88 protein-coding genes and 1 riboswitch (2 of these 89 cut by a window edge) are annotated in these 115,343 nt (G+C 55.7%); of the genes, 52 read left to right on the top strand and 36 right to left on the bottom strand.

What is annotated here, in order from left to right:
• Positions 1-388, top strand: partial view of an NADP-dependent malic enzyme gene (locus WA429_RS07585; protein ID WP_068516912.1) — the 3' portion only. Its footprint begins 1,904 nt before the window's first position; only the last 388 of its 2,292 coding nucleotides appear in the window; its start codon lies beyond the left edge, outside the window; the stop codon is at positions 386-388.
• 202 nt (positions 389-590) lie between these two features.
• Positions 591-1,994 (top strand): magnesium transporter, encoded by a 1,404-nt coding sequence (mgtE, locus tag WA429_RS07580; RefSeq protein WP_287465504.1) that lies wholly within the window; start codon positions 591-593, stop codon positions 1,992-1,994.
• A gap of 126 nt (positions 1,995-2,120) precedes the next feature.
• Here the strand turns inward: mgtE and WA429_RS07575 are convergent, their stop codons facing one another.
• Positions 2,121-4,748 carry a bifunctional diguanylate cyclase/phosphodiesterase gene (locus WA429_RS07575; RefSeq protein WP_068516910.1) on the bottom strand — a complete coding sequence of 876 codons (2,628 nt, stop codon included), beginning with the start codon at positions 4,746-4,748 and terminating at the stop codon, positions 2,121-2,123.
• A 390-nt stretch (positions 4,749-5,138) separates the two neighbouring features.
• Between WA429_RS07575 and WA429_RS07570 the strand changes: the two genes are divergently transcribed.
• Positions 5,139-6,530, top strand: coding sequence for a class I SAM-dependent RNA methyltransferase (locus WA429_RS07570; RefSeq protein ID WP_287465506.1), 1,392 nt, complete (start codon positions 5,139-5,141; stop codon positions 6,528-6,530).
• Between the two features lie 260 nt (positions 6,531-6,790).
• Positions 6,791-7,837 carry a flagellin N-terminal helical domain-containing protein gene (locus WA429_RS07565; RefSeq protein WP_287465508.1) on the top strand — a complete coding sequence of 349 codons (1,047 nt, stop codon included), beginning with the start codon at positions 6,791-6,793 and terminating at the stop codon, positions 7,835-7,837.
• Between the two features lie 225 nt (positions 7,838-8,062).
• Here the strand turns inward: WA429_RS07565 and WA429_RS07560 are convergent, their stop codons facing one another.
• Positions 8,063-8,578, bottom strand: a complete 516-nt coding sequence (locus WA429_RS07560) for an SH3 domain-containing protein (RefSeq protein WP_068518753.1) — start codon at positions 8,576-8,578, stop codon at positions 8,063-8,065.
• Positions 8,579-8,778: 200 nt separating this feature from the next.
• Between WA429_RS07560 and WA429_RS07555 the strand changes: the two genes are divergently transcribed.
• The 7 genes from WA429_RS07555 (at position 8,779) to WA429_RS07525 (ending at position 16,904) form a co-directional block, all read left to right on the top strand.
• Positions 8,779-9,765 carry a 2-hydroxyacid dehydrogenase gene (locus tag WA429_RS07555; RefSeq protein ID WP_068518754.1) on the top strand — a complete coding sequence of 329 codons (987 nt, stop codon included), beginning with the start codon at positions 8,779-8,781 and terminating at the stop codon, positions 9,763-9,765.
• Positions 9,766-9,936: 171 nt separating this feature from the next.
• Entirely contained in the window at positions 9,937-12,684 is a 2,748-nt protein-coding gene (locus WA429_RS07550; protein WP_287465509.1) for a cation-transporting P-type ATPase, read from the top strand.
• Between the two features lie 66 nt (positions 12,685-12,750).
• Entirely contained in the window at positions 12,751-13,437 is a 687-nt protein-coding gene (locus WA429_RS07545; RefSeq protein WP_068518755.1) for a fumarylacetoacetate hydrolase family protein, read from the top strand.
• A gap of 76 nt (positions 13,438-13,513) precedes the next feature.
• On the top strand, positions 13,514-14,311 hold the full coding sequence (gene xth / locus WA429_RS07540; RefSeq protein ID WP_287465511.1) for an exodeoxyribonuclease III: 798 nt from the start codon (positions 13,514-13,516) through the stop codon (positions 14,309-14,311).
• A gap of 182 nt (positions 14,312-14,493) precedes the next feature.
• On the top strand, positions 14,494-15,336 hold the full coding sequence (locus WA429_RS07535) for a hypothetical protein (protein WP_287465513.1): 843 nt from the start codon (positions 14,494-14,496) through the stop codon (positions 15,334-15,336).
• 575 nt (positions 15,337-15,911) lie between these two features.
• Positions 15,912-16,676 (top strand): OmpA family protein, encoded by a 765-nt coding sequence (locus tag WA429_RS07530; RefSeq protein ID WP_228194417.1) that lies wholly within the window; start codon positions 15,912-15,914, stop codon positions 16,674-16,676.
• 30 nt (positions 16,677-16,706) lie between these two features.
• Complete coding sequence (locus tag WA429_RS07525) at positions 16,707-16,904, top strand: YqaE/Pmp3 family membrane protein (protein ID WP_068518759.1); 198 nt, start codon at positions 16,707-16,709, stop codon at positions 16,902-16,904.
• A gap of 108 nt (positions 16,905-17,012) precedes the next feature.
• Here WA429_RS07525 and WA429_RS07520 read toward each other — a convergent pair whose 3' ends face one another.
• The 3 genes from WA429_RS07520 to htpG form a co-directional block, all read right to left on the bottom strand.
• Positions 17,013-17,243: a hypothetical protein gene (locus WA429_RS07520; RefSeq protein ID WP_287465515.1), complete on the bottom strand. Its 231-nt coding sequence runs from the start codon at positions 17,241-17,243 to the stop codon at positions 17,013-17,015.
• A gap of 3 nt (positions 17,244-17,246) precedes the next feature.
• Positions 17,247-18,581 carry a deoxyguanosinetriphosphate triphosphohydrolase gene (locus tag WA429_RS07515; RefSeq protein ID WP_242512970.1) on the bottom strand — a complete coding sequence of 445 codons (1,335 nt, stop codon included), beginning with the start codon at positions 18,579-18,581 and terminating at the stop codon, positions 17,247-17,249.
• A 154-nt stretch (positions 18,582-18,735) separates the two neighbouring features.
• A complete protein-coding gene (htpG, locus tag WA429_RS07510; protein ID WP_101247069.1) occupies positions 18,736-20,616 on the bottom strand; it encodes a molecular chaperone HtpG in 1,881 nt (626 codons plus the stop codon).
• 313 nt (positions 20,617-20,929) lie between these two features.
• Here htpG and WA429_RS07505 point away from each other — a divergent pair, with 313 nt between their 5' ends.
• Entirely contained in the window at positions 20,930-21,256 is a 327-nt protein-coding gene (locus WA429_RS07505) for an HPF/RaiA family ribosome-associated protein (protein WP_068518762.1), read from the top strand.
• A gap of 219 nt (positions 21,257-21,475) precedes the next feature.
• Here the strand turns inward: WA429_RS07505 and WA429_RS07500 are convergent, their stop codons facing one another.
• On the bottom strand, positions 21,476-22,066 hold the full coding sequence (locus WA429_RS07500; protein WP_287465518.1) for an NADPH-dependent FMN reductase: 591 nt from the start codon (positions 22,064-22,066) through the stop codon (positions 21,476-21,478).
• A gap of 115 nt (positions 22,067-22,181) precedes the next feature.
• On the opposite strand from WA429_RS07500, the gene soxR reads away from it, so the two are divergent.
• Positions 22,182-22,643, top strand: a complete 462-nt coding sequence (soxR, locus tag WA429_RS07495; protein WP_250284872.1) for a redox-sensitive transcriptional activator SoxR — start codon at positions 22,182-22,184, stop codon at positions 22,641-22,643.
• A gap of 48 nt (positions 22,644-22,691) precedes the next feature.
• Here soxR and WA429_RS07490 read toward each other — a convergent pair whose 3' ends face one another.
• The gene (locus tag WA429_RS07490) at positions 22,692-23,453 is read right to left on the bottom strand and encodes a hypothetical protein (protein WP_287465520.1); all 762 of its coding nucleotides are present in this window, start codon (positions 23,451-23,453) and stop codon (positions 22,692-22,694) included.
• Between the two features lie 496 nt (positions 23,454-23,949).
• Here WA429_RS07490 and WA429_RS07485 point away from each other — a divergent pair, with 496 nt between their 5' ends.
• The 15 genes from WA429_RS07485 (at position 23,950) to ftsY (ending at position 59,570) form a co-directional block, all read left to right on the top strand.
• A complete protein-coding gene (locus WA429_RS07485; protein WP_287465522.1) occupies positions 23,950-26,790 on the top strand; it encodes a helicase-related protein in 2,841 nt (946 codons plus the stop codon).
• A gap of 95 nt (positions 26,791-26,885) precedes the next feature.
• Positions 26,886-27,293: an RNA-binding S4 domain-containing protein gene (locus tag WA429_RS07480; RefSeq protein WP_369813520.1), complete on the top strand. Its 408-nt coding sequence runs from the start codon at positions 26,886-26,888 to the stop codon at positions 27,291-27,293.
• 199 nt (positions 27,294-27,492) lie between these two features.
• On the top strand, positions 27,493-29,214 hold the full coding sequence (locus WA429_RS07475) for a peptidase domain-containing ABC transporter (protein WP_068518767.1): 1,722 nt from the start codon (positions 27,493-27,495) through the stop codon (positions 29,212-29,214).
• Positions 29,211-31,352: a peptidase domain-containing ABC transporter gene (locus WA429_RS07470; protein WP_114112993.1), complete on the top strand. Its 2,142-nt coding sequence runs from the start codon at positions 29,211-29,213 to the stop codon at positions 31,350-31,352. The genes WA429_RS07475 and WA429_RS07470 overlap by 4 nt, the downstream gene beginning before the upstream one ends.
• On the top strand, positions 31,349-32,704 hold the full coding sequence (locus WA429_RS07465) for an HlyD family type I secretion periplasmic adaptor subunit (RefSeq protein ID WP_068518769.1): 1,356 nt from the start codon (positions 31,349-31,351) through the stop codon (positions 32,702-32,704). The genes WA429_RS07470 and WA429_RS07465 overlap by 4 nt, the downstream gene beginning before the upstream one ends.
• Before the next feature lie 146 nt (positions 32,705-32,850).
• Complete coding sequence (locus WA429_RS07460) at positions 32,851-51,420, top strand: Ig-like domain-containing protein (RefSeq protein WP_336107226.1); 18,570 nt, start codon at positions 32,851-32,853, stop codon at positions 51,418-51,420.
• 159 nt (positions 51,421-51,579) lie between these two features.
• On the top strand, positions 51,580-51,714 hold the full coding sequence (rpmH, locus tag WA429_RS07455) for a 50S ribosomal protein L34 (RefSeq protein ID WP_007091264.1): 135 nt from the start codon (positions 51,580-51,582) through the stop codon (positions 51,712-51,714).
• A 4-nt stretch (positions 51,715-51,718) separates the two neighbouring features.
• Positions 51,719-52,180: a ribonuclease P protein component gene (gene rnpA / locus WA429_RS07450; protein WP_068517297.1), complete on the top strand. Its 462-nt coding sequence runs from the start codon at positions 51,719-51,721 to the stop codon at positions 52,178-52,180.
• Positions 52,177-52,488 carry a membrane protein insertion efficiency factor YidD gene (yidD, locus tag WA429_RS07445; RefSeq protein ID WP_101248177.1) on the top strand — a complete coding sequence of 104 codons (312 nt, stop codon included), beginning with the start codon at positions 52,177-52,179 and terminating at the stop codon, positions 52,486-52,488. Before rnpA ends, yidD begins: the two co-directional genes overlap by 4 nt.
• 45 nt (positions 52,489-52,533) lie before the next feature.
• The gene (yidC, locus tag WA429_RS07440; RefSeq protein ID WP_287466756.1) at positions 52,534-54,246 is read left to right on the top strand and encodes a membrane protein insertase YidC; all 1,713 of its coding nucleotides are present in this window, start codon (positions 52,534-52,536) and stop codon (positions 54,244-54,246) included.
• 72 nt (positions 54,247-54,318) lie between these two features.
• Complete coding sequence (gene yihA / locus WA429_RS07435; protein ID WP_287466757.1) at positions 54,319-54,981, top strand: ribosome biogenesis GTP-binding protein YihA/YsxC; 663 nt, start codon at positions 54,319-54,321, stop codon at positions 54,979-54,981.
• Positions 54,982-55,018: 37 nt separating this feature from the next.
• Positions 55,019-55,948 carry an acetylglutamate kinase gene (argB, locus tag WA429_RS07430; RefSeq protein WP_068517295.1) on the top strand — a complete coding sequence of 310 codons (930 nt, stop codon included), beginning with the start codon at positions 55,019-55,021 and terminating at the stop codon, positions 55,946-55,948.
• 196 nt (positions 55,949-56,144) lie between these two features.
• Positions 56,145-57,170 (top strand): GGDEF domain-containing protein, encoded by a 1,026-nt coding sequence (locus tag WA429_RS07425; protein ID WP_101248196.1) that lies wholly within the window; start codon positions 56,145-56,147, stop codon positions 57,168-57,170.
• Between the two features lie 211 nt (positions 57,171-57,381).
• The gene (gene mtaB, locus WA429_RS07420; protein ID WP_287466759.1) at positions 57,382-58,638 is read left to right on the top strand and encodes a tRNA (N(6)-L-threonylcarbamoyladenosine(37)-C(2))-methylthiotransferase MtaB; all 1,257 of its coding nucleotides are present in this window, start codon (positions 57,382-57,384) and stop codon (positions 58,636-58,638) included.
• On the top strand, positions 58,635-59,570 hold the full coding sequence (gene ftsY, locus WA429_RS07415; RefSeq protein WP_068517292.1) for a signal recognition particle-docking protein FtsY: 936 nt from the start codon (positions 58,635-58,637) through the stop codon (positions 59,568-59,570). Before mtaB ends, ftsY begins: the two co-directional genes overlap by 4 nt.
• 56 nt (positions 59,571-59,626) lie before the next feature.
• Here the strand turns inward: ftsY and WA429_RS07410 are convergent, their stop codons facing one another.
• Positions 59,627-61,006, bottom strand: coding sequence for a diacylglycerol/lipid kinase family protein (locus tag WA429_RS07410; RefSeq protein WP_287466760.1), 1,380 nt, complete (start codon positions 61,004-61,006; stop codon positions 59,627-59,629).
• Between the two features lie 74 nt (positions 61,007-61,080).
• Positions 61,081-61,584 (bottom strand): Dps family protein, encoded by a 504-nt coding sequence (locus WA429_RS07405; RefSeq protein ID WP_068517290.1) that lies wholly within the window; start codon positions 61,582-61,584, stop codon positions 61,081-61,083.
• A 227-nt stretch (positions 61,585-61,811) separates the two neighbouring features.
• On the opposite strand from WA429_RS07405, the gene WA429_RS07400 reads away from it, so the two are divergent.
• Both WA429_RS07400 and WA429_RS07395 read left to right on the top strand, forming a co-directional pair.
• Positions 61,812-62,279 carry a hypothetical protein gene (locus WA429_RS07400; protein ID WP_206928093.1) on the top strand — a complete coding sequence of 156 codons (468 nt, stop codon included), beginning with the start codon at positions 61,812-61,814 and terminating at the stop codon, positions 62,277-62,279.
• Positions 62,280-62,376: 97 nt separating this feature from the next.
• Positions 62,377-62,961, top strand: coding sequence for a YqaA family protein (locus WA429_RS07395; RefSeq protein WP_101248172.1), 585 nt, complete (start codon positions 62,377-62,379; stop codon positions 62,959-62,961).
• 71 nt (positions 62,962-63,032) lie between these two features.
• Here the strand turns inward: WA429_RS07395 and WA429_RS07390 are convergent, their stop codons facing one another.
• A complete protein-coding gene (locus WA429_RS07390; RefSeq protein ID WP_068517289.1) occupies positions 63,033-63,242 on the bottom strand; it encodes a hypothetical protein in 210 nt (69 codons plus the stop codon).
• 344 nt (positions 63,243-63,586) lie between these two features.
• Between WA429_RS07390 and WA429_RS07385 the strand changes: the two genes are divergently transcribed.
• The 4 genes from WA429_RS07385 to chrA all read left to right on the top strand — a co-directional run bounded on the left by WA429_RS07385 (position 63,587) and on the right by chrA (position 67,826).
• On the top strand, positions 63,587-64,114 hold the full coding sequence (locus tag WA429_RS07385) for an RNA polymerase sigma factor (protein ID WP_068517288.1): 528 nt from the start codon (positions 63,587-63,589) through the stop codon (positions 64,112-64,114).
• 1 nt (position 64,115) lies between these two features.
• The gene (locus tag WA429_RS07380) at positions 64,116-64,358 is read left to right on the top strand and encodes a hypothetical protein (protein ID WP_068517287.1); all 243 of its coding nucleotides are present in this window, start codon (positions 64,116-64,118) and stop codon (positions 64,356-64,358) included.
• A gap of 516 nt (positions 64,359-64,874) precedes the next feature.
• Entirely contained in the window at positions 64,875-66,344 is a 1,470-nt protein-coding gene (locus WA429_RS07375) for an AMP nucleosidase (protein ID WP_101248169.1), read from the top strand.
• Between the two features lie 300 nt (positions 66,345-66,644).
• Positions 66,645-67,826: a chromate efflux transporter gene (chrA, locus tag WA429_RS07370; RefSeq protein WP_287466762.1), complete on the top strand. Its 1,182-nt coding sequence runs from the start codon at positions 66,645-66,647 to the stop codon at positions 67,824-67,826.
• Between the two features lie 60 nt (positions 67,827-67,886).
• Here the strand turns inward: chrA and WA429_RS07365 are convergent, their stop codons facing one another.
• The 6 genes from WA429_RS07365 to WA429_RS07340 form a co-directional block, all read right to left on the bottom strand.
• A complete protein-coding gene (locus tag WA429_RS07365) occupies positions 67,887-69,347 on the bottom strand; it encodes a serine hydrolase domain-containing protein (RefSeq protein ID WP_287466764.1) in 1,461 nt (486 codons plus the stop codon).
• 96 nt (positions 69,348-69,443) lie between these two features.
• Positions 69,444-70,610, bottom strand: coding sequence for an MFS transporter (locus WA429_RS07360; protein ID WP_206928089.1), 1,167 nt, complete (start codon positions 70,608-70,610; stop codon positions 69,444-69,446).
• Between the two features lie 165 nt (positions 70,611-70,775).
• The gene (locus WA429_RS07355; protein WP_233433189.1) at positions 70,776-71,363 is read right to left on the bottom strand and encodes a helix-turn-helix domain-containing protein; all 588 of its coding nucleotides are present in this window, start codon (positions 71,361-71,363) and stop codon (positions 70,776-70,778) included.
• Positions 71,364-71,496: 133 nt separating this feature from the next.
• Positions 71,497-72,066: a 16S rRNA (guanine(966)-N(2))-methyltransferase RsmD gene (gene rsmD / locus WA429_RS07350; protein ID WP_287466765.1), complete on the bottom strand. Its 570-nt coding sequence runs from the start codon at positions 72,064-72,066 to the stop codon at positions 71,497-71,499.
• A 6-nt stretch (positions 72,067-72,072) separates the two neighbouring features.
• The gene (locus WA429_RS07345; protein WP_336107224.1) at positions 72,073-73,449 is read right to left on the bottom strand and encodes a pseudouridine synthase; all 1,377 of its coding nucleotides are present in this window, start codon (positions 73,447-73,449) and stop codon (positions 72,073-72,075) included.
• Positions 73,446-74,168, bottom strand: a complete 723-nt coding sequence (locus WA429_RS07340; RefSeq protein ID WP_286887519.1) for a gamma-glutamyl-gamma-aminobutyrate hydrolase family protein — start codon at positions 74,166-74,168, stop codon at positions 73,446-73,448. The genes WA429_RS07345 and WA429_RS07340 overlap by 4 nt, the downstream gene beginning before the upstream one ends.
• Before the next feature lie 297 nt (positions 74,169-74,465).
• Here WA429_RS07340 and WA429_RS07335 point away from each other — a divergent pair, with 297 nt between their 5' ends.
• Positions 74,466-74,918 (top strand): nucleoside deaminase, encoded by a 453-nt coding sequence (locus tag WA429_RS07335; protein WP_068517281.1) that lies wholly within the window; start codon positions 74,466-74,468, stop codon positions 74,916-74,918.
• A 1-nt stretch (position 74,919) separates the two neighbouring features.
• On the opposite strand, the gene WA429_RS07330 is transcribed toward WA429_RS07335, so the two are convergent.
• Positions 74,920-75,393: an RrF2 family transcriptional regulator gene (locus WA429_RS07330; protein WP_068517280.1), complete on the bottom strand. Its 474-nt coding sequence runs from the start codon at positions 75,391-75,393 to the stop codon at positions 74,920-74,922.
• Positions 75,394-75,549: 156 nt separating this feature from the next.
• Here WA429_RS07330 and WA429_RS07325 point away from each other — a divergent pair, with 156 nt between their 5' ends.
• Positions 75,550-76,191 (top strand): class I SAM-dependent methyltransferase, encoded by a 642-nt coding sequence (locus WA429_RS07325; RefSeq protein ID WP_287466767.1) that lies wholly within the window; start codon positions 75,550-75,552, stop codon positions 76,189-76,191.
• A gap of 61 nt (positions 76,192-76,252) precedes the next feature.
• Here the strand turns inward: WA429_RS07325 and WA429_RS07320 are convergent, their stop codons facing one another.
• Together WA429_RS07320 and WA429_RS07315 are read right to left on the bottom strand one after the other, a co-directional pair.
• Positions 76,253-76,612 (bottom strand): Atu4866 domain-containing protein, encoded by a 360-nt coding sequence (locus tag WA429_RS07320; RefSeq protein WP_287466769.1) that lies wholly within the window; start codon positions 76,610-76,612, stop codon positions 76,253-76,255.
• The gene (locus tag WA429_RS07315) at positions 76,612-77,358 is read right to left on the bottom strand and encodes an SDR family oxidoreductase (RefSeq protein WP_287466771.1); all 747 of its coding nucleotides are present in this window, start codon (positions 77,356-77,358) and stop codon (positions 76,612-76,614) included. Before WA429_RS07315 ends, WA429_RS07320 begins: the two co-directional genes overlap by 1 nt.
• Before the next feature lie 170 nt (positions 77,359-77,528).
• Here WA429_RS07315 and WA429_RS07310 point away from each other — a divergent pair, with 170 nt between their 5' ends.
• On the top strand, positions 77,529-78,446 hold the full coding sequence (locus WA429_RS07310; RefSeq protein ID WP_206928083.1) for an AraC family transcriptional regulator: 918 nt from the start codon (positions 77,529-77,531) through the stop codon (positions 78,444-78,446).
• A 57-nt stretch (positions 78,447-78,503) separates the two neighbouring features.
• On the opposite strand, the gene WA429_RS07305 is transcribed toward WA429_RS07310, so the two are convergent.
• The gene (locus WA429_RS07305) at positions 78,504-80,105 is read right to left on the bottom strand and encodes a glucan biosynthesis protein (protein WP_228194392.1); all 1,602 of its coding nucleotides are present in this window, start codon (positions 80,103-80,105) and stop codon (positions 78,504-78,506) included.
• Between the two features lie 170 nt (positions 80,106-80,275).
• A riboswitch (cobalamin riboswitch) is annotated at positions 80,276-80,474 on the top strand.
• A gap of 227 nt (positions 80,475-80,701) precedes the next feature.
• Here WA429_RS07305 and WA429_RS07300 point away from each other — a divergent pair.
• From WA429_RS07300 to WA429_RS07290, 3 genes are read left to right on the top strand one after another with little or no spacing between them, the layout of a single operon-like run.
• Entirely contained in the window at positions 80,702-81,727 is a 1,026-nt protein-coding gene (locus WA429_RS07300) for an ABC transporter substrate-binding protein (RefSeq protein WP_287466774.1), read from the top strand.
• A 40-nt stretch (positions 81,728-81,767) separates the two neighbouring features.
• Positions 81,768-82,832: a FecCD family ABC transporter permease gene (locus WA429_RS07295; protein ID WP_287466775.1), complete on the top strand. Its 1,065-nt coding sequence runs from the start codon at positions 81,768-81,770 to the stop codon at positions 82,830-82,832.
• Positions 82,829-83,629 carry an ABC transporter ATP-binding protein gene (locus tag WA429_RS07290; protein WP_287466776.1) on the top strand — a complete coding sequence of 267 codons (801 nt, stop codon included), beginning with the start codon at positions 82,829-82,831 and terminating at the stop codon, positions 83,627-83,629. Before WA429_RS07295 ends, WA429_RS07290 begins: the two co-directional genes overlap by 4 nt.
• A gap of 33 nt (positions 83,630-83,662) precedes the next feature.
• On the opposite strand, the gene purD is transcribed toward WA429_RS07290, so the two are convergent.
• Positions 83,663-84,946 (bottom strand): phosphoribosylamine--glycine ligase, encoded by a 1,284-nt coding sequence (purD, locus tag WA429_RS07285; RefSeq protein WP_287466777.1) that lies wholly within the window; start codon positions 84,944-84,946, stop codon positions 83,663-83,665.
• A gap of 119 nt (positions 84,947-85,065) precedes the next feature.
• On the opposite strand from purD, the gene xseA reads away from it, so the two are divergent.
• The 3 genes from xseA to WA429_RS07270 are packed head-to-tail and all read left to right on the top strand — an operon-like array spanning position 85,066 to position 89,219.
• Positions 85,066-86,793, top strand: coding sequence for an exodeoxyribonuclease VII large subunit (gene xseA, locus WA429_RS07280; RefSeq protein ID WP_287466779.1), 1,728 nt, complete (start codon positions 85,066-85,068; stop codon positions 86,791-86,793).
• The gene (locus tag WA429_RS07275; RefSeq protein ID WP_250284809.1) at positions 86,793-87,647 is read left to right on the top strand and encodes a M23 family metallopeptidase; all 855 of its coding nucleotides are present in this window, start codon (positions 86,793-86,795) and stop codon (positions 87,645-87,647) included. The genes xseA and WA429_RS07275 overlap by 1 nt, the downstream gene beginning before the upstream one ends.
• Before the next feature lie 15 nt (positions 87,648-87,662).
• Positions 87,663-89,219, top strand: a complete 1,557-nt coding sequence (locus tag WA429_RS07270; RefSeq protein WP_287466780.1) for a gamma-glutamyltransferase family protein — start codon at positions 87,663-87,665, stop codon at positions 89,217-89,219.
• A 31-nt stretch (positions 89,220-89,250) separates the two neighbouring features.
• Here the strand turns inward: WA429_RS07270 and WA429_RS07265 are convergent, their stop codons facing one another.
• The 7 genes from WA429_RS07265 to WA429_RS07235 all read right to left on the bottom strand — a co-directional run bounded on the left by WA429_RS07265 (position 89,251) and on the right by WA429_RS07235 (position 96,237).
• The gene (locus tag WA429_RS07265) at positions 89,251-89,754 is read right to left on the bottom strand and encodes a MarR family winged helix-turn-helix transcriptional regulator (RefSeq protein ID WP_068517269.1); all 504 of its coding nucleotides are present in this window, start codon (positions 89,752-89,754) and stop codon (positions 89,251-89,253) included.
• A 113-nt stretch (positions 89,755-89,867) separates the two neighbouring features.
• The gene (locus WA429_RS07260; protein ID WP_068517268.1) at positions 89,868-90,461 is read right to left on the bottom strand and encodes a hypothetical protein; all 594 of its coding nucleotides are present in this window, start codon (positions 90,459-90,461) and stop codon (positions 89,868-89,870) included.
• Positions 90,462-90,561: 100 nt separating this feature from the next.
• The gene (locus WA429_RS07255) at positions 90,562-91,461 is read right to left on the bottom strand and encodes an LpxL/LpxP family acyltransferase (RefSeq protein ID WP_206928076.1); all 900 of its coding nucleotides are present in this window, start codon (positions 91,459-91,461) and stop codon (positions 90,562-90,564) included.
• On the bottom strand, positions 91,454-92,425 hold the full coding sequence (gene lpxK, locus WA429_RS07250; RefSeq protein WP_287466781.1) for a tetraacyldisaccharide 4'-kinase: 972 nt from the start codon (positions 92,423-92,425) through the stop codon (positions 91,454-91,456). Before lpxK ends, WA429_RS07255 begins: the two co-directional genes overlap by 8 nt.
• Positions 92,418-93,710 (bottom strand): 3-deoxy-D-manno-octulosonic acid transferase, encoded by a 1,293-nt coding sequence (locus tag WA429_RS07245; protein ID WP_287466782.1) that lies wholly within the window; start codon positions 93,708-93,710, stop codon positions 92,418-92,420. The genes lpxK and WA429_RS07245 overlap by 8 nt, the downstream gene beginning before the upstream one ends.
• A complete protein-coding gene (locus tag WA429_RS07240; RefSeq protein WP_287466783.1) occupies positions 93,707-94,480 on the bottom strand; it encodes a lysophospholipid acyltransferase family protein in 774 nt (257 codons plus the stop codon). Before WA429_RS07240 ends, WA429_RS07245 begins: the two co-directional genes overlap by 4 nt.
• A gap of 26 nt (positions 94,481-94,506) precedes the next feature.
• Positions 94,507-96,237 carry an ABC transporter ATP-binding protein gene (locus WA429_RS07235; RefSeq protein ID WP_287466789.1) on the bottom strand — a complete coding sequence of 577 codons (1,731 nt, stop codon included), beginning with the start codon at positions 96,235-96,237 and terminating at the stop codon, positions 94,507-94,509.
• 256 nt (positions 96,238-96,493) lie between these two features.
• Here WA429_RS07235 and WA429_RS07230 point away from each other — a divergent pair, with 256 nt between their 5' ends.
• Positions 96,494-97,294 carry a lipopolysaccharide kinase InaA family protein gene (locus WA429_RS07230; protein ID WP_228194380.1) on the top strand — a complete coding sequence of 267 codons (801 nt, stop codon included), beginning with the start codon at positions 96,494-96,496 and terminating at the stop codon, positions 97,292-97,294.
• 48 nt (positions 97,295-97,342) lie between these two features.
• Here the strand turns inward: WA429_RS07230 and WA429_RS07225 are convergent, their stop codons facing one another.
• Together WA429_RS07225 and WA429_RS07220 are read right to left on the bottom strand one after the other, a co-directional pair.
• Positions 97,343-98,482 carry a glycosyltransferase family 4 protein gene (locus WA429_RS07225; RefSeq protein WP_287466784.1) on the bottom strand — a complete coding sequence of 380 codons (1,140 nt, stop codon included), beginning with the start codon at positions 98,480-98,482 and terminating at the stop codon, positions 97,343-97,345.
• A complete protein-coding gene (locus tag WA429_RS07220; RefSeq protein ID WP_068517261.1) occupies positions 98,479-99,396 on the bottom strand; it encodes a UDP-2,3-diacylglucosamine diphosphatase in 918 nt (305 codons plus the stop codon). Before WA429_RS07220 ends, WA429_RS07225 begins: the two co-directional genes overlap by 4 nt.
• Before the next feature lie 219 nt (positions 99,397-99,615).
• Between WA429_RS07220 and WA429_RS07215 the strand changes: the two genes are divergently transcribed.
• Positions 99,616-100,563, top strand: a complete 948-nt coding sequence (locus tag WA429_RS07215; protein ID WP_068517260.1) for a diacylglycerol/lipid kinase family protein — start codon at positions 99,616-99,618, stop codon at positions 100,561-100,563.
• 498 nt (positions 100,564-101,061) lie between these two features.
• On the opposite strand, the gene WA429_RS07210 is transcribed toward WA429_RS07215, so the two are convergent.
• Entirely contained in the window at positions 101,062-101,223 is a 162-nt protein-coding gene (locus WA429_RS07210) for a hypothetical protein (protein ID WP_170310314.1), read from the bottom strand.
• Here WA429_RS07210 and WA429_RS07205 point away from each other — a divergent pair.
• On the top strand, positions 101,213-103,171 hold the full coding sequence (locus WA429_RS07205; RefSeq protein ID WP_288348749.1) for a methyl-accepting chemotaxis protein: 1,959 nt from the start codon (positions 101,213-101,215) through the stop codon (positions 103,169-103,171). The two genes, WA429_RS07210 and WA429_RS07205, sit on opposite strands and share 11 nt — an antisense overlap.
• A 105-nt stretch (positions 103,172-103,276) precedes the next feature.
• Here the strand turns inward: WA429_RS07205 and WA429_RS07200 are convergent, their stop codons facing one another.
• On the bottom strand, positions 103,277-104,626 hold the full coding sequence (locus WA429_RS07200; RefSeq protein ID WP_287466568.1) for a TldD/PmbA family protein: 1,350 nt from the start codon (positions 104,624-104,626) through the stop codon (positions 103,277-103,279).
• 287 nt (positions 104,627-104,913) lie between these two features.
• On the opposite strand from WA429_RS07200, the gene WA429_RS07195 reads away from it, so the two are divergent.
• Complete coding sequence (locus WA429_RS07195) at positions 104,914-105,465, top strand: hypothetical protein (protein ID WP_287466569.1); 552 nt, start codon at positions 104,914-104,916, stop codon at positions 105,463-105,465.
• A 49-nt stretch (positions 105,466-105,514) separates the two neighbouring features.
• On the opposite strand, the gene WA429_RS07190 is transcribed toward WA429_RS07195, so the two are convergent.
• Positions 105,515-107,041: a UbiD family decarboxylase gene (locus WA429_RS07190; protein ID WP_101248187.1), complete on the bottom strand. Its 1,527-nt coding sequence runs from the start codon at positions 107,039-107,041 to the stop codon at positions 105,515-105,517.
• Positions 107,042-107,295: 254 nt separating this feature from the next.
• On the opposite strand from WA429_RS07190, the gene WA429_RS07185 reads away from it, so the two are divergent.
• The 3 genes from WA429_RS07185 to WA429_RS07175 all read left to right on the top strand — a co-directional run bounded on the left by WA429_RS07185 (position 107,296) and on the right by WA429_RS07175 (position 110,436).
• Positions 107,296-107,652 carry a DUF4170 domain-containing protein gene (locus WA429_RS07185; RefSeq protein WP_068517306.1) on the top strand — a complete coding sequence of 119 codons (357 nt, stop codon included), beginning with the start codon at positions 107,296-107,298 and terminating at the stop codon, positions 107,650-107,652.
• Between the two features lie 17 nt (positions 107,653-107,669).
• Positions 107,670-108,419, top strand: coding sequence for a hypothetical protein (locus WA429_RS07180; protein WP_287466570.1), 750 nt, complete (start codon positions 107,670-107,672; stop codon positions 108,417-108,419).
• A gap of 319 nt (positions 108,420-108,738) precedes the next feature.
• Positions 108,739-110,436: a methyl-accepting chemotaxis protein gene (locus WA429_RS07175; RefSeq protein WP_068517255.1), complete on the top strand. Its 1,698-nt coding sequence runs from the start codon at positions 108,739-108,741 to the stop codon at positions 110,434-110,436.
• 261 nt (positions 110,437-110,697) lie between these two features.
• On the opposite strand, the gene WA429_RS07170 is transcribed toward WA429_RS07175, so the two are convergent.
• The 3 genes from WA429_RS07170 to ubiA all read right to left on the bottom strand — a co-directional run bounded on the left by WA429_RS07170 (position 110,698) and on the right by ubiA (position 114,440).
• Complete coding sequence (locus WA429_RS07170; RefSeq protein WP_336107220.1) at positions 110,698-111,129, bottom strand: class I SAM-dependent methyltransferase; 432 nt, start codon at positions 111,127-111,129, stop codon at positions 110,698-110,700.
• Positions 111,130-111,473: 344 nt separating this feature from the next.
• On the bottom strand, positions 111,474-113,273 hold the full coding sequence (locus tag WA429_RS07165; RefSeq protein WP_287466571.1) for a cation:proton antiporter: 1,800 nt from the start codon (positions 113,271-113,273) through the stop codon (positions 111,474-111,476).
• A 210-nt stretch (positions 113,274-113,483) separates the two neighbouring features.
• Positions 113,484-114,440, bottom strand: coding sequence for a 4-hydroxybenzoate octaprenyltransferase (gene ubiA, locus WA429_RS07160; protein WP_287466572.1), 957 nt, complete (start codon positions 114,438-114,440; stop codon positions 113,484-113,486).
• A gap of 73 nt (positions 114,441-114,513) precedes the next feature.
• Between ubiA and WA429_RS07155 the strand changes: the two genes are divergently transcribed.
• Together WA429_RS07155 and WA429_RS07150 are read left to right on the top strand one after the other, a co-directional pair.
• The gene (locus WA429_RS07155) at positions 114,514-115,314 is read left to right on the top strand and encodes a 16S rRNA (uracil(1498)-N(3))-methyltransferase (RefSeq protein WP_068517252.1); all 801 of its coding nucleotides are present in this window, start codon (positions 114,514-114,516) and stop codon (positions 115,312-115,314) included.
• Positions 115,315-115,325: 11 nt separating this feature from the next.
• Positions 115,326-115,343 carry the 5' portion of a glutamate--cysteine ligase gene (locus WA429_RS07150; RefSeq protein WP_101248141.1) on the top strand. It continues 1,353 nt past the right edge of the window, so 18 of the gene's 1,371 nt are visible here — the first part of the coding sequence; it begins with the start codon at positions 115,326-115,328; the stop codon falls past the right edge of the window.

Below are 115,343 nucleotides of genomic sequence, written 5' to 3'. Positions count from 1 at the left end.
GCATTCCAACTTCGGCAGCCACGAAAACAAGTCGGCCTGCAAAATGCGTGATGCGTTGCAGCTGATCCGCACCCAGGCCCCCGATCTTGAGGTCGAAGGTGAAATGCATGCCGATGCCGCAATTTCGCAGCCGATCCGTGATCGTATTTTCCCGCATTCGATGCTTAAGGGTTCTGCAAACCTTCTGGTGATGCCGACCCTTGATGCGGCCAACATCTCGTACAATCTGGTCAAGATGCTGGGCGACGGTTTGCCGGTTGGTCCGATTCTGGTGGGTGCGGCAAAATCTGCACACGTCGTCAGCCCGTCCATCACGGTGCGCGGTATCGTCAACATGACGGCGATTGCCGTTGTTGACGCGGTGACGCGCAGCCAGGAAGGCCAATAAAAAATAGCCTGAACCCCACTTGAATTATTCGGCGGGGTTCAGACTTTAATCTTCTATCGGGGCCCTTGACCGGGGCCATGTGATAGCGCAGAAACAGCCGTGTCGGGATTTTGATTATCAACTTCCCGGCGCGGCGTTTTCTTGGCGCAGTCGAAATCTGGTGCGGGACGCAAAAAGCAGCACATCATTCAGGGAGGGGCAGATGACAGGTCAGGTTGAAGAACTGGACCGTCCGGCGGAAACGTCGACTGGCGATGAATATGTCGATCTGACACCTGAATATGCGCGCGAAATTTTCGACGCGCTTGGTGAAGATGACAGCAACACCGCGTCCGAACTGCTTTCGGAACTGCACTTTGCCGATATTGCCGACTTGCTTGGCTGGGCAAGTTCCAACCAGCGTGTGCAGCTTGTCGAACTGATCCGTCCCGATTTCGATCCGGAATTCCTGACCGAGCTTGATGACGAACTTCGCGAAGAAGTCATCAATCTGCTTGGTACCGATGTGGTGGCCGAGGCCATTACCGAACTGGATTCCGATGACGTCGTCGAGGTCATCGAGGATTTCGACGAGGACGAGCAGCGCGAACTTCTCGGCGCGCTGTCCGATATCGAACGTGCGCGTGTTGAAGAAGCGCTGTCCTATCCGGAATATACCGCCGGCCGTATCATGCAGCGCGAGCTGGTGGCGATCCCGGATTACTGGTCGGTCGGCCAGACGATCGATTTCCTGCGTTCGGCCAAAAGTCTTCCGGATGATTTCTATGACATCATTGTTGTCGATCCGCGCTATAGCCCGGTCGGGATCGTGCCGCTGTCGCGTGTGATCCGCACCAACCGCCCGGTTCTGGTGCGCGATGTGATGGAATCAGAAGAAATGCGCACGGTTCTGGTCACCGAGGAACAGGAAAACGTCGCCCATCTGTTCCGTCAGCGCGACCTTATTTCCGCCCCGGTGGTTGATGACAGCGGCCGTCTGGTCGGTGTGATCACGGTCGATGACGTCGTTGACGTTATCGATGAGGAATATGAAGAAGACATGATGCGTCTTGCCGGTGTTGGCGAGGAGGATGACCTTTCCAGTGCCATCCTTGATACCACGCGGTCGCGCTTTACCTGGCTTCTGGTCAATCTGGGCACCGCGATCATGGCGTCACTTGTGATCGGGATGTTCGAAGGAACGATTCAGCAGCTGGTGGCACTTGCCGTTCTGATGCCGATTGTTGCATCGATGGGCGGCAATGCCGGCACCCAGACCCTGACCGTTGCGGTGCGTGCCATTGCCACCCGTGAACTGACCAGCACCAACGCCTGGCGCGTTATCCGCAAGGAAGTGGCCGTGTGCGGGCTGAACGGCCTTGCCTTTGCCGTGCTTTCGGGGGCGGTGACCTGGTTCTGGTTTGGTGATGTCATGCTTGGCGCTGTCATCGGTGTGGCAATGATTGTCAATTTGCTGTTTGCCGGATTGTTCGGTGCTCTGATCCCGCTCGGGCTTGAGCGCGCAGGCATTGACCCGGCGGTATCGTCATCGGTGTTCCTGACGACGATTACCGATGTTGTCGGCTTCTTTGCCTTTCTCGGACTGGCTGCGGCATTCCTGCTTTAGGACCGGACATCGTACACCAAAAACAAAAGCCCCGCCTCAGTCCGAGCGGGGCTTTTGTCATTTCGTCATGGCATTATGGCATTTCGCATGACAGGAACCGCAAAAGGCCCAGCAGCCAGCACAGCTTTACTTGCCGGACTGTTCATCCTGTTTGGGTTTTGATTTGGGTTGAGCCCGCGTCGAGCTTTTCTGACGGGTCAGGAGTTCGGTCGTGTCCTGCGCATCAAGCGGGGCCGAAAGCAGGAAGCCCTGCATTTCATCGCAATCGGCGGCTTGCAGGACAGCCAGCTGTTCCTCGGTCTCAACACCCACAGCAACGACTTTGCGGTTCAGGCTTTTACACAGGCGGATTGCCGGCTGCAAAATGCTGTTTTCGGGCTGTTCATCGAGTGAAAGATTAAACAGCGATTTTGACAGTTTGATACGCTGTACCGGGAAGCGTTTCAGATAGCGCAAGGACGTGTTGCCGGCCGCAAAATGATCAAGTGTCAGGCCAATGCCCGCCTCGGCAAAGCGATAGAACTGGCCAAGTGCCCGTTCGGGTTCGCGCATGGCGATGTCTTCGGATACCTCGATCTCGATCATGGCCGCATCAATTTCATGTTCTGTGGTCAGATCCATGATGTTCTTGATCAGATCGGCCTGAATGAACTGGCGGCTTGAAACGTTCAGTGCAATCGGAACCGGGACATATCCCTGTGCCCGCCAGTCGGACAGTTGCTTGCACACGGTTTCAATGATCCATTGACCAAGCGGGGACAGCAACCCGGTACGGTCGGCAACCGCGATGAAGTCGGGCGGCAGGCGGCGTTTGCCACTGTCATCGATCCAGCGCAGCAATGCTTCGAACCCGGTCAGGCTGCGATCCGATGTCCGGTAGCGCGGCTGATATTCCAGCACAAAGCGTTTTTCATCCACCGCACGGCGCAACTGCGTTTCCATCGACAGGCGCGCATGCATGACGTTGTTCATTGTTTCAACAAAGAAGCAATAAGACGATTCTGCCGATTTTTGCGCGCGATACATTGCCGCATCGGCATTGGCCAGCAATTGCGACGGCGCACGCGCGTCATTGGGATACAGGGCAACGCCGACACTGACATGCAGGCGAATTTCATCACCGGTTGCCGTCTGAATGGGTTGCGACATGGCTTCGACGACACGTTCGGCGACCAGTGCGGCACCTTCGGCTTCTGACAGATCGGTTGCGATGATCGCAAACATGTCGCCGGAAAACCGCGCACAGGTATCCTTTTCACGCACGGTCGCGCGCAGACGCCCGGAAATGGTCCGAAGGGTTTCATCCCCGATATCCGCACCAAAGCGATCATTGATCGCGCGGAAATTGTCGATATCGACCACCAGAACCGACAACAGCTTTTCATAGCGTTTGGCATGCGCAACCGCCTGATTAAGGCGGTCTTCAAACAGTGCGTGGTTTGGCAATCCGGTCAGCGGATCATGGGTTGCCAGATACCGCAAACGATTGACCGATGCATTGGCAGCCGGATTGTGATGCAGGGTGATATCGACGCAATCGGCATTGGTCGTCGATGGCTTCATCGACAGATTGCAAACGACATGAACGCCCTCGGCGCTGCGCACAATCCATTCACGGCGCAATTCTTCGTCACCGCGATTGATCGCAAGCAGCATCTTTTCCTGTGACCGGCGCGATGCGGTGCCGTCCGACTGGAATTCGGGGGCCAGATTGTAAAACCGGATAAAGCCGTAATCTTCTTCGCGCAGGTCAAAGAATTCGGCGGTTTCGGGCGACATCGATTTCAGGTGACCATCAAGCTTGGTAATCGACAGCGCCAGATCATTGATGTCATCACCGGCATTGATGTGATGCATGGTCCGGCGGCCCGCGGGTCTTTGCCGGTTACAAAGCATGAAGATCAGAACGGTGAATATGACGGTCGCCGTTCCCCCGAACACAAGAATCAGTTCAGGATTGATGGTGCTTTGTGTTGCCAGTTTCGGATCGGCAATCACATCAACCAGCCATTGGCGTCCGACGATTTCGACCGGTACGGTACGCTGCAACAATTCATTGTCGCCTTCGCCGCGGATTTCAAACAGGACGGTGTCACCTTCACGGACGCGAACGGTGTAATCTTCGACCTGTTCGGTATTGATCACTGCTGCCAGCATGGACCGGATGCGAAACGCACCGTTAATCACGCCAATAATTTCCCCATCCCGCCCGAGGACCGGGCTATAGGCGGCAAAACCGCGTCCGCCCTGAAGAAGTTCAAGTGTCGGGGTGATCTGGGTGCGGCGTTGATCAAGTGCGATATCAAGCACGGGACCGGCAACCGGATGACGTTTAAGATCGGCACCGATCGCGGGCACATTGCCCTTGATCGGGGCGACATACAAAATGATGTAGTTGGGCGAAATCCAGTTGATGGCCTGAAGTGCGGGGAAGCGGCTTTGTAACGGCGTTGCAATCGACAGATATGCGCGTTCGTCTTCCGGTGCGCCGTCCTGCCAGTTATCGGCAAAACTTTCCAGCACAGCCAGATTGCTGGTGACGATCTGATTGACCTGCTGGGCAACGGCATTGGCGGTGATCTGGGCCGCAGACAGCAAAATGGTCCGGCGGTTGTTTTCAAACGTCTGCCAGAAAAAGAATGTCACTGAGGCAAAGAAAAGAGCCGTCAGAAAACCAGCCACCAAGGCCCGCTTTTTCAGACGGGTCGTTTGCGTGGATGTGTTTTCGTCGGCTTGCTTGTTTTCTTCTTCCATATCTCCCCCATACGTGACCCGCCAAACAGGTCCCCCCGACCCGTCAATACGCGCAGAAAACGTTTCCGTCGCGCCATTTGCGCTGATCATCAAACCCATGATGTCGCACAAATGGTGTCGTGTCACGCGGCCGATTAACAGTTCCCTGTATGTTTTATGGTGTTATTCTTACACGATTTTAAGGGTTTGGTCGCGTTCATTTGCGGATAAATTTTCGCGTCATGGTAATGCTGCCCCGGCCTGTATGGCGATTGCGCGACATGATCGGGAGATAAATCTTTGATCGCCCCTGTTCGCGGTGCGTCAACTGGTGTATCTCAGGCGGGCATCTGACAGTGGCGTCGATCTGTCAGGCAAAGCGTGACAAAGATCACCCCCGAGAGAGAATTTATGAAACATCATCATCGCAATCCCCGGGCCCGCGGGGGACGCAAGCGTCAGCCGTCGCGGCGCGATCCGTTGATTGGTTTTGAAGCGCCGGTCACAATCGAACAGGTTGGGGCGCGTGGTGATGGGATCGCCCATGTCCAGGCGCCGGACGGCAAGTCCGTGCTGGTCTATGTCGATTGCGTATTGCCCGGGGACGAGGTGCGTGTTGCCCTGCGCCAGAAGCGCGGTGATGGCTATGGCGCCGAAGTCATCGAGGAATTGAAAAGAAGCCCCGCATTCAATTCGCCGCGCTGTTCGCATTTCAAGGAATGCGGTGGCTGCGCGCTTCAGCATATGAATGATGATGATTACCGGGCCTGGAAACATGACAAGGCCAGAACGGCGGTTTTACGGGCCGGGATTGACCCCGAAGATGCCGATGACCTGATTGCAGATGTTGAAATCTCCCCGCCGGCAAGTCGCCGACGGGCCGGTTTTTCGGTGCATGTCGGGGCGGCTGGCGTGTTTGTCGGGTTCCATGGCCGGTTCAGCCATACTGTTCTAAATGTTCCGGATTGCGTGGTTTTGCGCCCTGAACTGATGGCATTTCGCGAAGCATTCGTGACGTTTCTGTCCTCCTGTCCGCCCGATCAGGCGCGCGACATCAAGGAAGTTTTTGTCACGCATGCCGATAACGGGCTTGATGTGCTGATCCATGCGACCGCCGATCCTGATCTTGATATGCGTCAGGACCTGGCGGAATTTGCAGACAGTCTGAATATTGCCCGCCTGAGCTGGAAGGTCGGTGATCGCCCCGATGAACCGGTTGCGGCCCGTCATACGCCAACGGTCGGTTTTGAAAATGTCGATGTGCCGATTGCCCCGGGCGGCTTTTTGCAGGCCACCCGCGAAGGTGAGCAGTCACTCGTGACGGCTCTTAAGGCCGCACTGGCCGATATTGCCCCCAAACAGGTGGCCGATCTGTTTTGCGGGGTTGGCAGTTTCACCTTTGCCTTGGCCCTTTCCGGGAAAAGGCGTTCGGTCACCGCGGTTGAAAGCGATCCGCGTGCAGTTGAATTGCTGCAATATGCGGTCGGACAATCAGGAAGCCCGATCAAGGTCGTCAAACGGGATCTTTTCCGACAGCCCCTGACCGCGACCGAATTGGCGGGATTTGATCTGGTTGTGTTTGACCCGCCGCGCGCCGGGGCGCTTGCCCAGTGCGAGGAACTGGCGATTGGTGGCCCGGAATGGGTTTTGGCCGTGTCGTGCAATCCGGCGACATTCACCCGTGACATGCGGGTGCTGCGCAATGGCGGTTATGAAATCCAGAAAATTGTCCCGGTCGATCAGTTCCTGTGGTCATCGCATCTTGAACTGTTTGCGGTGTTGCGACGCACAAAGACCGCTTGATCAGGGATCGATTCGGTCCCGATTAACCGTCCGTTTGGGGCCTGAATCACCGTTGATGCAGGTCGATCAGGCCGGAAATCCCGATATCGCGCGCCGATTGCGCATTTGCGCTTAATGTTTAACGCCGAATAATCTATACTAATGGCTGGTATTTCCGCCGGACACCAGGAAGGTCAGGCGGGCAAAAGTTTGAAAGCATTTCAAATTCTTTGTCCGCGCAACATGTAGTTGCCTCGCCGGCTTGTTTGTGCGGAAAAGCGATGGAACCACTGGCCAGCCAGCTTACGATCTATACCAATACTGCGCGTGCAATCGCACCGCAGAACAGGTTGATTGCGGGCGATGCGAACCAGTCTGCCGCCAATGCCGGATCGACCGGGCGCAATACCGATGCGGTGCGCGGCGCAAATTACACATCTGAAAAGCTGCGTGGCACGCTTGGCAGTGCCAGCGATCTGGTGTCGCAAGCTGCAACTGATCTGTCACGGATCGGCGATGCGCTTGATGAAATAGAAGCGCTGATCAAAACCGCCGAAGAAAACCCGACCCTTTCACGACAACAACGCGCCCAGCTTAATGCCCAGATCGAAGATTATCTGACCACAATCGACGATATCGCGGCAAACAGCAGCTATGACGGTCGCAATCTTTTGGCCGAGGACCAGACCATTACCGTTCAGGCCGGGTCGGGAACTTCGTCGGACAACCGGATCAATGTCGATCTTTATGCGTCATCGGCCGATGATCTGGCAGCAGGTTTGTCATCGATTGACCTGTCGGATGCGGCGGGCGTCACCGATGCGCGCACCCGCATTGACGAGGCACAGCAGGCCCTTCGTGATCGCGAAATCTCGCTGGCGGCTGATGGTGGCAGCATATCGATTGCCCGCGATCAGAACCGTATTTCGCAGGTTGCCGGTGACAACATTGTCCAGGCACAGCTGGCGGCAAATGATGCTTCGGCAACTGACGATGTGCAGGCCAGAATTTCTGAAAACGTTCAGGCCTATCTGGGGGATATCGCCAGTCAGCTTGCCAACCAGACCGTGACGGTCGGTGGCTTTGCCCTGCCGGAACCGCAACCTGATCCGTTCCTTGAACAGAATGATACGGCGGCCTTTGATCCGAATGCTGATGACGACACCGGCTTTGAAACCGGATTTGGCGGCACGACACCAAACAGCCCCGCAGGCACACGCACCACCAGCACGCCGGTCTTTGGCGGCTATGACAGTGGCGGTCAGGCAACCTCAAGCGGCGGTGGCGGCAGTACACAGCGCCCAAGCCGGGTGTCTGTTGATGCCTGATGCCTGATGCCGCACCGGGCTATGGCGGGGTCATTGCCCTGAACCAGTGAGCTTTTTGGGGCACAGGGCAATAACGACACCGGAAGTCATCACCCTTAGTTGCCCACAACCATTTGGCCGTATTCAGGTGATTACAATCAGTCGGTCAATTGCGATGACCTGCGCATCCCGGGCCGTGAAGGTGATTGAGCGGGACGTGCTTTGGAAATGGACGGGGCGTGGAGCCTAGCCTTCGACGGTTTCATCCTCATAGACGCCCCAGAACCCGTGACGGGGGGCCCAGCCTTCGAAATCGCCAAAGCGCAGCTGACACCAGTTCAGGTTGGCGGGACAATCTTCGATGCGTCCGATGACACTGGCCGAAACCATGGCGATTTTCCGGGCGTTTTCATCTGCTGCGGAATAAAGCGTGATGCTGTCATCAGTAACGATGACATGACGCGACCCGACCAAAAGACTTTGATGAACCCAGCCTTCGCTGCCTTCCCAGTCGCGGACCTTGCGCCATGTATCAAATTCCGAAACGACTTCCATCGGCATGTTGCGGCGGTGATAGATCCAGACCTTCGGGTATCGCAAACCCGGGCCCGAACGCAGAAATACCTTGTCTGACCGCAGTGCGACAAATCGCGGAATGGGCAAGCCGGATTCTTGTGCGCTGGCCACGATCGGGGTGGTCAGGCTGCCCAAAATCGCCAAAGCCATGAAGCGATACAGAAATTTGCGCAAAATCTGCGGCATCGTGTTGGTATTCCTTCGTTTATTTTCTCTGACAGCGTCCTGCCAGAACTCTTCTTTGTGTAATAAAATTACAAAAACTGTGTCAAAATCCTTGCTTTTGTACCTTTGAGCGTGGCATCACTGCAATGCGGCAGGGCACAAAAGCGCGTCATGCCACATTTTGTCAGAAAAAGAGTTAAAAGACCGCATAGGATCGGCAGATGACCAAGAAAAAACCGCTTGTCGTCGTGACCCGGAAACTGCCGGAAGCGATTGAAACCCGCATGATGGAATTGTTCGATGCGCGTCTGAATATTGATGACGCTGCAATGAGCAAACAGGAACTCATTGATGCCGTCAAAGAGGCCGATGTTCTGGTGCCGACCGTGACGGACAAGATCGATGCGGCTGTACTTGCCCATGCGGGGCCGAACCTTCGACTGATTGCCAATTTCGGGACCGGTGTTGATCATGTGGACCTGCAAACAGCGCGGTCGCGCGGGATTACGGTTACCAATACCCCCGATGTCCTGACCGAAGACACCGCCGACATGACCATGGCGCTGATCCTGTCGGTTTCGCGCCGCCTTGCCGAGGGCGAGCGTCTTATCCGCAAAGGCGAATGGGCCGGATGGGGCCCGACCCTGATGCTGGGGCATCGTATTTGGGGCAAGCGTCTGGGGATTGTCGGCATGGGCCGTATTGGCCGTGCCCTGGCACGCCGTGCCAAGGGGTTTGGTCTGTCTGTGCATTACCATAACCGTCGGCGTGTTCATCCCGAGATCGAAGACGAACTTGATGCGACCTATTGGGAAAGCCTGGATCAGATGTTGGCACATGTCGATATCGTTTCGGTCAACTGCCCGCATACGCCAGCAACCTATCATCTGTTGTCGGCACGCCGTCTTAAACTGATGCAGCCGCACGCCATTCTGGTCAACACGGCACGCGGGGAAATCGTTGATGAACCGGCCCTGACGCGGATGCTGGCCGATGGCGAGATCGCCGGTGCCGGCCTTGATGTGTTCGAACACGAACCGGCGGTTAATCCCAAATTGCTGGAACTGCAAAATGCGGTTCTGTTGCCGCATATGGGATCAGCAACCATCGAAGGCCGTGTTGATATGGGCGAAAAGGTTCTGATCAATATCAAGACCTTTGTCGATGGTCACACACCGCCAGACCGGGTGATCGAAGGCCTTCTGTGACCCGGTTACAGTCCGGTTTTTCAAAATCCGACCAACAAATTTCGGCACGTCACCACATCTGAAATGTGTGGTGACGTTGCCAATTGCGTGCATGATCACAGTCTGTAATTGCGCTGCGGTGCAGCATGGCTATGATTGATGCCGGGTTCGAATTCGGCAGCAGGTGCTTTGATGGCGTCACGCAATGGTTTCAACAACGGTCAGTCTTCGCAGGACAAAACAGCACCTGCAGCCTGGCATGGTCTTGCCATCGAGGCGGTCTGTGATCAGCTTGAATGCGATCGTACCGGACTTTCCCATGACGCCGTTATTGCCCGCCAACGCCAATATGGCCCAAACAGCCTGCCGACGGCCAAACCCAAAAGCGCGCTCGTACGTTTTGCCAGGCAATTCAACAATCTTTTGATCTATGTATTGCTGATTGCGTCATCGGTAACCGCGATGATGGCGCACTGGATCGACACGGTGGTTATTCTGGCGGTGTGCTTTTTGAATGCGACCATTGGCTTCATTCAGGAAGGCAAGGCCGAAGAAACGCTGCGCGCCATCAAGAACATGCTTTCGCCAAGCGCATCGGTGCTGCGCGATGGACAGCGCAAGACAATTCCGACCACCGAACTCGTCCCGGGGGACGTTGTGCGTCTCGAAGCAGGGGATCGCATCCCGGCGGATATTCGACTTTTCATGGTCAAGAATTTCGGGGTGCTTGAATCTGCCCTGACGGGGGAATCCCTGGTGGTTACCAAAAATGCCGATCCGGTGGCCCGGGAAGCAGCCCTTGGTGATCGCAAATCGATGGCCTATGCCGGAACACTGGTTACCACCGGTCAGGCCCAGGGGTTGGTGGTGGCAACCGGATTCCAGACAGAAATCGGCAAGATCAACCGTCTTCTGGGCGATGTCGCGGCCCTGACCACGCCGCTTCTGCGACAAATGAGCCAGTTCGCCAAGATCCTGACCGGCATCATTTTGCTGGTTGCGGTGATGGTATTTGCCTTTGGCGTTGTGGTGCAGGGTATGAGCATCGACGCCACCTTTGTCGCGGTTGTCAGTTTGACCGTGGCGGGCATTCCCGAAGGTTTGCCCGCCATTCTGACCATCGCGATGGCGATCGGTGTTCAGCGCATGGTCGGCCAGCACGCCATCATCCGGCGATTGCCGGCGGTGGAAACCCTGGGCGCGGTATCGGTAATCTGTTCGGACAAGACCGGGACGCTGACGCGCAATGAGATGACGGTGCAATCGGTCTGGATGCCTGATTGCAATGTGGATGTTTCCGGGATCGGCTATGACCCGCATGGCGGCTTTGTTGCCAGTGGGGTCGAACAGGATGCCGATGACATTCCGGGCTTGGCGCTTCTGACCCGCGCGGCCATGTTGTGCAACGATGCCAAACTGGTGCGCAAGGACGATGCGTGGAACGTTCTTGGCGATCCGATGGAAGGTGCGCTTCTGGTTCTGGCGATGAAGGCGGGGTTTGATCATGACCGGCTTGATGAAACTGTTCCGCGTCTTGATGTTCTGCCATTTGATTCCAGCTACAAATACATGGCGACCCTTCATCATGATCATGCGGGGCACAAACTGATTGTTGTCAAAGGTGCGCCGGATCGTCTGGTTGCCATGGCAAGCCATCAACGCAACAGCGATGGCCAGGATCATGAAATTGATCGGGAAAAATGGACTGCCGGGATTGCCGGACTTGCCGCACAGGGCATGCGTGTTCTTGCGGTTGCCATTCGCGAAATGCCCGCAAGCCATCAGGAACTGACATTTGATGATGTGGAAAACGGGCTTGTGATGATCGGGTTGCTGGGGCTTGTTGATCCGCCACGCCCCGAAGCAATCAGCGCGGTGGCAAATTGTCGGCAGGCCGGTATTCGCGTCAAAATGATTACCGGCGATCACGGCATTACCGCACAGGCGATCGGGGCACAGCTGGGCCTTGAAAATACCGAACGCTACCTGACCGGACCCGAAATTGATGCGATGAGCCAGGCCGACCTTCAACAGGCCATCGAAACCACCGACATTTTTGCCCGCACCAGCCCGGAAAACAAATTGCAACTGGTCATGGCGTTGCAGGCCGCAGGACGGGTGGTGGCGATGACCGGGGATGGTGTCAATGATGCCCCGGCACTCAAGCGGTCCGATGTCGGCATTGCCATGGGCATATCGGGCACCGAGGCCGCAAAGGAAGCCGCCGAAATGGTGCTGGTCGACGATAATTTTGCCTCTATCGTCAATGCAGTACGCGAAGGGCGCACGGTTTACGACAACCTGAAAAAATCGATCACGTTCCTGTTGCCGATCAATGGCGGGGAAACGCTTGGTGTTCTGGTTGCGCTGATGATGGGCGTCGTTTTACCGATTTCGCCGTTGCAAATTCTTTGGGTCAATATGGTCAGTTCAATCGGGTTGGCATTGTCGCTGGCCTTTGAAAAGGCCGAACCCGACCTGATGGCACGCAAACCGCGCAATGTTGCCGAACCGGTTTTGTCGGGCTTTCTGGTCTGGCGTATTGTGTTTGTGTCGCTGTTATTCATGGCGGGCATTTTCGGATCATTCGAACTGGCACTGATGCAAGGGGCATCTGTTGAAACTGCGCGTACGGTTGCGGTCAATGTTCTGGTCGCGATGGAGGTCTTCTATCTTTTCAGTGTGCGTTATCTCGGTGGTACATCCTTGACCTTGCGCGGCATGGTCGGGACGCGACCGGTTTTGATTGCCATATCGTCGGTCTTTGTCCTGCAACTGATCTTTACCTATGTGCCGGTGATGCATTTCCTGTTTGAAACCCGACCGGTCAGCATTGTGGCGGGCATCGGGATCATTGCGGCCGGGATCGGGCTGTTTGTCATTCTCGAACTGGAAAAACTGGTGATCCGTGTTGTTACGGATCGAATTGGCAAAACGTGACCATTTTCTTTTAGACGCAGAGCGACTATCACTATCTCAAACATGATTTTTTGAGGATGATTTCGAATGCGCAGCGTCTTTGAACCAGCTCAGCACACAACGGTTCCGGTTACCGGTTCTGATCAGGTTTTTCCTGTGAACCGCATTTTCTGTATCGGTAAGAACTATGCCGAACATGTGCGCGAAATGGGATCGGACCCGTCTGATACCCCGCCATGTGTTTTCATGAAACCGGCCGATTGCCTTGTGGTTGGCGATGGTGATCTGCCCTATCCGTCGGCAACCGATGATCTGCATTACGAAGGCGAATTGGTGGTTGCCCTGTCCAAGGGGGGCAAGGATCTTGACCGTGCGGCGGTCGAAGATGCGATTTTCGGATATGCGGCTGGACTTGATATGACGCGCCGCGATGTTCAGGCCGGTCTCAAGGAACGCCGTTTGCCGTGGGACATGGCTAAATCCTTTGACGGTTGTGCGGCGATTTCGGAAATCAAGCCGAAAGCCGATGCCGGTAACCCGCATGCCACCAATCTGAAACTTTCGGTCAATGGTGATGTGCGCCAGAATGACACCACTGCGAAAATGATCTGGCCGGTTGTCGATGCGCTGGTGCATCTGTCCACACTGATCGAATTGAAGCCGGGTGACCTTTTGTTCACCGGTACGCCCGAAGGTGTCGGTCAGGTTGTGCGCGGTGACCGTATGGATCTGGTGATTGCCGATGTTGCGGAACTGTCGGTAACACTGAAATAAGCCCTTCGGTTTCTATAGACTTTCCGGGGTTGTGGGGCAGGGGCCTTTCCCCAACAAGACTTGAACGGAGCCCGTTTTGAAGATTGTAAGTTGGAATATCAATTCCGTGCGCCTGCGCATCGAACAGGTGGTCCGGTTTCTCGAAGAACAGCAACCCGATGCATTGTGCCTTCAGGAATTGAAATGCCCGGATGAACATTTCCCGCATGAGGCATTCGAAGCCGCCGGGTATGTTCATCGCCATAACCATGGCATGAAAAGCTATAACGGTGTGGCGATCGTTTCGCGATTGCCCTTCGTTGAAACCGACATCACCCATTTCTGTGGCAAGGAAGATCGCCGCCACTGCATGGCGAAATTCGAAAACGGTGTCGAGCTTCACAATTTCTATATCCCGGCTGGCGGTGATGAACCCGATCCGGCGATCAATGAAAAATTCGCCCACAAGCTGTCCTTCATCGATGAAATGACCAATTGGTGGTCCGATCGGCGTGCCGCAGATCCGAACCGCAAGGCAGTTCTGGTCGGGGATTTCAATATCGCGCCGTCGGAAAATGATGTCTGGTCGCACAAGCAGCTTCTGCGTGTCGTCAGCCACACCCCGATCGAGGTCGAAATTCTCGAAAAGTTCCGCCAGTCCGGTGATTTCATTGATTCGGTCCGTGAAGTCGTGCCCGAACCCGAAAAGCTTTTCAGCTGGTGGAGCTACCGGGCGCGCGACTGGCGTGCAAGCAACAAGGGACGCCGTCTTGATCATGTCTGGATGACACCGAACATGGCCGGCACGGTCCGCACCGCATCTGTCTATGACCTTGCGCGTGATTGGGAAAAGCCGTCCGACCACGCACCGGTGGTTGTCGAATTCAATTTGTAATCACGGCTGGACCATCACACTTCCAAACAGCGGGCCCGGGTCATCCGGCCCGCTGTTTGTCATTTGAAATAACTTGATTGTCCTGCCAATCAGCGCAACTCTTTGGGGAGTATGAAGCAGGACAGGTGCCCATAAGGTCAATGTCGCACCGTTTCGATGACTAATTACGCAGGATACGGGCAATGAAAAAGATACTGTTTGGTTTGGCAGCGATCATCGTACTGGTCGTGGGCGGGCTTGTTTATGTCTATGTCAATCTTGACGACATTGTGAAAACGACGATCGAAAAGGCCGGAACGCGGGTGACCCTTGCGGATGTGACGGTCGATGCCGTATCGATCGAGACAACGCAAAATACTGCGGCCATCAAGGGGCTGGTGATCGGCAATCCCGAAGGATACAAAACCGACCATGCCTTTTCACTTGGCAATATTTCGGTACGTCTTGATGGATCGACACTGACCAGCGACACCATCCGCATCATCGAAGTGGTGGTGGACGCGCCAAGTGTGACCTATGAACTTGGCAATGGCAGTTCCAATATCGCGACCATTCAGCGCAACGTGGAAAGCTTTGTCCATCGTGTTTCCGGTCCGTCCGGTGGTCAGGGTGCAGATGACAGTGCTGCTGGCGAAGACGGCGCGTCGGGACCCAAGATCATCATTGATAATGTGTATGTGCGCAACGGCAATGTCGGTGTTTCCGCTGCATTGCTTCAGGGCAAGTCACTGTCGGCCAATCTTCCGGAAATTCATCTCAAGGACGTTGGCAAGGAAGATAACGGCGCAACCCCGGCCGAAGTTGCCGGTGAAATCCTGACCGCGATCAACGCATCGGTGTTCAAGGCGGTTTCAAACCTTAATGTTGATGGCCTGCTGCAAGGCGTTGGCGATCTTGGCAAGGGCGTTGTCGGTGCGGTCGGTGCCGTTGGCGGTGCTGCCGGAACAGGTGGCGAGAAACTTAAAGACGGTGCCAATGCGCTTGGCGGGGCTGTCAAAGGATTGTTTGGCGGATCGTCCGACTGATCTTTTCTTTCTGCCGGATTTCCGGGACATATAAACAATCATGGCCTGATCGGGTGAAACGCCCGGTCAGGCTTTTTTATGCGTTTTGCAACAGCTTGTGACCTGTTCGGGGAATGGGGCGGGACAAAATCGCGCGGGATCAATGGTCTGTGTTCGACCGTGAAGTATGAAGATTGTGAATTTTCTCTATCCCACTGCTTTTTTTCATGAAATTGACTTCTATATATCCTTGGATAGGGGTAATTATATCCCCGTCCATGTTGTGATGATGCGTTCGGGATATGAACTGGTTTCACATCCTTCTATTCGGGGTCGGTTCCGGGGATCTGAGGCACCGGGGATCTGATCGATGGCGAACAGAACATGGAAAAACAGACAGGCAAAAACGACCTGTCAGGTGCATGTAAAAATCCGTCACATGATGACGCCAACATCACCGTCAAAAAATTGGGATTGGGATCAAAATGTCGGTCAGACAAGGAGTAATACCGATGAAAGCTAAACTGCTCGCTGTTGTGTCCGCCGCTGCCTTCTTGAGCGCGTGTGCAAATATGAACATTCCAGGGGTACGTGAGATGGCTGACGAAGGGTCGGCATTTGACGCAGCCCTCCATCAGAATTACGCCGACCTTGCCCAGGCAGAGTACGACGAAGCCGATTGGGCGGATGCGCGGTACTTCACCAGCCGTGCCAAAATGGCTGCGATGAGCCAGGATACCGGCCCGCAGATGATTTCCGAACGTTCCCTGCCCGAAGGCAGCACCGGTGAAGTCGAAGTCGCGCGCAGCGACCTTCTGGCGGCACTTGATGCCGGTGGCCGTGAAAAGGCCGCAACGGCTGCTGCACGGGCACAGGCAAGCTTTGATTGCTGGTTGCAGGAACTCGAAGAAAACATCCAACAGGAAGACATCGACAATTGCCGTGCCGCCTTCTATCAGGCGCTGGCAATTGTTCAGGCTGAAATCGACACCGCACCGGCCCCGGTTGCCGCGATGGCAATGCCGGTTCCGATGAATGTCTATTTCGGCTTTGACAGTGCCACAATTGACGGCAAAGCTATGTCGGTCATTAACGGGATTGTCGAAGCATATGGCAAATACGACCCGGCTGCGATCAGCCTGGTTGCCTATGCCGACCGTGCCGGCGATGCAATGTATAACGATATTCTTGCAAAATCGCGTGTCGATGCGGTTGTAAAGGCGCTTCGTGATGGTGGTGTTCCGGCAAGCAAGCTTGCGATCAGCATCAGCGGCGAAGCCAATGTTCCGGTCGCAACCGAAGACGGTGTGGCCGAACAGGGTAACCGTGTCGTTGTTGTCACCTTCAAAGACAGCATGTAAGCACGTCAACGCAACAAGGGGATTTCATCCATGCGTCTTTTGATCGCACTACTTCTGCCCTGGTTACTGTTCTTTACCATCGGGCGCCCAATCGCAGGCGTCATCTGCCTGATTTTGCAGATTACCCTGATCGGCTGGGTACCGGCGGCGATCTGGGCTGTCTATTCGCTTAGTCAGTACAATACTGACAAGAAAATCAGCAGTGCCATGGGTGGCGGTCAGGACTAACTGACTGTGTTTGCCCCATATGGGCCAAACAGACATTCCCAAGAATAAAGGCAGGCCTTCGGGCCTGCCTTTTTGATTGTCTGGCCTTGTGGATCGGGGGCGCTGGCATCAACGCAGATGGCGTCTGATCCCGCCGACAAAACGCCCGATCAGGCGCGATACAATCAGCCGGGTGATCATAAAGCTCGTCACGGCAAGGGCGGCGGGCCAATACCATGCCTGAACTTCCGGACGGGTACTTTGATCAACCAGCCCGTAAATGACGGCTGCCATTGCGCTTGCGGCAATAAAGGCGGTCCGTCTGCGATATCGCGCAATAAAGGGGCCAAGCATCCACATTGATCAGTGCTGACCGCCGCCAATGTCGCGGGCAAGGCGGGCGGCAAAATCATCGGTCATGCCCGATACATAATCCAGGATCACCAGATACAGATCATAAAGGGACGCACCGATCGGCATGGCATCATTGCCGATCAGTTCCCGAACACGTCCGGCCCGATAGGGAATGTCTGCTTCTGATCGGGCTTTGTGGACTTCAAGTGCGGTTTTGCAGAATGTCTCAAGCAGGGTTTCAAGATGGGCAAAGGCGCCGACCTCGATCTGGACCTTGCGGCGGTTCAGGATGATTTGTTTTTCCGAGAATGACTTGGCAGTGGCGATCAGCTCGTTATAGGGGCCATCGGCACAGGCAAGAAGATCGCCTTTCCACACACCGGCCAGAAGTTCTTCTTCGTGACGAACAAAGGCATCGACAAGCGCATCAAGAAGACCCGACATGATCTTGCCGCGCAGGAAGGATATCTTGCGGCTGATATTCTGTTCGCGGTGATATTCGGCAGGAAGGTCCCCTTCGATACAGGGGCGCAGCATCTTTTCCAGCGTCTCGAATTCCACCAGTTCAAGCTCGACCCCGTCCTCGATATCAATCAGGGCATAGCAAACATCATCGGCGGCCTCGACCAGATAAACCAGCGGATGGCGGCAAAATGCCTGGTCGCTTGTCCGGATCAGGCCGGTGGCATCGGCCACTTCCTCAAGCAGGGCGAATTCCTTCTGGAATGCTCCGAATTTCTTTTTCTGGGGAAACGGGCTTCCCGATGCCGACCACGGATATTTCAGGAAACTTGCCAGCGTCGCATAGGTCAGCCGCATCCCCCCATCATACAGACCAGTCCGTTTGTTGGTCAAAAGCCGGAACCCTTGCGCATTACCTTCATAGGTCGTCAGATCGGCAAACTGTTCACGGGACAGGCTGCCGGTAAAGGCCGGGTCGGCATCGATAAACCATTGGCGGATGGCATATTCACCGGCATGGCCAAATGGCGGGTTGCCGATATCATGACACAGGGCGGCGGCCTGAACGATGGCGGCCATGTGATCGGGGTCGATGGTATCAGGCAGGCTGCCCTTTTCCGAAAGGCGATGACCAACCATCAGGCCAAGCGACCGGCCGATACAGGAAACTTCAAGACTGTGAGTCAGGCGGGTATGGACATTGTCATTTTCGGGCAACGGGTGAACTTGGGTCTTGCGTTGCAGGCGCCGGAAGGCGGCCGAGAAAATGATACGGTCATAGTCCTTGTGAAAATCGGACCGGCCAAAAGCGCCGACACTTGAATGACGGGTGCCAAGCCGTGCGGGTGACAACAGTTTTTGCCAGTTCATCATCGCAGTCATGGTGTTTTGGGCCTTCCCGTCGGTTCGGAGCTTCTTTCACATGTGGGCCTTTATGCCCGTTGTTGGTAAATAAGCATTTTAAATTTTGCCGATATGCAAAAGAAAACGGCGCATCCGGGGATGCGCCGTTCGCAATGTCGGTGGGCGGGCTGGATTATGCCCCCAGACCCTTTTCCATGATCAGGTCCAGACGACGGGCAAAGCTGACCGGATCGGGCAGGGCTTCGCCTTCGAGAATGCGGGCCTGATCAAGCAGCAACTGGGCGGCGTCATTAAGAATCGGTGCCTTGGCATCCTTGATGGCAATGTCAGACAGCTTTTTGATCAGGCTGTGCTTCGGATTGATTTCAAGGATACGCGGGCTGATTTCATCAACGCGGTTATGTTGCTTCATCAACCGCTCCATCCGCAGATCCATGCCGGTTTCATCGGCAATCAAGCAGCAGGCCGAACTGGTCAGGCGATCAGATTCCCGAACGTCCTTAACACCGGTACCAAGGGCGATCTTGATCGATGCGATCAATGCATCAAGTGACGCGTCACTGGCGGCATCGTCCTTTTTCTCGTCCTTGGCGTCATCCTTGTCATCGGATTTGACGTCATTGAGATCGGCACCGCCACGGGTGACCGATTTGAAGTCCTTTTCTTCAAACTGGCCAACTGACGGCATCCAGAATTCATCGACCGGATCGGTCAGAAGCAGGACCTCGATCCCCTTGGCGGCAAAGCCTTCAAGCTGCGGGCTGCGTTTCAGGGCTTCGATATCTTCGCCGCTGATATAGTAGATGGCCTTCTGGCCTTCTTTCATGCGTTCGACATATTCCGAAAGCGTGGTCCAGCCATCGCCATGGGTCGAACGGAACTTGGCGATTTTGAGGATGCGCGCACGGTTGGACTGGTCTTCGTAAAGCCCTTCCTTGACCACAGCACCAAAGTTTTCCCAGAAGGTGTCAAACCCTTCGGCGTCCTTCTTTGCAGCAGTTTCCAGTTCGGACAGGACCTTTTTGGTCAGGCCGTTCTTGATCTTGGTCAGGACGGGGTTGTGCTGCAACATCTCGCGCGAGACATTAAGCGGCAAGTCCTGACTGTCGACCACACCGGAAACAAAACGCAGCCATGGCGGCAGCAATTCGTCGGCACCTTCGGTGATGAAGACCTTGCGGACATAAAGTTTCAGATGGCCTTTGCGCTGCGGATCATAAAGATCGAACGGCCGCATGGTCGGAAGGTAAAGAAGGCCGGTATATTCAATCGCGCCTTCGGCCTGATAGTGGATGGTTTTCCAGGGATCATCAAACGCATGCGAATTGTGTTTGTAGAATTCCTTGTACTGTTCCTCGGTGACTTCGGATTTCGGACGGGTCCAAAGGGCGGATGCCTCATTGAGGGTCTCGTCACCATCGGCCTTCATCAGAACCACCGGAATGCCGATATGATCGGAATAGGTTTTGACGATGTGGCGGAGCTTGTATTCTTCGGTGAATTCCTTGAATTCGTCGGTCAGATGCAGGGTGATCTGGGTGCCGCGGCCTTCCATTTCGGCTTCGGAAATGGTGTATTCGCCCTTGCCGTCCGATGACCACTTCCATGCCTGGTCTTCGCCGGCCTTGCGACTTACGACATCAACCCGGTTTGCCACCATGAAGGCGGAATAGAAACCGACACCGAACTGACCAATCAGGTCGACATCCTTCGGATTGTCGGATTTGGAGACCGCATCAAGGAACTTGGCAGTGCCGGAATTGGCAATGGTGCCAAGATTGTCGATCAGGTCTTCCTTGTTCATCCCGATCCCGTTATCGGCAATCGTCAGAACATTGCGGACATTGTCTGTCAGAAGGCGGACCTTGAATTCAGCGTCGCCTGCGAGCAGTTCCGGTTTGGCAATCGCTTCGTAACGCAGTTTGTCGCACGCATCCGAAGCGTTGGAGATCAGCTCGCGCAGGAAGATGTCCTTGTTTGAATACAGCGAATGGACAACGATATCGAGCAGTCGGCTGACCTCGGCCTCGAACCGCATTTTTTCTTCCGTCATGACCTCTTTATTCTCCTTTGTTTCAAGCGTCTGTTGAACTTCCCCGCAATCGGCAGAAGTTGCAACACTTCAACGGGCTACACGAAATAGCAATGTGACCTGTTATTGCTACTGACCGCGCTTGATATGCGTCAACGCACCTTGCAGCGCAAGTCCTGTATCCTAAGTATAGATATAGACGGTTTTTCAAAAGGGGCGCGTAAACCAAAACCCAAGCGTTCCTGAATTTCCCGGGACAGCAAATGGACCGGGGGTAAACGGCAGGGTGCAACGCCCTGCTTTGCGTCCAAGGCTTTAAACAGGAGGCCGTATCATGAAGGTTCCCGTTCAAATCACCTACCGTGATGTTGATCAGTCTGATGCGCTTGACGAGCGTATCCGTTTCAAGGTGCAAAAACTGGAAGAAACCTTCGATCGCATGACCAGTTGTCATGTTGTGGTGGAACGACCCCAAGCATCCCATAACCACGGCAACCGTTTCGCCGTACATTTCGGGATCAATGTGCCGGGCAAGGAAATCATGGTAAAGCGTGACAGTGCTGATCATGCCCATGAAGATGTCTATGTCGCGCTTAAAAACAGTTTCCAGGCCGCACGCCGACAGCTCAAGGATTATGCGGACAAGATGCGTAACCATTAATGACCCGACCGGTGATGGTCGAATAATAATGACCGACCGGCATTGATTGGCGGGGCGACTTTATGGTCGCCCCGTTTTGCTTTTGGGGGCTGATTTGTTTGAGCCTGATCTTGCGGTTTTCCGGCAAATGCGGTGGTGGCGCGAGAAGGGCAAAGCACAAAAGTCGCAGTCGGACAAATATCGGGCTTTCGCCTGCCGGGTTTTGACTGTTTTTATCGGTCAGGATGCAACAGCGGTTCGAAGCTGCTGACTGCTGTTCGGATACCGGGCATCACGCAATGCGCCGGCCCACCATTTTAGGTCGCCCACCATGTGATGCAGTGCCTGGTTTGTGCTTTCCTGGTCGATTGGGTTTCCGTCTTCGTCAAAACGGTTCCAGACGTTTGCAAAGCTCACCACGTCGCGCATGGTCACGGCTTGAAGTTCGGCAAAGACAAGACGCAATTGCTCTACCGCGCGCAATCCCCCTGACATCCCGCCATAGGAAACAAAGGCGACCGGCTTGCGACGCCATGGCTGTTTGGCAGCATCAATCAGCAATTTCAGCTCGCCGGTAAAGCTGTGATTGTATTCCGGTGTCACGACGATAAAGGCATCGGCCTCTGAAAGGGCGGTGTGCAGTTCATCAATGCCCGGATGTTCTGCACGCGTATGTGCCGCCGGAAGGTTCAGGACAGCCGGATCAATCGTATCAAGTGAAAGATCGCGATCCGATCCGAGTGTTGTCAGTACCCAACGCGCAACCATGTCACAAAGCCGTCCCTCTCGTGCACTGCCATAGATGATGGCGACATTGAATGTTTCTTTCATGGATTTGACTCCTTGATAATTTCGCTTCAATGCGTAAGCTTCTAGAACCTCAACTAATGTTAAGGTCAATAACGAAATTCGATACCTGTCAGAAGGCAGGATGCAGGAGGGGGAAATGGCCGGAAGCGGTGTATTACAGCGTTATCTGAGCGTCGGGGAAGTCGCCAGCCGCTGCGGGATTGCGGTGTCGGCTGTGCATTTTTATGAACGCAAAGGTCTGATCAGTTCGATCCGCACCGATGGCAATCAGCGCCGGTTTCACCGCGGCGTGTTGCGTAAGCTCGCCATCATCAAGGTCGCCCAGAAAACCGGCATACCGCTTTCTGAAATTGCAGAAGCCTTTGACAAGTTGCCCCATAACACGGTCCCCAATGCCAAGGACTGGGAAAAGCTGTCTTCGCAATGGCGCGACGACTTGAACGAACGGATCGATCAACTGACCCGACTTCGTGATCAGTTGGGGCAATGTATTGGCTGTGGATGCCTGTCGATATCAGATTGCCCGCTGCGCAACCCGGCAGATGAGCTTTCGGGTGATGGGCCAGGCGCGCGTCTGCTGGAGCTGGAACACGAATAACAATCTGACGGAGATACCTGTTGATCACTTGAGAGTGCGCTTTGCGCACTACGTCATGTCACGTTGTTCGGAATAAGTCGGGCCCGTGTTGTCAGCTAGGAATCTGGTGCCATAACTTTCTTCTGTAATATGTTCCAAATACCTCTGCCTATTGATCAAAGTGACAAAGCCTTTGTGAGCAGGGTATATCTGCTGAGCTTTCGCGTGGTTACAGACAGAGCATAGAAATGCAATGTTGGTCACGTCGAACCGGGCGAGATCGTAATAAAAGGTTAAATTATCGCCCCTGTGGACTCTGACGGCATTGTCTGCCATGTCGTCAACCCGGATTTGCTCTACTGTGACCTCGAAACTTCCCCTCGCCAAGGCGTCAACGTCTTGGGCAATCATCTTGATTTGGTCGTAACCGCCATCCCATGCGTCCACCTCGAAAACTCTCAATTTCTCGTAGTCAGGTAACTTGAAAGCAGAATTTTTTAACTGAACCGACCAACCATCATCGTCTTCAAAGCGTTTCTTGTTGGCAGACCGGGCTGCAGCAGAGAAAGTTGTCCAGTCTGTGTAAGAGAAGATCACACTCCCCATAACGCGGCGCAATGCCTTTTGAGGAAACATATGATCGGCCTCGGCATAAGCCGTCGGCAGCAATCGTTTGCAAGTGGGACAAGTAAAAACATTCTCCTCGCCAAACCCGAAATTCTTGTTTTCGCTTATTGGGCTGTTAAATCGCCAATTATTAAACCACGCCGCTGTCTCTGGTGCGGGAAGAACTGGCCTGAAGGTTCGCGAGCTGGATGAAAAAATGATCATAAAGTTTCCTTCGCGTCCTCGTCTGAAAGACGCTTAAACAACTGCCAATATGTCAGGGGTTTGTCGAATGGCCCGAGGCCTATGTTCGGAAGGCCTGGTTTGTGTTGTTCCGAGGGTGGTTTGAGCGCTTTGCGCCATTGATAGTCCGACGGTGGACAGTCGTGGGGGTAGTCCGGTGGAATATCGGGATGCTTTGGGTCTATTTCTTCGGTAGTTTTCGTGGCTTCCCAGATTGTTTGTGGACTCCGTTTTATGGCTTTGGCTTTTGTTTTCGGCCATGGGGCCGCACAGCCATTGTCGGATTGTGTGTCATCATCGGTCATGGGAATGCCTGCAGTGTCTGTGTATCTCATAGGAGTGACGCAGGACGTCTCGCTTTGTGAAGTTGGTAGGTGTTTCGATATGGCAGAAAGCTTGACATTGCGCCGGTTCGCGTGTTGAAAGGCCCAAAGATTGCGATGGTCCGGATCAATGGGCTGTCGATTGGAAAAGTTTGATGCAGATTTCAACCCGAACCGGTCCTCGTATCCTTGCCATATTGGGGCCGACCAACACCGGCAAGACCCATCTGGCCATGGAACGGATGTTGGCGCATACGACCGGGATGATCGGGTTCCCGTTGCGGCTTTTGGCGCGTGAAAACTATGATCGCGCAGTGGCCAAGGTCGGCAAGGGGGCGGTGGCGCTGATCACCGGCGAAGAGCGTATCTTGCCGAAAACCGCACGTTATTTCCTGTGTACCGTCGAAGCCATGCCTGTGGCCAAGCAGGTCGATTTCCTGGCAATTGACGAAATCCAGATGTGTGCCGATCCCGAACGCGGGCATGTCTTTACCGACCGGCTGTTGCATGCGCGCGGGCGCTCAGAGACCATGTTCATGGGGGCGGAAACCATCCGCCCGGTGATCCGCAAGCTGGTTGATAATGTCGAATTTGATCGGCGCGAACGTTTTTCGACCCTAAGCTATAACGGATCGAAGAAGATCCAGCGCCTTCCGGCCCAGTCGGCTGTGGTGACGTTTTCGGCACAGGAAGTCTATGCGGTGGCCGAACTGGTGCGCCGTCAAAAGGGCGGGGCTGCGGTGGTTCTTGGCGCGCTGAGCCCGCGCACCCGCAATGCCCAGGTCGAAATGTTCCAGAATGGCGAGGTCGAACACCTGATTGCGACCGATGCCATCGGCATGGGGCTTAACCTTGACCTTAACCATGTTGCCTTTGCCGCGCTGACCAAGTTTGACGGCAAGTTCAACCGCGGTTTGACGGCGGCTGAAACCGCCCAGATTGCCGGGCGTGCGGGCCGTCACATGAATGACGGGACATTTGGTGTTACCGGCAACCTATCGGGCATTGATCCCGATATCATCGAACAGATCGAAGCCCACGAGTTCGAACCGCTTGCCAAAGTCTTCTGGCGCAATGCGCGGCTTGATTTCCGGTCTGTGGATGCGTTGCAGAAATCCTTGCGCCGTCGGTCGGATGACCCGACCCTTATTCTGGCGCGCGAGCCGGTCGATGAAATCATGCTCGATCATCTGGCGCATAACGAAGATGTCGCGCGCATCGCCTCGGCCCCGGATCGGGTACAGTTATTGTGGGAAGTTTGCCAGATTCCCGACTTCAGAAATATCCATACCGATGCCCATCCAAGGCTGCTAACATCTATCTATCGCTATCTTGCGAAACCCGGAAGCAAACTGCCCATCGACTGGTTGGGCGAACAAGTCTTGCGTCTGGATCGTTATGATGGTGATATCGATCAGTTGTCATCACGTTTGGCAGGTATTCGCGTCTGGACATATGTATCGCACAAGCATCACTGGCTCGAAGATGCCAATCATTGGCAGGAACGCACGCGGGCCATTGAGGATAAGCTCTCAGATGTGCTACATGAACGCCTGACCCAAAGGTTCGTTGACAGACGGACCTCGGTTTTATTGAAAAGTCTCAAGGACAAGTCTGAACTCATGTCTACCATCACTGCGAATGGTGAAGTACAGGTCGAAGGTGAATTTGTCGGCCGTCTTGATGGATTCCGTTTCATCCCTGATGAAACCGATGCTGCTTTCGAAGGCAAGGCTATTGCCAGTGCCGCACGTCGCGCGCTGACCGGCGAAATCGCCCAGCGTGTCAAACAACTTGAAACCGACGAAGACGACAAGTTCGCGGTGAATGGGCAGCTTGATGTCCTTTGGAACGGTGCGCAGGTTGGCGTACTGAAAAAAGGTGACACAGTTCTGTCGCCCGAAGTTCAGGTGATCGACAGCGAGTTCTTTGACGGTCCGACACGTGAGCGTGTGCGTACCCGTTTGCAGAATTTCGTCAATGCCCATATCGAAGCGCGCCTTAAAATGCTGACCCGCCTGCGCGATTGTCAGTTGTCCGGTCCGATTCGCGGTCTTCTGTTCCAGCTGAACGAAGGTCTGGGCTGTGTACCGCGCTCGGAACTTGAAAGCCTGGTCAAGGACCTGTCGGACGAGGACCGCAAGGCACTTGCCAAACTTGGCGTGCGTCTGGGTGTTGAAACCGTCCATGTGCTTGATGCGCTCAAACCCGATCCGGTTGAGCTGCGCGGCATTCTTTGGGCGGTTGCCCGTGAACTGGATGCGCTTCCGGAATTGCCGCCGGCAGGCCGGACATCGGTTCCGAACGATCGTGCCAATTCCAAGGGCTTCTACCTTGCTGCTGGCTATATGCCGGTTGGTCCGCTTGCGGCACGTGTGGACATGCTTGAACGTTTCGCAGCCCTTCTGCGTCAGAAGGCCCGTGAAAACGACGGCAAGGTACGTCCTGATCCCGATCTGCTGTCACTTCTGGGCTGCACGGTCGAGCAGGCCGAAGGCGTCTTTACTGCTCTTGGCTGGCGTGCCGAGGTAACCAAGGTCAAGAAATCCGAACTTCTTGCCAAGGAAGCCGAGAAAAAGGCCGAAGAAACCGCCAAGACCGATGCCGAAGTCAAAACCGAAGAGGCTGCACCGGCTGAAAGCGCCGAAACAGCACCGGCAAATGACGCTGCATCCACCGACACCGCAGAAGCAACCCCGGCCGAAGCCGCGGAAACCGATGCGGATGGCGATGAGCTGGTCGAGGTCAAATACTTTGTCCGTGTCGATCGCCGCAAGCGTGGCGGTGCCGGTCGTGGCCAGCAGCGTGGTCCGCGTCAGGATGCACGCGGCAAAGGCGGTCCCAAGGGCAAGGGCGGCAACCGTCCGAACTATGGTGGCAAGGGTGGCCGTGGTGGCAAGCCGGGCGGACGTGGTCCGGCCCCGGACAAAGGTAACCAGATCAACGAAGATTCTCCGTTTGCCAAGCTTAAGGAGATGCTCGAAGCCAAAGGCTGATAGCATCCTGGAAATCGGAATTGAACGGCGATCCTTGCGGGTCGCCGTTCTGCGTTCTATGTCTTTATAATCACTTGATGCAGGATCGGATGGTTGTGAACGAACAGTCAGAAAAGCTCAGGGTCGACAAATGGCTTTGGCATGCCCGGTTTTACAAAACCCGGTCATTGGCCAGCAAAGCCTGCCAGTCCGGGCATATCGTTCTGAATGGTCAGTCCGTCTCCAAGGCAAGTGCCACGGTCGTCGCCGGTGACCGATTGCAGTTCTTTCAGGGGCCGCATTTGCGTGTGGTCGAAGTCATCGCCCTTGGCGAACGTCGCGGGCCCGCCCCGGAAGCCCAGGGCTTGTATGTGGACCATTCCCCCCCAAGATTACCGAAAAAGGAAGTTGCGTCAGATATACGAACCGCACCGGTTGCGGAACGCGAAGCCGGTGCCGGACGCCCGACCAAGGCAGAACGCCGGGCACTTGACCGGCTGCGGGGTGACAGGGATGTCGGCTAGGACTTTTTAAGTTTTTTCTGATATTTAGGCGATCTCTGCGACTTAACGCCAGGATGGCAAGAATACAAAATTATCCGGTTGTGTCTGGTGCACGAATTTCTTGCACTGGGATTAGTGATCGGCTATGTATCCTATCTGATGGTATAATATCACCACTTTAGGATGGTATTTTCTGCATAACCTGGAGCATCCCTGCTTTATGACACGTCGTCCGGGCTTGAATATCGGGACATTGTCGCATCTGCGCACCGGCCGTTTTTCGCTGTTGATTGCCGCATTGGTGATCAATCTGCTGTCGCTTGCGCTGCCGATTACCCTGCTTCAGGTTTATGACCGTGTCCTGCCGCATAATTCCATACCGACACTTACCTTGCTGATCCTTGGCGTTCTTGGCGCTCTTTTGATCGAGGCTGTGCTGCGTCTTGGCCGGGCCTATATTTCTTCGCTGTCGGCGGCGAAATTCGAACATGAAAGCTCGCAAAAGGCCGTCGGTCATTTGCTTTCGGCAAGTCTGATCGACTATGACAAAACCGCACCGGGGCTGCATCTTCAGCGTTTGAACAGTCTTAATTTGCTGCGCGATTTCTATTCCGGTCAGGCGATCGGCGCGATTGTGGACCTTCCGTTTGTCGTACTGTTTCTGGCCTTGATTGCGGTTATTGGCGGGGTGCTTGTTGCCGTGCCGGTCGGCATATTGCTTGCCTTCTTTCTGACCGCGATGATTTTGGGGCACCAGTTGCGTGCCGCCCTGGACAAGCGCAGCCAGTCTGACGAACGCCGGTACAACTTTATCATCGAGACCCTAACGGGCATTCACACCATCAAGTCGATGGCGATGGAAAACCTGATGGTGCGCCGTCATGAACAGCTTCAGGAACAATGTTCGGGGGATGACCTGATTGCGGCGCGTTCGGCCCATGCGGCGGTCAATGCCAGTGCAACCTTTTCGATGCTGACCATGGTGATGGTTGCCGCGATCGGCAGTGTGCTGGTGATCAATGGTGATCTGACCGTTGGTGGACTTGCGGCCTGCACCATGCTGTCGGGGCGTTCGATCCAGCCATTGCAGCGCGCCATGAGCCTGTGGACACAGTTCCAGAATATCCGTGTTGCCCGTCAGCGCGTCAACGAACTGTTTGAAATCAAACCCGAAGACAGCGCGGTAACCGCGGAAATGCCGCTGCTTGAAGGCAAGATCGAATTGCGCAATCTGGGCTTTTCGCATGCCGACGGAAAGAAGATCTTTGACCGGCTTGATCTGGTGGTTGAACCGGGGGATTCAGTGGCGATCACCGGCGATAACGGGACCGGCAAAACCACGTTGCTGTGGCTTTTGATGGGGGCACTGCGCCCTGACAGCGGTGACATATTGCTCGATGGTAAAAATCCATCTGACTATACGGCGGAATCAACGCGCCGCCAGATCGCTTATCTGCCGCAACATGGCGTGATGTTCAAGGGCACCATTCTTGAAAACATTACCGGCTTCCGCAAGGAAATCGGTGTGGACAGGGTGGTTGAAATTGCCCGTCGTCTTGGCCTTGACGACATTGTCATGCGCATGCCCGAAGGCTATGACACCGAAGTCGGCGGACAGGCATCCGAAACACTGCCGCGTGGCGTGAAGCAGCGTATCGCGGTTGCGCGAGCACTGATTGATTATCCTCGCATCGTGCTGTTTGACGAGGCCAACAGTTCGCTTGATATGGCCGGTGACAACATCATGGCCAGTCTGATGCTGGAACTGAAAAAGCACTGCACCCTTGTCATGGTGTCGCACCGACCGTCATTGATTGCGCTGGCAAACAAGCAATACCGGATTGTCGACCATCATCTTGTGCCGGTTCTAAAACGCAGCAATGCCCGCGTTACCCGTGCAGAATCGAATTTCAGTGCACCAGTAGAGACGGGGGCACAATGAAACAGCTCGAAAACATGAACTATGCGCTGGGCTATCGCATGGGGATGGCAAGCATTGATGCCCAGTCGGATTTCGATGCCTGTTTGTGGCCGCTGCTTCAGGCACTTGGCTGGCGCGGGTTGCCCCGCCAGGTCGCAGAAGCCCTGCCGCATCTGGACCAGACGCTTGATATCACGGATTTCCGCAACGTTCTTGCGCATCTGAACTATCAGTCGCGCGAAATTGACGCGACCTTCGATCAGATTGACGAACGCATGATGCCCTGCCTGTTCGTGCCCGATAACGGCACCGCACTGGTGGTCATTCGCCCCGAAGATAACGGTATCCGGGTTTTTGATGGCGGAACGGATCGTGAAATGGTCATCCGGTCGTCTTCTCTGCCGGGCAAGCTGTATCAGTTCACGATGGCTGATCGCCGGGCCCGCTATTTCGAAGATGACAAGCGCGGCTGGTTTGGCGGGATTGCTGCGCGCTTTTCCTCGCTCGGTTATCAGCTGCTGCTGCTTACGCTTGTTCTCAATATCATGGCGCTGGCAACGCCGGTCTTTGTTATGGGCATCTATGACCGGGTGATTGGAACCCGGTCGATACCGATGCTGATCCAGTTTTCAATCGGGATCGTGATTGTCATGGTTCTGGGCTGGATCCTTCGATCCTTGCGCAGTCAGATCGTCAGTCATTTTGGGGCGCGTCTTGATACGTTGGTCAGTGGCGCGATCTTTGAACGGTTGCTGTCGTTGCCGCCGACCTTTACCGAACGGGCACCGGTCGGGGTACAGATTTCGCGTATTCGCGACTTTGAAAGTGTGCGTGAATTCTTTACCGGGCCGATGGCCATGGTGATGCTAGAAATGCCGTTTGTTCCGATCTTCCTGATTGCGATGTTCTATCTGGGGGGCTGGCTGGCAGTCATTCCGATTGTTCTGATGGCGGTATTCCTGTTGATCGGGATTATTGCCTTTCCGGTTGTTTCACGCCGGGTGGTCGAGCTTGGCCGTCATGGGGCCAGCCGCCAGGAATTCCTGGTCGAAACGGTCGGCAAGATGTCGGTTTTGAAATATACCGCATCCGAGAAACGCTGGTTGGCACGGTTCCGCGACATATCGGCCGATACGGCCTATGCCGGGTTCCGGGTTTCGATGGTCAATAATATCATCAACACATCAGCCCAGATCCTGATGATTTCTGCGGGTGCGCTGGTTCTGGCATTTGGTGCAGACCAGGTGATGAATGCGCAAATGAGTGTCGGTGCGCTTGTGGCCTCGATGATGCTGGCCTGGCGTGTTCTGGGGCCGATCAACCAGGCCTTCCTTGGTTTACCGCGTCTGGCACAGCTGCGCGGAAGTGTCCGCCAGATCAACCGGCTGATGAACCTTCAGCCCGAAGGCGATCTTGTGCCGCGCTCGGTCGAGCAGCGCCGCTTTGAAGGTGCGATTACGTTTTCGCGCGTCAGTTTCCGCTACAGCTCGGATTCCGATCCGGCACTGGTCGGGGTCAATTTTGACATCAAACCCGGACAGGTCGTTGCCGTGGTCGGGGCCAATGGTGCGGGCAAATCATCCCTGATCAAGCTGGTGGCAGGCATGTATCAGCCCCAGGCCGGTGCGGTCCTGATTGACGGGGCGGATATCCGCCAGATGGATCCGCAAACCCTGCGTCAGGCCATTTCCTATGTGCCGCAGGATATCGAATTTTTCCGGGGATCGATCGCCCAGAACCTGCGTTTGGCCAATCCGGTCGCATCGCCTGATGACCTGCGCATGGCGTGCATGTCTGCGGGCATTTTGCAGGAAGTCGAAGCCTTGCCCGACGGGTTTGATACCCGTGTCGGTGATCAGCATTCCTCGCGGTTTTCGGCAAGCTTCCTGCAACGGCTGGCACTGGCGCGCGCCTTTGTGCGTGAAGCCCCGATCATTTTGTTTGATGAACCGACCAACGGTCTGGATCAGCGCGCCGATCGCGCCTTCCAGCACACAATCAACCGGTTGCGTGGCGGGTCGACCATTTTCCTGATTACCCATCGGCCAAGTCACCTTGATCTGGCCGACCGCATACTTGTTCTTGAAGCCGGACAGCTGCGCGGCGACGGCCCGCCCGAACGGATCAAGCAACAGGTGATAGACGGAGGCTACCTATGAGTGATGCAGCTGTGCAGAATACTGCGATTGAACGGTTCCGCCGGTCCCGTCGCATGGCGCGTTATCTTTCGCATGCCGTGCTGCTTGAAGAAGGCGGCATTTCGGTCTTTATCCGCTCGGCCATGGTGCTGTTGTCGGTGGGCTTTCTGGCGCTTGTTGCCTGGGCTGCCACCACCGAGATCAAGGAAACGGCCATTACATTTGGCCAGGTGATGCCAACAGGTGCGGTCAACAAGATCCAGCATCTTGAAGGCGGCATCATCGAACAGATCATGGTACGTGACGGCGATCTTGTTGAAAAAGGCCAGGTTCTTGTCCGGCTCAAGGCCGACGGCGCGCAGGCCGAACTATCCCAGACGGAAACCAAGCTTGGCAACCTTCAGCTCGAAGCGGAACGCTATCGTGCCCTTGCCGAAGGCCGCGACCCGGACTTTGCCAGCCTGCTTGCGCAATATCCGGAACTCGCACGCAATCAGCAGGAAATCTATAACATCCAGACCGAACTTGATCGCAACCAGAACGAAATCCTTCAGGTCCAGATCAAGGAACGCAACGCCGAACTCGCCCAGCTCAGTGAACAGGAAGCAACGCTTCGCAAATCGGTTGATTTGCTAAGCCAGGAAGTCACCATGCGCCGTTCGCTTTATGAGCAGGGGCTGAATTCCAAGGTGCTGTTCCTCAATATCCAGCGCGAACTGAACGAAGCCCAGGGCAATCTTTCAGGGGTCGTTGCCGAACAGGCCCGGGCCCGCGAAACCATTGCCGAGGCCAAGCTGCGTCTGAATGAACTTGAAAAAAGCCAGCGCGAAGAAGCAATTACCGAGCTTGGCCGGCTGGGCGGTGAAATTGCCCAGACCCGCGAGGCATTGCGCAAATTGCGTGATCGTGTTGCTCGCCTTGAAATCGTTGCGCCAACGCGCGGTTATATCAAGGGCCTGCAATTCACCACGATCGGCGGGGTGATTGCCCCGGCGCAGATCGTGATGGAACTGGTGCCGGTTGATGATGACCTGATTGCGGAAACCCGCATCTCGACCGAAGATATCGGCCATGTCCATCTTGGGCAGCCGGTGACGGTCAAGGTCAGTGCGTTTGACTTTATACGTTATGGTGGTATTTCCGGCGAATTGGTATCGATCTCTGCATCTACTTTTATTGATGAGGAAGGACAACCATATTATAAAGGAAAGGTTGCGCTTGATACCGACATGGTTGGTGAAGGCGCTTCGGCTCAACGGATCATACCGGGCATGACTGTGCAGGCAGACATCCAGACCGGGGAACGTACCCTTCTTCAGTATTTGCTGAAACCTGTGTATGTCTCGCTTGATCAGGCGTTCAAAGAACGATGAGCTTTCATTTGGTCCCGCTGGAAATGCCGAAACCATTTCTACTGCCTGGCCGCACAAAACTCTGGCATGTGCTAGGGTATCTATACTAAGGTATAGAAGTGTGAGTCGGGTTATACCCGTCTTGCGTTTCACGGAGAATGGGTTAGATGGCGGACGATCCTCGCGATACGGAAAATTCACGCAGTGAAGATATCAGCAGCGTCAATGAGGAAGCGACGCCAGAAGAGCTGATGCGCGTGGAGGAACAGGATGGGGAAAGTAATGAACTGGTCGAACTTCATGACGACCTGAACAATACTGCGCGTCCGCCCGAAGAGGAGCTTGGCTCTGTCCATTATGGCAACCAGGTTTTCAACCCCCAGGCCGAAGCCCAGCAGGCCTTCCGTCGACAGAATGCCGCGACCCAGCGCCAGGAACGCGTCCAGGCAGAAGAAGCCACCGAAAAACAGTCAATCGCCCAGGCGATAAATGCCGAGATTGAAAACAATCTTGATACGGTCGATGGAACCTTTGACGGCAATCTTGACAGCTTCGGTCATGACGACATTTCGCTGAAATCCGATCCCAGCACGATCGAGCTGCCTGAAATTCCGCTTTCGACCAGTGACACCAACCAGTTGCGTGGTGATCGTGAACAACCGCGCGGCACCGGCCGCGGCGAACGCGGACCCGATTTCATCCCGTCCGGGGAAGAAGCACCTGCGAACGATGCGGATGCAACCGCCCTTGCAGATGATGCAGCCCAGTCCGAGATCACCGATGATGCGATCACAGATGACGTGATCGAAGTTGAAAAAGTCGCCGACGCGCCGACACTGTCGGCCGGCAGTGTTACCGGGTCGGAAGACAGTGCCATTTCGCTCAATGTGTCTGCTGCGCTTAATGACCTTGATGGCGGAAGTGAAACACTCTCGGTGGTGATCTCCGGCGTGCCCGAAGGTGCTATTTTGTCGGCCGGTACCAATAATGGCGATGGCACCTGGTCGGTTCCGGCAGGTCAGCTTGGCGGATTGAAAATCACGCCGCCGGAAAATTACAGCGGCAGTTTCAGCCTCACCGTAACCGCAACCAGCCGCGAAGCAAATGGCAGCACCAGCTCGACCTCTTCAAGCTTCACGGTTGATGTTGCCGGCGTTGCCGACGGCGCGACGCTTGATGTTTCGGATGCTTCCGGACGCGAAGACAGCGCGATTGCACTTGATATCGATACCGAACTTCTCGATGGCAGCGAAAGCATTTCCGTCAAGATTACCGGTGTCCCGGACGGTGCAACCTTGTCTGCTGGTACCAACAATGGCGATGGCAGCTGGACGCTCAGCCCGGATCAGCTTGAAGGCCTGACCATCACCCCGGCACCGGATTTCAGCGGCGAAATCGACCTCTCGGTCCTCGTCTCGACCACCGATGGCGACGACACCGCCGTTGTGATGGAAGAAATCAAAGTCGATGTCGAAGGCATCGCAGATGCCCCGACGCTCGAGACTTCAAATGCTTCGGGCGCCGAGGATAGCGCGATTGCGCTGAACATCGATGCAGGCCTGACAGACAGCTCGGAAGTCTTGTCGATCACGATCAGCGGCGTTCCGGATGGCGCGACCTTGTCGGCTGGGACCGACAATGGTGACGGCACTTGGACGCTGAACCCGGACCAGTTGGAAGGTCTGACGATCACGCCGGCTGACGACTTCAGCGGATCGTTTGACCTTGGTGTAACGGCAACCTCTGCCGATGGCGAGGATATCGCAACCACGACCGGCAGCGTCAAAGTTGATGTTGCGGGTGTTGCGGATGCACCGACCCTTGATGTGTCCGATGTCTCTGGCTCTGAAGATAGTGCTATCGCACTCGATATTGATGCAGGTCTGACGGACAGCTCGGAAGTCTTGTCGATCACGATCAGTGGTGTACCGGACGGTGCAACCTTGTCGGCTGGTACCGACAAGGGCGATGGCACCTGGACGTTGAACCCGGACCAGCTCGAAGGCCTGACGATCACGCCTGCTGAAGATTTCAGCGGGTCGTTCGATCTTGGTGTGACGGCACAATCTGCAGATGGTGAAGACGTCGCGACGACCACCGGTTCGATCACGGTTGAAGTTGCAGGTGTCGCAGATGCACCGACCTTGGAGGTCGCTGATGCCTCTGGTTCTGAAGACAGTGCGATTGCGCTCGATATCGACGCCGGTCTCACAGATGCCAGTGAAGTTCTGACGGTAACGATTTCCGGTGTGCCGGATGGGGCGACCCTGTCGGCAGGTACCGATAATGGCGACGGCACCTGGACGCTGACCCCGGACCAGCTTGAAGGTCTGACGATCACGCCGGCTGAGGACTTCTCCGGCAGCTTCGATCTGGGCGTGACCGCTACCTCTGCGGATGGCGAGGACATTGCCACGACCACCGGCTCGATCACCGTTGATGTTGCAGGCGTTGCAGATGCGCCGACCTTGGATGTGGCTGACGCCAGTGGCTCTGAAGATTCTGCAATTGCACTCGACATCGACGCCGGTTTGACGGACAGCTCGGAAGTTCTGAGCATTACCATTTCCGGTGTTCCGGATGGCGCGACCTTGTCAGCAGGGACTGATAATGGTGATGGCACTTGGACACTGAACCCGGACCAGTTGGAAGGTCTGACGATCACGCCGGCTGAAGACTTCAGCGGATCGTTCGAGCTTGGCGTTACCGCGACTTCCGCCGATGGCGAGGATGTCGCAACCACGACCGGGTCGATCACCATTGATGTGGTGGGCGTTGCAGACGCCCCGACCCTTGATGTTGCTGATGCATCTGGCTCCGAGGACGGCGCAATTGCGCTCGACATCGATGCCGGTCTGACAGATTCCAGCGAAGTTCTGACGGTAACGATCAGTGGCGTTCCTGATGGCGCAACCTTGTCGGCAGGGACTGACAATGGTGATGGCACCTGGACGCTGAACCCGGACCAGCTTGAAGGTCTGACGATCACGCCGGCTGACGACTTCAGCGGTTCGTTTGATCTTGGTGTCACCGCGACTTCCGCCGATGGCGAAGACGTTGCGACCACAACCGGCAGCATCACGGTTGATGTTGCCGGCGTTGCCGATGCGCCGACTTTAGAAGTCTCCGATGCTTCGGGCAGCGAAGATTCCGCAATTGCATTGGATATTAATGCTGGTCTGACCGATAGCTCGGAAGTTCTCAGTGTCACGATCAGCGGCGTTCCGGACGGTGCAACCTTGTCGGCTGGTACCGACAATGGTGACGGCACCTGGACATTGAGCCCGGATCAGCTCGAAGGTTTGACCATTACACCGGCGGAAGATTTCAGTGGGTCGTTTGACCTTGGTGTGGCGGCTCAGTCAGCGGACGGTGAAGACTTCGCCACCACCACCGGCTCAATCACCGTTGATGTAGCTGGTGTTGCTGACGCACCGACCCTTGATGTGTCCGATGCTTCCGGCAACGAAGATTCGGCGATTGCACTTGATATCGATGCCGGTCTGACTGATAGCTCGGAAGTTCTGAGTGTTACCATTTCCGGCGTTCCGGACGGTGCAACCCTGTCGGCCGGGACGGACAATGGTGACGGCACCTGGACGCTGAACGCGGATCAGCTTGAAGGTCTGACGATCACGCCGGCTGAAGATTTCAGCGGTTCGTTTGACCTCGGTGTTACGGCGACCTCCGCCGATGGTGAAGACGTTGCAACGACGACCGGTTCGATCACGGTTGATGTGGCTGGTGTTGCCGATGCGCCAACCCTCGAAACTTCGAACGCCTCTGGTTCGGAAGACAGTGCAATTGCGCTCGACATTAATGCCGGTCTGACGGATTCCAACGAAGCTCTGACGGTAACGATCAGCGGTGTTCCGGACGGCGCGACCTTGTCAGCTGGTACTGACAATGGTGACGGCACCTGGACGCTGAATCCGGAGCAGCTTGAAGGTCTGACGATCACACCGGCTGAAGATTTCAGCGGATCGTTTGACCTTGGCGTGACCGCGACTTCCGCCGATGGTGAAGATATTGCGACCACAACCGGTTCGATCACGGTTGATGTGGCTGGGGTTGCGGATGCGCCGACATTGGATGTCGCCGATGCGTCGGGCAACGAAGATTCCGCAATTGCGCTTGATATCGATGCGGGTCTGACGGACAGCTCTGAAGTTCTGACCATCACGATCAGCGGCGTTCCGGACGGCGCGACCTTGTCGGCGGGTACCGATAATGGTGATGGCACCTGGACATTGAACCCGGACCAGTTGGAAGGTCTGACGATTACCCCGGCTGAGGACTTCAGTGGATCGTTTGATCTTGGCGTTACCGCGACCTCTGCTGATGGCGATGACGTTGCCACCACGACCGGTTCGATTACGGTTGATGTAGCGGGTGTTGCGGATGCGCCGACGCTTGACGTGGCTGATGCCAGTGGTTCTGAGGATTCCGCTATTGCATTGGATATCGACGCGGGTCTTACCGACAGCTCGGAAGTTCTGAGCGTTACGATCAGTGGTGTTCCGGACGGTGCAACCTTGTCTGCGGGTACCGATAATGGCGACGGCACCTGGACACTGAACCCGGACCAGCTCGAAGGTCTGACGATCACTCCGGCTGAGGATTTCAGTGGATCGTTTGATCTTAGTGTCACGGCTCAGTCAGCTGATGGAGAGGATGTCGCCACCAACACCGGCTCGATCACGGTCGATGTAGCTGGTGTTGCAGACGCACCAACGCTGGATGTGTCTGATGCAGCAGGCTCTGAGGACAGCGCAATTGCGCTCGACATTGACGCAGGCCTAGCGGACAGCTCGGAAGTTCTGTCGATCACGATTAGTGGTGTTCCGGACGGTGCAACCTTGTCTGCGGGGACTGATAATGGTGACGGCACCTGGACGTTGAACCCGGATCAGTTGGAAGGTCTGACGATCACGCCGGCTGAAGATTTCAGCGGGTCGTTTGATATTGGCGTGACCGCGACTTCTGCAGATGGTGAAGATGTTGCAACGACTAGTGGTTCAATCACGGTTGATGTTGCGGGTGTTGCGGATGCGCCGACGCTCGACGTAGCTGATGCTTCCGGCAACGAAGACAGTGCCATCGCGCTCGATATTGACGCTGGTCTCACGGATTCCACTGAAGTTCTAACGGTAACGATCTCCGGCGTTCCGGATGGCGCGACCCTGTCTGCTGGCACAGATAACGGCGACGGCACCTGGACGTTGAACCCGGACCAGCTTGAAGGTCTGACGATCACCCCGGCTGAGGACTTTTCCGGCAGCTTCGATCTGGGCGTGACCGCGACCTCTGCTGATGGAGACGATATCGCAACCACGACCGGTTCGATCACCGTTGATGTGGCTGGCGTTGCGGATGCTCCGACCTTGGATGTCGCTGATGCTTCCGGTTCGGAAGATTCTGCAATTGCACTTGATATCGACGCAGGCTTGACCGACAGCTCGGAAGTTCTGAGCGTTACCATTTCTGGCGTTCCGGACGGTGCGACTTTGTCTGCTGGTACCGATAATGGTGACGGAACCTGGACGCTGAATCCGGACCAGCTTGAAGGTCTGACGATCACGCCGGCTGAGGACTTCAGCGGGTCGTTTGGCCTTGGTGTGACGGCAACCTCAACTGATGGTGAAGACGTCGCAACGACCAGTGGTTCAATCATGGTCGATGTTGCGGCTGTTGCCGATGCGCCGACTTTGGATGTCGCTGATGCTTCCGGCAACGAAGATTCCGCCATCGCACTTGATATTGATGCAGGCCTGACCGACAGCTCGGAAGTCTTGTTGATCACGATCAGCGGCGTTCCGGACGGTGCAACCTTGTCCGCAGGGACCGACAATGGTGATGGCACCTGGACGCTGAACCCGGATCAGTTGGAAGGCCTGACGATTACGCCGTCTGGGGACTTCTCCGGCAGCTTCGATCTGGGCGTTACCGCAACTTCCGCTGATGGCGAAGACGTCGCAACCACGGCCGGTTCAATCACGGTTGATGTTGCTGGCGTTGCAGACGCACCGACGCTTGACGTGGCCGATGCTAGTGGTTCTGAAGACACAGCGATCGCACTCGATATTGATGCAGGTCTCACAGATTCCAGTGAAGTGCTGAGCGTTACCATCTCCGGCGTTCCAGATGGCGCAACACTGTCGGCTGGTGCCGATAATGGCGATGGTACCTGGACGCTGAGCCCGGATCAGCTCGAAGGGCTGACGATCACGCCGGCTGAAGACTTCTCGGGCAGCTTTGATCTCGGTGTTACAGCGACTTCCGCCGATGGCGACGACGTCGCAACGACGACCGGATCTATTACGGTTGATGTAGCGGGTGTTGCGGACGCGCCGACGCTGGATGTTGCTGATGCTTCCGGCAATGAAGATTCCGCCATCGCACTTGATATTGATGCAGGTCTTACAGATAGCTCGGAAGTCTTGTCGGTCACGATTAGCGGTGTTCCGGACGGCGCGACTTTGTCGGCGGGTACAGACAATGGTGACGGCACCTGGACGCTGAACCCGGACCAGTTGGAAGGTCTGACGATTACGCCGGCTGAAGACTTCAGCGGGTCGTTTGACCTTGGTGTGACCGCGACCTCTGCAGATGGTGAAGACGTAGCAACCACCACCGGCAGCATCACTGTCGATGTGGCTGGCGTTGCCGATGCACCGACTTTGGAAGTCGCGGATGCCTCTGGCTCCGAAGATTCTGCAATTGCACTTGATATCGACGCTGGCCTGACGGACAGCTCGGAAGTTCTGAGCATTACCATTTCCGGCGTTCCGGATGGCGCGACCTTGTCGGCTGGGACCGATAATGGTGATGGCACCTGGACGCTCAGCCCGGATCAGCTCGAAGGCCTGACGATCACACCGGCTGAAGATTTCAGCGGATCGTTTGATTTGGGCGTGACCGCGACCTCAGCTGATGGCGAGGACGTCGCAACCACGACCGGGTCGATCACGGTTGATGTAGCTGGTGTTGCAGACGCCCCGACCTTGGATGTTGCGGATGCCTCTGGCTCTGAAGACAGTGCCATTGCACTTGATATCGACGCTGGCCTGACGGACAGCTCGGAAGTTCTAAGCGTTACCATTTCTGGCGTCCCGGACGGCGCGACCTTGTCAGCTGGTACGAATAATGGTGACGGGACCTGGACGCTGAACCCGGATCAGTTGGAAGGCCTAACAATCACACCGGCTGAGGACTTCAGCGGTTCGTTTGATCTTGGTGTGACCGCGACTTCTGCCGATGGTGAAGATGTTGCGACCACAACCGGCAGCATCACCGTTGATGTTGCGGGTGTTGCGGATGCACCTACGCTCGACGTAGCTGATGCCAGCGGTTCTGAAGATTCCGCAATTGCGCTCGACATTGACGCTGGTCTGACGGGCAGCTCGGAAGTTCTGAACGTTACGATCTCCGGCGTTCCGGATGGCGCGACCTTGTCGGCTGGTACTGATAATGGTGATGGCACCTGGACGCTGAACCCGGACCAGCTTGAAGGTCTGACGATCACACCGGCTGAGGACTTCAGTGGATCGTTTGATCTTGGCGTTACCGCAACTTCTGCCGATGGAGAGGATGTTGCAACCACGACCGGCAGCATCACTGTCGATGTTGCGGGCGTTGCCGATGCACCGACGCTCGATGTGTCCGATGCTTCCGGCTCCGAAGATTCTGCTATCGCGCTCGACATTAATGCCGGTCTGACGGATTCCAGCGAAGCTCTGACGGTAACGATCAGCGGTGTTCCGGACGGTGCTACCTTGTCGGCCGGGACCGATAATGGTGACGGCACCTGGACGTTGAGCCCGGACCAGTTGGAAGGTCTGACAATCACGCCGGCTGAGGACTTCAGCGGGGCGTTTGATCTTGGCGTAACCGCGACTTCCGCTGATGGCGATGACGTCGCAACCACGACCGGCTCGATCACGGTTGAAGTTGCAGGTGTCGCAGATGCACCGACGCTTGATGTGTCCGATGCTTCCGGCAACGAAGATTCCGCCATCGCACTTGATATTGATGCAGGCCTGACAGACAGCTCGGAAGTTCTGACGATCACCATCTCCGGCGTTCCGGATGGAGCGACATTGTCAGCTGGCACCGATAATGGTGACGGCACCTGGACCCTGAACCCGGATCAGTTGGAAGGTCTGACGATTACGCCTGCTGAAGATTTCAGTGGATCGTTCGATCTTGGCGTTACCGCGACCTCTGCTGATGGCGATGACGTTGCCACCACCACCGGTTCGATCACGGTTGATGTTGCTGGCGTTGCCGATGCGTCGACTTTGGATGTGTCCGATGCATCGGGCAACGAAGATACTGCCATTGCACTTGATATCGAGGCGGGGCTGATCGACAGTTCGGAAGTTCTGACGATCACCATCTCCGGCGTGCCGGACGGCGCGACCCTGTCGGCTGGTACCGATAATGGTGACGGCACCTGGACGCTGAGCCCGGAACAGCTGGAAGGGCTGACGATCACGCCGGCTGAAGATTTCAGTGGGTCGTTTGACCTTGGCGTGACCGCTCAGTCAGCGGACGGTGAAGACGTCGCAACCACCACGGGCAGTATCACGGTTGATATTGCTGGCGTTGCCGATGCCCCGACGCTTGAAGTGTCCGATGCTTCGGGCAGCGAAGATTCCGCAATTGCATTGGATATCGACGCAGGTCTGACGGACAGCTCGGAAGTTCTGAGCATCACCATTTCTGGCGTTCCGGACGGTGCGACCTTGTCAGCAGGGACTGATAATGGTGATGGCACCTGGACGTTGAACCCGGACCAGTTGGAAGGTTTGACGATCACGCCGACGGAAGATTTCAGCGGATCGTTTGATCTGGGCGTGACGGCTAAGTCAGCTGATGGCGAGAATGTTGCAACGACCACGGGCAGCATTACGGTTGATGTTGCGGGTGTTGCGGACGCCCCAACGCTTGACGTGTCTGATGCCTCTGGTTCTGAAGACAGCGCTATTGCGCTCGACATCGACGCGGGCCTGACGGACAGCTCGGAAGTTCTGAGCATTACCATTTCCGGTGTTCCGGACGGTGCAACCCTGTCGGCAGGTACCGATAATGGTGATGGCACCTGGACACTGAACCCGGATCAACTCGAAGGTCTGACGATTACACCGCCGGAAGATTTCAGTGGATCGTTTGACCTTGGCGTGACCGCGACCTCTGCCGATGGTGAAGACGTTGCGACCACTACCGGCTCGATCACCGTTGATGTTGCTGGCGTTGCGGATGCGCCGACATTGGATGTCGCCGATGCGTCGGGCAACGAAGATTCCGCAATTGCATTGGATATCGATGCGGGACTTACAGATTCCAGTGAAGTTCTGACGGTAACGATCAGCGGCGTTCCGGATGGCGCGACCTTGTCAGCTGGTACTGACAATGGTGACGGCACCTGGACCCTGAGCCCGGATCAGCTCGAAGGTCTGACGATCACGCCGGCTGAAGATTTCAGCGGGTCATTTGATCTTGGTGTCACCGCGACTTCCGCCGATGGCGATGACGTTGCGACGACAACCGGCAGTATCACTGTTGATGTTGCGGGTGTTGCGGACGCACCAACGCTTGATGTGTCCGATGCTTCCGGCAATGAAGATTCAGCGATCGCGCTTGATATTGATGCGGGTCTTACGGACAGCTCGGAAGTCTTGTCGATCACGATCAGCGGCGTTCCGGACGGTGCGACCTTGTCGGCGGGTACGGATAATGGTGACGGTACCTGGACGCTGAACCCGGACCAGTTGGAAGGTCTGACGATCACACCGACTGAGAACTTCAGCGGTTCGTTTGATCTGGGTGTGACAGCACAATCTGCTGATGGTGAGGATGTTGCAACGACCACGGGCAGCATCACTGTCGATGTTGCGGGCGTTGCCGATGCCCCGACGCTTGATGTGTCCGATGCTTCCGGCAACGAAGATACTGCCATTGCACTTGATATCGACGCAGGCCTGACGGACAGCTCGGAAGTTCTGAGCGTTACGATCAGTGGTGTTCCGGACGGTGCAACCTTGTCTGCTGGTACCGATAACGGTGACGGCACCTGGACGCTGAACCCCGATCAGCTTGAAGGTTTGACGATTACGCCGGCTGATGACTTCTCTGGCAGCTTCGATCTGGGTGTGAGAGCTCAGTCTGCGGATGGCGAAGATGTCGCAACGACGACCGGGTCGATTACCGTTGATGTTGCTGGTGTTGCCGATGCACCGACGCTTGAAGTGTCCGATGCTTCCGGCAACGAAGATTCAGCAATTGCATTGGATATCGATGCGGGTCTTACGGATTCCAGTGAAGTTCTGAGTGTCACGATCAGTGGTGTTCCGGACGGCGCGACCCTGTCGGCTGGTACGGATAATGGTGATGGCACCTGGACGTTGAACCCGGACCAGTTGGAAGGTTTGACAATCACACCGGCTGAAGATTTCAGCGGCTCGTTTGATCTTGGTGTGACGGCTACCTCTGCGGATGGCGAGGATGTCGCTACCACGACTGGGTCGATCACGGTTGATGTTGCGGGTGTTGCCGATGCGCCAACCCTTGATGTAGCCGATGCCTCTGGTTCTGAAGATTCAGCGATTGCATTGGAAATCGATGCCGGTCTGACGGACAGCTCGGAAGTTCTGACGGTAACGATCAGTGGTGTGCCAGATGGCGCGACCCTGTCGGCTGGTACCGACAATGGTGACGGCACCTGGACCCTGAACCCGGACCAGTTGGAAGGCCTGACGATCACGCCGGCTGAAGACTTCAGCGGGTCGTTTGATCTCGGCGTTGCGGCGACGTCGGCTGATGGCGAAGACGTTGCGACCACAACTGGCAGCATCACGGTTGATGTTGCCGGCGTTGCTGACGCCCCAACTTTGGATGTGTCCGATGCTTCGGGCAGCGAAGATTCCGCAATTGCATTGGATATCGATGCGGGTCTTACAGATTCCAGTGAAGTTCTCAGCGTTACGATCAGCGGTGTTCCTGACGGCGCAACCCTCTCGGCTGGGACCGATAATGGTGACGGCACCTGGACGTTGAACCCGGACCAGCTGGAAGGCCTGACGATTACGCCGGCTGAAGATTTCAGTGGGTCGTTTGATCTTGGCGTGACCGCGACTTCCGCTGATGGCGATGACGTCGCAACCACCGCCGGTTCGATTACGGTTGATGTTGCGGGCGTTGCCGATGCTCCGACGCTTGAGGTGTCCGATGCATCTGGCTCTGAGGACAGCGCAATTGCGCTTGATATCGATGCGGGTCTGACCGACAGCTCGGAAGTTCTGTCGATCACGATTAGCGGCGTTCCCGAGGGCGCGACCCTGTCGGCAGGTACCGACAATGGTGATGGTACCTGGACGCTGAATGCGGATCAACTCGAAGGTCTGACGATTACACCGACTGAAGACTTCAGCGGCTCGTTTGACCTTGGTGTGACCGCAACTTCTGCCGATGGTGAGGATGTTGCAACCACCACCGGCTCGATCACGGTTGATGTTGCGGGCGTTGCCGATGCGCCGACACTTGAGGTGGCTGATGCCAGTGGCTCTGAAGACTCCGCTATTGCTTTGGATATCGATGCGGGTCTCACGGATTCCAGTGAAGTTCTTAGCGTTACCATTTCCGGCGTTCCGGACGGCGCGACCTTGTCGGCGGGTACGGATAATGGCGATGGTACCTGGACGTTGAACCCGGATCAGTTGGAAGGTCTGACGATCACGCCGGCTGAGGACTTCTCCGGCAGCTTCGATCTTGGTGTGACAGCTACTTCCGCTGATGGCGATGACGTTGCAACGACCAGTGGTTCAATCACGGTCGATGTTGCGGGTGTTGCGGATACTCCGACGCTTGACGTGGCTGATGCCAGTGGTTCTGAAGATTCGGCGATTGCACTCGACATCGATGCGGGACTTACAGATTCCAGCGAAGTTCTCAGCGTTACGATCAGCGGTGTTCCGGATGGTGCGACCTTGTCGGCGGGTACCGATAATGGTGACGGAACCTGGACGCTGAATCCGGATCAGCTTGAAGGTCTTACGATTACCACGGCTGAAGACTTCAGCGGGTCGTTTGACCTTGGCGTGACCGCAACTTCTGCCGATGGTGAGGATGTTGCAACCACCACCGGCTCGATCACCGTTGATGTTGCGGGTGTTGCGGATGCACCGACATTGGATGTCGCCGATGCGTCGGGCAACGAAGATTCCGCAATTGCATTGGATATCGATGCGGGTCTTACAGATTCCAGTGAAGTTCTCAGCGTAACGATCAGCGGTGTTCCGGACGGCGCGACCTTGTCGGCTGGGACAGACAATGGCGATGGTACCTGGACACTGAGCCCGGAACAGCTTGAAGGTCTGACGATTACCCCGGCTGAAGACTTCAGCGGATCGTTTGATCTCGGTGTGACCGCGACCTCTGCCGATGGTGACGATGTTGCAACTACTACCGGCTCGATCACCGTTGATGTCTCCGCTGTTGCGGATGCGCCATCCTTGAGTGTTTCGATTGGGGAGGGAACGCCGACCGGTGGGGGGACTGGCGGGGGCCAGAACGACTTTGTCGATAATGGCAGTTCCAATCATCAGGGCACCGGCGGCGATGATACATTTGTCATCGACCGTGACCTGAACATGAACGAGAATTTTGATCTGCAGGGCGGTAACGATCAGGTCATCCTGAATGGCGATACCAATCTGGGGAACAATATCCGTCTTGGCGATGGCAATGACAGCCTGACAATCAAGGGCGATATCGGCGAGACATCGGCTGTGGATGGCGGTTCGGGTAGTGATGTCCTGTATCTTGGCAAGGCATCCACTTCCTATTCCCTGCAGAACTTCACCAACAATCAGGGCGTCATCAATACACAGATCATTGATCTCGATACCGGCAAAACCCTGACCGTCAATCAGATCGAGGCGATTTCGTTTGGTGACGGGGTCGTGGTCGGGAATGCCGATCTGGTCCAGGCCCCTGAAACAGGTGGGATTTCATATCCGGTAACCATCGAGGCAGCCCTGAATGATGCCGATGGTTCGGAAAGCCTGAGCATTACCATCACCGGGGTCCCTGAAGGTGCGACCCTGAGTGCCGGTACGCAAAATGAAGATGGCAGCTGGAGCCTTGATCCTGATGATCTTGAGGGGCTTACGCTGACCACGCCGTCGGACTTTGAAGGCAGCATCGATCTTGTTGTTACGGCGACGGCAACCGATGGTACTGACACCAATTCGGTATCGGTAAGCCGTAGCATCGCAGTCGATGATGTCGCAAATGCCCCGACGCTTGAGACTTCGGATGCCTCGGGCAACGAAGACAGTGCGATCGCGCTTGATATTGATGCGGCCCTGACCGATAGCGCCGAAACACTTACTGTCACGATTTCGGGCGTGCCCGATGGAGCAACCCTGTCGGCTGGTACGGACAATGGTGACGGCACCTGGACGCTGAATCCGGACCAGTTGGAAGGCCTGACGATCACGCCGCCAGAAGATTTCAGCGGAACGTTTGATCTTGGCGTCACGGCGACGTCGGTTGATGGCGAAGATGCGGCATCAACAACCGGCTCGATCACGGTTGATGTTGCCGGTGTCGCCGATGCCCCGACACTTGAGACCGCGAACGCGTCGGGTACAGAAGACAGCGCCATTGCACTTGATATTGATGCGGGCCTGACGGACAGTTCCGAAACATTGACCATCACGATTTCCGGTGTGCCGGAAGGTGCAAGCCTGTCGGCCGGTACCGATAATGGCGATGGCACCTGGTCACTGACCTCAGACGATCTTGAAGGCCTGACGATTACCCCGCCGGAAGATTTCAGCGGCAGTTTCGATCTGGAAATCACGGCAAGCACGCAGGATGGTGTGGATATCGCCAGCGTGACAGACACCGTGATGGTCAATGTCATTGGGGATGCGGATCTGCCAACACTTGATGTGTCCGACGCATCGGGCAACGAAGATAGTGCCATTGCGCTTGATATTGACGCTGGTCTCACGGATTCCAGCGAAGTTCTGTCGATCACGATCAGTGGTGTTCCGGATGGCGCGACCCTGTCGGCTGGGACTGGCAATGGCGACGGCACCTGGACGCTGAACCCGGATCAGCTTGAAGGTCTGACGATTACCCCGGCTGAGAACTTCAGTGGGTCGTTTGATCTTGGGGTGACGGCAACCTCAACGGATGGTGAAGACGTTGCGACGGCGACCGGTTCGATCACGGTTGATGTGGCGGGCGTTGCGGATACGCCAACTTTGGATGTCGCTGATGCTTCCGGTTCGGAAGACAGTGCAATTGCACTTGATATCGACGCTGGACTGACCGACAGCTCGGAAGTTCTAAGCGTCACCATCTCCGGCATTCCGGACGGTGCAACCTTGTCTGCTGGTACGGACAATGGTGATGGCACCTGGACGCTGAACCCGGATCAGCTTGAAGGTCTGACGATTACCCCGGCTGAGGACTTCAGTGGGTCGTTTGATCTTGGGGTGACGGCAACCTCAACGGATGGTGAAGACGTTGCGACGGCGACCGGTTCGATCACGGTTGATGTGGCGGGCGTTGCGGATGCGCCGACGCTTGATGTCGCGGATGCTTCTGGCTCCGAAGATTCTGCCATCGCGCTCGACATTGATGCCGGTCTTACGGATTCCAGTGAAGTTCTGTCGATCACGGTCAGTGGTGTTCCGGATGGTGCGACTTTGTCTGCGGGCACCAATAACGGTGACGGCAGCTGGACGCTGAACCCGGACCAGCTTAAAGGTCTGACGATCACGCCGGCTGAAGATTTCAGCGGATCGTTTGTTCTTGGTGTGACCGCGACCTCATTGGATGGCGAAGACGTTGCAACGACGACCGGCAGCATCACGGTTGATGTAGCTGGTGTCGCAGACGCGCCGACTTTGACGGTCTCGAATGCAAGTGGTGGCGAGAGCAGTGCCATCAGCCTTGCGATTGCAGCAGGGCTAACCGATGCATCCGAAATTCTGTCGGTAACGATTGCCGGTGTGCCCGAGGGGGCAAGTCTGTCGGCCGGAACCGATAACGGTGATGGCACCTGGACCCTGTCGGCGGCGCAGCTTTCCGGGTTGAAGATCACGCCCGCAGACAATTATTCCGGCAATTTTGACCTGACGGTGACCGCGACTTCGGTTGATGGCGCTGACAGTGCAAGCATTTCGCAGAACCTTCAGGTTGAGGTCATTGATAACCCGAACGAGACCGTAATTGGCACGGACGGCACCGACCGCATCACGACCGGTGATGGCGATGACTACATCAACGCCAAAAGCGGTCACGACACCATCAGCTCCGGCGGAGGTGCTGACACGGTATATGGCGGTGGCGGCAATGACATCATTGATAGTGGCGACGGCGATGACAGGGTCTTTGGCGGCAGTGGCAAGGACACTATAACCGGTGGTGCCGGTGACGATTACATCAATGCCGGTGGTTCGCATGACACTGTCGATGGCGGTGAAGGCAATGACACCATCTTTGGCGGCGGCGGCAAAGACACGATTACCGGCGGTGCCGGGGATGATTACATCGATGCCGGAAGTTCAAGCGACACTGTTGAAGGTGGTGCGGGTAACGACACCATCCTTGGTGGCAGCGGTCATGACACCCTTGATGGCGGTGAGGGCACAGATACGCTTTATGGCGGGAATTCGAACGATATCCTGATCGGGTCGGGCGATGACAAGCTGTATGGCGAATCCGGGTCGGATGAAATCCGCTATACGGTCGATCTGACCGGCGAGGGCACGGGCATTGTTGATGGTGGCAGCCAGACCGATACCCTGAAGCTTTATCTGACATCGGAACAGCTTTCGGGCGATGGTGTTCTTGACGCACTTCAGGATTTGCAGGACCACATTGCATCGGGCGGTGAGGGCAGCCTTACGCTTGAGGCACTGGGTGTCGAAGTCGACAATGTCGAAAATCTTGAAATCTATGTCGATGGCGAACTTTATGACCCGTCTGCAGAAAGCCCGACCCTGTCGGTTGCGGATGCAAGCGGCAATGAAGATACAAGCATCTCGCTTGATATTGCTGCCGGGCTGAATGACGGCACCGAAACGCTGACGATCACGATTTCGGGCGTTCCGGACGGGGCGACTTTGTCGGCCGGAACCGACAATGGTCACGGCACCTGGACGCTGAACTCGGACCAGCTTGAAGGTCTGACGATCACACCGGCCGATGATTATTCCGGGTCGTTTGATCTGTCGGTTACCGCCGTTTCAACGTCTGGTAATGACAGCACATCAACCAGTGACGTCATCACGGTTGATGTGGCCGGGGTTGCCGATACGCCAAGTCTTGAGGTTGCCGATGCATCGGGCAACGAGGACAGCGCGATCAGCCTTGATATCAGTGCCGGGTTGAGCGACGCGTCCGAAATCCTTTCGATCACGATTTCCGGTGTACCCGACGGGGCAACCCTGTCGGCCGGAACCGATAATGGTGATGGCACCTGGACCCTGTCGGCAGGTGATCTTGACGGTCTGACCATCACACCGCCCGAAGATTATTCCGGCGGGTTTGATCTGGATGTGACGGTCACATCGACCGATGGCAATGACACATCAAGCATCAATGACACCATCACGGTTGGTGTGACCGCGGTTGCCGATGCGCCGGACCTTGCGGTTTCCGATGCATCGGGCAATGAAGACAGCGCGATCAGTCTTGATATCAGTGCCGGGCTTGGTGACGCATCCGAAACCCTGTCGGTGACGATTTCCGGTGTGCCCGATGGGGCGACCCTGTCGGCCGGAACCGATAATGGTGACGGCACCTGGACCCTGTCGGCAGGCGATCTTGACGGCCTGACCATCACGCCGCCCGATGACTATTCCGGATCGTTCGATCTGAACGTCACGGTGACATCAACCGATGGCAATGACAGTGCAAGTGTCAATGACACCATTACTGTGGATGTTGCCGGCGTTGCCGATACACCAACGCTTGAGGTGTCGGACGCCAGCGGGGATGAAGGCAACAGTGTTCCGCTTGATATTGATGCTGCGGTCACGGACAGCAGTGAAACCCTGTCGATCACGATTTCCGGGGTTCCCGATGGCGCACGCCTGTCGGCCGGAACCAATAACGGCGATGGAAGCTGGACGCTTGGGGCTGCACAACTGGTCGGGCTGACCATCACCGCGGCAAGCGACTATTCCGGTACGTTCGAACTGACGGTGTCTGTTCAGTCCCGGGATGGTGACGATACGGCAACGACAACGGCCATTCTGGAAGTCACGATCGAAGAACAGGCAGACAGCAACGAAACCCTGTGGGGGACGGATGCCAATGAAACCTTCGAAACCGGTTCGGGCAACGACACCATCGGTGCCGGTGGCGGTCATGACACGGTATCGACCAATGCCGGCAATGACACGATCTGGGGCGGGAATGGCAATGACGTGATCTATGCCGGGGACGGTGATGACAGTGTCACCGGTGATGACGGCCATGATTATATAGATGCCGGTTCCGGCAATGACACGGTGCATGGCGGCGAAGGCAACAACACCATCTATGGCGGTACCGGCAATGATTACATCACGGCCGGAAGCGGTCATGACAAGATCTTTGCCAGCGATGGTGACAACATCATTTATGCCAATGAAGGCAATAACTATATCGAAACCGGTGACGGCAAGGACACCCTGTATGCCGGCAGTGGCAATGACACGATCATTGGCGGCGACGGTGACAACTTTGTCAGTGCAGGCGAAGGTCGCAATGTCGTCTGGACCGGCACGGGTAATGACACGATCAGCAGCGGCTCTGGCGACGACATCATCTATGACGAAGGCGGAGACAACAAAATCTCTGCCGGTGAGGGGCGCAATACCGTCTGGACCGGCGCAGCAGACGACAGCATCAGTGTCGGTTCCGGCGATGACAAAATCTTTGCCGGAGACGGCAACAACACCATCGGTGCTGGCGAAGGTCGCAACTATATCGAAACCGGCAGCGGAAATGACACCATCACGGCGGGCAGTGACAATGACACGGTCTCGGCCGGGTCGGGCAACGACAATATCGACGTTGGCAGTGGCAAAAACACCGTCTGGGGCGGGGGTGGCAACGACTCCATCCATGGGGCTTGGGGCGATGACACCTTCCTTGGCGGCGATGGCAATGACATTCTTAATGCCGATGGTGGTGACAACTATTTCGATGGTGGTTCTGGCAATGACACCCTGACCGGGGGCTGGGGCAAGGATACGTTCTATGGCGGGTCGGGCAACGACACACTCGATGGCGGTGGCGGTGACGACAAGCTGTATGGCGAAGAAGGCGACGACACCCTTTCGGGCGGTGCCGGGCGCGATACGCTAAGTGGTGGGGACGGTAACGATCTTCTGCTTGGCGGGGATGACGACGATACGCTGATCGGCGGCATCGGGGATGATACCCTGTATGGCGGCGGCGGTTCGGATCTGTTCATCTTTAATATGGGCGATGGCAAGGACCATGTAGATGGTGGTGCCAACGGCTGGACGACCGATACCATCGAATTGCATGGTGTTGGGGGTGGCCATCTCGATTCGTGTGACTGGACCCTGATTCTTGATGAAGGGACAATCACCGATTCGAAGAAACACTCGCTTGAACTTTCCACCGATTCGTCGGGAACCATCGTGTTTTCGGATGGTTCTGAGTTGACTTTCTCCAATGTCGAACGTATCGAGTGGTAACGAATTCACATTTCGGGTGCCGTCGGGACGAAATCCCGGCGGCATTGCCGGTTTTCTGGGGGGAATCACCCTGTCACGAGTTGACAGCCATTGTGTGAAGCCCTATACAGCGGACCTCGAATTTTATCGGATTACCTTATTTAGAACGGAGTAAGTGCAGTGAAGCGCACCTACCAGCCAAGCAAACTCGTACGGAAACGCCGCCACGGCTTCCGTTCCCGCAGCGCGACCGTCGGTGGCCGCCGTGTGCTGACCGCACGCCGCGCCAAGGGCCGCAAGCGTCTGTCGGCCTAATGTTGTGACCATTTCGGTGGAACGCCTTAAAAAGCGTGCGGAATTCCTCCGTGTTGCGGGCACCCGCCGAAAATGGGTTACACAAGGGTTGATCCTTCAGGGCGCACCGCGCCCGGGGATCAAGCCGGATACAGAATACGCCGGTGAAGATCGATTCGCACGAGTCGGATTTACCGTCACCAAAAAGGTGGGAAAGGCCGTCGTCCGCAATCGCGTTCGGCGGCGTTTGCGTGCTGTGGCAGAGCAATTGATGAGCGAACTCGCATTACCCGGTTGGGATTATGTCGTGATCGGTCGTGCCCAAACCATTGATCGGCCGTTTGACAAGCTGATTGATGATATGAAGTTTGCTCTGCGTCGGGTTCCTGATGCCAAACCGTCAGCACCGGATTCGCGCCGTCCCCGCAAGGGACGCGGTGGCAATCCGTCCAGTGCCCAGACAAAGGCAGGAGGCCAGTCAAAATGACCTCCCGGACTCCCGCACCCGGTTTCGTAGCCCGTCTTCTTCAAATCGCTGTTCGCGGTTACCAGCTGTTTTTGTCGCCGTATATCGGGTGGTCCTGTCGCTATCAGCCGACCTGTTCGGCATTTATGATAGAAGCATTGGCCCGTCACGGGGCAATAAAAGGCGGCTGGATGGGATTTAAACGGATAATGCGTTGCCATCCATGGGGTGGTCATGGTTATGATCCCGTGCCCGGATGTGGCTGCGAACAAAACAAAGCGTCGTCGGATGGTGAAAACCGGTCCCCGGCGCTTTCGTCATGTAAATAGAATAAGCGGTCGGCGCGTGCTGGCTGAGCAAAGCGGAAAGAGGCGATGAACGAACAACGTAACCTGTGGGTGGCAATTGCATCGGCAGTTGTGATTCTTATCGGGTGGCAATTCTTCTTTGCGCCGGAGCCTGATACCCAGGTTCGCGAGGCGCAAGTTCGTGAACAGCTTGATGCAAACGGCACCAACACGCCGCAGGTATCAAACGGTACACCGCGTGTACCGGGCGGTGGACCGGCAGTGCCGACAGTCAAACGTGAAGATGCACTGGCGAAATCGCCGCGCATCGCGATTGATACCCCGCGCATCGAAGGTTCGATTCGCCTTGTTGGCGGCGTGATCGACGATATCCAGCTTCAGGATTATCGCGAGACCGAAGAACCCGACAGCCCGCTGATCCATGTTCTGAACCCGACCGGCAGCGATGATGCCTATTTCGCCGAATTCGGCTGGGTCGGCGCTGACAGGAACATCGCTCTTCCCAACAGCGACACCCGCTGGACGGCAAGCAGCGACAAGCTGACCTCGGAAACCCCGGTTGTCCTGTCTTGGGACAACGGTGCGGGCCTGACCTTCAAACGTGAAATCGCCATTGACGAGAACTATCTGTTCACCGTCAAACAGTCGGTCGAAAACAATAGCGGTGCGGAAGTTACCCTGCATCCCTATGGCCTGATTTCGCGCAAGGGCATGCCCCATACTTCGGGTTTTGCCGTTTTGCATGAAGGCCCGATCGGCGTCATCAATGGCAGCCTAGAGGAATACAAATACGATTCCCTTGCCGATGATGGTGCGGTTGAAGAAACCACCACCGGCGGCTGGCTTGGTTTCTCGGACAAATATTGGCTGGTCGCGCTGGCGCCGGCATCTGATGAACAGATGACCACGCGCTTTAGCCACCATATCGATAACAATACCGACAAGTTCCAGACAGATTACCTTGGTTCGGCCAGAACGGTTGCCGATGGTGCGTCCGCATCCTCGGAAAGCCACCTGTTTGCCGGTGCCAAGGAATACAACCTGCTGGTCGAATATCAGGATGAATTTTCGATCAAGCTTCTGGACCGTGCGATCGACTTTGGCTGGTTCTGGTTCCTGACCATTCCGTTCTTTGAAATGCTGCAGTGGATCAACCATCTGGTTGGCAACTTCGGCGTTGCCATTCTTCTGCTGACGGTTCTGGTCAAGGCCGTGATGTTCCCGCTGGCGAACAAGTCGTACAAATCCATGAGTGCGATGAAAAAGCTTCAGCCGAAAATCACGGCGATGCGCGAACAGTTCAAGGATGACCGTCAGCGTCAGCAGCAGGAAATGATGGCGCTTTACAAGCGCGAGAAGATCAACCCGGCTTCGGGCTGTCTGCCGATTATCGTTCAGATCCCGGTCTTCTTTGCGCTCTACAAGACCCTGTTTGTGAACATTGAAATGCGCCATGCGCCGTTCTTTGGCTGGATCCAGGACTTGTCCGCACCGGATCCGACCACGATCTTCAACCTGTTTGGCCTGATCCCGTGGGATCCGCCGCAGATGTTGATGATTGGTGTCTGGCCGCTGATCATGGGTCTTACCATGTATCTGCAGCAGAAACTGAACCCGGCACCGGCCGATCCGACCCAGGCGAAGATCATGATGTTCCTGCCGTTCATCTTTACCTTCATGCTGGCAAGTTTCCCGGCTGGTCTGGTGATCTACTGGGCATGGAACAACACGCTGTCGATCATTCAGCAGCGCTACATCATGTACAAGATGGGGGTTTAACCCCCATCTACCCTTTACGGGTTTATCTTCCCTTCGGGGGAAAATCCCCGCCAGTTCGGGGAAGGAATGACAATGACACAAGAAAATTTGCCCTCGGATACTGCTATTCCGAAGCATGAAGACTCAGTAATCGAAGCCGGGCGGAAGCTTTTTAGCCGCCCGGTTAACTTCGTTCTTGGTGTGGCGCAGCTCGAACAGTTGCCGCCCGAGGACAAAACAGAAATCTGTTTTGCCGGACGTTCCAATGTCGGCAAGTCCAGCCTGATCAATGCGATCACGGGCCGCAAGGACATTGCCCGGACGTCAAACACGCCGGGACGTACCCAGCAGCTGAACTATTTTGATCTGGATGGCGCGTGCTATGTCGTCGATTTGCCGGGCTATGGTTTTGCCCAGGCGCCAAAGGATATCGTCGATACCTGGCATGCACTGATCAAACAGTATCTGCGCGGGCGTGTGACCCTGCGTCGTGTGTTCGTGCTGATTGATTCCAGGCACGGCTTCAAAAAGGCCGATCTGGACATGATGAAGCTGCTTGATGAGTCAGCGGTGCCTTATCAGGTTGTGCTGACCAAGTCGGACAAGCTAAAAAAGGGACAGCTTGAAAAACGCATCAAGGAAGTGGTCGATGCCCTGGTGAAACACCCGGCCGCCTTGCCACAGATTTTTGCGACATCAAGTGAGAAGAATACCGGACTTGCGGAATTGCGGGCAGAAATATCCACACTGCTGTAACATCGTCAGGTTCATCGCTTAATTATGGGGAAGTGAGATGAACGAAGAAATCCGTTCTGAAGAAGACCAATCGGAATCCAGCGCATACCGGACGCTGGCACGTGCCAAAGTCCTTTCCGAGGCTCTTCCCTATATGCGACGATTTAACGGTCAGACGATCGTGATCAAGTATGGCGGCCACGCGATGGGTGACCCGGAACTGGCCCGCCTGTTTGCCCAGGATATGGTGTTGCTCAAACAGGTCGGCATGAACCCGATTGTGGTGCATGGCGGTGGTCCGCAGATCGGTCAGATGCTCAAGCAGCTCAATATCCAGTCGGAATTTGTCGACGGTCTTCGTGTGACCGATCAGCAAACCATCGACGTTGTCGAAATGGTTCTGGCCGGCAAGATCAACAAGGAAATCGTTTCCAACATCAATGCCGCTGGCGGTATCGGTGTCGGTCTGTGCGGCAAGGATGCGCATCTGATTACGGCGCGCAAACTGACCCGGACCAAGCGCGACCCGGAAAGCAATATCGAAAAGGTGCTTGATCTGGGCTTTGTCGGTGAACCGGCAAAGGTCAATCCGCATGTGCTTGATTGCTTTATCAATACCGACATTATTCCGGTCATCTCACCGATCGGTGTTGGCGAGGACGGGCAGACCTATAACATCAACGCCGACACGGCGGCCGGGGCGATTGCCAAGGCGGTCGGTGCGCGTCGTCTTTATATGCTGACCGATGTGAAGGGCATTCTTGATAAGGACAAAAACCTTGTAAGGGATGCCGATACCGACCACATCAACGAGATGATTGCCGATGGCACCATTCAGGGTGGCATGATCCCGAAAACCGAAACCTGCATGGATGCGGTGCAGAACGGGGTCGAGGCCGCCGTGATTGTCGATGGGCGTGCCCCCCATGCCGTGTTGCTGGAACTGTTCACCGAACGCGGTGCCGGGACCATGATCCGCGGGAACTGATTTGCGGGTACCGGTCCTGTCAATCTGGCTTGAATGATCAGCCGGACGGGCGGGACCGGATCCCTGCAATGAACCACCACTTTCGTATAGTTTTCCGCGACGGATATCGGGTTCCGTGATATGTTGATGCGCAGATTTACGCCGTTCTGGCGTAGTCCATTGACATGATTACCGAAAACGAGCCGGAGCAACCGTGGTGACGACGACGGACCAACAGATAACCCGTCACTGGGAATATGCGGATGCGACTTTAAGGGCTCTGCGCGAGCGCGGCCTGCGCCCCACGCCAGAGCTGTACCATGTATGGTTCGTCTATTTCGCCGAAGAAAATCCCGAAATTTTGCGCGTCATTGATGCGGTCCAGGCCAGCGGCGACCAACTTGCCGAAGACACCCTGCTTCAGCTTTATTACCGTTATATCTTTGACCGTCAGGCTGCCGATTTCCTGCAGCGTGGCATGGAAGACTTTTCCGAGCTGGTGGAAAACAGCGACGAATGTCTGAGTACGGCGCGTGCCGGTCTTGGCAAATATGGCGATCTTCTTGGCCGGTCACTTGCGACCCTTAAGGATCACCGTGAACTAAGTCCGATCCTGACCGAGGTCATCGATCAAACCGATCAGATGCGCCAAACGATCGACGGTTTGCACAAGCGCCTTGATAGTTATCTGAGCCGTGTTGCCATGTTGCAGCGTGAACTCGATGAAACCCGAGAGCGATCCTATACCGACGGCCTGACGCGGGTGTCCAACCGCATGTATTTCGAAGAACAGCTGACCTTGCTGGCGGCGGAATATGATGCATCTGATCATCCCGAACCGTTTTGTGTGATGATGGTCGATCTTGATCAGTTCAAATCGGTCAATGACCGGTTCGGGCATCGCATCGGGGATGAAATTCTGGTTCTGATTGCTTCGATGCTGAAGGCTAATATCAAGGGGCGGGACATTGTTGCGCGTTATGGCGGTGATGAATTTGCCATCCTGCTGCCCCAGACGCCGCTTGGCGATGCCATGGCGCTGGCCGAAGATATGAGCAAACGCATCGCCGCACGCGAAATCAAGGCCAAGAGTTCCGGGACATCCTATGGCCAGATGACCATTTCGGTCGGGGCTGCGGAATATATCGCCAATGAAGGCGGTGCAAAGCTTATTGATCGTGCCGACAGTGCCCTTTATCGCGCCAAGAAGAATGGCCGGAACCGGAATTTCGCCGCCGAGTGAGACGGGTTCTACTGTCGATTGGGGCAATGGGCGTGGTTTTGCACTTCAATGCATGTGTGCCATGACGGTGGCAGACTTGCATTGAAGCGTTCAAAAGCGTATGTAACCAGCGCCCGGCATGGTCTGATGACTGTGCCGGGCGTTCCGCACTTGCAGTCATCAATAATGTTGCGCAGGCGCAGAGTTTCCCGAACCAACAACAGATCGCAGAATGCAAAGCACCAAAGAGCCGCGCGTAGTTACATTTGGATGTCGCCTGAACACCTATGAATCCGAGGTGATGCGCGACCATGCCAAAAATGCCGGCCTTGATGATGCGATCATTATCAATACCTGTGCAGTTACGACCGAGGCCGAACGTCAGGCGCGGCAAAGCATCCGCCGCCTGCGCCGGGAAAACCCCGATGCCAAGATCTTCGTGACCGGGTGCGCTGTTCAGGTCAATCCCGATAAATTCGCCAAAATGACCGAGATCGACCGCATCTTTGGCAATGACGCCAAGATGAAGGCCGAAACGTTCCTGATGCCCGAACATGAACGCGTTGTCGTCAATGACATCATGTCGGTCGAAGAAACGGCAAGTCATCTGGTCTCGGGTTTCGAGGGCCGCGCACGCGCCTTCGTACAGGTTCAAAACGGCTGTGATCACCGCTGCACTTTCTGCATTATCCCTTATGGCCGCGGAAATTCGCGTTCTGTGCCGATGGGTGAAATTGTCAACCAGGTGCGCGAACTGGTCGCCAACGGGTATGGCGAAGTCGTCCTGACCGGGGTTGATATCACGTCCTATGGGCATGATCTTCCGGGGCAGCCGACATTGGGACAGATGTCACGCCGGCTTCTGGCACAGGTGCCCGAACTGCCGCGTTTGCGCATTTCATCAATTGACCCGGTTGAGGTGGACGAAGACCTGTTTCGTCTGATCGAAACCGAACCGCGTCTGATGCCGCATATGCATATCAGTTTGCAGGCAGGCGATGACATGGTGCTCAAACGCATGAAACGCCGCCATCTGCGCCAGAATGTGGTCGATTTCTGTCAAAAAGTTCGCCAATTGCGCCCGGATGTGACATTCGGAGCCGATATCATTGCCGGTTTCCCGACCGAAACTGACGAAATGGCGGATAACACCCTGCGTCTGGTGGATGAGTGCGGTCTGATTTATCTGCATGTCTTCCCGTATTCCCCACGTCCGGGGACCCCGGCGGCACGGATGCCCCAGGTGCCCAAGGACCTGCGCAAGGAACGGGCAAGTGCACTGCGCGAAGCAGGTGATATTCAGCTCAACAAATTCCTGCAATCACGCATCGGCATGATCGAGAATGTGTTGGTCGAAAAGGAAAATACCGGCCATACCGAGCATTTTGCTCCCGTTCTGCTTGATCGCGTGATAGAACCGGGCTCAATAGCCAAGGCCAAGGTAACCGGCCTTGAAGATGGAAAACTGATAGCGGAGCTTGTGGGATGAGTGAAGAGGGGAAGAAAAGCTGGTTTAGCCGCCTGAAAGACGGGCTGAAGCGGTCCTCCTCAAAACTGACCACCGGGATTGCCGATATCTTCACCAAGCGCCGTCTTGACGACGATGCGCTTGAAGAATTCGAAGATCTTCTGATTACATCGGATCTGGGTGTTACGACCGCTGCAAAGCTGAGCGCGGAACTGGCCAAGACCCGTTTCGACAAGGAAGTTGATTCCGCCGAAATCCAGGAATTCATCGCCGACGAAGTCGCCAAAATCCTTGATCCGGTTGCCAGACCACTGGTTATTGACGCGACCAAGAAGCCGCATGTGGTTCTTGTTGTCGGGGTCAACGGGTCGGGCAAGACCACAACGATCGGCAAACTTGCCAAGACCTATAAGGATCAGGGGCTCAAGGTCATGATGGCGGCGGGCGATACATTCCGTGCCGCCGCGGTCGAGCAGCTTAAGGTCTGGGGCGAACGCACCGATTGCCCGGTGATTGCGCGCGATACCGGCGCGGATGCCGCGGGCCTTGCCTTTGACGCGATCGATCAGGCCCAGCGCGAAGGTTACGACCTGTTGCTGATTGATACCGCCGGTCGTCTTCAGAACAAGGCACATCTGATGGATGAGCTTAAAAAGATCGTCCGCGTGATCAAGAAACGTGATGACAGTGCGCCGCATGACACGCTTCTGGTGCTTGATGCAACGACCGGTCAGAACGCCCATTCACAAGTCGAAACCTTTGGCGAGGCGACCGATGTCTCGGGCCTGATCGTGACCAAACTTGATGGCACGGCCAAGGGCGGCGTTGTCGTCGCGCTGGCTGAAAAATTCGGCAAGCCAGTTCATGCCATCGGCGTTGGCGAAGCGGCCGAAGATCTGCGTCCGTTCGAAGCCAAATCATTCGCCCGCAGTCTGGCCGGGCTTTCCGACTGATTTGACGGCACTGTTTCCCAAATCAAAAGGCAGCCCCTTGGAGCTGCCTTTTTGCGTCAGAATTTAGCGATGATGTCGCTGATCGACTTTCGGAAATTTGCGATTTCCTGTGTCAGGGTCGCAATCGGCTTTTTCAGGTCATCTGGCAATGCATTCTGGTCAAGATGGTTCAGTTCGGCTGCAAGTTCCTTTGCACGGTGATCAAGCCCGTTCGCAAGGCGCTGGTCGGCATTGTCAAACAGCCAGTCCATCACACGGTCCCGAAGTTCTTCAAGGCTGTGCAAATCCGGATCGGGTGACGGTGCGGTGATCCCGAAGGGCCGCAAGCTTAATTCCAGCTGACGATACAGGTCGCGCAATGTGCGCGTGCTGTCATGACAAAGCGATTTGAGCTGACCGTCATGAACGACCGGCAGGATGGCTTCAAGGCGTAAGGTGAAATCAACCGTGTCACGCACGACATCATTGATTTCATTTTGCTGGTCGATGGTTTCGGGCATGTCGCTGCGATTGCGTTTTTCTTCAGCGACATAGCTGTTCGGGGCGAAAACCGGCAGCGCACCGGCGCGCAGGGTAAAGCGGGCCGGCAATTTGCCGATGATTTCACCATCGGCAAGGATCGGCGCGCCTTCTTCGCCCTCGATCGTGATGTCGTCGCATTCCATGGTCAGCGCATAGCTGCTGTTATCGACCGAGCCAAATAAAAGTTCGGCGGCGATATCAAGACCACTAAGCGTATCGACACTGTCGCGAATGGCAAACATGTGCAAAAGACCGTCTTCCGGGCTTTTGGATTCGCTCGGACGCAGGCCGCCGCCAAAATACCGGCCATTGGTAATGGTCAGCTGGCGCAGCTTCATTTTTTGCGGTTTCTCATCGCCGCAAGTGATCGTCAGATCCAGCGGATCCATTTCGTGCCAGCTTTGCCAATTGGCAACGGCATAGCTGATTGCGCCCAGGGTACGCTTAAGATCGGGATTGATCCGTTTGCGCGCATCGGCCGGAACACCGATGCTGGCCGCATTGATAAAGCTGTGGTCATTGACCCGCCCGACATCCAGCATCCTGATCTGACCATGAATGGCAGCGCGCGCGGCATCAACCAGATCATCGGGCAGGCCAAGGGTCCGTGCAAAGTCGTTTGCCGTGCCAAGCGGTACGGGGATCAGAACAGTGCCGGTTTCAATCACGGTTTCAAGAACCGCATTGATGGTGCCGTCCCCGCCACCCACAGCGACAATGTCACCGGGTTTGGCAGTGGATTTCAGGTGTTTGCAAATATCATCCGGATTGTCACACAGCGTAAGATCGGTCTGATAACCGGCATCTTCGAACACGGTGCGCAGGGGTTCTGCGCCATTGGTACGCCAGTCATCAGGCAACTTTTTGCGGGTTAACAGCAAATGTACCTTACCGGTCAGATCGGAACTTTTCACGGCAATGGACTTTCACAAGATGAGAGGGGCGGGGGTGAACCGGCGCCTGATGGCGCCGGTTCATAATATATGTATCAGGAAATCGTTGCGCGCAGCATCCAGGCTGCTTCTTCATGCACACCGATACGTTCGGTCAGAAGATCGGCGGTTTTTACGTCATCGACTTCCTCGGCTGCGGCAACGCCGTCACGGATCAGGCGGGCCATTTTTTCGTGGTCATCAACAAGCTCGGCAACCATGTCATTGGTTTCAAGCAGCTTATCCTGATCAGAAATGACAGAATTTTCCATCATTTCCTTAAGGCCGGTCGGTGCAGCAAAGCCGATGGCGCGAATACGTTCGGCCATATCGTCAATGGCGGCATGCAGGTCTTCATACTGCTCTTCGGTCATTTTATGCAGCGAATAGAAGGCCGGGCCGACCACGTTCCAGTGAACACCGCGCATTTTGGCATAGAGTACGTGCGACGAGCCAATGATCTGGGTCAGCATCGTGGCCAGTTCGCGGCGATCCTTGCGGTTCACGCCGGTTTCGACGGGAAATTCCTTTGCAACGGTCTGCATACTGCTATGTGCCATTTTAAAACTCCTTTGGTTTTGAGGCGCCCCCGCATCGGCACGATATATATATGTCATGTGCCTTATTGCGATTTGGCGGGGCCGCTTTGACCATATAAACGTTGGCCTTTTTCAAAAGTTCCATGAAATAAAATCACCATAATTGGAACATTCTTTTGCACCATCCGTTTGTCAGTGTAAGCAGCGCGCAAGTAATTGTGCTGCCTATTATGAATAAGGAGGTTGTGATGTTGAGCAAGAAAACGCTGATGATTGGTACTGTACTTATGTCGATGGGTGTTGCGGTTCCGGCCTATGCCGGTTCGGCGAATGCCACCGACGCATCGGGCACGATCAAGACCGATGATGCAATGAAGTCGGACGCCAACAAGCTGGGCGACAAGATTGCGGCCCAGTATGAAGAAGCCAAAGACTTCACCTTTGAACAGAAAGAAGATTTCCTGGCGTGGGTCGATGAAAAATCCGACCAGCTTGGTAATCAGTATGACGACGTGTCTGCCCGTGTGAAAGATGACAGCGAAGACGCTGTTGATGAGCTGGCAGAAGCCTGGGATAGCGCTACCGACGAGTTGAGCGATGCCATGGCATCGGCCAAGGACGCATCGGCAGATACGTGGGAAGACGTTAAACGCGATACGCTGAACGCACTTGAAAATGCGCAGAAAGCCATCTCGGACAGTCAGTCCGCCGAATAAGACGTCACAACCTGAACTCGGCGATTGACGTCCGAGGGTGACAGCCCGCCCGTTTTGGGCGGGCTGTTCTTTTTTGTGCGGCAGGAAGGACATCATCTTGAAAAGCGATCAAAATCGTTCTTTCGGACGGCTCGGGGATTTTTTCCGTGCAGCCCAGGAACGGCTGGCAAAACTTGCCGCCGGGCGCAAGGGGCTGGCCGGTATTGCCGGGGCGTCGTTTCTTGAAACAACCATCATCCCGATTCCGATTGAAATCGTGATTGCTCCGGTGATGGCGGCATCGCGTGCACGCGGCTTTATCGTCGCCACGGTGACCTTGGCTGGCAGCGTGGCCGGTGCGGTCGGGCTTTATTTCCTGGCCTGGGCATTATTTGATGATCTGGCCCAGCCCCTGATTGACATGATGGGCAGTCAGCAACAGTTTGATGAACTTCAGGCGAAATTCGAAGATGGCGGGTTCTGGCTGGTCTTTCTGGTCAGTGTCACACCCGTTCCCATGCAGATTGCCGCATTGGCAGCCGGGGCCGCGTCCTATCCGGTTTGGCTTTTTCTGATTGCCATTACGATATCGCGGGCCTTGCGATATTACGGATTGTGGGCGCTGGTTTTGGGATTCGGCGCGGGAATCGCCCGCATTTTCGAAGGAAAGAAACCCAAAAACATTTCCGTTCCCGGAAAATAAGTCCTGTATCGGGGAAAAATAGATATGAAAAAGGCCCGCTTTTGCCGGGCCTTTTTCATGGAAGATTTGTTTTATTCCGGCTCAACACGAAAATCTGTCGTGCTTTTGCCCTCTGTCTCCGGTTCTTCGACGTCCTCGGCGATAAGACCGCGGCGGATCAATTCACGGATTGCGGCGGCACGCGTTGGCATTCGATGATCGAAGCGCCAGTCATCAATGACCTTAAGCTCCTCGTCATCCAGCATGATCTGGAGCTTTTCTGTTCTTTTCGGCGTTGGCACGTGGGGTTTCCTGTCAATTTCAGGAGCTTTAATTAGCCCCTGAAGCCATTGAAAATCAAGGCCTTCAAAAATTTTGGAGTAACTTACGTTACCTCCGTTTCCTCCATAAGACAACCATCTTGCTGACTCTCGGTAAGTTCGAGCAGTGATGTAAGTAATGTAAAGTAATTACAGGCAGTAAATAATGTAACGTGATGCACTTAACTACATTGTGTCAGATATGTGTTTTGATAATGTTGTGTATGTGCTGTTTGTTCATTGTATTGCCTAAGTTAACTATACGATTTTACTTTAAATTTCATTTTCTTTTGTTACGGTAAGTTCATCCGAACAAGGAGGTTGTGATGTCTACTCAAGTGATGAACGAAATCGAAGACCATGTGCCAGCACTGCGCCGTCATGCATATCGCCTGACCGGCAGCACCGATCTTGCGCAGGATCTGGTTCAGGACACTTTGTTGAAAGCCATCAGCAAGAAGGACCAGTTCGAAGAAGGCACGAGCCTTAAGGCCTGGTTGCACCGGATCCTGTTCAACACCTTTATTTCCAGCAAGCGCCGTGAAAAAACCCGCGGCCCGCAGGTCGACTGGGATGATCTTGGTGATGTGTATGGTCATGGCAGTAACCAGATGGCGCGTCTGCAATTGCGTGATGCCGACCGTGTTCTTGAAGAATTGCCCGAACAGGAACGTCAGGCCATCCTGCTGACCGCTGTTGAAGAAGTATCCTATCAGGATGCTGCTGATCAGATGTCTGTTGAAATTGGTACCGTGAAATCGCGTGTTGGACGTGCACGCCGCAAACTGCGTGCGTCGGTCGGTCGAATCGAAGCGCGTGAGCACGCGTCACGCTACGTCTCAGAGGCCGCATAATATGAGCCCGGTTCTTGCGATATATGGCAAGGAGCACATTCTTGGCTATGTACGCGGGACACTTCAGGACGACGAAGAGAAACACGAAATCGAAAGCCTGGTCCAAAGTGACCCGCGTGCCGCCAGAATTGTAAGTGACTTGAAAATGACCCATCTAGGTGACTCGTGGGCATTTGATCAGGGCGCGAAGCGCAGGCTTGAATACCTGCAAGAGATCGCCGAAGACGCCGATATATTAGCATGAGATATGCGTCCGGCGAATGGATGCTACGCGTCGATTAAAATTGACATTAATGACCAATGGTCATATAAAACTCACATCAGGGTTGACCGTCTTTTCCCTCAACGTCTAAGGCACCTCCCTGAAATTGCCGAAACCGTCCCCCGGTTTCGGCACTTTTTTTGCCCGGATTCCGGCACCCGCGATAAAGTCACCGGTGCGCAGACTATTTGAGACCGGCCTTGTTATGGGCCGCGCATCAAAACTGTCATTTGGAATTCTTGAAAATAAATCCGACATATAAGTCATAAGCATCTGAAACCGCCGGAAAAGCGGGTTGTTTCGGCACAGCCGGTTCCCTGCATTTCAGGATATTCACCCAGGGATAGAACGGGATGAAAAAGTTTTCGGTTGTCAGAAGGCGGGCGGGCGGTGATAAATCTCTCGCTCCAAGGGCCTTTGTAATTGATCGGGCGTGATTTCACGCACCTTGATCAGACAGGGGTTCTGAAACAACAATAACAAAAAGGAGCATCCATTATGGTTTCTGGAGTACACGGATCGGTACGCGATCTGTTTGAATTCACTGACGCTGACAAGGCACTTGCGCGCATCAAGGATATCTATGCGACCGGTGCCAATGCCGTCCAGGAGGCCTTTAACCGTTTCGGTCAAGGTCAGCAATCATCCCCCGTACGCGCCTATTACCCGTATCTTGGCATCGAAGTGCCGCCGGAAAAGCTGCATGTCGAAAGCACGCTTTCGTTCGGCGCACCACGCGACCCGGGAATTTACGGCACGACGCTGACCCGTCCTGACCTGTTTGAAGAATATTACCGCGAGCAGATCGAACTTCTGCTTAAGAACCACGACGTGCCTGTTGTGGTTGGTGTGTCTGATCGCCCGATCCCGCTGCCATTCCTGGTCGAATCGGCAACCGACAGTATCGGCCCGACCGATATCCGGTCGATGCAGCTGATCTTTGACATGCCCGATCTGGCCCGTACCGATGATGATATCGCCAATGGCGTGCATTACGGCAACAGTGACGGCCCCAAACCGCTGTCGCTGTTTTCCGGGGAACGTGTTGATTATTCACTGGCACGTTTGCGCCATTACACGGCGACCGCACCGGAACATTTCCAGAAGTTCGTGCTGTTCACCAACTATCAGCGCTATGTCGATGAATTCATCGAATTCGCCAAATTGCAGCTCGAAGATCCGCAAAGCCCCTATGTCGCCTTTGTCGAACCTGGGCCGAAGGTTCATGTGCGCAAAGACGCCCCGGCGGGCTGGCAGGAATCGGGCGAGGCAGTCAAGCAACTGCCGCAAATGCCGTCCTATCACCTGATCCGTGAAGACGGGCTTGGTGTGACGCTGGTCAATATCGGTGTCGGGCCGTCCAATGCAAAAACGGCAACGGATCATATTGCCGTGTTGCGTCCGCATTGCTGGTTGATGCTTGGTCACTGTGCGGGGCTGCGGCGCAGTCAGTTGCTTGGTGATTATGTGCTGGCCCATGGTTATGTGCGTGACGACCATGTTCTGGATTCGGATTTGCCCTTGTGGATTCCGGTCCCGCCGATTGCCGAAGTACAGGTAGCGCTTGCCGACTCGGTTGCCAAAATCACCGGTCTCAAAGGCCGAGAAATGAAGGCACGCATGCGAACCGGTACGGTGGCAACCACGGACAACCGTAATTGGGAACTGCGTTACAGCGAACTGTTCGGCCGTCTGAACCAGTCACGCGCAATTGCCGTGGATATGGAAAGTGCGACAATCGCTGCCAACGGTTTCCGGTTCCGTGTTCCGTATGGCACGCTTCTGTGTGTTTCCGACAAGCCGGTCCATGGCGAATTGAAACTGCCGGGCATGGCCAACAATTTCTATCGTCAGCGGATCGGTCAGCATCTTCAGGTTGGTCTCGATACCATCGATACCCTGCGTCAGGACGTCAATCAGCTGCATTCACGCAAATTGCGTTCGCTTGACGAACCGGCATTCCGCTAAAATCCGGATTTCCGGTCTGGCGCTTTGATCTTGCCCCTGTCGCCGCATCAAACCGGTGGCAGGGGTTTTATTATGGTTTGATGACGAACGGGCAGGGCGGTGCTTTTGACTTTGCAGGTGCAGCCCGGTTGCGTAAGTTCAGGCAAAACGATCCTGACGAACGTGATCATGGGGCAATAACCCGCAATGTCTGACAACATGACAAACCCTGACTCGGACCCTGACTTTGACCCTGCGCCGGTGTCATCTGTCTCACCTGCTTCACTGCCGGAAAACGGTGTGGGGCTGTGGCAGATTTTCATGATTTTCCTGCGCCTTGGTTTGACCAGCTTTGGCGGGCCGGTCGCCCATATTGGTTATTTCCGCGAAGAATTCGTCGCCCGGCGCAAATGGCTAAGTGATGCGGCCTATGCCGATCTGGTTGCACTGTGTCAGTTCGCGCCGGGACCGGCCAGTTCACAGGTTGGCATGGGGATCGGCATGGCGCTTGGCGGTGTGCGCGGATCCCTTGTGGCCTGGCTTGGTTTTACGATGCCGTCGGCCATTGTGCTGGCGGTTCTTGGCATGGCGTTTGTCGGGTTTGATCTGGCATCGGTTGACGGGGTTCTGCGCGGTCTCAAGCTGGTGGCGGTGGGCGTGGTTGCCCATGCCTTGTTTGGCATGGCGCGAAGCCTGTGTCCCGATATTGCGCGTGTGGTTCTGGCCATTGTTGCCGCCGCCATCATGATCGCAAGCAACACGGTCCTTGCGCAATTTGCGGTCATTCTGGGCGGGATGCTGGCCGGTTTTGTGATGCTGCGCGCCAAGGTCGATGATCATCCGATGGCGCCGATGGCCCCCCGTTCGGCCGCCGGGGCGATTGCCGCACTTTGTTGTTTCTTTGCCCTTTTGGTCATTTTGCCACTGGCAGCCCACTTTGATCAAAGCGGGCTGTTTGCAGTCATTGACGGGTTTTATCGCAGCGGGGCGCTGGTATTTGGCGGCGGGCATGTTGTTTTGCCGCTTCTGGAAAATGCGGTGGTTGATCCGGGCTGGGTTGATACACAGACCTTCCTTGCCGGTTATGGTGCGACCCAGGCGGTTCCCGGGCCGATCTTTACCTTTGCGGCGTATCTTGGTGCTGCCTTGCATAACGGGTCGGCCATGGATGGCGGCATCGTGATCAGTGCGGTGACGTCGATGATTACCCTGGTGGCGATCTTTTTGCCGGCCTGGTTGCTGGTTGTCGGGCTGTTGCCGTTCTGGGACCGGGTGCGGCATATCGGCGCGATGCGGGCAGGGTTGCTGGGCGTTAATGCCGCGGTGGTTGGGTTGCTGGCGGCGGTTCTTTATGACCCGATCTGGACCGGTGCAATCCATGACATGTTTGATATCGGCTGTGTCGCGATCGCCTTTGTTGTTTTGCAATGGCGGATCATGCCGGTCTGGGCGCTGGTCGGGATCGGGGCAGGTGCCGGGTATGTTGTGGCGCTGCTGGCCTAGGATCTGAACCCGGTTGAATGTTCAGACACCGGTTCAGTCCTACTGATCAATCAATGCTTGTCAATCAGTGCTGGGCCCGGTGGCATCCTGGATGTCTTCGCCGTCCGGACTGTTTTGCGATGCGGTCGGGGTATCGGGAAACAGGTTACTGATATCGGATACGAAATTGCGCAGGCTGAATGCTTCGCGCTTGCGGGTAACGCCAAGCCGCACGATGACCAGTTCCTTGGACGGGATGACGCTAAGTGACTGGCCATCATGGCCAAGTGCAAAGAACGCATCATCGGGCAGTTCGGCGATGCCGTTTCGCGGGTTGCCCTCGTCATCACGGTCGCCGGGCAGATCAAGCCACCAATGCGCCCCGTAAATGCCGTCGGGATCACTTTCATCCGGGCTGCTGGTGTAATCAACCCAGCCTTCGGGCAGCAAACGCTGTCCTTCCCAAACGCCATCCTGAAGATAAAGCTGACCGATCTTGGCCCAGTCACGCGCCGTTGCATGCATGAAGCTTGATGCGATGAAATATCCTTCGGGATCGGTTTCGATCACGGCACTTTTCATGCCAAGCGGCCGGAACAAAAGTTCAGTCGGGCGGGCAAGATATGTGCTGCGTGAACCGCTCAGATTGCGAACAGCAGCCGACAGAATATTTGATGCCCCGGAATTATAGGCAAAGACTTCACCCGGGCTGTGTTCCAGCTGTTTGGACACGGCATAGCCCGCGGCGGCCGGCTGAACGAACAGCATCTGCACCACATCGGAAAGCGGGTTCCAGTAGGATTCGCTAAATTCAATGCCGCTTCGCATCCGAAGCAACTGGTCATAGGTAATGGCCGCGCGCGGATCATTTGTCTGCGCCTGCCATTCATTGATCAGAACCGGATCATGAATGTCGGGCATCATGCCTTCGTTCTGCATGCGGCCCAGAACGGTGTTCCAGACACTTTTGGTCATCGACCATCCCGGAAGCGGCGTCTGTGCGGTAATGCCGTCGGCATATCGTTCGGCAATGACCTTGCCGCGATACAGGATCAATACCGCGCGCGTGCGCCGTTCGGGGCGGACACCGGGTTCGTCCATGACATCAAACAGGATATTGTTCAATGCGCGGCGGTCGACTTCGGCCGGAAGGCTTGTGGTCAGAAGCGGCTTGGCAGCAATCGGTTTGATCACCGGTGTCGAATTGCGCAGGCGCGCAATATGGGCCTGATCATCGGCCAGCGTGCAGCCCAGATTCGGCCGATAAACCGCAAACCGTTTCCGGAAACCGAAAGCATGGGCGCTGACCGTCTGGTTGCGCAGATCGACATTGGTGGTGATCAGCGACAGCAACGCATTATTGTCGGCAAGAACGTCTTCATCGCGCGCACGGCTGGATGGCAATCCGTTCACAAAAATCGCCGAACACATGATCTTTGCGCTATAGGCCGCACCGACCGGCGCAAGCCAGATAAAGAACGCGGCAACAACAGACAGGCCAATCAATATCGTTCCGATAAAGATGGCCTTGATCAACTGCATCCCGCTTCCCTGCCCTGTGTGTCATTGCCTCTTTGATTGAGGGGATTGGAGGGTCGCCTGCTTCGCAGGATAGGTCAAGTCATCGTATCGTATAGGTCAGGCGGTTACGCGGCGTATGGGGGACCTGATCGCCGAAATCATGAAGCCTGCAAAATAGAAACCGGCAAGGATCACCGCCGCACCACCCCAGCCATTGAAATCAATCATGGCCCCGGTAAGCGGTGGCACAATGACCACAAAAATCTCGGCAAACTGGGCCAGCATCCCCTGAAGGGCGGGCATTGAAAGACCGTCCTTGGCGATGGCCGGCAACAGGGCAAAACAGGTGCCGGCAACCGCCCCCTGACCGATATTGAAAATCACCAGCGCGATCAGGCTGATTGCCATGTCCGTGCTGACAAACAAGGTCGCGATGGCGGCTGCCATCATCGGCAAAAACGCGATCAGAATGCGCCGCCCGGCAACCTGACGGCCAAGGGCCACGCCCGCACCGATACTGCCGATAATATTGCCGACAATCGCGGTCGTTCCAATGATCCCGGCTGCGGGGGCGATCCCGATATCAAGATTATCGACCATCATTGCCGGCATGAAGGCGAGGGCTGCGGATGTTGCCCCGGCAAAGGCGGAAAATGTCAGTGCGACTTTCAGCGCGGAACGTGATTTCAGAACCCCCATCACACCGCTGCCAAGGGATTTGCGTACGGTCGGGGTGGGCGGTTTTTCCATTAATGCCAGAAGCGGCAATAAAACAAGAACAGGAACCGTGCAGGCCGCAACCGCCAGACGCCAGTCCAGCCACACAACCATCGCCGCACTGATCCAGTTGCCCAATGCAATGCCTACCGGAATGAAAGTGCCCCAGATGCTCATGGCCATGGCGACCATTTTCGGATTGTCAAAACCCGCCATCCAGCTCGGCGCACCGACCACAATCAGCAAATAACCGATCGATGTCACCAGCCGCCCGGCATAAAGCAGTGGCGTCGCATTGGCCGTGGCAAAGATCACGGCACCGGCAATCATCATAAGCCCGCCCAGGACCAGTGATTTGCGCAAACCGGCGCGCGCAGCCCAGACACCGGTTGGAATGGCGGCAAGTGCCCCGGCCGCGGTGATCAGGGATGCAACAAGACCGAATTCCGCCTGGCTAAGGCCAAAGCCCGCCCGCAAATCGGGGGCGATTGGCCCGATCAGGCCAACCTGCATGGATGCAGTCAATCCCAATCCATACAGAATGATGATGGCGAATATCGGTGGCATGTGGCGTTTCCGTCAGGTGGTGTTTTTTATGGTTTGAAATGGCAGATCGCCGGAAATGCATGGCACTTCAAATGCACGGCAATTCCGGTGTCGCTATGACTACCCGAAATCGGGGGCCGGTGACCACGTATGAAATATGCGTGCGGATGGGAAAGTCGAACCGGATTAGATATGGTTCGGTGCCTGGTCATAGCCGGTGGTCAGGCGCACCGCCGTTCCATCCGACAGGAAAAACCGTTCCCACAGGATGAAACTGTCAACGATGCGCATCGGCGCACCATCCCGTCGGGACGTCTCGAAGGTCAGATGATCGGCCTGATCTTCGTGCCATCCCATGTCATGCAGGCTTTTTTCCGCGGTTGCGATTTCCGGCGTGGCAAACCGCCAAAGCGATGTGCCAAGCAGTTCGGTGCAGTCGCGCTGCCACTCATGGGCACGGGCATGGGATGCGCATAGCAGTCTGTGGGACCGGTCCTCGATCAGGTGGACCCGCTGGCTGGAATGGGTGACCAGCCGCTTGATCGCATGATCAAGACGGAAATTGCGTTTGCGCGTCATCATCTGATGGATCAGGTCATATTGCAGCGGAGCTGGGCGCTGTGTCCCGTTTTCCCAGCGCGAAACGGTTGCCTGTGTAACACCCAGAATATCGGCCAGACGCGATTGTTTGATGTCGCTCATGCGGCGCCATTGGCGCAACAGGCGTCCAAATTCCTTGTCCGGGGCGGGTGTCGACAGGGCTTTCATGATCATCAACCGTTTCAATGCTGTCTGAACGGTATCACAAATTGCGCAATCTGGCAGCAGGCGGGTGGGAATGGCTGATCTGCGCGATCATTTCAATCGCGTTTGTAAATCGCACTTGTAAGTCGCGCTTGGGCGATGATCAGCCTGCCATGCGGCCGATATCAATCTGGCAGCGGCCATATTTGCGTGAATCACAAAGTTCAAACCCGGCAAGGCCGATTTGCGGATCACGGGGATCTCGTTCGGCAATGATCAGGGTATTGGCATCAATCCATCCAGCAGCGGCAAGGGCAGTGATGCTGGGTTCGAGCAAATCCTTGCCATAGGGCGGATCAAGGAAAATCATGCTGGCCGGTTCAATGGCGCGGGGCGGTTTGGTGGCATCCGCGCGCTGTGCCTTGGCCCGATTGCCGACCTTCAGGGTGTCAATATTCTGCTCGACAATGGCGATGGCCTTGCGGTCGGTGTCAAAGAACACGGCCTTTGACGCCCCGCGCGAAAGGGCCTCAAGACCCAAGGCGCCAGACCCGGCATAGGCGTCAAGCACCACACCGTCATAAAGCGGGTGGAAGTCATCTTCGTACCAGCGTGATGCGTGCGACAGGATGTTAAAAAGCGCCTCGCGCACACGATCAAGGGTCGGGCGGGTGTCGCGCCCTTCAGGCGCGTTCAAAACCCGTCCACGATGACTTCCGCCAACAATCCGCATTTATGGTCAGTCCTTTTTGCCGCGCGGGCGGTTGCCTGCGGGTTTGCGACCCGGTGCGGAATTGCCCGATGATGCGGGCTTGCCGCCGCGTGCGCCTGAACGACCGACCGGTTTGTTGCTGACATCGTTGAAGTTTCCACCCGAACGGTTGCCGGAACGGCCACCGCCTGCACCTGCATTCGATCGATTGTCCGCACCGGCACCAGAACCGGCACCACGGCCGCGCCCGCGCCCGTTGCCGGGGGCATTGCGGTCATCGGATGCACCGGCCTTGCCGCCGGTGCCGTAACGACCGCGACCCTTGTTGGTCGGGCGTGCAGCACCGCGTTCATCACGCTCTTCGCGTTCCGGGCGGGTATTCTGGGCGGCGGGTTTGCCGCGTCCACCCGGACGCGGGGCCGCACCGATGCGCGGACCCTTGCGGGCGGCACCGGAACTCGGGCGGGAAGCAGCGCGGGTGTCGCGCGCATCCTCGCCATCACTGGTGTTCTGGGCGGTACCTGCCGGGCCACCCTGATTGCCTTGCGGGCGTTTGCGCTGGGCGGGTTGGCCAAATACGGTACGCGGTGCCTTCGGGCGACCGGTGCCGCCACGGGCAACCGATTTCTTTTCGGAAACCTTGCTGTAATCACCGCGGAAGAACGCGGCAAGCTGTTCTTTCATCACCTTGCCGGTGATTTCCTCGCACTCGCCCGGGGCCAGACTGCCCAACTGGAACGGGCCGTAGGATACGCGCATCAGGCGCGTTACCGGCCAACCCAGATGCTCCATCACCCGGCGGATTTCACGGTTCTTGCCTTCGCGAAGGGTGACGGTCATCCAGGCATTGGTGCCTTTCTGAACGTCGACTTCGGCCTGGATCGATCCGTAATGGACGCCATCAACCGTGATGCCTTCTTCAAGCTGTTTAAGTTTTTCTTCCTCGATCCGGCCATGCACGCGCACACGGTATCGGCGCGCCCATCCGGTTGCCGGAAGTTCCAGATAACGGGCAAGTTCCCCGTCATTGGTCAGCAACAGCAACCCTTCGGAATTAAGGTCAAGACGACCAACCGAAATCACGCGCGGCACATAGCTTGGCAGATGTTCAAATACCGTATCGCGGCCCTGTTCATCGCGGTGGCTGGTGACCAGCCCGCGCTTTTTAAACAGTCGCCACAGGCGCGGCTTTTCCTTTTCCGGCAATGGCTTGCCATCGACAATGATCTCGTCCTCGTCGGTGACCGTTACGGCGGGGCTATCAAGCTTTTTGCCATTCAGGCGCACCAGACCTTCGGCGATCATGCGTTCGGCATCGCGTCGGGAACAGACACCGGATCGCGCAATGCGTTTGGCAATGCGTTCGGGTTTGTTGTCGTTCTGGGTGTCGTTTTTGTCGCTCATTTGCGGGCCTCGGCAATCAGGGCGTCAAAGATTTTGGCATCGCCCGAGCTGATATGAAATTCGGGATGCCACTGGACCCCGAGACAATAGCGGTATTTCGGATGTTCAATCCCCTCGATCACGCCATCAGGCGCATAGGAATTGATGATCACATCCGGGCCAACCCCATCAACCGCCTGATGGTGGGCGGAATTGACCGACAGTGTTTTGACATCGCCAACGATTTTGGCCAAAAGCGTATCGGCCTCGACCGTGACGTCATGACCGGCCTCGTCGCGCGGGTTTGGCTGTTCGTGGGGAAGGCAGTTTTCGATCGCGTCTGGGATATGCTGGATCAGTGATCCGCCCAGAATAACGTTCAAAAGCTGCTGCCCGCCGCAAATACCCAGAACCGGCATGTCGCGCTTAAGCGCACCTTCGGCCATCGCCCATTCAAATTTGGTGCGCCGATCCTTGGTGACAACCGTGTCATGTTTTTCGGTTGCGCCAAACAGGCTGGGATCAACATCAAACGCGCCACCGGTCACCACCAGCCCGTCAATCAGATCAAGAAGATCGGGGACCAGTTCAATTTCGTGGGGCAGGGGCATGGGAATGCCACCGGCAGCCGTGACCGCACCGGCATAGTTTTCACGCAGCGCATACCACGGGAATTTGGAATATCCGCCCGGTTCTTCGGAATCGAGTGTAATGCCAATGATCGGCTTGCGCGTGGTCATGACGATGCGAACCTTGATGCTGGTGACGGGATGGCGAAACAAGTTTGGCGGAAACTACCTTTCTAACCCGTGAAGGGCAACGGCAATTCACGCCGACAGTCTATGCGTTCTGCGCAGGCGGGCAAGGGTGTGCTGATCCGCCAATGCCGGTGATCATGGCTTGACCGACCCTGTGGAGTGATAGGACAATGTCATGAACCCAAAAAAGGACCAAATGTCCTGAAACAAAGTAAAAGACCGGACCCGGCAGGGATGACGCCGGTCTGTCACTGGTTCGATCATCGGGATGGAAAGACTATGAGCGCAGACAGCTATATGGACATGGCCCTTGAAGAAGCCCGCGCAGCCGCACGTCGCGGCGAGGTGCCGGTCGGGGCGGTTCTGGTTGATGCCGATACCGGCGAAGTTCTGGCGCGCGCCGGAAACCTGACCGAAGAAATGAACGACCCCACGGCCCATGCCGAAATTCTGGTGATCCGGGCCGCCGCCGGGGCAAAGGGTGAGCCACGTCTTCCCAATTGCGATCTTTATGTCACGCTGGAACCCTGTCCGATGTGCGCGACCGCCATTTCATTTGCCCGCCTTCGGCGCGTCTATTTCGGGGCTTACGATCCCAAGGGCGGCGGGGTTGATCACGGTCCGCGCGTGTTTGAAAGTTCAAGCTGCCATCACCGCCCGGAAGTTTACGGCGGGATTGGCGAGGTGGAGGCCGCAACCCTTCTGAAGGAATTCTTTGGCAGCCTGCGCTGACTCAGTGGTGCTGGTCAGCAAAATGATGCAGGTTATCCGGACTTAATCCCAATTCCGCCAACCGCTTTTCAAAATCAACGGCCAGATCGGCCATGGTGACCGATGATAGTGCGGTGATGAATGTCTCGGACGCCAATTGCAATGCGCGCGCGGTCGCCGTATTGGCCGCCTTTTCCATCAAGCATTGAGACTCTTCATCCCCGCAGCCAAGGGCAAAAAGGGTCGGTGCGCCCAGCGCCTGATAAATTTCCGCCAGTGTGATCTTTTCCAGCGGCCGTGCCAGTTGCCAGCCGCCGCCATGGCCCTTGATGGATGTTAGTATCCCCTGATCACGCAGCCCCGCCATTGTCCGCCGGACAACGGCGGCATTGGTATTGAGCATCCCGGCCAGTTGTTCGGATGTGGCGGGGTCTTTCATGTCGCTCAGATGCAAAAGCGCATGCAAAACCCGGGGCAGGCGGTTGTCCTGACGCATGAAGGCGGTCCTGTTTGTCGATCAGATGTTTTGTCATTTTTATCACATGTAACAATCAAAGATACATGAAATTGACAGATGTGACGAATCATGTAACTTTTAATGTTGCGTGATTCGCAATCACGGATATCCCCCGACTTTATCAAGAGAACCCCGATGAAATTTGATCCCAATGTTGATCCCAAAATGGACGCCAGAACCTTTTGGGAAGAAACCTATGAAAAGCAGTCCCCGCAAACCAGCGGCAAGCCGTCTGCTGTTCTTGAGCGGTTTGTTGCCGGTCGCCCGGTGGGGCGGGCACTCGAACTTGGTTGTGGCAAGGGCGATGACGCCGTCTGGCTGGCAAAAGGCGGGTGGCAGGTGACAGCTGTCGATATTTCGGAAACGGCACTGGGCTATGCGCGGGCCAATGCCCTGCGAAGTGGCGTGCAGGATAATATTACCTTCGCGGCCCATGATCTGGATACAAGCCTGCCAGACGGCATGTTTGATCTGGTGACCGCGCAATTCCTGCAATCACCGCTGGAATTTGCCCGCGACAGGATTTTGAACCGGGCAGCACAGCAGGTTGCGACAAACGGCTTGTTGCTGATTACCACCCACGGATCACGTCCATCATGGTCATCGGCCCCCGAAGACATGGTGTTCCCGACACCTGCACAGGCGCGCGATGCGCTGGGGCTTGATATGAGCCAGTGGAAAACCGTCACGGTGGATAATTTCGAACGCATGGCGACCGGTCCCAAGGGTGAAAAGGGCTCGGTCATTGATACGGTCATTGCACTTGAACGTATCTGAGTAAAACAAAACCGGGCGGGCCCGTATGCCCGCCCGCGTTGTCCGGGGTCGGCAGGCTGACCTAGTTTATGGTCGCCTCGCGGAAGATCACCATACCGCCGTGATACAGAACGTCATTTTCAAAATATCCATCGGCGGTAAAGCCGGTGTCATCCTGATAGGTGATGTAATTGCCCGATACCTGATAGTCGCCCTGATAGGCCGATTGACGGGTGCCGCGGGCTTCGTCATAGCGACCATTGGGCAGCAGTTCCTGCCGGACATGGCCGTCCTTGGTCACCCACATGCCGATATAGGGATGCGGGGCGGTTTGGGTGGTTTTGCGCATCTCGGTCTCCTGTTGGGCCGATGCTGATGGTGCAAGCACCACCAGCATCATCAGCAAAGTTGCAAAGCCGGATGAAAGGACGGATTTCCCCATCAGAAGGCCGATGCCGTCGGGCGCACGATGACTTCGTTGACATCGACATCGGCGGGTTGATCAAGCGCATAAAGAACCGCACGGGCAATCGCATCAGGTGTCAGGGCGATCTGGCGGAACTGGGTCAGCAATTCCTTGCTGGTCGGATCGGAAATATCGTGGCCCAGTTCGGTTTCAACCACGCCCGGCGAAATGGTCGTGACGCGGACATCTGTGCTTTCCTGGCGCAGGCCTTCGGAAATGGCCCAGACGGCGTATTTGGTGCCGCAATAGACCGCCGCACTTGGCACAACAACATGTGCGCCAATCGATGCGGTATTGATGACATGGCCGCCGCCCTGTGTCTTGAAAATCGGAAGAACAGCAGCAATCCCGTTCAAAACACCACGGATATTGACGTTGATCATGTTTTCCCACTCATCGGTTTTAAGTTCCGACATCGGGGCAAGCGGCATCACACCGGCATTGTTGAAAATCGCATCGACGCGCCCGAAAAGGTTCTGGGCGTTATAAACCAGTGCCTCGACACTGTCGGTATTGGTGACATCAACCGACCGGGCCATGGCAGTGCCACCGGCAGCCTCGATTTCAGTAACAATCTGATCAAGGCGTTCGGTACGGCGCGCGCCCAAAACGACCTTGGCCCCGCGCGATGCCAGAAGCCGGGCGGTGGCCTCCCCGATGCCGCTGCTGGCGCCGGTGATGATGACGGTCTTGTCTTCGAGATAATTGATCGGGTTCGTCATGACATGCTCCTTTGGTTTGTGTCATGGCTCTTACTGTGTCGATCAATGGGTGTTTGTTGAATACACAGAACTCGAATTGGATTGCCTGATCCTCCAACCTGGACAAAGTCCGCTTTTTCCCGTGTGCCGGGTGTGTATACTGCATCCAAGGAAATCAAAGGGATTTGGTCATGGACAGTTATCGACGGCTTTGCGAACTGATTGATAAATACTGCGATGCGGATGGATCGGTGCGCACCGCGATCGAACCTGTCTGGATGTTTCGTTCGACCGCACCAAGCCTTAAGGTGCCAACGATTTACAAGCCCTGCCTGTGTCTGATTGTGTCGGGGGCCAAGGAAGTTACGCTGGGTCAGGAACTCTATCGATATGAACCCGGACAGCTTCTTGCGGCATCGGTGGATTTGCCTCTTGTCGGGCATGTGACACTGGCAAGTGATCAGCAACCCTATCGAAGTTTGTCGCTTGATCTTGATGGCAAGATTTTAAGCGAACTGGTCACGCATATGGATCTCAAGATCGGGGCAGAAGGCGAAAGTGCGCGCGGGCTGTTTGTCGAACAAACCACCGACAGTCTGATTGACGCGGTGTTGCGCGTGGTCGAGTTGCTTGAAAGGCCCGATGACATTGCGGTGATGTTGCCGCTTTTGATGCGCGAAGTGCATTACCGACTGTTGCGCACCGGCAAGGGCGCGCTGATTGCCGGTCTTGCGATTGGTGGCAGCAATATGCAGCGGATATCGGCGGTGTTGCGGTTGATGAAGGATAATTTCGACAAGCCGCTGAAGATCGAGGAGCTGGCAGATTTCGCTAATATGAGCCCGTCATCCTTCCATCATCATTTTAAACAGGTCACCGCGATGAGCCCGCTGCAATATCAAAAGCGCCTGCGCCTGACGACGGCGCGTCAGATCATGCTCGCAGAAATGAAGGACGCGGCCAGTGCGGCCTATGCGGTCGGCTATGAAAGTGCATCGCAGTTCAGCCGCGAATATGCCCGCATGTTTGGTGCACCACCGATGCGCGATGTCATGGCAATCCTTGGACAATCGGCCCAAGCGCGCCCGGGCGAAGGCATGGCGTCGTGAACATAAAAAGCAGGGGGCGGTGTTGCCCGCCCCCTGATCATTCTTGCCGGGTTTTGATCAGCCTTGATGCTGATTACCCAATGCCGGCAGATGCTGGAACATCCAGGTTTCACTGAGCGGGGCGTCTCCGCGTTTGAGATACATGCGCAGATCAACCGGATCTGTGCCGGCCGCCTTCAGGTCAAAGGCCGCCCGCCAGATGCGGGTATCCATGATCGGTTCGATCTTGGTGCGGGTGATTTCACCACGCGATGTCGATACGACGATTTCCGGAAACTCGCCATAGGCAAGGGTGCCAAGAACATCGCCTTCGAATTCGACGGAAAACTTGACCTCGTCTTTCGGGCGGTTGGTGCCCGGTTCGCCGCCGCGTCCCATGCGGGTCGAAGTTGCCTTTGCCAGTTCGGCAACCGGGAACGGGTTATGGGCCTGCCAGTGAAGGCGATATTTGAACTGATAGCTGTTCCCGGCCTTGGCCGGGGCGTTCGGAACCCAGAATGCCGCGATGTTATCGTGGATTTCATCGTCGGTCGGAATTTCGATTAACTGTACGGCACCGTCATTCCAGTCTTCCTGGGGTTCGACCCACAGGCTGGGGCGACGGTGATAGCGCACACCATCAAGATAGTTCTTCACATCGCGGTCACGCTGCATCAGGCCAAAACCACGCGGATTATGATCGGCAAAGGCCGATGCGCGGATGGTTTCGGGGTTGTTCAGCTGTCGCCAGATGCGTTCGCCACTGCCGGTCCACAGTTCCAGGCCATCGCTGTCATGGACTTCCGGGCGCCAGTCAAACCGGAATGATTTGTTCTGTTCGGAATACCAGAACATGCTGGTCAGCGGCGCAATGCCAAGCCGTTCGATATCGCGACGGACAAACAGGTGTTTTTCGATATCCATCGTCACACCCTGCCCGCGATAGAGCAGGAATTTGTATGCACCCGTAATGCTTGGCCCATCAAGCAGCGCATAGATGGTGACCGGGTCTTCGGCATTTTTGGCCGGCTCGATAAAGAACTGGCGGAAATCGGGGAATTCTTCGGGTTGGGATGTGGCGGTATTGACCGCAATCCCGCGCGCTGACAGGCCATACTGACCTTCATCACCGATGGCGCGGAAATAGGATGCGCCAAGAAACGCCGCCCAGTCCTGGGTTTTCCAATCATCACGCGACAGTTCTTCATGAAGTCGGAACCCGGCAAAGCCGCTGTTTTCGGGCAGCTGGCGGGCAATGCTGTCGGCTGGCATGTCAAAGTAATCGGGTTTATAGATGACTTCGCGTGCCGTGCCGTCTTCCAGAAGATACATGTGCACGGGCTTGGCGAAATACATGCCCAGATGGAAGAACGTCACCGGATAGGTGCCCGATCCATCGGAAAACGGCGAATGGTCACGTTTGTAATGCAATTTGCCATGGGTGTCGTAATCGATCCGCCCGACAATTTCCGGGTTGGGGGCGACTGGCGGCTCATAGGCGGCCTGCGCCATCGATTTGGCACGCGCAATCAGATCGGCAAAATCAAACGGCTGTCCCGCACCAAGGTCAAGCCCTGGTACTTCTGCCAATGCATGCTGATAGATCGACATTCCCGGCAGGATAAGACCGGCTGCCGCGATGGATTTCAAAAAGCGTCTGCGTTCAACAGAAGTCGTCATGTGCATCATGTTCCAATGGTTTCATTTGTCGGCAAGCATACCAGACAGTGTGGAGGTAATCGGGATGAAACATGGCAAATTCAAGGTCGTGTCGACTGCAATTTCTGCATGGACCCTTGTGTAAATGCCTCTGGTCATCTGCCAATTTCCTTGACCGGGTTTGGGCTTTAATCTAACGGTCAGATGTCGGTATCCGGATATCGGATAAAGGGAATTCGATTTGGGCTGCATGCCCATCAACCGAAGCTGCCCCCGCAACTGTAGGCGGCGAGCGTTTTTCTGACCAATGCCACTGGGATGAACCCGGGAAGGCCAGGAAAAGTGCTTTGACCCGCGAGCCAGGAGACCTGCCGACATGAATGCGACGGACCGGGCGGGGTGCCCCGGAGAATGTCGGCATATGTCGCGGTTTCCGGCAGTTTTTTGTAAATGCGCCTGAATACCGATCCTGACATCTTCCGCCATTTCCCGACACTTTTGCCAGTCCCTTGACGATAGTAAAGTGTGTGTTATGTTATAACATAACATTTGTGATATGCTGTGCAATGGCCGGTGATTGCCGACCCTTGCCGGTATGTCTTTGAAAGGAAGTCAAAGTGATCAGTCACTATAAACATGCGCTGGCAGTCGGGGTGTTTGCTGCCGGTTTTGTGGTTTCGGCCCCGTTTGCGGCTGCGACGGAATATCCGCTTGCCATCGAAAATTGCGGCAGCACGCTGCACTTTGATGCGGCCCCCGAACGGGTTGTGTCGCTTGGACAAAGCACGACAGAAATCCTGTATTCGCTGGGGCTGGCCGATAAGGTCAAAGGCACCGGGGTCTGGTTTGGTCCGGTCATGGATGAATTCAGGGATGTGAATGCGTCCGTGCCGCGTCTGGCTGATAATGATCCGGGTTTTGAAACCGTGGTTGCGCAAAAACCGCAACTGGTCGCCACCCAGTATCAATGGCATGTCGGTCCCAAGGGCATTGTCGGCACCACCGAACAGTTCAATGAACTTTCGATCCCGGTCTATACCGCACCGGCCGATTGTGTCGGCAAAGACAATGCCGGCGGCGGCGACGGGGTGCGCCATGACCGTTTCTCCATGGACCTGATTTATCGGGAAATTTCCGACCTTGCGCAAATTTTCGATATCGAGGATCGCGGCGCGGCCCTGATTGCCAGGTTGAAAGATCGTGAAGCCCGGTCCCTGGCACAGGTCAATTCCAGCGGGAACAGCAATGTTTCGACCGTCTTCTGGTTTTCCAGTGCCGAGATTAAAAGCGATCCCTATGTCGCGGGCAAAAACGGGGCCGCGGGCTATATCGCCGAAAAACTTGGCGTAACAAACATCATCGACAGCGACGAAGAATGGCCGACCGTGGGGTGGGAAACCATTGCGCGCGCCAATCCCGATATCATTGTGATCGGTAAAATGGGCCGTCGCCGTTTCCCGGCAGATGATTGGGAAGTCAAAATGGACTTTTTGAAAACCGATCCGGTTACACGCCAGATGAAAGCGGTTAAAAACGGCAATATCGTTGTGATGGATGCGCAATCGATGGACCCGACCATTCGTCTGATTGACGGTATTGAAACGCTTGCCCAGGCTGTCGAACGCCTGAGTGCCTCGAACTGATTGCCTAACCCGATGGCGCTCGATATGCCCGGAGACTTCAATGTTTGAAAAAGCACCCCCTCAGCCCCCCGCACGATCGCGGGCAGGGCGGGCATATCTTGCGCGAAGCGGTGCGGCCGTGGCGGCTTTGATCCTGCTTGCCGCTGTGGTTGCAATTGCCGCTGCCAAGGGGGAAACACACATTCCCCTTGGCACGGTTCTTCAAACCATTGCCAATCATCTGTGGCAGGCGGGCTATGCGATTGATCCAATCGATTCCGGTATCATCTGGAATTACCGGATTTCGCGCGCACTTGTGGCTGCGGCCTGCGGGGCGTCACTTGCGTTGTCTGGGGCCGTATTACAGGCGCTTTTGCGCAACAGTCTGGCCGATCCCTATTTGCTGGGCATTTCGGCGGGGGCATCGACCGGTGCGGTCAGTGTTGCCATTCTGGGTCTTGGGGCGGGGATGGTTTCGCTGTCGCTTGGCGCGTTTGTCGGTGCACTGGTGGCATTCGGGTTTGTCGCGCTTTTGGCCATTCCGGCCGGTCGTGGTGCAGGCGCGATCATTTTGGCCGGGGTTGCCGGATCACAGCTTTTCAACGCCCTAACATCCTTTATCGTTACCAAGGCAGCAACCGCGGACGAGGCGCGCGGCATCATGTTCTGGTTGCTTGGCAATCTGAGCGGTGTGCGCTGGGACGATGTCTATCTTGCGCTGCCCGTTGCGTTTGGCGGGCTGGTTGTGTGTCTTTGGTATGCGCGCGCACTTGATGCTTTTACCTTTGGTGTGGAATCGGCGGCATCGCTTGGCGTGCCGGTGCGCCGTGTTTATGTGGTTCTGATTGCGGTGGCGGCATCCATGACGGCTGTGATGGTCAGTCTTGTCGGTTCGATCGGTTTTGTCGGTTTGGTCATCCCGCATGCGGCACGGTTCTTTGTCGGCACCCGGCATGGGCTTTTGCTGCCGGTTTCGGCCCTGATCGGGGCGATATTCCTTGTTGCGGCTGATATTGTTTCACGCATCATTCTGGATGGTCAGGTTCTTCCCATCGGGGTGATTACCGCCCTGATCGGGGCACCGGCCTTTGCGCTTATTCTTTGTCATGGAAGGGTTCTGCGATGACACTGGAACTGCGCGATGTTGGCTGGAATGCCGGTTTCAAGAAAATCATCACTGACGTGTCGTTGCGGGTTGAACCGGGGGAATTCCTTGGCCTGATCGGGCCGAACGGGTCTGGCAAAACCAGTCTGATGTCGGTTCTGGCCGGTATTCGTGCCCCGTCTCGTGGACAGGCCCTGCTTGACGGGCAGGCGATGAAAAAAGTCGGGCGTCGTAATCTGGCGCGACGGATCGGCTTTGTTGAACAACAGGCCGACACCATTGACCGCATTACCGTGCGCGAGGCCGTGGCGCTTGGCAGAACGCCGTATTTGAGTTTGCTGTCACCCTGGTCGGAAGATGACCAGGCGATTGTCCAAAAGGCGCTGGAAGCAGTTGAGATGCATCTGATGGCTGACCGGATGTGGCAAACATTGTCGGGCGGTGAAAAACAGCGCGTTCATATCGCCCGGACATTGGCGCAACAACCCGATTTCCTGTTGCTGGACGAGCCGACCAACCATCTTGATATCCATCATCAACTTGGGTTGCTTGATCTTGTTCGTACCCTTCCGGTGACGGTGGTGGCGGCCCTGCATGATCTGAACCATGCGGCGATGTTCTGCGACCGGATTGCGATGATGGATCGCGGCAAACTGATTGCGATTGGCACGCCCGAACAGATTTTGACATCGCAAAACCTGCGTGATGTTTTCGGGGTTGCCGCCGATATCGAGCGCGATGATCAGGGCCGCTGTCATATCCGCTATCAGGTCGGGATATCGGGCCAGACGGGCATAAAAAAAGACCGGGTTGCGTGACCCGGTCTTTTGAAAATCGGTTTGGATGCGGGCTTATGCCTGTTCGCGGGCCACGGCGCGCCAGCCGATATCACGGCGGGAAAAACCACCTTCCCAGTCAATAGCATCAACCGCCTCATAGGCGCGCTTCTGGGTTTCGGTGACGGTTGCACCGCGCGCGGTGACGCCAAGAACACGACCACCGGTCGCAACCAGCTTGTCACCATCCATCTTGGTCCCGGCATGAAGGACCTTGACCTTGTCCATGGCATCAGCCGCCGCGACGTTTTTGATCTCGGTCCCTTTTTCATAGGACCCCGGATACCCCTTGGCGGCCATAACGACGACCATTGCGGTTTCCTCATACCATTCCGGTTTGACGGTATTAAGCGTGCCGGAGGCCGCACCATCAAGGATATCAAGCACATCTGATTTCAGGCGGGTCATCAGAACCTGACATTCCGGATCACCGAAACGAATGTTGTATTCGATCAGTTTCGGGTTGCCTTCATCGTCAATCATCAGGCCGGCAAACAGCACGCCCTTGAACGGGTGGCCTTCATTGGCCATGCCTTTGACGGTCGGGATGATGATCTGTTCCATGACCTTGGCTTCGACCGCATCGGTAAAGACCGGGGCCGGGGAATAGGCCCCCATGCCGCCGGTATTGGGGCCGGTATCGCCTTCGCCAACCGCCTTGTGATCCTGGGCTGCAACCAGCGGAATGACGTTTTCGCCATCGCAAACCGCAAAAAATGAGGCTTCCTCACCTTTGAGGAATTCTTCAATCACGATTTCCGCCCCGGCATCGCCGAACTTACCACCGACCATGCATTCATCAATTGCGGCAAATGCTTCGTCCGTGGTCTGACAGATCGTAACACCTTTGCCGGCGGCCAGGCCGTCGGTCTTAACGACAATCGGCGCACCGTGTTTTCCAACAAATGCCTTGGCATCGGCGGGATTGGTGAAACGACCATAGGCAGCTGTCGGGACACCGAACTTTGCCACCATGTCTTTCATGAAGCCCTTGGAACCTTCAAGCTGGGCGGCCGCCTTGGAACACCCGAACGACTTGATGCCCGCGGCGTCCAGTGCATCGACAAGGCCCGCCACCAGCGGGGCTTCGGGGCCGACAACGACCAGATCAACCGCATTGTCCTTGGCGAAGGTTACCAGGCCGTCGATATCGCCATCGGAAATCGCGACACATTGCGCAGAATCCGCAATTCCGGCATTGCCCGGTGCGCACCAGAGTTTGGAAATGCGCGGGCTGCGCGCAATGGCCCAGCATAGTGCGTGTTCACGTCCGCCGCCGCCAACGACCAGAACCTTCATGACTTTATCCTTCGACTTGTCCGATTGCTTGATGGTCCATGCGCGATGAACTAGGCTAGACCCAAACGCCATCCCGCAGAATGATTCAATGTGCGGGCTTTTAGCATAAAGTGCCCTTGATGACGCAAGATTTGTTCGACCCTTATGCCCCGGTACCGGAAACCCCTGTGAAATCGGGAAATGCGCCCGAATTTTCGGTATCCGACCTGTCCAATGCACTCAAACGCACGGTCGAGGATGCCTTTTCCTTTGTCCGGGTGCGCGGGGAAATTTCCGGCTTCAAACAGGCCAGCAGCGGCCATATGTATCTGGCGCTCAAGGACGACAAGGCGGTTCTTGATGGCGTGTGCTGGCGCGGGCAGGCGGCCAAACTTGGTCTGGTGCCCGAAGACGGCATGGAAGTCATCGTCACCGGCCGTCTGACGACATTCCCGGGCCGTTCGAAATATCAGATCGTGATTGAAAGCATGGAAGTCGCGGGCGAAGGCGCGCTTCTGAAACTGCTTGAAGAACGCAAAAAGAAACTCGCCGCCGAAGGCCTGTTTGACCCCGATCGCAAAAAGCCGATCCCGTTCCTGCCCGATGTCATTGGCATTGTGACATCGCCGACCGGGGCGGTGATCCGCGATATCATGCATCGTCTGCGTGACCGTTTCCCGCGCCGGGTTCTTTTGTGGCCGGTGCTGGTTCAGGGGCAGGGTGCCGCCGAACAGGTGGCCGAGGCCGTGCGCGGTTTCAATGATCTGTTGCCCTATGGCCAGATCCCGCGGCCAGACGTTCTGATCGTGGCGCGTGGTGGCGGATCGCTTGAAGATTTGTGGTGCTTTAACGAGGAAGTCGTTGCCCGTGCGGTCGCCGATTCCGACATTCCGGTGATTTCGGCAGTCGGGCATGAAACCGACACCACCCTGATTGATTTCGTGTCGGACCTGCGCGCCCCGACCCCGACCGGGGCGGCGGAAAAGGCCGTGCCGGTGCGCATGGACCTGATCGGGCAGGTCGAAGAAGACGGTCTTCGACTGGCACAGGCCGTGCGTCGCCTGGGACTTGAAAAGAAAACCGCGCTTGAAAGCCTGGCCCGTGGGCTGGGGGATCCCAAAAGGATGCTCGAAGAACGCGCACAGACACTCGATAACTGGGCGGATCGTTTGCCACGTGCGGCTGTTAACCTGACGCAGCAGGCGCGTGCGCGCCTGAACGAGGCCAGTGCGCGACTGGTCAGTCCGCGTGAACAGCTTTCGGAAAAGCGCGGGCGTCTTGAAAATGCGGCCCTTCGTCTGGACGGGGCGATGAAATCCGCCCTTCAGATGCAGCAAGCGCGTCTTGATCGCGCGGCTGCGGGCTTGCGCCCCGGTGATGCCAAGCGTGATGTTGTTCGGGCGGAAAAACAGATCGCCGATCTTGGTGCCCGGATGCAGGCAGCGGTTGGCAATATCGTCAAACGCGAGGCCGAAGGACTGGCGCGTTATGACCGGCTTCTGGAAAGCTATTCCTATCGTAATGTTCTTAAACGCGGCTTTGCCGTGGTGCGTGATGGGGCGGGCAACCTGGTTGGCAAGTCGGGCGATCTTGTTACCGGGCAGTCCTATGATCTTGAGATGGGCGATGGCATCACCCGTGTCACAGCCGGCGAGGGTGCCGCGACGTCGGGGCCGGAGGGCGCGAAACCGTCAGAACTGTCACAACCGTCAGAACCGGCAGAACCGGGACAGCGCAAGGATGATAGCGCTAACATCGCGGTTGAAACAGCTGGCGCAACCGTGGCGCCAAAGCCTGCCAAACCCAAACCGGCGAAAAAGAAAAATCCGCGTCCACAGGAAGATGACAGGCAGGGGAGCCTTCTGTAATGCGTTTGGCATTTAAAACCGTGATCGCAATTGCCGGTCTTTTGGGTGCAAGCATCACCGCACAGGCGGCCGAGCCAACTTATCAGGGGCAATTTGTTCAGGGCGGGATTGTTTTTGGTCAGACAAATGCCGGTGATGTTGTTCTGCTTGACGGGGACGCGATTGATACGATTGCCCCGGACGGGCGGTTCATCATCGGATTCCCCCGCGATTATGAAGGTCCGGCCAAACTGACGGTTCGCCATGCAGATGGCAGCACCGAAGAATTCGCCTATGCCATTGCTGATCGCGAATTTGATATTCAGCGGATTGACGGTTTGCCGCCCAAAATGGTCACGCCCGATCCCGACGTCATGAACCGGATCAAGGATGACAGCCGTCAGGCCCGCGAAGCCCGCACCGAACGCTTTACCGAGAACTTTCTTGAGAACGGCTTTATCTGGCCTGCCCTTGGTCCGATCAGTGGGGTTTACGGATCACAGCGTATCCTGAATGGTGAACCGCGCGCCCCGCATTGGGGGGTCGATATTGCCGTTCCGACCGGAACCCCGGTGGTGGCCCCAGCCGACGGGATCGTGACCCTTGCCCATCCCGATATGTATTTTTCGGGTGCCACCCTGTTTATTGATCACGGGCTTGGCATGGTGTCGGCCTTTTTGCATCTGTCTGAAATCGACGTCAAAGTTGGCGATGTCGTCAAACAGGGGGATGTGATTGCCAAGGTGGGCGCATCGGGCCGGGCGACCGGCCCGCATCTGGACTGGCGGATCAATGTCGGGGCGGCACGCGTTGATGCCCAATTGCTAGTACCCCCGATGGACCAAGCCCAAAAGGCGGCAAACGCCAATAATTAACGGGAAACGCAAACCATGAAAAAGCACGGGGCCGTCGCCGCAGGACATGAAGTCACCGCACGCGCCGCCGCCCGTGTGCTTGATGATGGTGGCAATGCGTTCGATGCGGTGGTGGCGGCCATGTGGGCGGCCTGTGTCGCCGAACCGGTTTTGGCGTCCCTTGGCGGTGGCGGTTTTGTGATGGCACGCCCGGCCGGGGAACCGCCGCGTCTTTATGATTTCTTTGTTGAAACCCCGCTTGAAAAGCGATCCCGCGAAGATCTTGAATTCGAAAGCCGTCTTGCGACCTTTGCCGGGGGTGTCACCCAGGAATTCCACGGCGGTTATGGATCGGTGGCAATGCCGGGCGTTGTTGCCGGCCTGTTTGAAATTCATGATGATCTGGCGACTTTGCCAATGGCACAATTGGCCGAACCGGCAATTGATGCGGCCCGCAATGGCGTGATTCTGGATGAATTTCAACGCTATGTGATGGGGATTGTCGAACCGTTGCTGGGCTTTTCGGCGCAAAGCCGTACCGTTTTTGGCAAGCCGGGCCATACCGACGAAGACGGGTTTGAGCTGCTTGAAACGGGTGCCCGCCATGTTCAATCCGATCTTGCGCACAGCATTGAATATCTGGTGCGGACCGGCGCCGACGGGTTTTATCGCGGTGACATCGGACATGCGCTGGTCCGGGAATGCCGGGAATTCGGCGGATATCTTGGGGCGGATGATCTTGCGGCCTATCGAGTGCTGGTGCGGGACCCGCTTCTGGTTGGCGGGCGCAAGGGCCGTTTTGTCCTGAACCCGCCCCCGGCATCGGGCGGGGTGCTGGTGGGATTTGGTCTTAAGCTTGCGCGGGAAATGGCACTGGGTGGTTTCGGGTCGGCCCGCCATCTTGAAGCAATTTCACAGATCATCCACGCAACCGGTTTGGTGCGCGGGGAATATGGCGCGACGTCGGCGATCCTGTCGGACGAGCTTTGCGAACGCTATCGTCTGATGATTGGGGAACGCCCGCTTAGTCAGCAGGGCACGACCCATATTTCGGTTGTCGATGAAGACGGCAACCTTGCCGCTGCAACCATCTCAAACGGGTCAAGTTCCGGGCGGATCGTGCCGCAAACCGGCATCATGATGAACAATATGCTTGGCGAAGCCGATCTTTCGCCCGACGGGTTTCATATGTGGCCTTGCGGGGTGCGGATGACATCGATGATGACGCCCGCGCTTTATCTTGGCGATGATGGCGGGGCGATTGCGCTTGGATCGGGGGGATCAAATCGCATCCGGTCCACCATGCTTCAGGTGCTTTTGAATATTGATGCGTTTGACATGACCCTGCACGGGGCGGTATCCGCGCCGCGCATGCATGTCGAAGACAGTCTTCTGTCGGTGGAGCCGGGCTTTGATGATGCGTTGCTTGATCAGCTTAGTCTTGAAAATCAAAGCCGCTGGGACCGCGAAGACATGTTCTTTGGCGGGGTTCACGCCGCAAAGGTCAGCGCGGATGGCGCCAGGTTTTCGGCGGTTGGCGATGCCAGACGCAATGGCAACCAGATCATCGGCCTGCCCGAACAAGGCGTCTGATCGCGACCGGACTTGGGCGTGGTTGTGCGGTCTATCCGTTCTGGCCGCTTTGCGGGGGCACCCAGTCGGCGGCCTTGACGTCAAGGATCGGGGCGGCGTCAATCTGTTCTGCGTCCATCATGGTTGCCACGCGCTGCATTGATGACAGAAGCTGTGTTTTTTCCCAGTCGGGCAGAGCTTCGAACTGGGTAATGAACTCTTCATGCAGCATGGTCGGCGCCGTTGCCAGAACGTCGCGCCCGGCATCGGTCAAAAAGGTGTTTACCACCCGTTTGTCGGTCGAACTGCGACGGCGTTCGGCAAGGTTGCGCTGCTCAAGACGGTTCAAAATGGTCGTCACAGTCGCCTGGCTAAGCGACACGTGATTGGAAATGCGTTTGACCGTGACATTCTGCAATTCGTCAATGGCGCGCAACACCATGACTTGCGGGATGGTCAGGCCACATGCCTTCATCACACGTTTGGAATGGAGATCCGTCGCCCGGATAATCTGGCGCAAGGCGACAAGAATGTCCTGCCAATAGGCTTCGGTCATGACGGTTCCCTTTGACGTTTCGGGCGTGTGAAGGTGTGAGTTACCGGGTAACGACCTTTGCGTGATTGATCAAGACCAATTGTCCTGTGACAAACGCGATGGGGCGTTGAATTCTATCTGAACCGCTGGATCACGGCAAAAATCAGCGAAAAGATCGCAAGCAGGATAATCGCCACTGTTGCGATCAGTAAGGCCTGCTTGGTGCGCAATTCATTGGCCTGTTTCAGTTCGATATAGGCAATGACATTGTGGCGCAACTGATCCATTTCCGGGCCGACATCAAGACTGTTCATGTAAAGTTTGGCGCCAGCACGCGCCAAAAGATCATTGGTCTTGTTCATTTGCTGGGTAAAAAGGGCAAACCGTTCTTCGGTATCGGCAAGATCGCCTGTCAGGTCGTCTTCAGTATCGCCCGCACGTGCAATCGTGATTGCCGTTCGGGTCAGGTCATTGGCATCGGCTTCGACACATTCGGCAAGTGTGGATCTTGGATTTTCGTCCGAACATTCGACAGGGCGGTCGCCATATTCTTCAATGGCCTTGCGCAGATGTTCCTTGAGCTGCTGATCAAGTTCGGATATCCGCAGCCGGATTTCACGGGCGGTTTCGCGGATATCGGCAATGTCATGATCAAGCGCCATGCTTGGCCAAACGACAAACATCGATCCGGCGATCATCAAAGTCAGAATGATCAATAAGCGGCGCAAGAAAGGGTAGCTCCTGACCCCGGGGTTCAAATTTCAGAACCGCAAGTCTGAAGCAATGATGTTCTCAATGCGTTAATAAATGCCGGAAAATTTGCAAATACTAATTTGGCCAGCGCCGATGGACCCAAAGCCACTGGGCGGGGCGTTCGCGGATCCAGGATTCCATCATCGCATTCACATCGGTCATGATTTTGGCGACATCGGCGTGACGGTCGCCGGTTTTGGTGACCGGAACGGGCGGATAGAACGTCATGCGAAAATGCGCACCATTGATCCGTTCTGAACGCACCGGAACAATCGGCGCATCATATTTGAGCGCAAATTGCGCAAGTGCGGGGGCCGTCATTGCATCGCGGCCAAAAAACGGGACCGCGATGCCGTCGCTCATTTTCTGATCGACCAGCATGCAGGCATGGCCGCCGTCTTTCAGGCAACGCGTCAGTTTGCGGGCGCCACTTGGACCTTTTTGTACCAGTTCGCCTCGGAATGTCTTGCGGGCGCGCATGAACAGGTTATCGACCCACGGATTGTCGGGCGCGCGATAAACACTCATCATTTCCATGTCCAGCACGGTGGCAATGCACATGGTGACTTCCCAGTTGCCGATATGACCGGTAAAGAACAGGCCTGGTTTGCCATCGTCCTTTAGCGCCAAGCCGTTTTCCACACCGACGATTTCGATGCGGGGGCCGCCCGGGCGCAATTTGTGAAGATGGGGGATTTCCCCGGCCGACCGGCCAAGATTGTCCCACATATCAACGATGATCTGATCAATTTCGGCCGGTGACTTTTCCGGGAATGCCTTGACCAGATTGTTGCGGGCCTTTTTGGACTGTCCCAGTTTGGGGCCGATTGTTCGCAGCAGCCAGCCCCCAAATCCCGATGCCATATCGATCGGCATGATGGCGAACATCCAGTAAAGCAGATACGCCCCGAACCCTTGCAACGGGTGGGACAGGTATTTTTGGCGCATCCGGTAAAGGTCGCTGTTCTTATCCATCGGCGAGTACTGTCTTCACAATCTGGGAAAGCTGATCGGGTGCCTCGAACACCAGTCGAATGTCGAGACTGTTTATGCCGTTCCGGCTGTCGGATGGCAAGCGCATCAGGTCTTTTTGCGTGGTCACAAGTTCCGCATCGAGTTTTGCCGCTGTCATGCGCAAAGCTGTCAACTCATCGGGCGCAAACACATGATGGTCGTCAAAATCCTGTGTGGCGACGATCCGTGCCCCGACCGACGCCAGACTGTCATAGAATTTCTGTGGGCGGCCAATGCCGGCAAAGGCGACTACATTCTTGCCGGCAAAGCGGTCGCCGTTTACCGGTACGATCCGTGCGCGCAGGATCGGCACGGATGCCGGAAGATTGGTGATGAAGTGCGGGGTCTTATCGCCAATCAGAATGATCGCATGGACCTTTTCAAGGCCGCTGATCAGGGGTTCGCGCATGGGGCCGGCGGGCATGACGCGGCCGTTTCCGATGCCATAATTGCTGTCGATAACGGCAAAGCTGCAATCCTTGATCAGGGACGGGTTTTGCAATCCGTCATCAAGAATGATCGCATCCGCACCGGCATCCCGGGCCATTTCCGCACCCAGAAATCTTTCGCGCGATATCCATGCCGGACCATGGTGCGCCAGAAGCAACGGTTCATCCCCGACCTTTGATGCGTCATCAAGATCAGGGTCGACGCGATGGGGACCGGCAATGGAGCCGCCATAGCCGCGGCTGACAAAATGCGGGTGACGACCCAGTGCGCTTAGAACATCGAACAGGGCAACGGATGTCGGTGTTTTGCCCGCACCGCCGACGGTGAAATTGCCAACGCAAAATACCGGGCAGCCCGGATGGCGCGCGGTTGTGGTTTTTGTGCGCACACATGCCCCGGCACGCCACAGCAATGACAACGGGCTTAGCAGCTTCGGAACCAGACCATCTTTCTGCCAGAAGCGGGGATCACGCATGATCGGCCTCGTCGATTGCTTTTTGCGCCATCAGCGGGCGCAGCGCATCAACGGTTCGGTCAAGAACTTCTGCCTTTGAATTGGCATAGTGCAGGGCGGCTTCGGCGATTGTTCGCGCGGTTTCGCGATCACGCAGCAGCGCGCCGACCTGACGGCACAGATCATCTGCATCCGATGCCGGGCGGCATGCACCCGCAATACGCATTTCTTCGCTGATGGTGGCAAAATTGCTCATGTCCGGGCCATGCAGGATGGCGCAATTCAGGCGGGCCGGTTCAAGCGGGTTTTGCCCGCCCGATGCGCAAAGAGTCTTGCCCATGAAGCAGACCGGCGCGATCCGGTAAAACAGGCCCAGCTCGCCAATTGTGTCGGCAAGATAGATATCCGTGCCCGGAGTAATGATGTGACCAAGGCTGCGTCGGGCAACTTGCAACCCCTGTGCGATCAGCTCGGCCTCGATCTCGTTTGCGCGGTCCGGGTGGCGTGGCACGATGATGGTCAAAAGCCCGACCTGTTCAGCTGAGAGCTTTTTGTGAATATCCCCGGCAATGCGTTCTTCACCGGCGAATGTGCTTGATGCCAGCCAGACCGGGCGCAGTCCGATCTGTTCCTGAAGCTTTGCCAGTGCGCTTTCATTGGCAGGCAGCGGCGGGGCAGCGAATTTGAGGTTCCCGACCGTTTTGACATTGCCAGCGCCTAGTGAGGCAAACCGATTTGTTTCGTCATCACTTTGCGTCAGGACAAGATCAAACGCCGATATGACCGGACGAATGAATGACGGATAGCGGGAATAACCCTTAAAGCTTTTTTCCGAAATCCGGCCATTCAGAAGCGCAAGTTTCACACCGGCCTTTTGTGCCTTGGTCAGCATATTGGGCCAAAGGTCACTTTCAAGCCACAGTGCGACATCGGGTTTCCAGTGATGGAGGAAACGGGCAACGCAGATCTGTCGGTCGATTGGAATGAATTGATGGATCACACCTTCCGGCAGGCGGGCATTCATCAGTTCGGCCGAAGTAACAGTCCCCGTCGTCACCAGAATGGACAGGCCGGGATAGCGACGGCGAATTTCATCAATCACCGGCAAGGCAGACAATGATTCGCCAACACTGGCACCATGGATCCAGACAAGATGACCCTTGGGGCGAACCGCACTTGGATGACCGAAACGTTCGCCAATACGGCCCGGATCTTCCTTGCCGCGTTTTTTTCGCCGGTTCAGATAAAGATGAAGTGCCGGGCCAAGCAGGCGGGTCGCCGCGCGATAGGCGTAAAACAGGCTCATTTGCCGGTTTCCCCCGCTGCGATTTCGGACCGTTTCTGTTTGGGCAATTCATCGGGCCCGGCAGGTGCAATGACGTCAAGTCCAAGAACGCGGTCGGTATCCTGGGTCAGTTTGGTCAGGGCGTTTTCGATTTCAAGCCGCTTTGCTTCAAGACCGGCATCATCGAGTTTGCGCTCAACGAAAACCGGTTCACCCCAATGAAAGACACCGCGGGCAAATGGCACCGGCAGGGGCAGGACAAAACGGTCCCAGCTTTTGAAAATCTTGCGGCTTGATGCGGAATAGGTCAGCGGAAAGACCGGAACGCCGGCCATGCGGGCTGCCTGTACGACCCCGTCGGATGACCGCATTCTGGGGCCGCGCGGGCCATCCGGGGTCATGCCGACAACGTCACCGGCCTTGAGTGCCTTGATGATTTGACGCAGGGCCGCAGCCCCGCCTTTGCCAACCCCGGTGGAGCCCGCGATGGTTTGAATGCCGAAATGGGCCACGGTGCGCGAAATGATTTCACCATCGCGATGTGAAGAAATCAGCATATGAAACGGCAAATCACCGCCAACCGCACGCCAGGTATAGGGCATCATCAACAAACGTTGATGCCAGAACGCAACGATGAACGGTTTGCCGTCGCGCAAATATTGCGCGGGCAACTCGCCGCCTTCTGTTTTCCAGCGGCCGGTCACGCGGACAAGGCGCACATAGGCCGCTGCTATCCAGCACAAGGTGCTGCGCATCGTATCGCTTTTGATGATCCGCTTATGCCACTGCACGCCCGATTATCCCGAAATTGCCCGGATCAGTTTCCGTTTTCTTCTGAGAATTGCAGATTATAGAGGTTTGCGTAAGCCCCTCCAAGTTCAAGCAATTCTTCGTGCTTGCCCTGCTCAATGACGCGCCCGTTATTGATGACACAAATCTTGTCGGCATCAACAATGGTCGACAGACGGTGCGCAATCACTAGGGTGGTGCGACCCTTCATCAATTCGGAAAGCGCGCCCTGGATATGGCGTTCGGATTCCGTATCAAGGGCCGATGTTGCCTCGTCCAGAAGCAGGATTGGTGCGTTTTTAAGCATCGCGCGCGCGATTGCAATACGCTGACGCTGCCCGCCCGAAAGCTTCACGCCATGTTCGCCAACTATGGTGTCATAGCCGTGTTCAAGCTGAAGGATGAAGTCATGGGCGGCGGCGTGACGGGCGGCTTCCTCGATCTCGGCGTCACTGGCACCGGCGCGACCATAGGCAATATTGGCGCGTACCGTATCGTCAAACAGGGTGATTTCCTGACTGACCAGTGCGGTTGCCTTGCGCAGGGATTCAAGCGTAACGCCACGGATATCCTGACCATCAATGTTGATCGCACCGGCATCAATGTCATAGAAACGCGGGATCAGGTTCAGGATGGTGGATTTGCCCGCACCGGACGGACCAACAAGTGCGACGGTTTCCCCGGCCTTGATATCCAGATCAATATCGCGAAGGGCGGTGATTTCCGGATTGTAGGAAAAGGCGACGTTTTTGAAGCTAATATCGCCACCTGAAACCGTCAGCGCTTTGGCATCCGGCGCATCCTTGATTTCGGGTTCTATATCAAGAACTGTGAAAACGCGCTGTGATGCTGCCAGACCTTGCTGCAAGGTGATGTTGATATTTGCCAGACGTTTTACCGGCTCATAGGCCAGCAAAAGGGCGGTGATAAAGGCAAAGAAGCTTCCGGGATCGCTGGCACCGTCGATCACCCGGCTGCCGCCATAAATAATAATCGCTGTAATCGCCGCACCCCCAAGCGTTTCCATGATGGGGGATGAACGGGCACTGACGGTTTGTGCCTTGAAGCTCAGTTTGAAGACTGTTTCAACCAGCTTGCCCATACGTGAACATTCGTAAGGTTCCATGCCATATGCCTTTACATGGCGGATGCCCTGGAATGTCTGTTCAAGCAGGGTGGCAAATTCACCAATTTGCTGCTGGGTGTTGGCTGACACCTTGCGCATCCGGCGACCCAGTCGCGCAATCGGGTAGATCGCAGCGGGAAAGACCGTGAATGCAATGATGGCAAGCAGCCAATCCTTGTAAAACATGACACTGATCAGGACGATGGCAGTCAACAAATCCTTGCCAAATCCGGTTAGCGAGTTGGAAACGGCCGCACGCATTGCCGTGATGTCGTTGGTAAAGCGCGTGATCAGCTTGCCGGTATTGGTGCTGTGGAAGAAGCCGATATCAAGACGAATGACATGTTCGTACAAACGGTTTTGGATGTCGGCCAGAATACGCCCACCGACATAGCTCATCAAAACGGTCTGACCGTAATTGGCAAAACCTTTCAGTGCAAAGGAACCAAGAACTGCGGCGCCGACAGGAACAAGCATCGCTTCGCGCTTGTTGATGAAGACATCATTGATAATGGGGTCCATCAGAAGCGCATAAAGGCCGGTTGCACCAGCCATTAAAGCCATACACAGAAGAGCAAGAAGAATTTTCCCGAAGTATGGAGCAACGGCATCTTTGACGATGCGCTTGACCAACGGCCATGTGCCCCAATGTTCTGTGGTGTGGTCCAAGGAGTTCTTGGGCAATTGCTTCTTCCTGGTCGTTTAGGCCATTTCCACATTGTATCGAATTGATACTGTCTATATGGATAAGGCTTCAAATAAATATTCAAATGTACGCGCTGTTGCTAGCACGCCGAGCCATAAGCGGCAAGCCGCAGTAAGCTTCATGCGGACACAAAACTGATCTGTAGATCAGCAGGTCACAAAGAGCGACATATAAGACAAAATAATGAACGAGCAACTGCACGCACTTGTCGAGCACACAATAGCCCAGGGCGTGGGCGCACGCGTTTTCCCGTTAAGCTGGAATGGCCGGCGGATATGGGTCAAACAGGCGGTGCCGGCAAAGGAAAAAGTCTGGCATCGGTTGCAGCGTTTTCTGGCCAATGTCACGGGCATTCCGCTTTTGCGTCCAACGGTGTCGCCCGGCGGCAAGGCGGGGCTTGTGAATGAAGCCAATACCCTGCGCAAGCTGGCCGCACATGGCGTACTTGTGCCCGATCTGATTGGCGAAGGGGCGAACTGGATCGCAATCGGTGACAATGGCGGTATCCTTCAGACCAGGATCGAAGATGATGTTCGGTCCGGCAATGAAGACCGGGTCAAACAGCATATCACTGCTGCTGCATCCGCTTTGGCGCGGTTGCACGCATCGGGTGTGTCGCACGGGGCACCGCTATTGCGAAACATGACAATACGCGATGATGGCCAGATCGGCTTCATTGATTTTGAAGAAGACCCGAATGCCCGCATGCCATTGGAAGATGCGCAGGCCCGCGACATTTTGTTGTTCGTATTTTCCATTCAGCGCGAATTCAAAAAACGTCCGGAATTGTTGCGGACGGGATGGGCAACCTATGTTGCCACAGCGGGCGAGACTGCCGGGCAACTTGTCCCTTTGCGCAAGGTCATCAGGCTTTTGCGACCGGTTTACATGATTTTGCGCCCGTTCCGCAGATGGCTGGGAACGGACGCGTTGAATGGTATTCTGGCTTATCGAACTTTGCGCAAAAGCCTTTATCGCAAATAGAACTTCACCCGTTCCACGCTTTCCGTCGGTTTTCCCGGGGCTTCCCACTTACTGGGCGGGTTGACCGACCGGGGCTGTGCCAAGGCTTTCCTGATCTTGATCCGGGGATGTCGCCGGGTTTGTGCCTGCATTGTGCCGAGTGGCATCGTCGACCGAAATCCGGACGGCCTCGATCCCGTCAAAGCCGCCGGAAAACGGTGCCAGATTGTGCAGGAACTGGGTGGCGGAATTCTGCCAGCTATATTGTTCAGCCAATGCACGGGCATCTTCGGATGTCAGCTCAAGTGCGGCCAGGGCTGCTTCGCGCAGGTCGGCATCAATGGCACCGGCCTTGGTGCCGCGCACAATATCAGCTGGTCCCTGAACCGGGAAGACGGCAACCGGGGTGCCCGATGCCAGTGCTTCAAGGATCACAAGGCCGAAGGTGTCGGTCTTACTTGGAAACACAAAGACATCCGCCGAAGCAAAGGCTGTTGCCAGTTCTTCGCCAACCTTTTTGCCCAGAAACTGCGCATTGGGATATTTGCCCTTAAGCTCGTTAAGTTGTGGGCCGTCACCAACCACGAACTTTGTCCCGGGCAGATCAAGGTCAAGGAAGTGGCCGATATTCTTTTCCACCGCAACCCGCCCGACAAATAGCCAGTGTGGTTTCGGGAAATCGCCAAATGATGCGTCCGGTCGGGGCCGGAACAGATCAAGATCCACCCCGCGAGACCAGATATGCAGGTTTTCAAAGCCCCAGTCGGACAGTTCCTGACGCAGGCTTTCGGTGGCGACCATGACCGAGCGTGATTTGGAATGGAATTTGCGCATCCCGCGATAGGAAATCGACAGCGGCAGCCGCCAGCGCGCATGAATATATTCCGGAAACCGCGTGTGATAGGCGGTTGAAAACGGCAAGCCGTGTTTCAGGCAATAGGAACGGGCCGCCTGACCCAGCGGGCCTTCGGTCGAAATGTGGATGGCGATCGGGTGCAATGCCTCGATCATTTTGGCCATCTTGCGTTTGGCAAACAGGGCCAGACGGATTTCCGGATAGGTCGGGCAGGGAACAGTTTTGAACTGATCGGGCGAAATGATGTGAACATCATGTCCCATCGCGCCCAGCTCGCCACGTACGGTTTCAAGGGTACGGACAACACCGTTTACCTGCGGATACCAGGCATCGGTTACGATCAGTATTTTCATGCAGTCTTTCCAATCGGGGCATCGCTGCGTTTTTTGGACGCACCCGATGCGGAATTGTCCGTGCCATGGGCAATGCGGAACATGGAGATCAGTTTGCCAAGACCCAGTGACGGGGTGCTTGCAGCGTCCCGGCCGGGGCTGGAATGGCTCATGGCCATCTGGCGCATTTCCGCCCAGTGCAGAAGTTCAAGTTTGCCATCCTTGTCTTCAACAAGGGCGGTGCAGCTTTCGACCCAGTCGCCGTCATTGCAATAAAGCACATCACCGATCATGCGTTTTTCGGCATGATGGATATGACCGCAAACCACGCCATCGACCTTGCGCTTGGCGGCTTCGTGGGCGACGGCATTTTCGAAATTGCAGATGAACTGAACGGCGTTTTTGACCCGGTTTTTAAGATAGGCCGAAAGCGACCAGTAACCGTATCCAAGGCGGCGGCGAATGCCGTTATAGTAACGGTTAAGGGCGATGGCCAGGTTGTAGGCCGTGTCCCCAAGATAGGCCAGCCATCTGGCATATTTGACAACCCCGTCAAATTCATCGCCATGAATGACCAGCAGGCGCTTGCCATCGGCTGTTTCGTGGATATCGTTCATTTTGACATCGACATGCCCAAAGGTCATATCGACAAATTCACGGGCAAATTCATCATGGTTTCCGGGGACAAAGATGACTTTGGCGCCATTTTTTGCCTTATCCATGATTGTCGTGATAACAGCATGGTGACTTTCCGGCCAATACCAGCTTTTCTTGAGCCGCCAGCCGTCAATAATGTCACCGACCAGATAATAGGTATCTGCTGTTACTTCATTGAGGAAATCCAAAAGAAGATCTGCCTGACATCCACGTGTCCCCAAATGGACGTCTGAAATCCAGACCGTGCGGTAATGCGGTTGCAGCGTCATCGCTGTCATTGCCGCTCCTCCGTATCCTGCCAAAAGGATGGCTGGAATTCGGCGTTTCGAGGTGCCGAATACTGTCCCCAACCAGTATCGGTTTAAAATAAAAAACGTGATTTTATAACCCGTTCACAGAAATTTCGTCGTTCTGTAAAGCAACTGTTACATTTTTTCTTTCATATGGTAGTGCGTGTGTATGATTTATTTCGGTTTTATTTCGGAAGTATGTTCTGAATGACCCATGCCGATGTGACTGTGATTTTCAATCCCCGTGCGGGGGGGAACAAACAGCGGTTTCTGTCCAAGATTTTGCAACATGCAGGGATCAGGGTGGAATTGTTGCAGACTACCCATCCCGGCCATGCCCGTGAATTGGCGCGCAAGGTGCGTGCCCATCAACGCCTGTTTGTTGCCGGCGGCGACGGATCATTGAACGAGGCGCTGAATGGTCTGCTTGATGCCCAGATCGATGGTCACGAAGTCCCGCCACTTGGCGTGATCCCGCTCGGGACGGCGAATGTTCTGGCCGTCGAAGTCGGGCTGGAACGCAAGGCAAAGGCAATTGCCGACTATATCAATAATCCCGGTCAGGTCTGGATCCGGCCCGGACTGGTCAATGGGCGCGCCTTCTTTTTGATGGTCGGAATGGGGGCCGATGCCGACACGGTTGCCAATGTGTCGCTCAAGCTCAAACGCATGATCGGCAAGGGTGCCTATGTTCTTGAAGGATTGCGGAACATCTTTTTCCCGCGTCATCGCGACTTTGAAGTCAATATCGGGCGGGAAAACTATCGGGTGGCCGGGGTTGTGGTGACCCATGCGCAGCATTACGGCGGCGAATTCATCATTTCACCGACTGCGAAGCTGACCGATAACGGTTTTGATGTTGTCCTGATGCCCGGCAACGGTATCGGTGCATTGTCGCGCTATGGGCTGGCCCTGACGTTAAACAGGTTGCATGAACAAAGCGACGTCTCGGTTGTGCGGTCTGAACGCATCACGATCACCAGCCATTGTGGCCCGGCTCCGCTTCAGATTGACGGTGAAAGTGCAGGAAAACTGCCATGCGAAATCAGCCTGTCGCCCTATCCGGTGCGGCTGATGGTGCCACAGGCCTATGCAATGGCCGCGGGTGGCGTGGTTGAAACCGGCCCTGAACCACTTCGCCTGACCAGCGGTTAACCCCGAAGCTAAATCTTTATTGCAAATGCAAGATATCCCGGTTGTTTGCCGCCGGGATATCAGAAGGCATGTGATCGCGCTTGGAAATCGCAAAGCAAAGATCAGGCATTCTTTTGCAAATCCCCATGACCTTACCCGTCATTTCGCGGGTTTCCCGCGTGTAAATCGGCATTTTATGGACCGATGCCCCGGTTCTGATTTTCGATGCCCCTCGGTTGATAACGGGGGATGGTCCAATGTGTTTGCCCTGCTTTACAGCGTTTGCCAGCATGTCTGGAAATTACAGTGTCTGTTGCTGAGAAACAGGGAAACTGATCCGCCGAACTGGGCCGATCTGCCGGGCATATTCGAAAGGACAGGTATACAGGTCTTCTGGATAGGTCGGCCTTACTTTTCCTTGTAATTTCGCATGTTACGCCAAACCTTTAAGTTAGTTGCAATATTGTGATTATCTAAAACAAGGGTTGTGTACTCCCCATATGGGGAGGGTAGTGACTGTCATGAGCAGATACCTTGGTAATCAAAGAGATCGTAGCGCGGTGCTGCGAACACGGAGGGTATGATGGTGTCGCGTGTTTCTTCTGCGCCGACGGGGGCGTTTTTGGAAAACTTGGGTGTTAAGACAAAGATTCTATTGGGGTTTTCAGCAGTGCTGGTCATTCTTGTCTCAGCGCTGGCATTCGCATTCTACAGCTTCACCAAAGTTGCACATGATGTTGATGAATATGCGCTGCGGGTCGAAGAAGCCGCACTTGTTGCCCAGATTGAAACGCGGTTTTTGCGTTTCAAAAGTCATGCCCGCGAATTTGCCAACAAGGCAAGCGCCCATGACGCGGAACAGGTGTTCGTCATCGCCGATCAAATCCGCCCAATTCTTGACAAGGCATTGCAAAGTTTCGAATCAGCCGAACATCGTGCCCGGATCGAGAAAATATCAGGGGCACTTGATCGCTACATGCAGGATTTCGAAAAAGTCCGTGATCTGAGTGATGAATATCACGCCCTGATCACTGACCGGCTTGAGCCCGACGGCATCAAAGTCGTTTCCGATCTCAATGCATTGATCGCACGTGCAGAAACCACCCAGAATATCGACGCCCTGAAAAAGGCGGTGGCCGCGCGTGAACATGCCCTTTTGGCGCGTCTTTATTCCAATATTCTGATCGGGCGTCAGGATGACAGCTTTGGCGAAAAGGCAGCCAGCGAGTTCGGCCTTCTCAAGACCGGGCTGATTGAAATCAACCAGACAGTACCCGATGCGGAATACAAAAAGACCATCGGCGAAGTCATGACATTGTTTGATGATTACCGTGACGCATTTGACAAGATCCGGTCAAATGAACTGGTCATCATTGAAACGGTCAATGGCGATATGGAACAGGCATCCAGTCTGTTGCTGTCCGAAGCAGCCGATCTGATGGCGGAATTTTCGGCGACCGAACATTCAATTTTTGAACGTGTTGTTGATGAAATCGGTCTGGCGGAAACCGAAATTCTGATCGCGTCGCTGATCGGTATGGGGCTTGGCATCGTCATTGCCATTCTGATCGGTGACCGTCTGTCAAAGCCGATCATTGCCATCACCCAGATCATGCGAAAGCTTGCCGATCATGATCTGACGGTCAATGTGCCATGGCAGGAACGGCGCGATGAAATCGGCCAGATGGCCGGTGCGGTTCAGGTCTTCAAGGAGAATGCCATTCGCAATGACGAACTTGAAGCCAAGGCAATCGAAGATGAAAAACGCGCCAAGGAAGCCCAGCGCCAATTTATGAACCAGACGGCCGACACGTTCAATTCCGATGTCGGGCAAATCATTGAAACCGTTGCCGCGGCCGCGGTGGAATTGCAGGCAACCGCAGACAGCATGTCACGTCTGGCAAGTTCGGCATCCGAACAGACGGTGGCTGTGGCATCGGCAACCGAAGAAGCCAGCGGCAATGTGCATTCTGTTGCCTCGGCCACAGAGGAACTCAATTCCTCGATCGAGGAAATCAACCGGCAGGTTGTCCATTCATCTGATGTGGCACGCAGTGCGGTCGGGCAGGTCAACAAGACCCAGGCCGACCTTCAGCAACTGGTCGAAGCATCGGAAAATATTTCAAATGTGCTGAAACTGATTTCCGATATTGCCGATCAGACCAACATGCTGGCCCTTAATGCCACGATTGAAGCCGCACGGGCCGGTGATGCCGGGCGTGGTTTTGCCGTGGTCGCAAATGAGGTCAAAAATCTTTCCGATCAGACCGCCAAAGCGACCGAGGAAATCACCCGTTATGTCGAAAACCTTCAGGCCCGCACCGGAAGTGCGGTCAATCAGGTTGAGGCAGTGGGCAAAACCGTCAGTGAAATGGATGCAATTATTGCCACCATTTCATCGGCGATCGAAGAACAGACCGCCGCAACCCGTGAAATCGCCTTTAACGTTGAACAGGCGGCAACCGGCACCACCACGGTCAGTTCAAACATCGCAACCGTCAGTTCGGCCGTCAATGAGGCCGGAACAGCATCCGGGGATGTCTTGCGTGCGGTCAGCATGCTTTCGGAAAACTTCACGACCCTGAAAGGTGCCACGGACAATTTCGTAAACACGATCCGCGCGAGCTGATCCGTGAAGTAATCTGACGATTACAAAAGACCCCCCAAAAAAAACGCCCGGCACATTCAAGTCCGGGCGTTTTTGTATCGGAATTTCTGTTGGTGTCGGTCAGGATTACTGACCGGCCAGCGTCATGCCATCAATGCGCAAGGTCGGTGCATTGGTACCGTATTTGAAGGTCAGATCATTGGCCGGGACCACGGATTTGAACATGTCCTTGAGGTTCCCGGCCACCGTGATTTCCGATACCGGATAAGCCAGTTCACCATTTTCAATCCAGTAGCCCGACGCACCGCGCGAATAATCGCCGGTAACGCCATTGACGCTGCTTCCGATCATTTCGGTGATATAGAGACCCGATTTGATATCCTTGATCATGTCTTCGGGCGAAATGGTGCCCGGTTCCATGTAAAGGTTGGTGGTTGACGGCCCCGGAAGGCTTCCGGCCCCGCGCGATGCGTTGCCCGTTGATTTCAGCCCCAACTGGCGGGCCGAGCGCAAATCAAGGATCCAGGTTTTCAAAACGCCGTTTTCAATCAGGTAGCGTTTTTCATTGGCGACACCTTCGGCGTCAAACGGTTTGGAACGCAGACCGCGTTTGCGGTGGGGATCGTCGACAATGTTGATATGCGGGGCAAAGATTTCCTTGCCCATGGCATCAAGCAGGAAGCTGGTCCCGCGCGCGATGCCCGATCCGTTGATCGCACCGGACAGATGGCCAACGATTGAGGATGAAACACGCGGATCATAAATGACGGGAACCTGCGTGCTTTTGACTTTGCGCGGGTTCAGACGGCGCAGGGTTTTTTCTGCGGCCTTTTTGCCGATTTCGACCGGGTCACGCAGGTCGGTCGAAAAGACCGCGCTGTCATAATCATAGTCGCGCTCCATTGCCGTTCCGGTCCCGGCCAGCACCGAAACCGAAATGTGACTGCCCGAACCGGCATAGGAATTGGCAAAACCATTGGTCGCGGCCAGCGTGATCTGATGGCGGCCCCAGCCGGCTTCTGATCCTTCGGAATTGGTGATGCCTTCGACGGAACGGGCGGCTTCTTCGCAGGCACTTGCCCATTCGATCAGTTTGTCCTGGCTGACTTCGCCCGGTTCACAAAGTTCAAGCGCGTCGACATCAAAACTTGCGGCAAGTTCGGACGGATCGGCAATACCGCAATACGGGTCTTCCGGGGCGTTCTTGGCCATGGCAACGGCCCGTTCGATCAGTTCGTTCAAGGCGGCGTCGCTGGTGTCAGATGATGACACGACAGCCTGTTTCTTGCCGATCAGAACGCGCAGGCCAAGATCGGCGCCTTCGGATCGTTCTAGCTTTTCCATCTTGCCCAGTCGCTGGGCAACCGAAAGAGATGTTCCTTCGACATAGACGGCATCTGCGTCATCAGCACCGGCTTTCTTGGCGCGCGCCAGCAGATCATTGATACGATCAAGTGTCATGTCGGTCTTGGGCATGGAAGCTCCCTTATTTCGGAATGTATCTATCGGCTAGTTATAGGCGGCAGGGACGTATTCGCAAAGAACAGAAACGGTTTGATGCATCTGCATTGCAGGTGCCCTTGGTCGTGTTCCCAAAGGTGGCGTGAATGTATCTGTGGGGCAAGGGGCTGGACGTTCTGTTTTCATCCCTGTTTCTGCTATAGTCCGGAAAACAGCAAATAATTGGCGGTGATACCGCCAGACAAAGCACACGGGATAGAATGCAAATGCGGAACATAAGGTCGGGCGCAATCAGCTTGGCAATGATTTTGGGAATTTACCATGCGGCTTTGGCGGATGAGCCGGGTAATCCGTCCGGTCCCGATGAAAATGGCGTTTGGGAACTGAATGCCAATGGCAATGCCGACCCGGTTTCAAGCGCGCAGCTTTATAGCGAAATGCGCATTCAGGGTGGCCAATATGCGCGTAATTACCGGCATCAGATGCTGACCGGGGATTTTACCTGTGACGATGTGGTCGACCGGGTTGCGGGCTGGGTCGATCTTGACAGTCCGGACGGTCCGAAATTTGCCATGCTGTTTGTCACCAACCATGGCGGCAAGGCACAAAGCGAAATTCGCTACCTGCCGTTCGAGCAGTCCGAACAATATGCACTTTGCATCCATGATGAAACCGCCCCGCCGGTCATGAGCTGGCAGGAAAACAGCCAGGAATTCATGGAAGAAGTCATCGGATCAAAGGATATGTGCAATTTCGCGATCCGGGTGGATGACTTCATGTGTGATGCGCCGCAATTCTTCTATTCCGAAAAACCGGCGGAGAATGGCGATCACTGGTTCTTTTTCCGAAATTGATCGTGAGTTCTTGAAAAGAAAAGGCGGGTTAGAAGCCCGCCTTTGTCAACTAATCCCGCCAAATTTTCTTGCCTGATCCGGGAAGGCCATAGCGTTCCCATTTCTGATCCACCCGGTCGATGATGTCATCGTCCATATAGATTTTTTCGCCCCATTCGCGGTCGGTTTCGCCCGGGAATTTGTTGGTGGCATCAAGGCCAAGCTTGCCGCCAAGGCCCGAAACCGGGGATGCGAAATCAAGATAATCAATCGGGGTGTCGGTAACCGTGGTGATATCGCGCACCGGGTCCATCCGGGTCGAGATCGCCCACATAACATCCTTCCAGTCGCGCACATCAATGTCGTCATCCACAACAATGACGAATTTGGTGTACATGAACTGACGCAGGAATGACCACACACCCATCATCACGCGCTTGGCGTGACCGGCATAGGCCTTTTTCATCGATACAACCGCGATGCGGTAACTGCATCCTTCTGGCGGCAGCCAGAAATCGACGATTTCGGGGAATTGCTGTTGCAGGAGTGGCACGAACACGTCGTTGAGTGCCTCGCCCAGAACCGACGGCTCGTCTGGCGGACGCCCGGTGAAGGTCGACAGATAAATCGGGTTTTTGCGCATGGTGATCGCGGTTACGGTAAAGACCGGGAAATCCTCGACCGAGTTATAATAGCCGGTGTGATCGCCATAGGGGCCTTCGGGGGCGTATTCGTCCAGGGATACATAACCTTCGAGCACGATCTCGGCCGTTGCCGGCACCTTGAGCGGCACGGTCTTGCAATCAACCAGTTCAACCTTTTCACCGCGCAGAAGCCCGGCGAACTGGTATTCCGAAAGGGTATCGGGCACCGGGGTAACCGCGGCAAGGATCGTACCGGGATCGGCGCCCAGCACGATGGCGGCCGGAAGCGGATCACGCTTTTCCTGTTTCCAGCGTGCATGATGTTGTGCGCCACCACGATGTTTGAGCCAGCGCATGATGGTCTTGTTCTTGCCAAGCACCTGCATGCGATAAATGCCAAGGTTAAACACATCGCGCTTGTCGCCGCCTTTTTCACCGGCCGTCGGGCCCTGGGTCACGACCAGCGGCCAGGTGATCAGCGGGGCGGGTTCGCCGGGCCAGCAGGATTGAACCGGGATTTTTGACAGATCAATGTCATCGCCCTGAAGAACTACTTCCTGACAAGGGGCCTTGGAAACCGTTTTGGGTTTCATCGCCATGACGGTCTTGGCCAGTGGCAGCATCGAAAATGCTTCGCGGATGCTTGCCGGTGGTTCGGGCTGTTTGAGGAAGGCCAGCGTTTCGCCGACTTCACGCAGTTCTTCGGGTTTGCGGTTCATGCCCGCGGCAACCCGGTCCACCGTGCCAAACAGGTTCACCAGAACCGGCATGTCATATTTTTTGCCGTCATCGCCAACGACGTTTTCAAACAGAACCGCCGGGCCGCCTTCGGCCAGAAGTCGGGTCTGGATTTCCGTCATTTCAAGATTGGGGGATACCGGTTCAGTGACACGAACAAGACGGCCGGACTTTTCCAGCGCATCCATGAAGTCACGAAGGGATTGATAGGGCATGGCACCTGTCATCTGCAAAGCTTTGAAACCTGATTGTCTTCATACGCGTGCACGCGGGCTTGGACAACCTTGCTGTTATCAAATACGCCATTTGTAACCGGACCGATCGCTTCCTACATGAAACCGGGATGCTGCGTTGCATAATTTTGCGGTTTTGGTTGACGCATCATTTGGTTATACATTGGCTTAGAATTGAGTCGCGTGGCCCACAACACGCGACATGGCAACTCACCAAAAGCATGAAGGACGCACAGATGGCCAAATACTGGGTTATCGGGGGCACCTATCAGGATACCGGTTTCGACAAGCCGATTGGCGAAGAAACCAAAGTCGGTCCGTTTGGCAGCTTCGAAGACGCGGAACAGGAATGGTCGAAAATGGCCTGGCAGTCGGTCGATGACGCGAATTCGCGCTATCGCATCGAACGCCTTGAAGAATACTGGGTCGTTGGCGGTGAATATGAAAGCACCGACTTCGAAAAGCCGGTTGGCGGTTCCGAAGAACGCCATGGTCCGTTCGCCACATTCAGCGACGCTGAAAAAGCATGGTCGAAACTGGCCTGGCAGCATGTTGATGACTGCAACTTCCGTTACCGTGTCGTTGAAGGCTAAGCCGGATCGACCAGACAATGTTTTCGATATCCGATGTGCGGGCAATCAGTGACCCCGTACTCCGTGAACAGATCGAACATCATGCACGCGCGCAGGACCTCCTGCGCGCGTTTTTGTATCCCTATGCCGCCCCGGACCGGGATTTCCTGTTTCGTGGTGGATCGGTAACGCCGCTTGATGCATCGGAAGTCGGCGACGCCATCGCCGGGCGGGTCCCGGTCCTGGCCGTCGGGTCAAACCGTGCGCCGGTTCAGTTGACGCGCAAATTCACCCATCAAAACCTGCCCGATGATGTTCCGGTGACACTGGGATGGATGGGCCATCATGATATTGTCTATTCGGCACATGTCACCGGGTATGGTGCCTTTCCGGCAACCCTTGCCCCGTCACCGGGGACACGGGTCCGGGTTGCGGTGACCTGGCTTACGGCGGCGCAGCTTGGACATATGCATGTAACCGAAAGCGTTCCGACACATTACCGTTATCAGCAATTGCATGGCCGTGATCTTGACCTTGATTGCGGTACTATGACCGACCATGTCGGTCTTTATCAGTCGGTTGCCGGGTTTGAATTCGCATCTGGCCATATCTTTGCCCTGAACGCGGTTGAGGCAACCGGACGCAGATACCCGTCCCTGGAACAGTGGCAGATGGTCGCACATGTCGCGCGCCTTGCAGGGCAGGTTTTTCGACCTGATCTGGTGATCCGGCTTATTGACGATCCGGCCTTCAGAAAGTCGTTTGGCGATCTGGATCACACAAAATAGCGCCGACCCTGTAATTGCCATTGGTGTGACCCTATATATATTCCAGAAATGTGTTTTGACACTTGAAATTGTGTCAGGATTTTCGGTAAGTAATTGAAAATTAAATGTTTCTGTAAAATCCGGTAAGCCGTCCAAAGAACGGTGTATTCAACCGGTTGATTTCGGAATGAACGGTTGAATTGTAATTTCAAAGGTACCAATTGTGCAGCAAGGGTACCGAAATTTGGGTGAATCAATCTGGGAGAATGCCGACGACGCGGTTTGCGTGCGTTATGTGTTCGCGTGCGTGTTTCACGCTTCGTGATTAAGGGAGAACTAAATGTTTGGCTCTGGTTCTGATGACCGTCATATCGTTCAGGCTATAAAGCAGTCACAAGGTACGATCGAATTTACGCTCGATGGTAAAATCCTTGATGCAAACAAGAATTTTCTGGATCTGGTCGGATATGATCTGTCAGAGGTGCGTGGCAATCACCACAGCATGTTTGTTGATCCGGAGTTCGCCAGAAGTGCGGAATACAAGAATTTCTGGGACCGCCTGAAGGGCGGGGAATCCTTCACCGCCGAATTTCAGAGGTTCGGCAAGGGTGGCAAGGAAATCTGGATCCAGGCGACCTATAATTCGGTCAAAGGCAGCAATGGCAAACCCTATAAGGTGTTCAAGGTTGCAAGTGATGTCACTGCGCAGAAATTGCAGGCCGCCGACTATGCCGGGCAGATTGATGCCATCAGCAAGTCGCAAGCCGTGATCGAATTTGATCTTAAGGGCAATATCCTTAATGCCAACGAGAATTTCCTTGTGACGATGGGTTACAAGCTGTCGGAAATCAAAGGAAAGCATCACCAGATCTTTGTTGATCCGGCCTATGCCAAAAGCGACGAATACAAGGATTTCTGGAAACAGCTTGCCGCGGGCAAGCATCTGATGGCTGAATATCAGCGGTTTGGCAAAGGCGGCAAGGAAGTCTGGATTCAGGCCAGCTATAACCCGATCTTTGACATGGCCGGGCGGCCGTTCAAGGTGGTGAAATACGCTACCGACATTACCGAACAAAAGCTTCAGGCGGCCAACTTTGCCGGACAGATCGAAGCAATCCACAAATCACAAGCCGTCATTTCGTTTGAAATGGATGGCACCATCCGCAATGCCAATGCCAATTTCCTAAATGCGATGGGATATAGCTATGACGAGGTGATCGGCAAGCATCACAGCATTTTCATGGATCCGGCCGAAGCCCAAAGCACCGAATACAAGGAATTCTGGGATGCCTTGCGGCGCGGGGAGCACAAGGTTGCCGAATTCCGGCGCTTTGGCAAAGGCGGCAAGGAAGTCTGGATTCAGGCCAGCTATAACCCGGTGATGGACATGAACGGGCGTCCGATCAAGGTAGTGAAATATGCGACCGACATCACCAAGCAGATCTATGCCCGCCGCAAGGCCAAGGATTTGGCCGAAGGATCAAGCACCAGTGCCGAAGCCGTGGCCAGCGCATCCGAGGAAATGCTGGCAGCCATTCAGGAAATCAGCGAAAGCATGCACCGGTCACAAATCGCGATGAACGATATCGTGTCCAAGACCGAAGAAGCCAACGAAGTACGTGCCGATCTGGAAACCACGTCGGAATCGATGGCGGGCGTGGTTCAGATCATCCGTGATCTGGCTGAACAGGTGAACCTGCTTGCGCTTAACGCGACGATCGAAGCCGCGCGCGCCGGTGAAGCAGGCAAGGGCTTTGCCGTGGTCGCAGGCGAGGTCAAAAACCTTGCCAACCAGACAGCCAAGGCAACCGATGAAATCGAAACCCAGATCGAAGCGATGATGAATATTACCAAGCGGGTTGTTGCGTCGACCGCCGGGATTTCGACATCGGCGGAATCGGTCAGCAGCTATGTCGATTCCATCGCATCAGCCGTCGAGGAACAAACCAGCGTCACCCAGGATATTTCAAAGAATATCCAGTTTGTCTTTAACGGGATTTCCGAACTGAATGATTGTGTGAAAAGCATCGCAAGCTGACGCATAACAAACATCCCTGATCACGCAAAAGCCCGACGGTCCCAAAGACGGTCGGGCTTTTTTCAGGCGACATGCAATGGGTCCCAGAGCCGTTTCCGTTCAGAATGCCCTGGGCCGCAGGGTCTGCATGGTTCGGTTGGGGAATGTTTTGCGGCGTTACACCGCTTGAACGGTGCCCGGCATTGCCCTTGCGCGTTGTGCCTGCCAAACAACTCGCCAAACACGACCAAAACGCTTCAATCTAACGAAACAGAAATTGCCCTAGCCGCGATCGGGCAACAGTTGCCAGATGCGGGTGAATTTGGTGTCGGCATCTTCGACCGCGACATCGACGGGCACATCATATGTTTCGAGCTCGTCAATATTGTGGGTCGGCGCATAGGTTCGGCCCGGATCGGCCAGAATGACCCGGGTGCCAAGACGGGCTTCGGCCATCAGCCATTGCAGAACCGCATTTGCCATATCCTGCTGATAGCAGACATCGCCGGCAAAAATCACATCCCAGCGTTTCTGCGGGGCGCTGGTGCCGACAAAATTGTCCGTCGTGGTGGCAAATTCGACACCATTGCGTTTGGCATTGAGGCGCGTGGCGGTGATGGCGACCGGATCGATGTCATTTGCCGTAATGTCGGCCGCATCCGCCATCACACAGGCGATCGCCTGCATGCCGCCGCCACAAGCAAAATCAAGCACCCGCTTGCCGCGCACCAGTTCGGGATGGTCCAGAATATAGCGCGTGATTGCCTGCCCGCCGGGCCAGGCAAAGGCCCAATAGGGGGGCGGGATATCAAGGATGCCCAGAATATCCTCGGTCGCCTGCCAAAGTGGCGGATATGGGTCGCCAGATACATTTCGATTTCCGGCGCCAGCGGCACGCGCGCGGGCACGGTGAAAGTTTCGATCAGATCGGCAAATTGCGGATCATCGACATTTGGCACCAGGGCATCGGCAAAGACGTTATCGGTCATGCTGGGCTGCTTTGACTATGAACATTTGCGCCGGAGTAACGGCTTTGCCGATCTTGGGCAAGCAGTTCTTCATGATGCGGTTTCGGTTTCAGCCATCCCGAGATACAGGATCACATCACGCGGTTTGGCTTTGGGAATTTCGGTTCCCAGAAACAGCTGGTTGCCGCGCACCATGGCAAGAACGGTCGGCGCTTCGTCATGCCGGGCAATAAAATCATCCCAGCCAAAGCTGTCGGTGAACCGTGTCTGACGGACGGAAACGCCGCTGCGATAATCATAGCGGATGTCATCGGTGGTCAGCGGTTTGGCACATAGCGGCAATCCGCCAAGCGTCTGGCTGGCGCTATGGCGACTGCGATCATCCGACCCGCGATGAATGCCGGTCTGGAAGACGGAGCGTCGCCCGAATTCCGGTGCGAAGTCGGTGCAAACCAGCGTGTTATAGGCATCATTGTCGGTGGCCGCGATCAGTTTGCCCAATGCGCTGGTATCAAGGTGATGTTCAAACACCTCTGACAGGACTTCACCGTAAAATGTCGTCAGGCCCGCTTCTCGTGCCGGGCGCAAGGCGTGCCAGCGTGAATCGGTCACCACCACCGGAATATCAAGTTCATCAAGGCGGGTGGCCAGATCAATTGTCCATTGATGCGCACCGACAATCAGAACGCCGGGCGGACCATTGACCGCAAGATCAAGATAACGGGCCATCGGCCGGATCGAAAATCCGTGCAGAACCACGGTTGAAAACACCATGGCAAAGGCAAGCGGGATCAGAAGCGCCCCATCGGCATACCCAAGATGGACAAGCTCGGCGCCAAAAAGACCGGAAACGGCAACCGCGACAATCCCGCGCGGTGCGATCCAGCCGACCAGCAACCGTTCACGCCATTCAATCTTGGAAAAACTGAGCGCGCCAATGATCGAAACCGGGCGCACAATCAACAACATTGCCGCCACAAACAGGCCATGGCCCAGGGTCAGTTCTTCGACCATCGACCATTTCAGGGTGGCGGTCAGAATGATAAAGACGCTTGAAACAAGAATGACCGTCAGGGTTTCCTTGAACCGGCGGATTTCATCAATCGCCATCAGATGGGCGTTGCCGATGACAAGACCAAGAACAGTCACGGCCAAAAGACCGGTTTCTTCCTGAACGATATTGGCCCCGGCAAAACAGGTCAGCAACACGCCCAGAACCAGCGGCGCCTTGAGAAATTCCGGTATCCAGCCACGGCGAAACACCTGGGCTGTGCAAATGCCGGCAATCAGGCCGATGGCAATGGCGACAAGGATGTTAAAGGCCAGATGGCCGATCACACCACTTAGTCCGTTGCCATGTTCGGTGGCGACAATGATTTCATAGACCAAAACGGCAAACAGCGCCCCGATCGGGTCATTGACGATGCCTTCCCATTTCAGAAGTGTGCTGGGATGTTTTGCCAGACGGGCATGACGCAACAGCGGGGCAATTACGGTCGGCCCGGTCACAATCATGATGCCGCCAAACAGGGCCGCAACCGGCCAGCTCAGCCCGGCCAGATAATGGGCGGCAAAAGCACCAAGCAACCATGCCAGAAGCGGGGCAATCGTCGTCAGGCGCAATATGCCGCTGACACTGTGGCGCAATTCACGGAAATCAAGCGCCAGACCGCCTTCAAACAGGATCACGGCAACGGCAACCGCAACAAGGGGCTGCAATAGCGGACCAAAATCGGCAACCGGATCAAGAAGCCCGGTCCCCGGTCCAAGAATAAGCCCAAGTGCAGACAGCAACACAATGGCCGGCACACCTGCGCGCCAGGCAAACCACTGTGCGCCAACGCCAGCCAGGATCAAGCCTGCAATCATCAAGGCAATCGGTGCGGCCATCTATGCGCCTCTGTTGTTGGTATCAGTTAATCGAAAAAGGTTTCAGACAGATGGTGTCTGGTTTCCAAAAACCTATAGGGCGCGTTCAATTCAATTGGCTGAAATTGCACAAAAACTTTCGATCCGGTCGCGCCCGATCATCCCGCAGGCAAACGCCCACAGTTTTCATAGCATCTTTTGACGGTGTGCAATCCTTACAAACCTGTGACGCTAGCAGGCAGCAGCAATCAGATGCGAAAGAACGATGGCCACAAGAACCAGAAGTCCATAGTCGCGATTTGATTTGAAACGCCGCAGGCAATTGGCCGCATCATCGAGTTTGACGGTGGCAACCTGCCAGCCAAGATGAATGCCAGCCAGACCCAGCAAGATGAAATAGGACCAGTGCAGATCGGCCAGCATTCCGGAAATGCCCAGCAACAGCGTGGTCAGGGTATAGAAACCCTTGGCCCATTTCGGGGTGTCATCCCCCAGACGCAGGGCAAGGGATTTGAGCCCGATCTTGGCATCATCATCCTTGTCCTGATGGGCATAGATGGTGTCATAGCCAAGCGTCCAGAAAAAGCCCGCCGCATACATGGCAATCGCAGCCGGTTCGACCGTGCCGGTAACCGCCGCCCAGCCCACCAGCGCACCCCAGTTAAACGCAAGTCCCAGAACCGATTGCGGCCAGTAGGTGTATCGTTTCATGAACGGATAAACGATGATGATCGGGATCGAACACAGCCCGACAATGATCGCCTCAATCCGGAATTGCACCAGAATGGCCAGGCCCAGCAACATCATGAACCCAAGAAACAGCAAAGCCTGCCAGACCTTGACCTGACCGCTGGGAAGCGGACGGGTGATGGTACGTTCGACCTTGCCGTCAAAATTGCGATCGGCCAGATCATTGATGACACAGCCCGCACCACGCATAATCACCGCACCAAGCCCGAACAGGGCCATCATGATCACGATCTGTTTGGCATCGACGCCCGGTGTGATGCCGCCTGCCATGGCGGTTGACCACCAGCACGGCAACAACAGAAGCCAGGTGCCGATCGGACGATCCAGACGCAGCAGCTTGAGATACGGCCGTATGGGTACAGGCATATAGCGGTCAATCCAACCATCTGCCGGCATGTCGTTTTTGGTATTCTGTATTGGTTGGTTGACCTGTGTCATAATTGGCCTATCTAACGATTTAATCTTATAAAATCCCGGCGCGACCATTGCCCGGGCATCTTTGGGGACATCCATGACCGCAGACGCCACCCGCGCCCGTCAACGCCTTTTCGTTCACGATCCTATCACGGCCGGTTGCGAGATCGAACTTGCTCCTGAACAGTCTCATTACCTTGAACATGTGATGCGTCTCAAGCCCGGAACGCCTGTTAAGATTTTTAATGGTCTGGACGGCGAGTGGCTAGGCACGATCAGCGAACTTCGCAAAAAGAAGGGGCGCATCACCGCAGAGACCCGATTGCGTGAACAGGGGACCGAAACCGGACCGACTCTTGTCTTTGCACCGATCAAAAAGCAGCGGCTTGATTTCCTGATTGAAAAATCGGTTGAACTGGGTGTCGGAAAACTTCAACCCATCATCACCCAGCATGGCATCACCGACAAGGTGCGCCTTGACCGGTTGCAGGCACAGGTGATCGAGGCCGCCGAACAATGCGAACGCCTGACTGTGCCCGAAATTGCCGCCCCGGTGCGGTTGCTTGACTGGGTCGCAAACGGTGCTGAAAATCACCATGTTCTGTTCTGTGACGAAACAGGAACCGGGTCACCAATTGGTGAAGTGTTAAGTCAGCTATTGGCAAAGGGCGCTGGCTCGGTTATCGACAATACCAATGTTGTTAACCATGCACTCGTGATTGGACCTGAAGGCGGCTTTAGCGCCGACGAACTTGAACGTATCCGCAAACAGCCTTTTGCAACGCCTGTCAGTCTCGGCCCGCGTATCCTGCGTGCCGAAACAGCGGCAATTGCTGCATTGGCGGTATTTCAGGATCGCATCGGCGATTGGTCGCACCGGCCAGTTACGAGAGATTAGGGGAAGCCCTTATGACTGTCAGCGCCTCC

The sequence above is a fragment of the Thalassospira sp. CH_XMU1420-2 genome, from assembly GCF_037029325.1.
GTDB classification, from domain to species: Bacteria; Pseudomonadota; Alphaproteobacteria; order Rhodospirillales; family Thalassospiraceae; genus Thalassospira; species Thalassospira povalilytica.
The sequence above is the reverse complement of the archived record's forward strand: the minus strand, read 5'-3'. Positions and strand labels throughout refer to the sequence as shown.

Bases quoted from the DNA above. Each gene is read 5' to 3' on its own strand.
- mgtE (WP_287465504.1), top strand. From the start codon at position 591: ATGACAGGTCAGGTTGAAGAACTGGACCGTCCGGCGGAAACGTCGACT.
- WA429_RS07575 (WP_068516910.1), bottom strand. From the start codon at position 4,748: ATGGAAGAAGAAAACAAGCAAGCCGACGAAAACACATCCACGCAAACG.
- WA429_RS07570 (WP_287465506.1), top strand. From the start codon at position 5,139: ATGAAACATCATCATCGCAATCCCCGGGCCCGCGGGGGACGCAAGCGT.
- WA429_RS07565 (WP_287465508.1), top strand. From the start codon at position 6,791: ATGGAACCACTGGCCAGCCAGCTTACGATCTATACCAATACTGCGCGT.
- WA429_RS07560 (WP_068518753.1), bottom strand. From the start codon at position 8,578: ATGCCGCAGATTTTGCGCAAATTTCTGTATCGCTTCATGGCTTTGGCG.
- WA429_RS07555 (WP_068518754.1), top strand. From the start codon at position 8,779: ATGACCAAGAAAAAACCGCTTGTCGTCGTGACCCGGAAACTGCCGGAA.
- WA429_RS07550 (WP_287465509.1), top strand. From the start codon at position 9,937: ATGGCGTCACGCAATGGTTTCAACAACGGTCAGTCTTCGCAGGACAAA.
- WA429_RS07545 (WP_068518755.1), top strand. From the start codon at position 12,751: ATGCGCAGCGTCTTTGAACCAGCTCAGCACACAACGGTTCCGGTTACC.
- WA429_RS07535 (WP_287465513.1), top strand. From the start codon at position 14,494: ATGAAAAAGATACTGTTTGGTTTGGCAGCGATCATCGTACTGGTCGTG.
- WA429_RS07530 (WP_228194417.1), top strand. From the start codon at position 15,912: ATGGCTGACGAAGGGTCGGCATTTGACGCAGCCCTCCATCAGAATTAC.
- WA429_RS07525 (WP_068518759.1), top strand. From the start codon at position 16,707: ATGCGTCTTTTGATCGCACTACTTCTGCCCTGGTTACTGTTCTTTACC.
- WA429_RS07520 (WP_287465515.1), bottom strand. From the start codon at position 17,243: ATGTGGATGCTTGGCCCCTTTATTGCGCGATATCGCAGACGGACCGCC.
- WA429_RS07515 (WP_242512970.1), bottom strand. From the start codon at position 18,581: ATGACTGCGATGATGAACTGGCAAAAACTGTTGTCACCCGCACGGCTT.
- htpG (WP_101247069.1), bottom strand. From the start codon at position 20,616: ATGACGGAAGAAAAAATGCGGTTCGAGGCCGAGGTCAGCCGACTGCTC.
- WA429_RS07505 (WP_068518762.1), top strand. From the start codon at position 20,930: ATGAAGGTTCCCGTTCAAATCACCTACCGTGATGTTGATCAGTCTGAT.
- WA429_RS07500 (WP_287465518.1), bottom strand. From the start codon at position 22,066: ATGAAAGAAACATTCAATGTCGCCATCATCTATGGCAGTGCACGAGAG.
- soxR (WP_250284872.1), top strand. From the start codon at position 22,182: ATGGCCGGAAGCGGTGTATTACAGCGTTATCTGAGCGTCGGGGAAGTC.
- WA429_RS07490 (WP_287465520.1), bottom strand. From the start codon at position 23,453: ATGATCATTTTTTCATCCAGCTCGCGAACCTTCAGGCCAGTTCTTCCC.
- WA429_RS07485 (WP_287465522.1), top strand. From the start codon at position 23,950: ATGCAGATTTCAACCCGAACCGGTCCTCGTATCCTTGCCATATTGGGG.
- WA429_RS07475 (WP_068518767.1), top strand. From the start codon at position 27,493: ATGACACGTCGTCCGGGCTTGAATATCGGGACATTGTCGCATCTGCGC.
- WA429_RS07470 (WP_114112993.1), top strand. From the start codon at position 29,211: ATGAAACAGCTCGAAAACATGAACTATGCGCTGGGCTATCGCATGGGG.
- WA429_RS07465 (WP_068518769.1), top strand. From the start codon at position 31,349: ATGAGTGATGCAGCTGTGCAGAATACTGCGATTGAACGGTTCCGCCGG.
- WA429_RS07460 (WP_336107226.1), top strand. From the start codon at position 32,851: ATGGCGGACGATCCTCGCGATACGGAAAATTCACGCAGTGAAGATATC.
- yidD (WP_101248177.1), top strand. From the start codon at position 52,177: ATGACCTCCCGGACTCCCGCACCCGGTTTCGTAGCCCGTCTTCTTCAA.
- yidC (WP_287466756.1), top strand. From the start codon at position 52,534: ATGAACGAACAACGTAACCTGTGGGTGGCAATTGCATCGGCAGTTGTG.
- yihA (WP_287466757.1), top strand. From the start codon at position 54,319: ATGACACAAGAAAATTTGCCCTCGGATACTGCTATTCCGAAGCATGAA.
- argB (WP_068517295.1), top strand. From the start codon at position 55,019: ATGAACGAAGAAATCCGTTCTGAAGAAGACCAATCGGAATCCAGCGCA.
- mtaB (WP_287466759.1), top strand. From the start codon at position 57,382: ATGCAAAGCACCAAAGAGCCGCGCGTAGTTACATTTGGATGTCGCCTG.
- ftsY (WP_068517292.1), top strand. From the start codon at position 58,635: ATGAGTGAAGAGGGGAAGAAAAGCTGGTTTAGCCGCCTGAAAGACGGG.
- WA429_RS07405 (WP_068517290.1), bottom strand. From the start codon at position 61,584: ATGGCACATAGCAGTATGCAGACCGTTGCAAAGGAATTTCCCGTCGAA.
- WA429_RS07400 (WP_206928093.1), top strand. From the start codon at position 61,812: ATGTTGAGCAAGAAAACGCTGATGATTGGTACTGTACTTATGTCGATG.
- WA429_RS07385 (WP_068517288.1), top strand. From the start codon at position 63,587: ATGTCTACTCAAGTGATGAACGAAATCGAAGACCATGTGCCAGCACTG.
- WA429_RS07380 (WP_068517287.1), top strand. From the start codon at position 64,116: ATGAGCCCGGTTCTTGCGATATATGGCAAGGAGCACATTCTTGGCTAT.
- WA429_RS07375 (WP_101248169.1), top strand. From the start codon at position 64,875: ATGGTTTCTGGAGTACACGGATCGGTACGCGATCTGTTTGAATTCACT.
- chrA (WP_287466762.1), top strand. From the start codon at position 66,645: ATGATTTTCCTGCGCCTTGGTTTGACCAGCTTTGGCGGGCCGGTCGCC.
- WA429_RS07365 (WP_287466764.1), bottom strand. From the start codon at position 69,347: ATGCAGTTGATCAAGGCCATCTTTATCGGAACGATATTGATTGGCCTG.
- WA429_RS07360 (WP_206928089.1), bottom strand. From the start codon at position 70,610: ATGCCACCGATATTCGCCATCATCATTCTGTATGGATTGGGATTGACT.
- WA429_RS07355 (WP_233433189.1), bottom strand. From the start codon at position 71,363: ATGATCATGAAAGCCCTGTCGACACCCGCCCCGGACAAGGAATTTGGA.
- rsmD (WP_287466765.1), bottom strand. From the start codon at position 72,066: ATGCGGATTGTTGGCGGAAGTCATCGTGGACGGGTTTTGAACGCGCCT.
- WA429_RS07345 (WP_336107224.1), bottom strand. From the start codon at position 73,449: ATGAGCGACAAAAACGACACCCAGAACGACAACAAACCCGAACGCATT.
- WA429_RS07340 (WP_286887519.1), bottom strand. From the start codon at position 74,168: ATGACCACGCGCAAGCCGATCATTGGCATTACACTCGATTCCGAAGAA.
- WA429_RS07335 (WP_068517281.1), top strand. From the start codon at position 74,466: ATGAGCGCAGACAGCTATATGGACATGGCCCTTGAAGAAGCCCGCGCA.
- WA429_RS07330 (WP_068517280.1), bottom strand. From the start codon at position 75,393: ATGCGTCAGGACAACCGCCTGCCCCGGGTTTTGCATGCGCTTTTGCAT.
- WA429_RS07325 (WP_287466767.1), top strand. From the start codon at position 75,550: ATGAAATTTGATCCCAATGTTGATCCCAAAATGGACGCCAGAACCTTT.
- WA429_RS07320 (WP_287466769.1), bottom strand. From the start codon at position 76,612: ATGGGGAAATCCGTCCTTTCATCCGGCTTTGCAACTTTGCTGATGATG.
- WA429_RS07315 (WP_287466771.1), bottom strand. From the start codon at position 77,358: ATGACGAACCCGATCAATTATCTCGAAGACAAGACCGTCATCATCACC.
- WA429_RS07310 (WP_206928083.1), top strand. From the start codon at position 77,529: ATGGACAGTTATCGACGGCTTTGCGAACTGATTGATAAATACTGCGAT.
- WA429_RS07305 (WP_228194392.1), bottom strand. From the start codon at position 80,105: ATGACGACTTCTGTTGAACGCAGACGCTTTTTGAAATCCATCGCGGCA.
- WA429_RS07295 (WP_287466775.1), top strand. From the start codon at position 81,768: ATGTTTGAAAAAGCACCCCCTCAGCCCCCCGCACGATCGCGGGCAGGG.
- WA429_RS07290 (WP_287466776.1), top strand. From the start codon at position 82,829: ATGACACTGGAACTGCGCGATGTTGGCTGGAATGCCGGTTTCAAGAAA.
- purD (WP_287466777.1), bottom strand. From the start codon at position 84,946: ATGAAGGTTCTGGTCGTTGGCGGCGGCGGACGTGAACACGCACTATGC.
- xseA (WP_287466779.1), top strand. From the start codon at position 85,066: ATGACGCAAGATTTGTTCGACCCTTATGCCCCGGTACCGGAAACCCCT.
- WA429_RS07275 (WP_250284809.1), top strand. From the start codon at position 86,793: ATGCGTTTGGCATTTAAAACCGTGATCGCAATTGCCGGTCTTTTGGGT.
- WA429_RS07270 (WP_287466780.1), top strand. From the start codon at position 87,663: ATGAAAAAGCACGGGGCCGTCGCCGCAGGACATGAAGTCACCGCACGC.
- WA429_RS07265 (WP_068517269.1), bottom strand. From the start codon at position 89,754: ATGACCGAAGCCTATTGGCAGGACATTCTTGTCGCCTTGCGCCAGATT.
- WA429_RS07255 (WP_206928076.1), bottom strand. From the start codon at position 91,461: ATGGATAAGAACAGCGACCTTTACCGGATGCGCCAAAAATACCTGTCC.
- lpxK (WP_287466781.1), bottom strand. From the start codon at position 92,425: ATGCGTGATCCCCGCTTCTGGCAGAAAGATGGTCTGGTTCCGAAGCTG.
- WA429_RS07245 (WP_287466782.1), bottom strand. From the start codon at position 93,710: ATGAGCCTGTTTTACGCCTATCGCGCGGCGACCCGCCTGCTTGGCCCG.
- WA429_RS07230 (WP_228194380.1), top strand. From the start codon at position 96,494: ATGAACGAGCAACTGCACGCACTTGTCGAGCACACAATAGCCCAGGGC.
- WA429_RS07225 (WP_287466784.1), bottom strand. From the start codon at position 98,482: ATGAAAATACTGATCGTAACCGATGCCTGGTATCCGCAGGTAAACGGT.
- WA429_RS07220 (WP_068517261.1), bottom strand. From the start codon at position 99,396: ATGACAGCGATGACGCTGCAACCGCATTACCGCACGGTCTGGATTTCA.
- WA429_RS07215 (WP_068517260.1), top strand. From the start codon at position 99,616: ATGACCCATGCCGATGTGACTGTGATTTTCAATCCCCGTGCGGGGGGG.
- WA429_RS07210 (WP_170310314.1), bottom strand. From the start codon at position 101,223: ATGACCAGCACTGCTGAAAACCCCAATAGAATCTTTGTCTTAACACCC.
- WA429_RS07200 (WP_287466568.1), bottom strand. From the start codon at position 104,626: ATGCCCAAGACCGACATGACACTTGATCGTATCAATGATCTGCTGGCG.
- WA429_RS07195 (WP_287466569.1), top strand. From the start codon at position 104,914: ATGATTTTGGGAATTTACCATGCGGCTTTGGCGGATGAGCCGGGTAAT.
- WA429_RS07190 (WP_101248187.1), bottom strand. From the start codon at position 107,041: ATGCCCTATCAATCCCTTCGTGACTTCATGGATGCGCTGGAAAAGTCC.
- WA429_RS07185 (WP_068517306.1), top strand. From the start codon at position 107,296: ATGGCCAAATACTGGGTTATCGGGGGCACCTATCAGGATACCGGTTTC.
- WA429_RS07180 (WP_287466570.1), top strand. From the start codon at position 107,670: ATGTTTTCGATATCCGATGTGCGGGCAATCAGTGACCCCGTACTCCGT.
- WA429_RS07175 (WP_068517255.1), top strand. From the start codon at position 108,739: ATGTTTGGCTCTGGTTCTGATGACCGTCATATCGTTCAGGCTATAAAG.
- WA429_RS07165 (WP_287466571.1), bottom strand. From the start codon at position 113,273: ATGGCCGCACCGATTGCCTTGATGATTGCAGGCTTGATCCTGGCTGGC.
- ubiA (WP_287466572.1), bottom strand. From the start codon at position 114,440: ATGACACAGGTCAACCAACCAATACAGAATACCAAAAACGACATGCCG.
- WA429_RS07155 (WP_068517252.1), top strand. From the start codon at position 114,514: ATGACCGCAGACGCCACCCGCGCCCGTCAACGCCTTTTCGTTCACGAT.